The following is a 112,185-nucleotide window of genomic DNA, read 5'->3' on the forward strand; positions in this document are numbered from 1 at the left end:
TCTGCACGATCGTGAAGCGTTTGTTCGAGGCGACCGGCATGAAGCGGACCTTGCGGGCATCGCCGAGGACCGCAGCCGCGAGCGCCCGGCAGTAATCGACGAAGAACCCCTGCCAGCGCCCGCGATTGTCGAGATAGGACATGCCCAGCTGACCCGTATGAATGGCGCAATTGAGCGTTCCGCGCGCGCGGATCCGCGCGAGCGTCGATCCCTTCGCCGCGGCAATCTCGTATCCGCTGGTGTCGGCGGGCTCGCGGTCGCAGCCGCCGAGCAGCAGGGCGCCGGCGGCGAGCAGCGCCGGAAGCCAGCGGCGCGGTGCGTGCGACCTATTCATAAACGAGACTTTCGATGCTAGTGCCATAAGAAATAGCTATAGGGAGCGATGTCCGATGAACCTGCGTCACCTCGAAGCCTTCAGAGCCGTGATGCTCTCGGGATCGGTCACCCAGGCCGCGCAGTCGCTCAACCTGTCGCAACCCGCGGTGAGCAAGATGCTCGCCGAGCTCGAGCATCAGCTCGGCTTTCAGCTCTTCCTGCGTTCGCGCGGCAGCGCGCTCACCGTGACGCCCGAGGCCGACGCTTTTTTCTACGAAGTCGAGCGGAGCTTCTCGGGCATCGCGGCCCTGAAGCGGGTAGCGGAAGACATCCGCAACATGACGACCGGTACGCTGCGGATCGCCGCGCTCCCCGCGCTTGCGGTCAGTTTCCTGCCGCGCGTGATCGCGGCCTTTCGCGAGACACATCCCGGCGTCACCGTCCAGTTGCAGACCCGCAGTTCCTCGACGGTGCGGCAATGGATGGCGAACCAGCAGTTCGACATCGGGCTTGCGACGCCGGCGCGCGAATTGCCCGGCATAAGGATGGAGCGCTTCCTGCGCTGTCCCGGGGCCTGCGTACTCCCTGCCGGTCACCGGCTCGCCGCCAAGGACGTCATCCGGCCGGCCGATCTCGAAGGCGAACCCTTCATCTCGCTCGCGCTCGAGGATAGCGTCCGTCACCGCATCGACCGCGTTTTCGAGGACGCGGGAGTCAATCGGGAGATGGTCATCGAGACACAATATGCGATGACCATTTGCGCGCTGGTCATGCAGGGCGTCGGATGCTCGATCCTCAACCCCGTAACCGCCGCGGATTATGCCGAACGGGGCCTGACGGTCCGAGATTTTAAGCCTGAAGTCCATTTCGAATATATGATCTTCACGCCAAAACTGAGGCCGATGTCCCAAGTGGCTGCCGCTTTCATCGCGATGCTCGAATCTCACCGCGACAAGATGTTCGCCTCGGGCGCCGGTTGATGACGGGGGGTGCCGCACGGCTTTGCGCCCGCCTCGATCAGAAGGAAGCGGTCGCGCGGACGTACCAGAAGCCCCCGTTGAACCCGGTCGGCGCGAAGCGGAGATATTGGATCCCGTTGTTAATCTGGGATTGCCGCGCCTCGACGTCGGGATAATTGTCGAAGATATTCTCGCCGCCGACCGCGAGCTTGAGCATGTCGCTGACCCGGTAGGACAGCTCGAGGTCGACCAGCAGTTCGGCGCCGCCCGTCTGGTCGGCAGCCGGCGCCGCGCCATAGTCGGTCCATTTGCCATAATAGTTCGCGCGCGCGACGAAGCCGAAGCGCTCGCCCGCATAGGTGAAGGACGCATTGCCCTTCCACTTGGGGACGAAGCCTTCGAGTTCGAGCAGCCGTTCACGGTCCGCCGTGATCACCGGCGAGGCCTTGATGACATCGGTCTTGGTATAATTGCCGTTGAGGCCCAGCGTGGCCTTGCCACCGCCAAGGTCGAAGCCGACCGTCAGCACGGCATCGACGCCCTGGGTGCGGCTGTCGAAGGAGTTGGTAAAGAAGCTCACCTGCTGGAAGGAATCTCCGCCGGGAATTCCGAGCGCCGCGAGCTGCGCGCGCTGCGCCGGAGTGAGATTGAAATTGCCCGATACGGCGATCCGGTCTTCAACCTTGATGTTGAAATAATCGAGCGTGAAGGTGACACGATTGGAAGGCTTCACGACGATGCCGCCGGCCAGGTTGAACGAATTCTCGGGCCGAAGCGGCGTCGCACCGAAGAATTGCGCGACCGGATTGTTGGGCGCGATAATGCCCGCCGTCAGCGGCGCGCCGGTCACCGAGTCGATGTTGGTCTGGACCTGCGTTGCGTTCGACTGGCCAGGGGTAGGCGCGCGGAAACCGGTGTTGACCGAGCCGCGAACGGCGAAGACGTCCGAGAAATCATATCGCCCGTTGACCTTCCAGCTGAACTTCGAGCCGAAATCCGAATAATTCTCGTAGCGGCCCGCGAGGCCGAATTGGAGCGCGTCGGTGAGATTGCCCTCGATCGACGTATAGGCAGCCCAGTTGCTGCGCGCGAACTCGCCGGCCTGGATGGGACTGAAACCGGGGAAGCCGTTCGAGCCGACCGGCAGCCCGACCCGGTTCCCGGTATCGGGATCGATGACCGAGGCGAAGGGGCCGACCTGCCAAGATGCGATGTCGCCGGCCGTGATCTCATAGGTCTCGCGCCGATACTCAAGGCCGCCGGCGAGCGTCAGCGGATCGGAGGTGCCGATCGCAATGGGGTAGGTGAGATCGAGATTGAAAGCGAGTTCGCGCTGCTCGAGCTGTCCCGGCTTGAAGGACGTCGGCGACGCAAGGCCAAGCGACGGATTGACCGTATTGTCGATCCGGTAGGACGCATGGTTCTGGCCATAGGAAGCGCTGAGGTCATAGGTCAGGCCCGAGGAGAATTCGCCCTTGAGGCCAGCCGCGAGCGCGGCATCGGTCACCGTTGCCCCGAACTCCGGGGTAAAGCCGCCGGGAAAGAGCTGGCGGAAGCTGAACCGCTGCCCCCCGGGCGTATTGGTGAGCGGAATGGACGTGGAAATGAAGCTGGCATTGGGATGGCGGTAGAAGAAAGCCGTCGTGCCGCGGCTCCAACTGTAGTTGCCGAAGGTGTAGAATTCCATCTCGTCCGACAGGTCGATGCCGGCATTCACAAAAATGCGCGCCGCCTCTGACTCGGGATTGCCCCAGCGCTGAGCGGGCACGGGTACGTCTTGGACGCCCGCATCGATGAGCGCCTGCGCGTCGGGACGCTGGATGCCGCGTGACGTCGTGCTGGCGTTCACATATTCGCCGCTGATGTTGACGAAGCCGGCGTCGGTGAAGGGGAGCCCGACATTACCCTGGACGAGGAAGTCCTCGCCATCCCCCTTGTAGAATTGACCGTAGCGGGCGATCAGCAGGCCGCCCTCGCGGTCGCGGCGCAGACCGAAATTGAGGACGCCCGCGATCGCATCCGATCCGTAGAGCGCGGAGGCGCCGTCGCGAAGGACCTCGAGCTGGCCGATCGCGATCGACGGGATCGCCGAGAGGTCGGGACCCTGCGATCCGCGAATATAGGGAACATTGGTGAACTGGACCGTCGCGCCGCGATGGCGCCGCTTGCCGTTCACGAGGACCAACGTCTGGTCCGGCGGAAGCCCGCGGAGCGAGAAGGGCCGGGTGAAGACGGCGCCGTCATTGCTGACGAGGCGCTGGACGTTGAGCGACGGGACTTCGGTGCGAAGCAGGTCGTTCATGTCGGCCGTGCCTTTTTCGAGCAGTTCGGCGCCGGTAATGATGTCGATCGGCTGGGCGGAATCGGCCGCCTTGAGGTCGTTCCGCCGCGTGCCCGTCACGACGATTTCGCTCTGCGTCGTTCCTGGTCTCGGTGTCTCTTCGGCGTTATCCTGCGCGAAGGCGGCGACGGCCGATGTGGCTGCCAAGACGGCGATAATCGAGCCACTCGTGCGAAGCAATTTCCTCATGGTCCCCTCCCATTTGCGAAAGCTCTCGGCTTCACTACCGAGCTATCTTCGCGACCTTGGCATGACCAGAAATAATCACCACTCATCGCTACAAACGAGATGGTTATTCCATATGGTTATATCTCTCGCTTCATGCGCGCGGCCTCGAGCCGAGCCCGCCGCCTCTACGCCCGATTCCTGTTTCGGGGTGGGCCAGCAACGGAGTGCCATGGTCTTTACGTCGGGCTTCAACACCCTCACGGCGTGCGCACCGCGCTGGAAGGGAAATGCGCGATCCTAGGCGAGACCTCGTCGGATCAATCGAACTTGTCAGTGCGCGGATTCCAGAGAACTCTAACTCTGGCAAGTCCCGCGCTGCCCTTCAACCCAAAGCTGAATCAATTACAGCACCAGCATTATAATGCTCGCCACTCTGCCGCCCCCTTCGACCTAAACTCAGCGAACGCTAGTATTGCCTCCCGCCTGCGGCCAGGGTCGAGCGACCTCTTGCATCCAAAAATCGCTGGCTGTCATCTTATATCATCGGGAATATGCATCCATAAGTCGCGGGTGTAGTCAATCAGGAGATCCCCCGCGATCGCGCCGTAGATTGCGAGGAATAGGACTAACACCAGAAGCTTCGGGATAAAACTTATTGTCGGCTCGTTGATTGACGTGGCTGTTTGGATAATCGAGGTCACGAATCCGATAACGAACATTAGTATGAGCGGAGGTCCTGCGACAATCATGATGACCCAGAGTGCCTGGCCCATCGATAATGAAAACGGACTATTTAACTCCAACGCGTCCGCCCCTTTTGCCAATGGACTATGTCTATATTACGCATCGATTGCACCTCCCCCTCGCTCCCTTGATCTTTTTTTGAGAAAAGCGCCCACTTCCAAGGGCAGGCTAGGTGTGCCGCGTATAATAACGATACAACCGGCGTCAGCGAAGGATGGCCATGTACGACTGCATTATCATCGGCGGCGGACCGGCAGGCCTGACCGCCGCAACCTACCTGGGCAGATTTATGCGTTCTACGCTGCTATTCGACGCTGGAGCAGGCCGAGCAGCTCGGATTCCGACGACACATAATCTCCTCGGATTCCCAGACGGAATATCTGGCGAGGAACTACTTTCGCGTATGCGTGAGCACGCCGCTCGTTACGGCGCCGAACTGGTGAATGGCGCCGTCAGATCCATCGAGCGGGTCCAGACTGGCTTTATCGTCCGCACGGATTCGCAAGCTTTAGAGGCGCGAACCATATTGCTTGCGCAAGGCGTTTCAAACCATCAACCTAGGATTCCACAGGAAACACATGATCGGGGGGTTGCCTACGGGCTTATACGCTATTGTCCAATCTGTGACGCCTACGAAGTCCGCGGCAAGAGAGTTGCTGTACTTGGCTGTTCTGAACATGGCGCGGCCGAGGCGATGTTCGTCCGCCATTATAGCGAAAGTGTGACTTTGCTCACGCAGGAGGTTTCACAGCTTTCAAAAACCGAAAGCACAAACCTCACTCAAAATGGTATCATTATCAAACAGATACCCGTTCGCGACTTTTCGGTCAATGATCAGGATATTGGCGTAACTCTGGCTGATGGTCAGTACCTACAATTCGACACGCTATACGTTGCTCTTGGAACCTCAGCGAACTCGAAATTGGCGCGAATGGTGGGCGCAAAATTGAGCGAGTCAGCTTGTATCGTCGTCGATGAGCACCAGCAAACAACGATCAGCGGTTTATTCGCCGCAGGCGACATTGTTGAAGGGCTAGATCAAATTGCCGTGGCGTCCGGCCAAGCTGCCAAGGCGGCGACGGCAATACACAATCGCTTGTCCAGCTAACCTGGGGAGAGCGAACGCCAACCATGAAAACTTTTTATTGTCCGGCTTTGGAGTCGTCTGAATGCCGAAGACGGTTAGCAAGGTCTTCGTAGATTGAGATTGAAACAAGATGTGGCCTTCAGCGACGGTCATCGTCGTGACGCCCGCCCTTTTGCAAGTCGATCAGGCTCCCGACGATGCGTTGGTGATCGTCACAGCACGGCGACGGGGCTTGATGAGGATTTTCCTGCGGTTTCGAATCATCGCGCCTTGGGGTCTTTCGCTTCACGTAAACGCAAGCGCCCCCCAGGCTACGGCATCACGAGACCGGAATCAGACTGTCACATCTTGTCCATGTCGTGGCCGGCATGCGGGTCGGGTTCGGGATCGACCGGTTTCAGCGCTTCCGGCATGGCCTTTGCCCGAGGCGGAACAGCCACTTTCGGTTCTTGTTTAGGTCGGGATTTCTCGGGAGGCCGGGTCACTTCAGCCGCTTCCGCCGGGTCAGCAGCGGTTGCCGCCGCCTCTGCAGCAGGCATGGTCTCGACCATCGGAGGAGCCTCATCAGCCGGAACCTCGCTCTGTTCCGGTGTCGCGACACTCTCCTGCGCAGGCTCGGCGCCGCATCCTGCCAACGCAAGCATCAGCGCAGCAGCGCCGGATAGGGGAATGAATCTCGTCATATCAGTCTCCACTTGTTGTTCCGGCAGGTCATGCGCGGAATACCGAAACCTTGCCGTCGCTGCCGAACGCCATCACTTCGAACGCGTCCGCATTGCCGTCCGGCATTTCCATCCCCGGAGACCCGCGCGGCATTCCGGGCACGGCTATTCCGCGAATGTCGCGCGGCTTGTCGCGGAGGAGCCTTGCGACATGTCGCATCGGTACATGACCCTCGATCGCATAGCCGCCGATAACGACCGTATGGCAGGAAGCGAGCTCGTCAGGCACGCCATATCGCTTCTTTACGGCTGCCATGTCCGCGCGGTTCTCGACGGTCACCGCATAACCCGCGGTGCGGGCAATATCGGCCCAGGCTTCACAGCAACCGCACTCGGGGTCCCGATAGACGAGCATGGGCATACCCACCTTGCCTTTGACTGGCGAACTGGAGCCGGTTGCCTCGGAGACCCCAACGTCGGCGGCGGGCTTGCGATCGCACCCCGCCAAAGCCGCTCCGCCGACCACCGCAAAAAGTCCGAGAAGCCCGCGCCGGGTATAAACAGACGTCGTGCTCATTTTCGCTCCAGAATTTGCTTCATTTGATCGATCTCCGACCTTTGGCCAGCGATGATGCCGCTGCAAAGCTGCCGGACTTCGGGATCCGAGAGCTTCGCTTGCTCGCACATGAGGATGGCGCCCGAATGATGCGGAATCATCGAGCGGAGAAAAGCCGTGTCGCCGATCGTCGTCTGGGTCCGGATGAGCGCGAAACTTCCAAAAAAGGCCAAAGCCGATCCCAATAGGAGGAGCGTATTCAGCCGCTTCGAGGGGAACATGTCGCGCATCGCAAGGATCATCAGCACGACCATTGGCGACACCATCATGAGCGTCATGTAGACCATGTTGAGATTGTTGTAGAAGCTCGAGAGCCGATCGATCATGACGAACATCACGAGATACATGATGATCCCGCTGACGATCGTCTGCAGAGCGAGGCTGCGATAGGCTGGTTTCATGCCTTTCTCCTAGACTAATGCCGCCCCACAAAACTAGAACCAGAGTCTCACCCCCATGACGAGACTCACGCTGTCTGCATCTTCTCCTGCCGTACGCGCAAATCGCGCCGTGTCGCCGACCTTGCGCGCCCATTCGACGCCGACGTAGGGCGCAAATTCCTTTACGATCTCGTAGCGTAGCCGCAGCCCAAGTTCGAAGTCGGACAAGCCCGAGCCGATGCCGGTCTCGGGCACGTCCTGCAGGGCGAAATTAGCCTCTGCCATCGGCTGGAGGATCAGTTTCTGCGTAATGCGCTGGTCGTAATAGCCTTCGAGCCGAGCGAGCAGATCACCCTTGTTCGAGAGGAAAAGCGCGCCCTCAACTTCGAACCAATAGGGCGCGAGCCCCTCGAAGCCGATCGTCGCATAGGTGCGGTCGGGACCGGGTCCAAGGTCTTGCCTGATACCCGCCTGCGCGTTGAAATAAGGTCCGATGGCCCGGCTGTAGAGCGCCTGCACTTCGGCGCTCTCGATGCCTTCACCTAGGAGGCCCTCGCCTTCGCTCTTGATCGTAAGCCGGTTGATGTCGCCGCCGTACCAGGCCTCGCCATCCCAGCGGAAACCATCGCGGCCCTTGCGTGCCTGATATTCGGCGAGATTAAAGCTGATGAACGCGGTGGTTTGCCCGCCATTCTCCTTCATCATCTCGTGCCGCGACCGGTCCATCTCGGCCGCGGGATAGACGCGATCGGCATACCAATTGCCCGGTGGTGCTGGCGCGGGGGCGTCGCCCGGTGCAAGGTCAGTGCCGGCCGCGCCGGCGGTCGGTTCGTTCGTCGTACCTGCCTTCGGTGTGCAATGCCCCATTTTCGCATGCTCGGGTGGGCAGTCGGGGTCGGCCGGCGCGGCGGCCGGTTCGTCCATTGTCATCGCGGGCTTCGACGGCTCTGGTTCCGCCGCGCAATGGCCCATCGCCGCATGCTCCGGAGCACAGGCGGGCGCGCCCGTGTCTGCCTGATTCATCTCCATGCCGGGCATATTGCCATGATCCATTTCGGGCATGGGCGCGGGTTCGGATTGGGGCTGCGCGACTGGCACCGTCTCGGCGACGGGCTTTTTAGGTTCGACCGGCATCGTCATACCAGGCATCGATGAATGATCCATCGATTGCGCGGCAGCGGGAGACGCGAACGCAAGCGCGGCGGTGCCGGCTAGAAAAAGAGCTGTGCGCGTCATGCCGCTTCTCCCCGCGGACGGACGCTGACGACGCGCATCATCCCGGCGTGCATATGGTAGAGCAGATGGCAATGGAACGCCCAATCGCCGACTGCATCGGCCGTAAAGTCGAAGCTCGCGGTCCCGCCAGGCTGGACGAGCACCGTATGCTTGCGCGGCGATCGGTCGCCCTTGCCAGTAACCAGTTCGAAAAAATGACCGTGCAGGTGAATAGGATGGCTCATCATCGAATCGTTGATGAGATTGATCCGCACCCGCTCGCCTTCGATGAATGGGATCGGCTCATGGTAATCGGACATCTTGACGCCGTCGAACGACCACATGAAGCGTTCCATGTTGCCGGTCAGATGGATGTCGAGCGACCGTTCGGCGGCGCGGACATCGGGATTGCGTTCGAGCGCCACAAGATCGTGATAGGTCAGCACCTTGTGACCCGCGTTTTCAAGCCCCTGCCCTGGCTCGCCCATGCGATCCGATGGCATAGGGGAAATCGTCTGAACCCCAGGATTCTTGTCGACTTGCGGGGCGACCGAGAAGTCCCGCATTTTCATGCTGCCATGGTCCATTCCTGCCATCGCTCCGGCAGCGGGCGCAGCGGCACCGGGCATTTCCATGCCCGGCATCGACTCGCCTGCGGGCATCTCCATTGCTGCCGCCCCGCTTTCGGCTCCCATCGCCATGCCGCTATGATCCATGCCAGCCATCGAACCGCCCGACATGTCCATGTCGCCCATGCCCATGTCCTTCATGGTTGTAAGCGGACGCTCGCGCAGCGGCGGCACCTCGGCGACCATGCCGGCGCGCGGCGCGAGCGTGGCGCGGCCCATACCCGAGCGGTCGTTGGCCTCGGCGACCAGCGTATAAGCGCGATCTTCGATGGGGGTAACGATGACGTCGTAAGTTTCGGCGACCGCGATCTGGAATTCGTCGATCTCGGTCGGTACGACATTGAGCCCGTCGGCCTGCACGACGGTCATTCTGAGGCCCGGGATGCGGACGTTGAAGATCGTCATCGCGGACGCATTGACGATACGCAGCCGCACGCGCTCACCCGGGCTGAAAAGCGCAGTCCAATTGTCGCGCGGGCCGTGGCCGTTGACGAGGAAGGTGTAAGTCGAACCATTGACGTCGGCGACATCTGTCGGATCCATCCGCATCTTGCCCCAGTCGATGCGTTCCTTGAGCGGCTGATCCTTGCCGGCGAGCAGGCCGGACAGCGTCTGACGCTGCATATTGAAATGGCCGGGATTGACCTTGAGCTTTCGGAAGATCGCCTCGGGCGAGATCTGGCTGTGGTCGGACAGCACCACGACATGCTCGCGGTCGTAGCCGATCGGATCGGCGCCCGCCGGATCGATGACGATCGGGCCATAGTGGCCGAGTTGTTCCTGCAGGCCCGAATGACTGTGATACCAGTAGGTTCCCGACTGGACGACCGGGAATTCATAGATAAATTTCGAGCGCGGCTTGATGCCAGGAAAACTGACGCCCGGCACGCCGTCCATCTGGAACGGCAGGATCAAGCCGTGCCAATGGATCGAACTGTCCTCGTCGAGGTCATTTACGACGGTGAGCTTCGCCGTCTGTCCTTCCTTGAGGCGTACCAGCGGCGCCGGCACTGTGCCGTTGATCCCAATCGCACGGCTCAGCTTGCCGTCTATCCGCATTGTCTGGCGTGCGATGCGCAGCGTAATATCGTTGCCCGACACCGTCGGCAGCGGCGCGGTGATGCCGGGCGACACCGGCTGGGCCCAAGCCGGGAACCACGCGGCCATCGCCGCAGCCGCTCCTCCGCCCAAAGCTCCGCTGACAAACCGACGCCTTTCCATCTGCATATTCTTCCCGACCGTTACTGAGTGTTCCTAAAGCTATACGCAGGCGACACGGCTGCCCCTCAATAAATATGCCGGACGATGAGGAGACGCTGCACGAATGGGCATCTGGGACCTCAACCCCCTACCCTCGCCGTGGTTCCCGCAAGCAACTCCCTGAGCTTGGTTCGCGCGCGATAAAGGCGGGTTTCAACCGTCTTCTCGCTGACCCGCAAAATCACCGCGGTTTCGGCTTGGCTGACTTCGTCGACGCCGCGAAGGAGCAATACCTCGCGTAAACTCTGCGGCAATTGGTCGATCGCCCCACGAACCCTGGCGAGTTCTCGCCTATCGGTCGCCACAGAGTCCGGCGCAGGTCCATCGCTCGCTATGTGATGCGCACTCTCAAGCGGGAGCGCACGGGAGAAAAAGGCACGCACCTTTCGTCGGCGCGCCCAGTCGTGACATTTGTTGAGCGCGATATGAGCTATCCAAGTGCGGAAGGGGCGATCCCCATCATAGCGATCGAGCGCCGAGAAGCCGGCGACGAAGGCTTCCTGCGTCAGGTCCATCGCCTCGTCGGCATCGCCGATCTGCCTGACGATGAGCCGATAAACGCCCGCTTTGTAACGGCGCAGAAATTCGCGATACGCATCCTCGCGGTGTGCGCGAGCGAGGATCGCCAGGTCCTGGTCGCTACACTGCGATAGGTCAGCGCTCACCGCGCGTCGGCGGTCAGCGCCTTGACCACGCTTTTGTCGAACATCTCCGCCTGACCGGGATTGAGGACCCCGCGCATTGCGAAAAGATGCTGGAGCGTTTCCTTTTGCAGGCCGCCCATCACCTCGTGGGTCTCGTCGACCGCCTTAGTAACCTGCTGCCCATAGCCATGTTCGGCCTCGATCGCCTGCGCGAGCCTGACATTGGCAGCGCGCATCTCAAGCTCGAGCGCCCGGCGGCGGCCCGAGAAATCGGCCTCGATCCGTTCGAGCTTCGCTTCCTGCTCCGTGGTCAGGTCGAGTTCGCCGTGGAGAAGGGCATGCAGTTCGGTCTCGTTAGCTTTCGGCGCATCCGACACCACGCGACCGACGAAAACACCAGCCATGGCAGCAGCGAAAGCGATGAGCGCGACGAGAAGAAGGCGGCGCGAAGGCATCGTTACCGCACGTCCAGCAAGGTGGAAGGCGCCAGTGTGCTCGGCGGACCGAAGGGTGCAAAGGGACTTGCCGCAACTGCCGACTGGGGGACTGCGCTCCCCGCAACGATGCCGCCGCCGAGCGAAACAAAGGCTGCCAGCGCCATCAGGCGGCGCATCGCAACCGCTTCGCGCCGGCGGATCGCCAATGCGCCCATGATGCGATCATCGAGCGCGTCGAGCGCTGCGGGTAGATCGATCCTGTTCAAAATGCCAAGCTCCTTATCCATCGATCTTCTCTTCAAAACTTTCCATTATTGTACATACGCGCCGAAGCGCTTCATCCCTCAAACCATAATATTATGCCAGAATATTGAGGGCCATGCCGACATCCTGCGTATAGACAAGACGGACAACCATTTGGAGGTTTTTATGTTCAAGTCTTTTCTCCCCTCTGCAGCGGCGGCTTTCGCACTGCTTCTCATGCCGACCGCAGCGAGCGCGCACACCAAGCTCGTCGGCTCGACGCCGGCCGCCAATTCGACCGTTTCTAAGGTCATGTCGGTCAATCTGCAATTCAACGAAAAGGTGATCACCTCGACCCTCAAGACCGAGCTTGTCATGACCGGAATGCCCGGCATGGCCAATCATGCGCCGATGAAGGTGCCTTACTCGTCGATGATGGGCAAAGAAGGCAAGTCGGCAATGCTCATGCTCAAGCGACCGCTGACGGCCGGAACCTACAAGGTCACATGGTCGGCGGCGGGCGCCGACACCCATCGCATGGGTAGCGAATTCAGCTTCACCGTAAAGTAAGGCGTTGGGAGACCCCGTCCTGATCGGCATCAGGTTCGCACTTTATGCGGACCTGATGCTCGTCGCCGGCCTTGCGGCGTTCCCGCTCTATGCGCTGACACGGAGCGAACGCCTTGCGCCGCAGCCGATGATGGCCGCGATCTGGCGCGCAGAACGGTGGCTCTGCACCATTGGGCTGCTCGTCTCCACCCTCGGAATGGGCGTGCTCGCGGCGTCGATGCAGGGCGTGGGCATCCTCTCCCTGGAGCTTCAACCCTTTTGGGATCTGGTTCGCGAAACCGAGGTCGGCATGGCCTGGATTTATCGGAGCGCCGCTCTGCTCCTTGCGTTGGCGGCGGCAGTCTGGATGACACGCCGGCCGACAATCGCAGCCGCCATACTCACCCTTGCCGGCTCGGTCGCCGTCGCGACCTTGGTCTGGGCGGGCCACGCGGGCGCGACCGAGGGCACTGCGGGGACCGTGCACCGGTTCAGTGACATATTGCACCTGATCGCAGCCGCGGTCTGGATCGGCGCGATCGGCGCGTTCCTAATCCTGATCGCGCCACAACGTCTCCGCGAATCGCCGGGCGGACTCCAAATTGCGGCGCGGAGCCTCGATCAATTTTCGCGCGTCGGCACGATCTGCGTCCTCGTCATCGCCGCCACCGGCCTCATCAATAGCCAGATGATCGTCGGCGCCGAGAATCTCGGCCGGTCTCTCAGCTCGCCTTATGGCCAATTGCTCCTTGCCAAGCTCGCGCTGTTCGCATTGATGCTTGCGCTCGCGGCCGCCAATCGCTGGCGACTGACGCCTGCGCTCGCGGCGGCGGCGGGCGACGATGCAGACAGCGTCGATTCCGATCCAGATGCAGCGCTCGCGGCCATGCGCAGGAGCCTGATCATCGAAGCGGCGGCCGCGCTCGCCATTCTCGCGCTGGTTGCCTGGTTCGGGACGCTCGAGCCGTTCATCACCTCCGATCCGGTTTGACCGCCGGCGTCGCCTCCTGGTCGGGTTCGATCATGCTCGGGACCGGCTGGGCATTGATCGATGCGCGCATCGGGACCAGCCGTCCCCATAGCCATGTGGCGCATCAGATCAGCCTCGCCGTCGAACGCGACCTCGAAATTTCCGGCGATGCCGACATGATAGTCCCTGCCGGACATGCGGTAGTCATAGCGTCGCAAGTCCGGCACCGCCTGGGGCCGCCAGGTGCCCTCGTGCGATCATTTTATCTCGACCCGCTTTTTCGTGTCGGCACCCGGCTGTCCATCGGATCGGCGCCTGTCCTGTTGATGCCGGTAGAGGCAGCGGGACTATGCGATATCGCAAGCGGCGCGGACGCGAAGCGCTGGGCGTCCGACTATCTCGACCGGTCGCAGGCGCGTCCGGTGGATGCACGCCTGTCTGAGGCGCTCGCGGCCCCCGATGATTTGTCGACTGCCCGCGCCTTGGCCGACGTTGCCTGCCTCTCATCCTCGCGCCTGCGCGAAATCGTCAGCCGCGACTTCGGTGTGCCTCCGGCCAAATTGCTGCAATGGCTCCAGCTTCAACGCGCAGTGCGGGCGCTGGTCGGCGGCGGAGGTCTCGCGGACGCCGCGGCGGCGGGAGGCTTTGCCGATCAGTCGCACTTCACGCGCCGCTGCGCCCAATGGCTCGGAGTGACGCCTTCGGCCGGCCTCAGCGCCTTCGCTTTCGAAACCGTGCCCTGAGCCGCACGCGCCTAGCTCCGGCGAAACATTCAAGACCGACGCGCCAGCTCGCGCCTAAACGTCTCGTCGAGACTCGCGCGTAACCGCAATCCAGCGGCAAGCAAAAACGTCGAAAGGAGACGGCCATGCCCGACCCGATACCCGTAGCGAGTTCCTACACGCCAGCGGCAGGATATCACTTCCTGACGCCCTTTTATGATTTCGGCGTCGCGGTGACCACGCGCGAGCGCGTGTGGCGCGACCGTCTCGTTCACCATATGGCGCTCGCCGAGGGTGACGTCATTCTCGACATCGGCTCGGGTACGGGAAATCTCGCGCTGGCGATCTCCCGCCATAGCCGGGACGTCCGCTATCTTGGTATCGACCCCGACGAGGCTGCGACGCAAATTGCCCGAAGCAAGACCGCGCAGATTGTTCCACCGCCGGAGTTTCGCGTTGGCTTTTTCGCGGCTTCGGCGATCGATGACTGGCCCTCGCCTGCCAAGATAGCGATCTGCCTCGTCCTTCATCAGGTCGGGCTTGAGGAAAAGGCACGTCTGCTACGCGAGGCCTGGCAGGTGGTCGCGCCCGGCGGCAAACTCTATGTCGCCGACTATGGGGAACAGCGCAGCCGCCTAATGCGGCTACTGTTTCGCCTGACGATCCAGCAACTCGATGGCGTCCAGGACACCCAGCCCAATGCCGATGGATTGCTCCCGGTGCTGATGAGAGAGGCCGGCTTTCGCGATGTTCGCGAACTTGAGACGTTTCGCACGCCAACCGGTGCGATCGTCATCATCGAAGCCGGCAAGCCCCGGACCTAGCCGCACGGGGCAAAGAAATCCAAGGGATAACCCCCGTTCTTGCGTATCGATAGGAGCGGCTCCATTCTGGAACCGCCAGGAAAGACGCCATCGGCGAACTCGACCGGTGGCGCTCGGACGGCCCCGCCATCAGGCGGGCATCAAACATGTACGGGAGCGGCGACGGTGCACGATCATCAGGGCGCGGAAAAAGGCAGCGGGAGCACGACCGATCCAGTCTGCGGCATGACGGTCGACCCGGCCACGACGTCTCACATTGCGACGCACGGCGGCGAACATCATTATTTTTGCAGCGCAGGCTGCCTCGCGAAGTTCGAGGCCGATCCCGATCGCTATGCTGCAAAACGCGAGCCGGCCGCAGCCGATGCGCCCGAGGGCGCCATCTGGACCTGCCCGATGCATCCCGAAATCCAGCAGGCCGGTGCCGGAAGCTGCCCCATCTGCGGCATGGCACTTGAGCCTGTCATGCCGACCGCATCGGACGGCCCCAGCGAAGAATATCGCGATATGCGGCGACGTTTCTGGGTCGGGCTCTTGCTCGCCCTTCCCGTCTTCGCGCTCGAGATGGGCGGCCACATGACGGGTCTCCACCAATATGTCGGTCGTCAGACGAGCAACATGATTCAGATGCTCCTCGCGACGCCCGTTGTGCTGTGGGCGGGCTGGCCCTTTTTCGATCGCGCCTGGCTCTCGATCCGCAACAAGAGCCTCAATATGTTCACCCTCATCGCGATGGGGACGGGCGTCGCCTGGGGCTACAGCATGATCGCGGCGCTCGCGCCCCAGATTTTCCCGGACGCGTTCCGCGCGGCCGACGGATCGGTGGCGGTCTATTTCGAGGCCGCGGCGGTCATCACGGTGCTGGTGCTGCTCGGGCAGGTGCTCGAACTCAGGGCCCGCGAGACGACGAGCGGCGCAATCCGCGCGCTCCTTGACCTGACGCCGAAGCTCGCCCGGCGCGTCCGCGCTGACGGGAGCGACGAAGAGGTCGCGCTCGAGGACGTCGCGGTTGGCGACATGCTGCGTATCCGCCCGGGCGAAAAAGTCCCGGTCGATGGCATCATCCTCGAAGGCGGCGGAACGGTCGACGAGTCGTTGGTCACGGGCGAGTCGATGCCGGTCACCAAGGAAGCCGGCGCGGCGCTCATCGGCGGGACGATCAACCAGACCGGCGGCCTGCTCATGCGCAGCGAGAAGGTCGGGCGCGACACGATGCTCGCCCGGATCGTACAGATGGTCGCCGACGCGCAGCGCAGCCGGGCGCCGATCCAGCGTCTTGCCGATACCGTTTCAGGCTGGTTCGTGCCCGGCGTCATCGTCTTCGCCATTGCCGCTTTCGTCGTCTGGTCGCTTCTCGGCCCTGCGCCCGCCATGGCCTATGGTCTGATCGCGGCCGTCTCGGTGCTGATCATCGCCTGCCCATGCGCGCTCGGCCTCGCAACGCCGATGTCGATCATGGTCGGCGTGGGGCGCGGCGCCGAAGCCGGTGTGCTGATCAAGAATGCCGAGGCGCTTGAACGGATGGAGAAGGTCGACACGCTCGTCGTCGACAAGACCGGGACGCTGACCGAAGGCAAGCCCTCGGTCGTCGCCATTGAAGTCGCGGACGGCTTCGAGGAGCAGGACCTCCTCCGGATTGCCGCGAGCCTCGAGCGCAGCAGCGAACATCCATTGGCGGCCGCGATCGTCAAGGCGGCCGAAGACCGGGGCCTCGCGCTCGTTGAGCCATCGGGAGTCGACCAGCCGGTCGGCAAGGGCATCGTCGGCGCCATCGACGACAAGGCGATCGTCCTCGGCAATGCGAACTTTCTCGAAGAATATGACGTCGATCTGGGCGCGCTCACCGAAGCGGCCGACCGTCTTCGCGGAGACGGTGCGACCGCGATCTACATCGCGGTCAACGGCAAGGCCGCAGGCGTCATCGCCATCGCCGATCCGGTCAAGGAGACGACAGGCGAAGCGCTTGCGGCGCTGCGCGAAGCTGGAATCAAGGTCATCATGCTCACTGGGGACAATCTCGTCACCGCCGAGGCGATCGCGCGGCGCCTCGGCATCGACGACGTCGAAGCCGATGTCCTCCCCGACCAGAAGAGCGCGGTCGTCCAGCGGCTGCGCGAGCAAGGCCGGATCGTCGCCATGGCAGGCGACGGGGTCAACGACGCCCCCGCGCTCGCCGCCGCCGACGTCGGCATCGCGATGGGCTCGGGAACCGATGTCGCCATCGAAAGCGCGGGCATCACGCTACTGCGCGGCGACCTTTTGGGCATCGTGCGGGCGCGGCACCTCAGCCATGCGACGATGGCGAACATCCGCCAGAATCTTTTCTTCGCCTTTGCCTATAATGTCGCGGGCATACCCGTGGCGGCGGGCGTACTTTATCCCATTTTTGGGCTGCTGCTATCGCCGATCATCGCCGCCGCCGCGATGGCGCTCTCGTCCGTCAGCGTCATTGCCAATTCGCTGCGGCTGCGCTTTGCCAAAATCTAATCGAAACCGCCGAAGACACTCGTGAAGTGAAGACGCAACAAGGGGAAATGATATGAGACGACTGACGATTACAGCGATAGCATTGGGTATGCTGGTGGCCGTCCCGGCTCAGGCAATCGAGCCTGCGGATTATCAAAGCGTTGCTGCAGCGCTCGCGCAATATAAATCAGCGATGGAAAAGCGGGACCTGACCGGAGTCGAGGCACTCTTCGCGCCAGACGCCCAGATATTCGAGTCGGGCGGCGTCGAAGGGAATTTCGCCCATTATCGCGACCATCACCTCGGTCCCGAACTCAAGGAGTTCAAATCCTTCACCTTCCGCAACTACAAGATTTCCGTTCGGAGCGAAGGCGATGTAGCAATCGCGACGGAGACCTACAGCTTCTCGATCGTGCTCGGGAGCGGCGAGACAATCGAACGGGATGGCGTCGCTACGAGCGTCCTCAAACGGGAAAACGGAAAGTGGCAGATTTTCAATCTGCACAGCTCCTCACGAAAGCCCAAGGTGCGGCCGGCGGGCGGCGCCTGACCGGGTGAAGAAAGGACTCACCTCGGGGCTCGCAGGCCAAGCACATCCTTCAGGCCTCGCCAAGCCCGCGCCCGAACGAAGCGCATGAGTCCGATCGAGAGTGGGCGCCCGGAAATGCCTCTACGCGGCAAGTGCCGAAACCACCTGCCTCTTTTGCGACAAGGGAAAACGCGTTGCGGTGCGTATCATCTATGAGCAGCGTTTACATCGCGTTCGGCTTCACAGCTCAACGCCTGTTTTTTGAGGGAGATAGATGATGGAGCGTTTTCGAAACTTCGATTTCCGGAAGCATATGCCAAGCTTGGTGTTCACGCTCGTGGCAGTTGCCTTCATAGCTGGCGCTGGAGCAATCACCGTTTATCTCGGCCTGTATAACATTGCGGCCGACGCACCTCATAGCCGGATGACTTACAGCGTCATGGAAACATTCAGGGAGCAATCCATCGCAGCCCGGTCCGGATCGATCGCGGTGCCGACAGATTTGGCGGCTCCGGCGCGAATTGCATCGGGCGCCGGACTGTACACGGAGATGTGCAGCGGCTGCCATCTGGCGCCTGGAATGGAAAAAACCGAGATGAGTCAAGGGCTGTATCCGCAGGCGCCCATCCTGTTCAAAGGTTCGGATCGTTCGGCTTCGGAGCAATTCTGGATTATCAAGCATGGAATCAAGATGACCGCCATGCCGGCTTGGGGGAAAACGCATGATGATCGTCTTATCTGGGATATGGTCGCGTTTGTCCGAAAACTCCCGGGCCTGTCGCCGGCACAGTATCAGGCTATGACGCAGGATGCGCCAATGGACCACGACGCGATGATGAAGGGCATGACCAAGGCTGAAGGCGCGAGTCAGGAACCAAGTGGGGCGGGCGAACACGCTGGGCACTGACGTCATCGACAATCATACAGCACCGGGGTGAATCGACACGTTCCGACCTCCGACATCCCTCTACTTTGCCGGTGGGACGGAAGGTCTCGACTTTCGCTACGGGCCGGAGCCAGCGAATTGTCTTGGCGCGGCTAGTCGCAGGTGGAAAACAGCAATTCGGAATGGATTTAGCGGGGCTATGCACATGGAGCGCGACCTTGTCCGCGAACTGATCGAGCGCTGGCGCGGCGATCCCGGCTCGACCTATCAAAGCTGGTTCCTATGGGAGGAACGACTGAAGAATTTTCGTTCGATCAGAAGAGGAATCTCGCAGGTCGTCGCCGAAATCGAGGCCGGCACCTTCGGAGCGGCATATCGGGGTTCGTCATTGGAGATCATTGTTCATTCGGTCGCCGAACAACGACAGATTTTCAAAGGTGCGGATCATGCCTTCTTGTGGAAGCCCAAACTCAGAATCCCCGACATCTACGAGAACGCCGACAATCAACGAGCCTTTGGCAGACTTCTTCACCATTGCTCCTGCTGCGATACTGCGGAAGAAGTCGTCGCCGGGATCCACGCAATCGATAGACAGAAGATCAAAGGGTTGGGTCCCGCGGTAGCCAATCTTCTCTATTTTCTGCATCCCACTCTTGTGCCTCCCTTCAACACGGCAATCGTCAAGGGCTACAACGCGGTGACGGGTGCCAATGTGAAGCTTGGCAGCTGGGAGCATTTCCTGGCCATGCGCGCTGGCATACTCGATCTCAACGACCGCTACCGTGATCTTCTCTCCAACGACTTGGGGGCCATTGGCGGGCTGCTGTTCGATATCGGATCGGGAAGGTTTCCGGCCCCGCCGCGCAGCGATTCGACCGAAAACGCGCGCGACTGGACTGCCATGCTGGACGAAACGCGCGCGCAGACGCAAAAGCTCGACAAGGCTATTGCAAATCAGAAAGAGAGCGACCGGACGCACGGCGAAATCCAATCCTGGCTTCGAGATCTCGGGCTTGCACTGGGATATGACGTCTGGATAGCGGCAAACGACCGGGGGCGCCTTCATGAGGGCTTGCCGCTCGGTTCTCGATGTCTCGATAGCTTGCCGCATGCCATCGCAACCGCCAAGGGAAGCGATGCAATAAGGCTGATCGACGTTCTTTGGCTCGATCACTCGACCGCTACGGTCGCGGCGGCATTCGAAGTAGAGCATTCGACATCCATCTATTCCGGAATTGTCCGCATGCTCGATCTCGCGCTGAGCAGCGAGAATCTTCATTTATCGACGGCACTTTTCCTTGTTGCACCCGACGCCCGAGAAGCAGATGTCCGCGCCCAGCTCCGACGCCCGGCATTCAGCCGGATCGGAGATCTCGACATCTCCTACCTGCCGTATAGCGAACTCGAGCGGCACCGGACCGCCATCGCCCGCTTCGGATCGGGCCTGAAGGCGATTAAGGCGATTGCCCATCAATTGCCTTGAGGCTCCGAGAACAGGGTTCCGTTCCAAACCAATCGATCATTGCATCGTTGTGACGTTCGCGGCGCTCGCAAAACACGAAAATTTCACGCGTGGCTGGCGTTCAGGATCAGACTGCTCTGATCTGCTCGTGGAAATCGCCCTGACCCGCTCAGCGTCCCATCATCCTTGTTTCCGATGTGGCCATGCGACAGCGCCCCTGGAGTGACGAGCATACGATGACCTGCGTCCAGAAGAGATATTCCTCCCGGGCACGTTAGCGCCCGGGAGGACCGACGGCCGCAGGGGTGCCGCCGGGGACCTCGCAGAACGAGGAGCTCAGAAGAAATAGCGCAGCTGCAGTCCGTACTGACGCGGCTCGCCGTAGATGTAGAGCGGCAGGGTCGGATTCGAAACACCGTTCGCGTCCGTCCCGATCGTGCTGTAGCTCACATATCGCTCGTCGGTCAGGTTTCGGCCATAAAGCGCAATTTCCCAAGCCTCGCTCCCAGGCTGCCATGCAACACGACCGTTGACGAGTGTCGTAGCGTTTCCTGAGAAGAGCGGATTGTTGTTTGGCTTGAAAAAGACGCTGTCGCGCCATGACACATCGGTCCGCAATGTCAGCGTTCCGTCCCCGAGTGGTGCCTTATATTCGCCGCCAAGGGTGATGTTCCACTGCGGCGCATTCGGCAGGCGGTTGCCCCTGAGGCTCCCACCAACATCATCAAAATAGACGTCGTAGCGGGCATCGAGATAAGCGATCGTCGATGTGAGCGTCAGCCGATCAAGCGGACGCGCCATGAACTCGGCCTCGACCCCCTTAATCGTCGCCTTACCGGCATTCGTCGTGCTGGCGACGCCATTGTTATATTCGACCACCTGGAGATTGGTATAATCATAATAGAAGGCCGAGAAGTTCGCGCGAAGCCGCCGGTCAAGGAGGGTCGATTTCAGGCCGACCTCATAGCTCCATACATATTCCGGCAGGAACGGGTTGCCGTCGCCCAGTTGAAATCCGCCCGACTTGAATCCGCGGGTTGCCGACGCATAGGCCATGACATCATCGCTGACATCGTAATCGATCCCGATTTTCGGGGTCCAGGCGGTCCACGATGATTTGGGTTGGCCGGCATCGACCTGGTTCCCGTTCAGGAAGATTTGATAGGCAAAATCCTTCTTTTCATAGGAGTAACGCAGACCACCCGTCAGCCGAAGCCGTTCGAAGAATTCGTAGCTTGCCTGGCCAAAGAGCGCGAAGGCATTTGTCGTGTTATTCTCTGGGATCGCAAGCCGGCGTCCAGGCTCGATGATGCGGATTTCATCATTGCCCTTCTCGTTGAGATAAAAGGCGCCGACGATCCAGCGCAGCTTGTCTGCATCGTTGTTGAGGAGTTGGAACTCCTGCGTAAAGGTGCGCGAGCGCTCGTAGAACTCAATGTCGCGGAGGAAGAGGTCGGTCGAATCGACGTCGAGTGCCTGGACGACCTTGCTTTTGCGGAGCGCGGTGATCGAGCGGATCGTGACCGGTCCACCATCCCAGTTCATCGTCGAGGAGGCGCCCCAGGCATCGACATCGTAGCGCGGCAGGCGGTCGAGCGCAGCCTCCCTGTAATTGGCCGGGATGGTCGCACCCGCATCGATGAAACCCTGCGGATAAAAGGGCCGCACCGACCGCGCTCCGGTTTCGCGATCACGACTCGCATCTGCCCGCAGCACGATCTCAAGACGATCGCTGGCGTCGATAGCCAGGGTCAACCGCCCCGCGAGATTGTCCTCATTCTGATAGCGCCGCCCCGAGACGATGTCGCGGTAGATGCCTTCGCGCTGGTTCGCGAGCAACGTGATGCGGCCCCGGACGCCTTCACCGAGCGGCCCGGAAATCGTCCCGCTGGCGGAGCGCTTCTCATAATTGCCGATGGTGAGTCCAAGCGTGCCGCTCAGTTCCTCGGTCGGCATTTTGGAGATGATATTGAGGGTGCCGCCGGCAGAGTTGCGACCAAAAAGCACGCCTTGCGGGCCGCGCAGCACCTCGATGCGTTCGACGTCGAACAGGTCTTGATAGCTCGTTGTCGGGCGCGAAATATAGACACCGTCGTAATGGACGGTCGTGCTGGGGTCGGTTGCGACGCCGAACGCGGAAGTCCCAATCCCGCGAATATTGATGATCGCCATTGAGTCGTTGGTAATCGAAACACCCGGCACGAAGAATTGCAGGTCCTCGACGTTGGATATGCCCGTCGCGGTGAGCGCCTCGCCGGTCATTGCCGTCACGGAGACCGGAACCGACTGCAAATTTTCCTCACGCTTCTCAGCGGTTACGATGATCTCGGTAAGGCCCTCAGACTGACTTTCCTGAGCGTGCGAGGGCATCGCAAACCCCATTGCGATCGCCGCCAGCGAAGCGCCATGCACCGCACGACTCTTTGACACGCGATAGTATCGAATATTCATTATATTTCCCCTGTTTAGAAAACCACGCGATTGCGCAGCCCAATGAAGTTCGGGGAAGTCGAGGACAAAGCCATACACGCCCGCAAGCCGCTGATTACGACCTCCGGGTTCGAGCACTCAACAACCCCTACTGAGATTGACTACGCACCAGAACTGCTCACCCCTTAAAAATAGTGCGGAGGACTCCAGATTCACAGCCTTGCATCTACCGATTGGTCCGACCCGCCAGAATCGAGTTGACGCGGGAAACGCCAAGGATCATACTTTTAACGTGAAACGTCGGATATCTCTTCTGCTGCTTATCGGAGCCTTGCTGGGTCTTCTTGCCCAGGAAGCGGCGTTCGCCTCCGCGCCGGCAATGCCGATGCAAGATACCGCGATCGCTGCGCCGACGATGAGCGCCGAATGCGCAGAAATGATGGGCATCGACAAGTCGCAAGACAAGGAGCCCTGCCAGGGCCTCACGCTCGACTGCATCGCCAAGATGGGCTGCGCGGTTCCACCCGCGGTGGTATCGTCGGCTGTGCCGCTCGCGATCGCGGCTCACATGCCGGGCTTGCTCGATCCGCTTCCGATCCGGCGGCTCGCTGGCCGGATGATCGGTCCCGAACCGGATCCACCCCTGCTCCTCGGCTGAATTGCACAAGGCGCGTCGGCCATTCCGGCGCGCACTTCCCAGCTTTTCAACCGAGGAATTCGACATGAAGACGATATTTGCCGTTGCCGCGCTCGCCGCCGCAACCCTTGCCGCTCCCGTTCTCGCGCAGGAAGCGCCGGACGGCCATTATGAATGGCAGACCCGCCAAGTGCCGGGACCGAACAAGTCCAACACAACTTCGCGGGTCCGCGTCTGGGTGAAGGACAAATCGGCGCAGATGGCTGAATGCAACTGCGACATGATGAAGTCCAGTCCGGCCGACTGCATGAAGAAGATGTCTGGCGACCACATGGCGCACCCCGGAGCGTAAAGCTCTCCGTCCCCGGCGCCCTTGCGCCGGGGACGGTCCTGCCCGGTCCACAAAGGGGGACATCATGCGCCTATTCTTCGCGGCGGCTTTGCTTGCGCTGCCGGCGGCGAAGAACAAGGCAAAGGGAGGTTGCCGCGCCCAGTACCGTTACCGCGCAACTGACCAGCATGGCTCCCATATGACGGTCAGCCCCAACGTATCGGCGGAGTGTAGAACCCGCTCCGTCGGCACCATCTGTGACCGACGCTGCGTGGGTCGCCGAGAGCTAACGGCAGCGATTGAAGTAGTGCTATGCGACTACCGATCGGCACAGCACTTCGCAAGGAGCAATCTAATCATGAACTCCAGCCTTTATCACGACAGTCCAGATCATGGGCAAGATCGACACCGTTGCCTCAGAGGCGGCCTAGGCGGCACTGCGCTCGCCTTGACGCTCATCTGGACAACCGCGGCATTCGCGCAATCTGCGCCTGGACAGATAGTACCACGGCCTGCGATCGCATTGCCGGCCGCCGAGCCTATACTTACCCTCAACGAGGCCGTTGATGTGTCCTTGGGCGACCAGCCCAGTGCTGCCGCCTTTGAACGCGAAGCGGACGCATCCGAACAGGCTGCGATCGCGGCGCGGACGCTTCCCGATCCACAGCTAACCTTAGGGACGCAGAATCTTCCGGTCACCGGGCGCATGGCCTTCGATCCATCGGCCGACTTTATGACCATGCACACGATCGGTATCATGCGTGAGCAGGTGCGTCGTTCGAAGCGTGAGGCAGAAGCCGCGCGACTGCGCGCGGAAGCGGTCGTCAGCCGCACCGAAGCCACCGTCCAGGAAAGACGGATTGCGCGCGACGTGATGGTCGCTTGGATAAACGCGGTCGAAGCTCAGGCAAAGCAGCGGCTTCTCGATCGGATCATGGAAGACCTCAGTGTCGCTTATCGAGTTATGGTCGCGGGTGTTCCGACCAAAGGGTCGACGCCCGCCGATGCGCTTCAGATGCAGGCGGAAATCTCGCTCGCCCGGGCTCAGTTGGCAGACGCACAGGGACAAGAACAGCGGGCGCGAGCGGAACTCTCGCGCTGGATCGGCAGCGCCGCGCAGCGGCCACTCCCAAACAGCATTCCCGCGGTCGCGCTTCCAGCGAACGCCCAGAAAGCCGTCGATCTGTCAATTCACCCGCAGATACGGCTCGCTGACGCGCAGGAGCAGGCCGCTCTGCGACAAGTCGATGTTGCACGGCGGGAACGCAAGCCTAATCTGACCTGGTCGGCGATGTATGGCTGGCGCCCCGATCTTGGGGATATGGTGACGGTGGGCGTTACCATCCCGCTCCAGATCAACCGATCCCGTCTCCAGGACCGCCGCATCGCCGAGGCATCTGCGCGCGCCGACGCGGCACGGCTACGGGCCGAAGACGCGCGGCGAGATCTCAGCGGCGCCTTGGGCAAGGCGATAGCGGACTATGGGGGGGCTGATGCCCAGCTTTCTATTCTGGTTAATCAGTCCGTACCTTCGCTCGAGGCCTCCTTCGATGCCGCAGAGGCACGTTACAGCGCCGGCGAAGGCACACTTGAGTTGCCCCTGTCGCTCGTGCGGCGATATGTGGAAACGACGATGCAAGCGCTTGAACTGCAGGCACGGCGTGGGCGCGCAGCAGCTGAAATCGTCTATCTGACCCAGGATATCGTGAAATGATCAAGAACAAAAAGATCCTTGCGGCCGGCGTCGCGCTCGTGGTGGCCCTCGCCGCTGCGGGCTACTGGTTCTCGATGGGCGAACAGCCGTCCGCCGGAAGCGCAAAGGGTGACGTCGTGAACGGTGTTGCCCAGGATGGCTCCGGGCGAGTCGTAAAATATTGGTACGACCCGATGGTGCCGATGGAGCGCTATAATGCCCCGGGCAAATCGTCGATGAACATGGACCTTCAGCCCAAATATGCGGATGAAGGGGGCGATAGCGGCGGTATCCGGGTATCCTCGCAAACGCAGCAAAATCTGGGTGTGCGGACTGCGCGTGTCGTGTTCGATCGGCTGGCGCCTGCGGTCACCGCTATCGGCCGAGTCGAAACTGACGAGCGGCGTATTGTCGAGGTGCAGACGCTCACTGCAGGTTTTGTCGAGCAACTCAGTGTACGCGCGGTCGGCGAAGCAGTGACGAGGGGAAGCCGCGTCGCCGCTGTCTACGCGCCCGACCTCCTGGGTGCGCAAAACGAATATGTCGCGCTTCTGAAGATACCCGGATCGGTCATTACGCCCGACCTCAGGCGTGCGACCCGCCAGCGCCTCGTGCTGCTTGGGCTGCCTGAACCCGCAATACGCAACCTGGAGCGCGGCGGGCATCCACAGCGCACCTATGGCGTTTTCGCACCGCGATCAGGCATTGTCACGGCAATCGGCGCACGACCCGGTGCGCGTGTCGAGCCGGGCCAATCCATTCTTACGCTTGCTGATTTGTCACAAGTTTTGGTCGTGGCCGAAGTTCCAGAGATATCACTCGGCCAGATCCGCGTCGGTCAGTCGGTAAAGATCACCTTTCCGGCTTATCCCGGAGAGACCCGCGAGGGCAGGATCGATTATATCTTCCCAACGCTGGATGCCGAGGCCCGCACCGTCCGTGTGCGGATCGCGCTGCCCAATCCGGCCGGACGGCTCAAGATCGGCATGTTCGCCAATCTGGAGATAGCCGGCAGTCCGACAGGCGCGCTCGTCGCGCCAACAGAAGCCGTTATCGTGACAGGCAAGCGCAACGTGGTGATCGTCCAGCGTGGCGGTGTCTTCATTCCCGTCGAGGTCGAACTTGGGCGAACGGTCGGAGACAAGACCGAAATCCGGCGCGGGCTGGCGGCGAACGACGTCGTCGTCGTTTCAGGGCAGTTCCTGATTGATTCCGAAGCCTCGCTGGCGGGTGTGATCGAACGCCTGTCGCAAGGGCAGGCCGCAGCAGCGCCGCAGCAAGCGCAAACGAGCCTAATTGAAGGGCGCGGGGTTATCACTGCGCTCGATCTCGGAGCCGGCCGGGTCACGTTGTCGCACGGGCCGATCCCCGCGATCGAGTGGCCGGCGATGACAATGACCTTCCCGGTCAAGAATGCGGCGCTTCTACGCGGCCGCAAGACCGGCGAGCGCGTGCGGTTCTCGTTTCAGAAGCCCCAACAAGGACAAACCCCTGTCATCGAGCGGATGGCGCTGGAGACGGCGCAATGATCGAGCGCATCATCCGCTGGTCGGCTGCCAATCGAATGATCGTTCTGCTGGCTGCCGCCTTCATCACCGCCGCAGGATTGTTCGCGGTTAGTCGCACGCCACTCGATGCGATTCCGGATCTCTCCGACGTGCAGGTGATCATCCGGACCCCCTATCCTGGGCAGGCGCCCCAGATTGTCGAGAGCCAGGTCACCTATCCGATCGCAACAACCATGCTCTCGGCGCCCGCGGTACGGGCCGTGCGCGCATTTTCCATGTTCGGGGACTCTTTCGTTACCGTCATTTTCGAGGACGGCACCGATCTCTACTGGGCACGGTCGAGGACGCTCGAATATCTCAACCAGGCAACCGGCCGGCTGCCGCCAGGTTTGACGCCTGCGCTCGGTCCCGACGCAACAGGCGTGGGCTGGGCCTATCAATATGCGCTTGTCGACCGCACGGGCGGCAATGACTTGGGACAGCTTCGGGCATTGCAGGACTGGTTTCTCAAGTATCAGCTCAAGGAAGTGCCGGGCGTTGCCGAGGTCGCCAGCGTTGGCGGAATGGTTCGCGCGTTCCAGGTCCAGGTCGATCCCGAGCGGCTGCAGCTTTACCGATTGTCAGTCAATGACGTGATGGAGGCGCTGAAGACCGCCAACAATGAAACCGGCGGATCGGTGATCGAACGCGCGGAAGCCGAATACATGATCCGTGTCGGAGGGTATCTGAATACGCTTGACGATTTCCGCAATATTCCACTCAAGGTCGGCGAAGCTGGCGTTCCCGTGACGATCGGCGACATAGCGCGCGTCCAGATCGTCCCCGATTTCCGACGCGGCATCGCCGAGCTCAACGGGCAGGGTGAAGTTGCAGGGGGGGTCGTGGTCGTGCGCGCCGGCGCCGACACGCGCGCGGTCATCGACGCGGTCAAAGCGAAGCTTGAGGAGCTCAAGCCCTCGCTGCCAAAAGGCGTCGACATCGTACCTGTTTACGACAGGTCCAGCGTGATCGACCGCGCGGTCGAAAACCTGACGCACAAGCTAGCCGAAGAGTTCATCGTCGTCGCGATCGTCTGCGCCATATTCCTGCTGCATTTCCGCTCTTCGCTGGTTGCGATCCTGACATTGCCGCTGGGCGTGCTTGCCGCCTTCATTGTGATGTATTTTCAGGGGGTGAATGCGAACATCCTGTCGTTGGGTGGCATCGCGCTCGCGATCGGCGCCATGGTCGACGCGGCCGTGGTCATGATCGAAAATGCGCATAAGCGGTTGGAACATGTCGAGCATGAGCATGGAGGAATGACCGAGAAGCTCAGGCGGCGCACCATCGTCGACGCCGCTGCAGAGGTCGGTCCCGCGCTCTTCTTCTCGCTGCTCATCATCACGCTGTCCTTCCTGCCGGTGTTCTCGCTCGAGGCACAGGAGGGTAAGCTCTTCAAGCCGCTGGCCCTGACCAAGACCTATTCGATGGCCGCTGCTGCGGGCCTGTCGGTGACGCTTATCCCGGTTCTGATGGTGATGTTCATCAAGGGCAAGATCCGCCCCGAAGACAAGAACCCGATCAACCGGGCGCTGATCGCGGCCTATCGCCCAGGACTTGCCTGGGTGATGCGCTGGCCAAAGCTCGTGCTTGGGCTGGCCCTCGGTGCGCTCCTCATCACCGCCTGGCCGTTGTCGCGCTTGGGCGGAGAGTTCATGCCGGCGATCGCCGAAGGCGATCTCCTCTATATGCCCACAGCCCTTCCCGGGCTTTCGGCCTCCAAGGCTTCCGAACTGCTCCAGATCACCAACCGGATGATCAAGACGGTTCCCGAGGTGAAGACAGTATTCGGCAAGGCTGGCAGAGCCGAGACCGCGACCGACCCGGCGCCCCTTGAGATGTTTGAGACGACGATCCAGCTCAAACCGGAAAGCGAATGGCGACCCGGCATGACGATGGACAAGATCATCGCCGAGCTTGATGCCCGCGTCAAAGTCCCGGGGCTTGCCAATGTCTTCGTCCAGCCGATCCGTAACCGGATCGACATGCTCGCAACAGGCATCAAGAGCCCAGTAGGCGTCAAGGTCACCGGCGCAGACCTGGCGACGCTCGACCGGCTGGGGGCCAACATCGCGCAGGTTGTGAAAACGGTACCCGGCACGACTTCAGCGATCTCGGACCGCATCATGGGCGGTCGTTATATCGACGTCCAGGTCGACCGTCTGGCTGCGGCCCGTTATGGACTCGCGATCAGCGACGTCCAGAACACAGCCGCAGTGGCCGTCGGGGGCATGCCGGTCGGCGAGAAGCTTGAGGGCCTGGCGCGCTTTCCGATCAACGTGCGCTTTCCGCGCGAAACGCGCGACAGCGTGGAGGCGCTACGGAATCTGCCGATCGTCGCACCAACCGGCGGGATCGTGCCTCTGGGCGCGGTCGCCACCATCCAGGTCGTCGATGGCCCAGTCATGATCAAGAGCGAGAACGCGCGGCCCTCAGTCTGGGTCTATGTCGATGTCCGCGACCGCGATATCGTGGGCTTCGTCAACGAGGCCCGCCAAATGGTCGCAAACCAAGTCAAGATGCCGTCGGGCTACTCGCTCTCCTGGTCGGGCCAGTTCGAATATGCCGAACGCGCATCGAAAAGACTGGCCTGGATCGTGCCGCTCACGATCGGGATCATCTTCCTGCTGCTCTATATGGCGTTCCGGCGGATACGCCAGCCGCTCATCGTGCTGCTCGCACTGCCCTTCGCCCTCGTTGGTGGCGTTTGGCTTATCTACCTGCTGGGCCATGCGGTCTCCGTGGCGACCGTAGTCGGCTTCATCGCGCTGGCGGGTCTCGCCGCTGAGTTCGGCGTGATCATGCTTGTCTATCTCGACCGCTCCATCGAGGAGCGGATTGAGCAGGGCAAATTCGCCCGCGAGGAGGATCTGGAAGACGCGCTGATGGAAGGCGCGGTCCTCCGTGTACGCCCAAAGGCGATGACGGCCGCCGTGATCCTGGCGGGTCTCTTCCCGCTTCTTGTGGGCACGGGAACCGGCTCGGAGGTCATGCAACGATTGGCGGCCCCCATGGTCGGCGGGATGATTACGGCGCCGTTGCTTTCGCTCTTCGTGCTGCCCGCGATCTACAAGCTGCTTGGCGTGAGGCACTTTCTGCGCGCGCCTGCGGATGAAGAGGAGGAGCCCGCCGCCAGCCCGCAGACCGCCTAAGGAGCACCCGATCAATCTGACCTAAGACCATGAAAGGAAATGAGGATGATGAACTGCTGTGGACCTGCCGCGATGATTGCCGTCCCGATCGTTCAACACGTCTGACGTGCACTACCAAGCCACCGTTTAACCTTGAAGGAGAAGACCATGAGACCACTGCAGCTAATGACCGTACTCAGCCTCGCGATGTCCCTCGCAGCCTGTGGCGATAAGAAGGAGACCAATGCTCCGGCGGCAAACAACACTTCCGAGATGACCGGCAATATGGGCAACATGGCCATGCCGGCCGACGCCGTTGCAAAGACCGCCAAAGGGACGGGTACGGTTACGGCGATCGACAAGGCGGCCGGCACGATCACGCTCGAACACGGCCCCATTGCCGAGGCCAATTGGCCGGCCATGACGATGGCATTCAAGGCGCCGCCCGAACTTGTGGACAGCGTGAAAGTCGGTGACAAGGTTGGATTTGACCTCGCGCTGAAGAATGGCACCGGCGAAATAACAGCGATTACCAAGCAGTAGAAGCACGTGCTGTGCCGCCGCTGGCGGCACAGCACGTGCTCAAGATAGCGCCACGGTAAGATTTCGTCAGCGCATGGCCGGAGGCACTATCGCTTACATCCCGAGACACTGGGCAGGCAAGAACAGACCGGGGTTTGAGTAGCAACGAACAGAAAACATACATAATGGCCGGTGTTAGGTATCGTCGATGCCGGTAGCGCTGGGATCTCGCATGGCCGCACTCGGCGGGGGGCTTAGAAGTTTCCCCGGACAGCTTCCTGCAGGATCAGCTTGTCCAGCGTCAGGTCCGGGATCGCACGCCAAAGCCGCGCATTCTCCTTCTCCAGATTATTCATCCGACGCGCTTGGTCGGTCTTCCGCCCGCCATATTCCTTGCGCCACCTATAATTAGGTCTGTTCGCTGACCGCATCCGCCGACACGCCTCAGCGGTCATCGCACCCGGCGCCAGCACGACCTCCGCCTCACTCAGCTTGCCAATAATCTCCTTCATGATCCAAAATAACATTGATTTTGGACCACTCAGAAGGGGGCAGATCATGTCGATCCGACCTGACACCATCTCCGGAGCACTTTCAAAATGTCGCCTCAACTCCCGGACCAACCCCATTTTGTCGGACCGCGCCGACCGCTACGGATGCAGGGTCGAGTTCTATGACCGGATACCCCACACGTAAAAAGAACTGATACTGGCTTAGGGATTGACGGGGCTGTCGCATAAGGAGATCGTGCGGTGGAAGCCGCGCGCATTCCGCCGCCGGGCACGCGCGTCATGTGCGGTGGGTCTGTCGGTGATGTGAAGAGGAACGAACAAGGGTAGCAAGTCATGACCGAGGTCAAACACAGTGAAGCCGGCAGCGGCCAAGGTGGCCGCGACGTCGTTCTGATCACGGGCGCGAGCGGCTTCATCGCCGCCGCGCTGATCGCCAAACTTAGCGAGCACTACACGGTCGTCGGCCTCGATCGCGCCGGCCCTCCCGACCCGCCGCCACCCGCTGCGTCCGTTGATTTCGATCTTGGCTCTGACGAGGCGGTGCGCGCCGCGCTGAATGAAGTCCGTGCCCGCTATGGCAACCGTATCGCTTCGGTGATCCACCTCGCCGCCTATTATGACATTACGGGCGAGCCCAACCCTCTCTACGACAAGATCACCGTGCAGGGGACGCAACGGCTGATCGATGGCTTGCAGTCGTTCGAGGTCGAGCAGTTTGTCTTCGCCAGCACGATGCTGGTCCACAAACCGACCCCTACCCCGGATGAGCGTATCAACGAAGAATCGTCGATCGGTGCGTCCTGGGCGTATCCACAGTCCAAGGTTGACACCGAAGCATTGCTGCATGAGCATCACGGGAAGATTCCCGTCGTCTACCTGCGCGCTGCGGGAGTTTACGACGACGATGGACGCTCGGCGTTTCTCGCCCAGCAGATATCTCAGATATACGAGCACCGCCTGATTTCGCATTTCTATCCCGGCATGCTGTGTGCGGCGCAGTCATCAGTGCACCGCGACGATTTAGCCGATGCCGTGTTGCGTCTGGTGGACCGGCGGCACGATCTTCCGACCGAGCTGCCGCTGCTCATCGGCGAGCCCGAAGCGCCCGGCTATGCCGAGATTCAGGACATCGTCGGCGAGGCGCTCCACGGCGAGGGGTGGAAGACGATCCGCATTCCGCAGCCGCTCGCGAAGGCCGGGATCATTCTGCAGAACGAAGCGCTCGGCAGGGAAGACTTCATCCAGCCCTGGATGATCGACAGCAGCAATGACCACTATATTCTCGACATCTCCCGCGCGCGTTCGCTGCTCGGATGGGAGCCGAAACACAGCCTTCGCGACACCCTGCCCGCGATCGTTGCCGCGTTGAAGCGCCATCCAAGGGCCTGGTACCGGAACAACAAGCTCAACGAGAATCTGGTTGCCTGGCACGATAGGCCAGAGGCAGAACCTGTAGGGCTAGGCCACCAGCCCGCAGCGGCAGGCGACGGGATGGCCGGGATGGATCACGGGGCTGTGGACCATAGCAGTATGGACCACGCCGCCATGGGGCACGGACCTGGCGCTGCGGACATGGCAAAACCCGGCCATGGTGCACATGGCGATTACATGGCCATGATGGACCGCGATGAGCGCCGCGCCCGCTGGGCTCTTTACGCCAACATCGGTCTCGGTCTCTGGCTCGCCTCCAGCCCGCTCATTTACGACTCCGTTACCACACAGAGCGTCGGCGAGGCCGCACGCTTTGTTACGGTTGATCGCGGGCTGCCGTCGATAGAGTGGCGCGCGAACGCGCTGAGCATCAGCGATTTCGTCAGCGGTCTAGCGATTGCGCTATTCGGTGCGTTGTCGCTCTCCGCACGCACCAAGACATGGGCGCAATGGGCGGTAGCTTTTGTCGGCATTTGGCTGCTGTTCGCACCCCTGGTCTTCTGGAGCCCGAGCGCTGCGCAGTACAACAACAACTTGCTCATAGGTTCGGCGGTGATCGCCCTGTCGGTGCTAGTACCGATGATGCCAGGCATGAGCATGGCGGGCATGATGGACCCCAAGAACATCCCGCCGGGCTGGACCTATTCGCCATCCACGGACGCGCAGCGGCTGCCGATCGTCGCCATGGGGCTGATCGGCCTGCTCACCTCGCGTATCCTGACCGCCTATCAGTTAGGCCATATCGATACTGCATGGGAGCCATTCTTCGTTGGCTCACTTGCCGATCCGCGTAACGGCACCGAGGAAATTATCACCTCGGCCATGTCGAAAGCCTGGCCAATCCCGGATGGAGGTCTCGGCACAATCAGTTACGTGCTCGAAATCCTGATGGCGGTGATGGGTACCCGCGACCGCTGGCGGACGATGCCGTGGATGGTGACCTTCTTCGGCATTCTCGTCATCCCGCTCGGCATCGTGAGTATCTATTTCATCATCAGCCAGCCTATCGTCATCGGTACGTGGAGCACGCTCGCGCTGATCGCGGCGCTGGCAATGCTGATCATGATTCCTTTCGCTCTCGATGAAGTCATCGCTATGGGCCAGTTCCTGGGCTGGGCGAGGCGCAAGGGCAAGCCACTGATCCGCACCTTCTTCCAGGGCGATGCGATTGAGGCGGGCGAGGTGGACGCGTCCGACGCCATGGCATCACCGGCGGCATTGTGGGCGGACGCGAAGAAGGGTCTGACGCTGCCATGGACGCTCGCGGCGAGCATCTTCATCGGCGTATTGCTGATGTTGACGCGGGTGCTGTTCGGTACGGAAGGCGGCATGGCTAACAGTGACCATATCGTCGGCGCGCTGGTCATTACCGTCACCATCATTGCGACGGCAGAAGTCGCCCGCGCCCTCCGCTTGATCAACGTTACGTTCGGCGCTTGGCTTGTCGCCGCGCCGTTCCTATTGACCGGCGTCGGCCAGCTCGGCGCGATCGTGTCGGTGGTCGCGGGGCTTGCCCTCGTCTGCTTGAGCCTGCCCCGCGGCAAGCGCAGTGCCGAACATTACGCGAGTTGGGACAAATACGTGATTTGAGCATCGCCCGCGCCCGGCGTCGGCGCATCGTTCGAGAAGCTCAGTGAAAGGGGTGCGGTGATCGTGCCGATGGACAGGATCAAGGTCGACAATGCGAGGGCGGGGGCGCACGACCGCGCAATTGGCCGATGGGAGAATGAAGGCGGCGCCTTCACCGGCTTACACCAGCACCGGACGCCCACCGTCGCCGGCGAGATAGGCGATGCAGCGGGCGGCAATCTGCGCGTGCGGCTGATCGCGCTCGAAAACCTCGTCGTGGCGCTGCTGGCCGGGGGACCCGAGAGCCAATCCGAGTTGGTGCGAGAAATGGCCGCCTATATTTCTCCCAGGCCCGGCGCGACGCCCCACCGACTAACTGTCGAGGCGGCGCGCAACATGCTCGCTCTCCTCGAGCGCGCTGCGCACTACAAGTCGCTCGACCGGGACTTCGAGCGATGAGCTTCAACCCCTACTTTATATTCGCGACCGGAATCGAGAACAGCTACCCACGATCAAGAACGGTAGCCATCGCGTCAACGAGATGGCCAGTGCGGCCATTGCGGGCGACGGCGCGACGATTTCGACGGGGTCGAGGAGCCGGACGACCGGCGACCATCGACAAGGTGGGCGCCGTCCAACCCGGCGCTTCAACTTACACTCAAGGCCGCCTAACCGATGCAGCCCGGCCCCACACCCTGCTGATGGACACAACCGATCGCAACTCACCGACTTACCGCTCGCCGCATAATCTGCTCGGCTCGACGTTCCGCTTCTTGAAGCTATAGTAGGTATAGCACTCACATCAGGTCGGTTAGCAGCAATGGCGTTCTGCCCACCCGGCTGCTTTCACAAGAGGAGACAGAGCGCATGACGTTGCAGCTTGGTGATACAGCGCCGGACTTCGAGGCCGAGACGACCGAAGGCCAAATCCGTTTTCATGAGTGGATGGGTGCTGACTGGGCGGTCTTCTTTTCCCACCCCAAGGACTTCACGCCCGTCTGCACGACCGAGCTCGGGGAGGTCGCCCGCCTCAAACCCGAGTTCGACAAGCGCGATACCAAGGTGATTGGGCTGAGCGTTGATCACATCGAGGATCACCACGCCTGGGCCGGCGACATCGCCGAAACGCAAGGCCACGCGCTCAATTTTCCGATGATCGCCGATCCTGACTGCCGGATCGCCGAACTCTACGGGATGATCCACCCAAAAGCCAACGACACACTCACTGTCCGCTCGGTGTTCATCATCGGACCCGACAAGAAGCTCAAGCTCAGCCTCACCTATCCAGCGAGCACGGGCCGCAACTTCGAAGAGATACTCCGCGTCATCGACTCCCTGCAGCTGACCGCCAAATACAGCGTAGCGACGCCGGTGAACTGGCGGCAGGGCGAAGACGTCATTATCGTTCCCTCGCTCAGCGATGACGAGGCCCGCCAGAAATTCCCGAACGGCTGGCGGACCGTGAAGCCCTATTTGCGCATCACCCCACAACCGCAGGATTAAGTGCAGGCGGTCGCCGCGATGCTGAAGCCACTGCCTAATCAAACCCCCGCATCCACGGGCTCGCCTCGAAATGCGTCGAGGATGCGGCATTCGTCGAGGGTGGTGTGCCCGCATTGCTTGAGGAGACGCTCGAGCGTGGCTTCTAGCGCCCTGAGGTCGGCAATCTTGGCTCGGACCTCGCGGAGACGTGTGGCGGCCATCCTGTCCACCTCCGCACAGGGCGCGTCGTCCGCCCGCTCCGAAAGGGCAAGAAGCCCCCGCACGGTCTTGAGCGGAAAGCCGAGCTCGCGCGCCCTCCGGATGAACCTGAGACGCTCAAGATGATGGCGGTCATAGACCCGGTGTCCACCCGCGCTGCGGCCAGGCTCGGGCAGCATCCCGATCTGCTCATAATAGCGGATGGTCACCACCTTGCACCCGGTGAGAGTGGCCAACGCTCCGATCGAGAGGATTTTACCCATGCCCTTGAACCTATAGCAGCTAGAGGTCCTATCATAGTGACGAGCCTGTGTTTGTGAATGCGGAGAGTTGGCTATGGAGGATTGCTGCAGAGATGCTGGCGACCCGAGTCGCGAGAAAAGCGATACTGCGCTGATGATCTCGTCAGAGCCCTCCACGGCACCTCTCGCGCCGACGACGGCACGCGCCGGGCGCCGCGCGATGGCGACGCCTGCTGCTCAGGCAGCTCCTCTGACCCGAGCAACGATGCCGTGTCTCACGAGCCTCACCCTAGCCCTGACGGACGTCCGCAAGTGATGGGTGACGACTGCTGCTCGGCGAAGGAGCAGGAGATCGCCGCCTTGAGCGCTCATTTGGGCGTGAAGCGCGTGCTCCAAATGGTCCTTGCGATCAACCTCATCATGTTTGTTGCTGAGTTCACGGCCGGGATGCTGGCGAACTCCACCGCCCTCATGGCCGACTCGGTCGACATGCTGGGGGATGCGCTGGTCTACATACTAAGCCTCTACGCACTTCAACGCAGTCTGCGCTGGCGTGCCGGCGCCGCAGTCGCGAAGGGCGGAATCATCGCTGCCTTCGGGATCTGGGTCATGATCGAAGCGGCCTTGAAGCTGGTCAACGGCGTGAGCCCCGCCGCCGGGACGATGGTTCTCTTCGGACTGATCGCGCTGGTTGCCAACCTGACTTGCCTCGCGCTGCTCTACCGCTTCCGCCACCGCGACGTGAACCTGTCCAGCACGTTCGAGTGCTCGCGGAACGACGTCATCGCCAACACCGGAGTTCTTCTCGCCGCTGGCGGCGTCTACGCAACCGGCGCGGCCTGGCCTGACATCCTCGTGGGCGCCGTTATCGCGGTGTTGTTCTTCCGCTCCGCGATCCGGGTACTTCGCCAGGCCTGGCAACAATTCAGGTCAGCCAGCCCCGCCGTGGCGGTGGTGTTGGATTGAGACATAGTCTTCAAACAAAGGAGCTTTATCGATGTTGAAGCAACTAACGGCGCTGTTCCTGCTCGGCGCTGCCTTCACCTCCCCGGCGACGGCAGGGGCGGCCAGTCCGGCGAATGCCGTGATGTACAAGAATCCCGGCTGCGAGTGCTGCGACGGCCACGCCGCGGCGCTGCGCAGTGCAGGGCTGAACGTGAAAGTGGTTCCGACCGAGGATCTCTCCGCGTTCAAAGCGCGGGCTGGAGTGCCCGAGGCGCTTCAAGGCTGCCATACCACGATGGTAGGCGGCTATGCCGTGGAGGGGCATGGGCCGATAGCGGTGGTCCAGCGGATGCTGAAGGAGAAACCCGCCATCCGCGGGATCGCTTTGCCGGGCATGCCGTCGGGATCTCCTGGTATGTCTGGGCCGAAGACCGCGCCGTTCAAGGTGCTGAGCTTCGGCGCCGGGGGCACGAAGGTCTATGCTGTCGAGTAGCGGGTGAACCGATCGATCCAGAGGGAGGCCGACATTCCTGACGATGATCTCGCCTATCTTCAGCGCCGCGTCGAGGCGGAGCTCGAGATGGCGCAACGCTCCGAGACGCCCGAGGCCACGGCAGCGCACTACAAGCTCGCGGAAGCCTATCTTGAGCGGATCGAGGTCCTCCGGATATCGGCAGCGGCCGTGCCGGGCGGAAAAACTGCTGCCGATCCGGAAGTTGCCGTTGCTGGGGTACCGAAAAGGCGAAAAGTAGCATCCGGCGAACGAGCAGAACGATGATATTTCGTCAGCTATTCGAGCCGGAATCCTCTACCTACACTTACCTGATCGGCTGCCGCGACACAGGAAAAGCGGTGTTGCTCGACCCGGTTCTGGAGACCGTCGATCGCGATCTCGCCGTCCTGCAGGAGCTGGAGCTGACGCTTGAATATACGCTGGAAACTCACATCCATGCGGACCATGTCACGTCCGCGTGCCGGCTACGCAGCCTGACCGGATCAAAGGTCGCCTATCCGGCGATGGACGGCCTCCCCTGCGCAGACGTTGGTGTCGGTGAGACCGACCCGCTCAGCGTCGGCAGCCTCACCTTCCAGCCCCTCTTCACGCCTGGCCACACCAACGCGCACCACAGCTACCTTATCGATCTGCCCGGCTCGCGCCGCGTGTTCACCGGCGATGCCCTCCTGATCGACGGCTGCGGCCGCACGGACTTCCAGAATGGTGATGCGGGCGCGCTCTACCGGTCGATCCACGAGAAGATATTTTCGCTTCCCTGCGACACGCTCGTCTACCCGGCGCACGACTACCAGCATCGCCATGTCACGACGGTGGCTCAGGAGCGCGAGCGTAACGCGCGGTTGGGTGGCGGCAAGACGCTCGAACAGTTTATCGACATCATGACCGCCCTCGACCTGCCCTACCCCAAGCGGATCGACATCGCGGTACCGGCCAACCGCCTGTGCGGCGACTGTCCCGAGATGGAGAAAACGGAGCCTATGGAGCCCCCCGGACCTTCGGTTCAAGGCTAGCGCGAACCACTCGTCGGATCGAATTTATACCGATCACGGCTTCACTGGGACCAATCGCGCACGCCCCGGTCTGGATCATGCCTTCGCAGCAGTGCGCGGCGGCCACACACTGGTGGTGCCCAAACTCGATAGGCTCGCGCGCTCCGTTCCCGATGCCTGGGCAATCGGAGATACCCTGACGACACGCGGCGTAAAATTGCAGCTTGGCGCCAGCATTCATGATCCCGCCGATCCCATGGGCAAGCTGTTTTTCAAGATCCTGGCCACCTTCGCAGAGTTCGAGGCCGACCTAATCAGGATGCGGACCCGGGAAGGCATGGCTGTTGCTCGCGCCAAGGGGAAGTTACGGGGTAAAAAGCCAAAGCTATCGGATCGGCAGCAGAAGGAATTGCGCGGGATGTACGACACGGGCGATTACTCGATCAGCGACCTCGCCGAGCTGTTCTCGATTTCGCGTCCAACCGTTTATCGCACTCTGGGCCGGCAGGATGCAGGCGCTACCGCCAAGGCAAAGCCAGCTTGACGATGTACATTATATGGTGCATATAATGGCTATGGGATCGGGTACCGCACAACGCATCGAACTGGTGTTTTACCAGACCGATGCAGGCAATGTACCCGTTCGTGACTGGTTGCTTGGTCTTTCAGAAGCCGATCGCCGGGAAATTGGGCAGGACCTACAGCAGTTCCGCTGGCCGGTCGGCATGCCGTTGGTTCGCCCCATGGGTAAAGGGCTGTTCGAAGTGCGGACGTCCTTGCCCGACAGCACGATCGCTCGCGTGTTGTTCTGCTTCCATCAAGGTGAACTTTACTCGCTGCACGGGTTCATCAAAAAGTCGCAGAAGGCGCCCGCGGCTGATTTGAAGTTGGCGCGAAAGCGCCAGAAAGAGGTTGAAAATGGCTGATAGCAAGCATCGTGGTCCGACGCTGGACAGCTTCCTTGAGGAGGAAGGAGTCCTTGCGGAATTCCAGGCCAAGGCCATCAAGGAAGTTATCGCGTGGCAACTCGCCGAGGCGATGCGCGAGCGCAAGCTCAGCAAGAAGCGACTGGCGCTGCTGATGCACACCAGCAGGACACAGGTCGACCGCATACTTGACCCTACCGATGGCAATGTGACGATCGAAACCTTGCAGCGCGCAGCAGCTGTCGTGGGACGCAGGGTTGAACTCGCGCTAATTTGAGGTCGCTAAGGCACCCAACCTTCGGAAGTTCCACACATGTCCGTGAATTCGTTGTCTGGCGCACAAACCTTGAGGTGACGCCTATTTGCTCATGCGGGCGAGACGTCCCGATCCGAATTCAATCAAAGGAGAAGTGCCATGAAGGAGTCCCTTAACGCCGTGCTGGCCTTGACCCTCGCCGCGACAATCGCGGGGTGCGGCAAACAAGAGGATGCCGTTGCAACGAACGGTGCATCGACAAAGGATACGGCCATACCTGCTGCGGAAACACGGCATGGCAAGGCCTAGGGAACAGTGACGGCGATCGATGCGACCGCCGGCAGCGTGACGCTCGATCACGGCCCCATCGCCGCGCTCGAATGGCCGGCGATGACGATGGGCTTCTCCGCGAACCCTAAAATTCTGAAGGATATTGCCGTCGGCGACCGTGTCGCGTTCGAACTCGACTGGGACGGCAAGGCAGGCGTCGTGACGCAGATCGCAAAAACGGGGACGACGAAACCCTGAACCCGGGAAGATCGCGGTGCCGGGCGACAGGCTTCTTACGCCGCCCGGTCTCAACCGGCGGCCTCGCCCCGGCACGATAATCTCCGACGGTCAGAGCGCGGAAGCGCTATGCCAGAGCATGTAAGCTGCGACCGTGAAAATCAGGCACGCGAACACCGTGGTAAGCATGCCCTTGCCCGAGAGGATCCGGGCATAGCGTGTTCCGGCCACCCCGCCGAGCATGCCACCCGCGATGAAGACGCCCGCCAGCGTCCAGTCGACCAGCCCAGACACCGCATAGTTGAGCGCAGTGGTCAGCCCGAAGGCGGTCACTGCGACGAGACTCGTGCCGACCGCATTGAGGATCGGCATATTCGTCGAAGCGATCAGCCCCGGCACGATCAGGAAGCCGCCGCCGATGCCGAAGAAACCGGAAAAGCCACCGGTGCCGAGCCCGAACCCAAGCACCTTGGGAGCATTGTGGCGATTGCAGGCGGCACCTTCGATGCCCGGATTGTTTCGCCCGCGCAGCATAAACCCGCCGACGACAAGCATCAGCAGCGCGAAGAGGAAGAGCAATTTCTGCCCGTCGATCGCCTTTCCAAGCGTCGAGCCTGCCAGCGCACCGACGATGCCGCTTCCCGCATAGAGAAAGCCGCAGCGCCATTTGACGGTCCCGGCGCGTGCATGCTGTGCAAGACCCGAGGCGGCATTGGCGGCGACCGCGAGCGCGCTCGTCCCGATCGCGACATGCGGGCTCCCGACCCCGACGAGATAGACCATCAGCGGCACCGCGAGAATCGACCCGCCGCCGCCGACGAGCCCGAGCGTGAAGCCGACGATCCCGCCCGACAGCGCGCCAAGCAGATATTGGGCAGTGTCGAGGCTCACCCGCCCTCGCCGATCCGCGCGGGCGCAGCGAGCCATTCGCGGCCGCGAAGCATGCCGTGCCAATAGAGTGGCGGCAGGATCTTCGCCTTGAGCAACCACGAAAGACGCGACGGCCGCGTGCCCTCGATCAGCCATTTGGGGAAGGTCGGTAGCAGCTTGCCGCCATAGCCGAATTCGGCGAGGATGACCTTGCCCGCCTCGACCGTAAGCGGGCAGCTGCCATAGCCGTCATAGGCCGCCACCGGCGCTGCACCGTCGAGCGCGGCGAGCACGTTCAGCGCAACGACGGGCGCCTGCTTGCGCGCCGCCGCCGCAGTCTTGGCGTTGGTCGTCGCGGCGACATCGCCGAGCGTGAAGACATTGGCATGGTCGGGGTGGCGCAGCGTCGTCTCGTCGACCGCAACGAAGCCCGAGGGCGCCGCGAGCGGGCTCGCCGCGATAAAATCGGGCGCGACCTGCGGCGGCACCACATGGATCATGTCGAAGCGTTCCTCGACGCGGCGGACCGTATCGCCGCGGCGCTGCTCGAACAGCGCGACCTTGGCCGCGCCATCGATCGACACGAGGCGCGATTCAAGCTGCAGGTCGATGCCGTAGCGCGCGATATAGGCTTCGAGCGCCGGAACATAGGCAGCGACCCCGAACAGCGCAGGCGTGGCATTGTGGAACTGGACGTCGGCTTGGCCGAGCACCCCCGCGCGCTCCCACCGATGGCACGAGAGATACATCGCCTTCTGCGGCGCGCCGGCGCATTTGATCGGCATCGGCGGCTGGGTGAAGAGCGCGCGGCCGCCGCGGAACCGGCGCACGAGCCGGTCGGTATAGGGCGCCAGGTCGTAGCGATAGTTGGAGGTGACGCCGCCGCTGCCGAGCGCCGCTGCCAGGCCGGGGATCGCCTCCCAGTCGAGCTTGAGCCCCGGGCAGACGATGAGCGCGCGGTAGCCGATCACGCGCCCGTCGGCGAGCGTGACCCGGTCGTTCGCGGGATCGAAGGACGCGGCGGCGGCGCGGATCCATTCGGCGCCCGCCGGAATCAGCCCAGCCTCGCCGCGCCGCGTGACCTCGGGGGCGAAAACACCGCCGCCGACCATCGTCCAGCCCGGCTGGTAATAATGATCCTCGCTCGGCTCGACGATCGCGAGCGACACGTCCGGGCGGCGCCGCAGGATGCTCGCGGCGGTAGCTATCCCCGCGCTGCCGCCGCCGATCACGAGAATGTCGTAGCGCGCAATCCCGCCGCCTTCGCCGCGCGCCGCAGTCATCGCCGCGAGCTGCTCCGAGCGCGCGCCCGAGCGGCAATAGGCAAGCACCGGACCCGGCAGTTCGGCGAGCGCGCGTGCCATCGCGGCGGCATCGCTCTCGTCAATCGTGCCCGATACGACCGGGATGTGAAGGAAACGGACGCCCTGCGCCTCGGCCGCCGCCGCGACCGCAGCCGCCGTCGGCTGGCCCGCCTCTTCGCCGTCGGGACGGGTGCAGACGATCGAGCGGAAACCCGAGGCCGCGAGCGCGGCCACGTCCGCCGGGTCGATCTGCGGCGACACGCTGAGCGCCGGGGTCAGGGTCCTGATGGTCATAATCTCTCCGTTCGTGAAAGGGCGCCGGCGCTCAAAGCCGGTCGACCGGTATCTTGAGGTAGGCGACGCCATTGTCCTCGGCGGGCGGCAGGCGGCCCGCGCGCATATTGACCTGCACCGACGGCAGCAGCAGCACCGGCATCGCGAGTTCGGCGTCGCGCGCGCGGCGGCGCTCGACGAACTCATCCTCGGAAATTCCGTCGCGGGCGTGGACGTTGGCGGCGCGCTGCTCGGCGACGCTGGTTTCCCAGCGATGCTCGCGCCGCTCGGCGGTCAGATAGTCGTGGCATAGGAAGAGCGGCGTTGCGCCGGGGAGTTCGAGAATGCGGCGCAGCGATCTGAAAAGGGTCTGCGCATCGCCGCCCGGAAAATCGGCGCGCGCCGATCCGTAGTCGGGCATGAACATCGTGTCGCCCACGAAGACGACATCGCCGATCGCATAGGCGACGCACGCCGGCGTATGGCCAGGGACGTGGAGCACGGTGATCGGCAGTTCGCCGATCGCGAAGCGGTCGCCGTCCGACCAGAGGCGGTCGAAATCGGATCCGTCGCGCCGGAAATCGGGTCCGGCGTTGAAGATGTTGCCGAACACTGCCTGCACGTCGCGGATATGCTCGCCGATCGCGATCGCACCGCCAAGCCGGTTCTTGAGCCAAGGCGCCGCCGAAAGATGATCGGCATGCGCGTGCGTCTCGAGCAGCCAGTCGACCGTAATGCCCGCGGCGCGCGCATGCTCGGCGATCGCTTCGGCCGACGCGGTCGAGGTCCGCCCCGCAGCCGCCTCATAATCGAGCACACTGTCGATCACCGCGCCGCGCATCGTGGCGGGATCGTGGACGACATAGCTGATCGTCGAGGTTGCAGGGTCGAAGAAGGCGCGTACCGATGCCGCGCCTTTTGGCACCGCCCCGAGCTGTGCGGTGGCCGCGGCCAGCGCGGGGTCGTCGCCTAGGACATCCGCCGCGCTCATGACGGCAGCGGCCAGAGATGCGGTCGCGCCGCGTCGCGGCGCCGGAAATGAGCGGCGAAGTCTGCAATCGCGCCGATACTCCATTCGGAGAAGCGCGCGTCGGCATCGGCCGAAGCGAGCGCGGGATCGCCCTGCCCGACCCCGTTCGAGGCGACTTCGGTGACGTCGAGCGGCAATGCCACCTCGAACTCGCCGAACATCGCGCCCGAGATCTGGCTCGTCCGCGGAAGACCGAAGGCGCTCGACCGTGCCGCGGGCCGCGCGGCGTCCATTCGCATCAGCTCGGGCGTGAGGTGCGGCCCGACCGAAGTGACGGGGTAGGCGCCATGGCCGCGCTTGCTGCGGATCGCCTGTGCGACCTGCGCCATCAGCGGCGCGTTAGTCGAATGTCCATTGCAGACAATGATTTGGCTGAGGCCATAATCGAGGAAGGCGGTGATCATATCCTCGAGCAGCATGCTGAAGGGAGCTTGACCCCGCCCGCCGCGCCGCGGAAGAAATTGGCGTGGCCGAAGATCAGCACCGGCGCGTAGATCGCCGCGAGCGCGAGCCGCGAGCGGAATTCGGGCCAGCTTAGGTCCGGCGGCGCAGGCGGACGCTTGCCCGGCCGAGGTTCCGACTCTGTACGCGGACCCGCATCAGCGCTGGCGGCGGCGTCAGCGCCTCCCGAGACCCGCGCCCAGATCGATGGCGTTGAACAGCAGTTTGATGACGACGTGCGTCTGCACGGCGCCGACGGCAGAGATGCCAAGACGAGCCGCTGCCGTCTTAGTCCCGAAACAAATCCTCGCAAGGGACGGTTGGAAGCACAGTTTCGCGTCATGGCAAGCAGCGGCTCCTCAGCTGGGGACGGGCGCTAGATTCGGCCTGGAAGGCATCCCTCGTAGGTAGAGACGCAGCGCAGCCGGCCAACCCCACCACGTATTTTCAGGACAGAGGTGCGTGCATGGGCGACGATATCGCGGAAGGTTGCGAATCAAGCGCCGCGCGTCGCAGCATGGCGCAGCAACTGGCCGAGAATCGAAAGCCGCGAGCGCGTCGCAATGATGTGCGGCTGAGCGTCTAGCCGGAACAGCCCGCCGGCATCGCAGGCGGCGTCGAGATCGCGCGGCGCAGACGCCTTGTCGAGCAATTGCTCAAAACGCTCTGGAGGAAAGCGCCCGCACCGGCGTTGCGGCGCACCGCGATGCTGGTGCGGAGTTCACCGCGGCCTCCGTTCGGAAACGTAGGTCCGGTGCGGGGGAGAGAGTTTCGAAAAAGAGGCGAAAGAGGCGTCAGTAGAAGCGGAGATTGTCGATTTCGCCCCAGGCGCTCGCTCCGCCCTCGCGCTCGACGACGACGCCGACCTGCACCAGATCGTCGCCGCGCCAAGACGGCACATCGCCGCGACCGGGCCGCGTCGGAACGAGCGCGGTGAACGGCACGCGCAATTCGGACCAGCCCTCCTTCGCCTCGACCACCGCGGTCCACTCGCCCGCTAGGGTGTTGACGACGATCAGGTAGCGGCCCGCCCCGCGCATATCGAGACGGACGCCGGCGAACTTGCGCGCATCGACTGGCCGCACCGAACCGCGACTGAGCGGAACGATAACCCCGCCCTCGGGCTTGTCCTTGAGCGACATCTGCACCGCGAAGGCGAACGCCGATCCGCCGCCGGTGTGCGTCACGCGGTTCGTGACCACCGACGAGCGCTCGACGCCGCCGTCCATATCGGCGAGGCGGAGCGTGTCGAGCGCGCTACGGCCATCGGTCCGCTCGAAATCGTCGATCAGCTCGGCAGCAGGCGTAGCGGGCAGCGCGGTCGCGAGATTGCCCGCGGGCGGCTTGGTGCCGCCGCCATGGACGAGCTTGCCGTCGACGAACACGCGGTCGATCTTGTGAACGTCGCCGATCGTCTCCCAGGGCTTGCCGTCGATGAGGACGAGATCGGCGCGCTTGCCTTTCTCGATCGTGCCGCGGTCGCCCGAAAGCCCGAGCGCGAGCGCGCTGTTCGACGTGCTGGCGAGCAGCGCCGCCTTCGGCGTCAATCCAGCCGCGACGAGCAATTCCATTTCCTGCAGCGTCGAAAAACCATGTTTCGCACCGCCGATACCGGCGTCGGTGCCGACCGCGATCGGAACGCCCGCGGCGAACAAGTTGCGGACATTTTCTTCGGCGAAGCCATATTTGCGGATGCGCTGGCGCGTCGCGGCGTCGTCCTTGCGCCCCGGTCCGATCTCGTCGGGCTTGAGCTGATAGATGGCGAGCGTCGGGGCGTAAAATGTCCCCGCCTTCTTGATCCGGGCGATCGCGTCGGCGTCGAGCACCGCGTCCTGGATGCTGTGCGCGATCACATCGACCCCGGCTTGCGCCGCGAGCTTGCCGCGCTCGACTGTCACCGTGTGGGTGAGGACGCGTTGGCCATGCTTGTGCGCCTCGTCGGCAATTGCAGCGAGCGTCTCGACGTTCATCGAGGTTTCCTCGGGCAGCTGGCCATAGCGCCAGCCGTCGGCGAACGCCTTGATATGGTCGGGCCGATAAGCCTGAAGCGCCTGCACTTCGCGCCGCGCGCTCTCGGCGGTCGCCACCCATTTGGTGGTGTTGGTGTCGGCCCAATCGGCGCCGTGGCCCCCCGGCGTGCTCATGCGTGCGACGAAATTGACGTGCGGCGCGTAAATATCCGCGAGCCAGGCACGGCGCGGCGCGAAGGCCTCGGGCTGCTGGTGAAAATCGTTCACCGTCGTCACGCCGCTCGCAAGATAGGCGTTCGCGATCTGTGGCAAAGTGCCAGGCGACCCCGCAGGACCCCAATGGGTGTGGACGTCGATGAAGCCCGGGAGGAGCGCCTTGCCGTCGGCGCGAACGATTTTCGCGCCCGACGGGACTTTCACGTCGGCGCCGACCGCCTCGATCCGCCCGCCGCGCACAATGGCGGTGCCGCGAAAGGGTTCTTTGCCCGTCGCGTCGAAGATCGTCGCGCCGGTGATCGCGACGATCTGGTCACCCGGTTCGGCGAGCACTGACTGGTTCGCCCAGCCAAGCCCGGCGGCGATCGCCGTTCCCGCCACGAGCATCTTCCGAAAACTGGCCACGCGCGCCTCCTTCATTGTTTGAATGTCATCCTGCCTTGCTTTGACGCAGCCGCGGCGGGTTTCCCCACCGCCTCGTGCAGGCCGCGCCTGCCTTGTCGCAACAAAATGGGCTTGTCGACCGCATTGCTGCTGCGGAAGCTCGCCCCGCCTGCGTCTCTGCATCCTGTACGCCCCGACCGGGGCGAAGCGGAAACGGGACAGACATGAACAGAGCCTTCGCCTTCATTCTCATCTTCGCCATGGTCGCCGGCATCGCGGCGGGCTGGTTCGTCAATTCCCAATTCCCCGCCGCCAAGGCCGCCGAAATCGCCGACAATCTCTCGATCCTTACCGACCTTTTCCTGCGGCTCATCAAGATGATCATTGCACCGCTGGTCTTCGCGACGCTCGTCGCGGGGATCGCGCATATGGAGGATGCCGCCGCGATCGGCCGGGTCGGCGCCAAGACGATGGGCTGGTTCATCGGCGCCTCGATCATTTCGCTGTCGATCGGGCTTGCCATGGTCCACCTGCTCCAGCCCGGCGCTGGTCTCGCGCTCGACCTGCCGACCGGCGACGCTGCCGGCGTCGTTGCGGCGGGCGACTTCTCGCTCAAGCAGTTCGTCACCCACCTCATCCCGCAGTCGATCGTCGAGGCGATGGCGCAGAACGAGATCCTCCAGATCGTCGTCTTCTCGGTCCTCGTCGGCTCGGCGGTCGCGGCAATCGACGACAAGGCGCCCGCCGTGCTCGCGCTCGTCGAACAGGTCGCCGCGATCATGCTCAAGGTCACGGGGTTTGTGATGAAGACCGCGCCGGTCGCAATCTTCGCCGCCCTCGCCTCGACCGTGGCTACCCAGGGTCCCGGGGTTCTCGTCACCTATGCCGGTTTCGTCAGCGGCTTCTATCTCTCGCTCGGCGTCCTCTGGCTCGTCCTCTTCCTTGCCGCGCTCGCGATCATCGGCGCCCGCGCCTTCGGCCTCTTCCGGGGGATCCGCACCCCCGTTCTCCTCGCCTTTTCGACTGCGAGCTCGGAAGCCGCTTATCCCAAGACGATGGAAGTGCTCGAGAAGCTGGGCGTCAATCGGCGCATCGTCTCCTTCGTGCTGCCGCTTGGCTACAGCTTCAACCTCGACGGCTCGATGATGTACTGCACCTTCGCGGTGCTCTTCATCGCGCAAGCCTATGGCATCGACCTCAGCATCGGCCAGCAGATCACGATGCTGCTTCTGCTTATGGTGACCTCGAAGGGGATGGCGGGCGTCCCGCGCGCCTCGCTCGTCGTGATCTCGGCGACCCTCGCCTATTTCAAGCTGCCCGAAGCCGGGCTGCTGCTGATCCTCGCGGTCGACCATCTGCTCGACATGGGCCGCTCGGCGACCAACGTCGTCGGCAATTCGGTCGCTGCCGCCGTCATCGACCGCTGGGAAGGCCGCCGTATGGCGCGCGAAGCCGCCGCCGGCGAACCCGCCCCCGCCGAACAACTACCCTCTCTCGCAACCAAGGAGTGAATATGTCTCGTATCGAAAGCCGTCTCGCCAGCCTCGGGATCGAACTGCCTGAGGTCTGTCCGCCGGTCGCCAACTATGTGTCGTCGACGCGCTCGGGCAACATCGTGCAGATCTCGGGCCAACTCTCGACCCATGCCAGCGGCGGGATCAAGGGCACCATCGGCGCCGACTGCAGCCTCGCCGACGGCATCATCGCCGCGCGGCTCTGCGCGATCAATCTCATCGCGCAATTCAAGGCGGCCACCGACGGCGATCTCGACCGCGTTGCCCGCGTTCTCCGGCTCGGCGGTTACGTCCAGGCAGGTCCCGAATTCTACGAGATCCCGGCCGTAATGAATGGCTGCTCGGACCTCATCGTCGACGTGTTCGGCGAAGCCGGAAAACATGCCCGCTCGGCGATCGGCGTCTACCGCCTGCCGTTCAACTTCGCGGTAGAAGTTGATGCGGTGATCGAACTGGCCTGAACGGCGACAGGAGGCGGAAACTGGAAAATTTCGCTGTAGTGCAAAAGGTTGTAATTTTCTGCGCCAATGTTGATGGGGATACGTCGATGACTTGCGTCATAGCGAGACGAGATGGGGAGAAATCCATCCGCCGCACGGAGGACGACGCGCCGATCGGGTCGAAACAAGGGGACATGGCATGACGAACCGCACATATTCGAACTACCGCAAGCATATTCTCGCCGCAGCATCGCTGATCGGAATGATCGCCGCACAAAACGCGGCCGCCCAGGAACAGGCGGCGGAGACCCAGGCCGCGACCGAGCCGCAATCGGCTCCCCGCGGCGAAGAAATCGTCGTGACCGGCAGTCGCATCGCTGGCACCAAGATCACCGAAGCCTTGCCCGTGACCGTGGTCGGCGAGGACGAGATTGCGGCGACCGCTGCGGTGTCGGGCGACGAACTGTTGCGGTCGATCCCGCAAATGAGCGACCAGTCGTTCAACAGCAGCAATGGTCAGACGAGCAGCAATTTCGCGCGCGGCGACGTCGGGTCCATCGATCTGCGCGGACTGGGAGTCGGCAACACGCTGGTCCTGCTCAACGGGCGCCGGCTTGTGCAGCACCCAAGCAGCCAGGCGAGCACGTCGCTGGCGCCGGTCATCACCTATAATAGCAACTCAATCCCGGTCTTCGGTATCCAGCGCGTCGAAGTGCTCCGCGACGGCGCGGCAGCCCTCTATGGCACCGACGCCGTGGCGGGCGTGGTCAACACCATCCTTCGCGACAATGTGAACGGCGGCGGTTTGTCGGTCCAATATGGCGGAGCAGAGGGAACGGGGCTGCGCGAGTTCAACGGCTCGGGCTATCTCGGCACCGACTTCGCCGAGAATCGCGGCAATATTTCGCTGCTGTTCAACTACACCAACCGCACGGCGCTGTCCTCACAGGACCAGGATTATACCGCGACGTCCGATCACCGCCTTTTCGACGATTTCGCAGGGACTGTGTTCGCAGGCTCGAACAGCCTCGACGATACCAGCACTTTGTCCCAGTGGGGCAATTTCACCACCGGTGTGCGCGTGCGCCGCGGAACGACCAACATCACCACCACGGGCGGGGTGTTTTCGATCCAGCCGACAGCCAATGGTGGCTGCTCGGCCGATCTGGGGGGCGGAATCTGTATCGACGATGCGACGCGTGCCACGACCGGCGCGGATCGCAACACAAGGTGGAACGCCCAGGCCAATTATCCGCTTTCGATCATCCCCAGACTGGATCGTATCAACGTGTTCGCGAACGGCCATTATGACCTCAGCGACAATCTGACCGTCTTCGGCGAAGCCGGCTATTATTATGCCAAGACGCGGAGCATCCAGGACAGCGTCTTCTCGATCGGTTCGATCCAGATGACGGTGCCGGCGTCCAACTACTGGAACCCCTTTGGCCCCGTAACCTTCGCCAATGGCACGTTAAACCCGAACCGCCTCGCGGGGATCGACGCGCCCGCCGCCGGCCTGCCGGTGACGATCACAAGCTATCGTTTTGTGGACATGGGACCAACCGTCGTCGATGTCACCAACCGCCAGTTCCGGGCATTGCTGGGGCTTCGCGGCGAGGCGCTCGGTTTCAACTGGGAGACGGCGGCGCTCTATTCGCAAGCAACGGTCCGCGATGTTCAGGATGGGATCAGCGCCACGCTTCTCCAGCAAAGCCTCGCGCTCTCGACGCCCGATGCCTATAATCCGTTCAATGGCGGCAGCGCGACCAATCCGACCGGTCCCGACACGACACCTAGCAATCAGGCCGCTCTCGACGCTATCGCGATCAAGACTGTTCGCGCGGGCAAATCTACGCTGGCGCAGTGGGATTTTCGGGCATCGAAGGCCGATCTTCTGACGTTGCCCGCCGGCAACGTCGGCATGGCGCTTGGCTTTGAGCTGCGTCGCGATTCCTATCTCGACGACCGCGACGAGCGCGTCGACGGAACAATCACCTGGACAGACACGGTCACCGGTATTGTCCAGCCATCCGACTTGTTCGGCGTCAGCCCGACCCCCGACACCAAGGGCTCGCGCACGGTTTTCGCTGCCTACTCCGAACTGGCCGTGCCACTGATCGCGCCCGAAATGAATGTTCCGCTCATTCGCAGCCTCGAGCTACAGCTGGCGGGCCGCTACGAGCATTATTCGGATTTCGGCAGCATCGCGAAACCCAAGGTGGCCGCCGCTTGGGACCTCTTCGATGGCTGGCGAATCCGCGGCTCGTGGGCGCAAGGCTTCCGCGCGCCGAACCTCGAGCAGACCAAGGCAACGATCATCACACGCGGCAATACGCGGACCGATTATATCCGCTGCGAGGCCGATTTGCGCGCGGGCCGCATCACCAGCTTCGACGCTTGCGCCCAAGGTTTTGTTACCACCGGACGGCGCGCGGGCAACCCCGACCTGAAGCCGGAAACCTCGACCACCTGGACGATCGGTACTGTGCTCCAGCCGCCGGCCTTCAATACCGGCCGACTCCGCACCACCTTCACGGTGGACTATTGGCAGGTCAAGCAGAAGGGCATCGTCGGCGTATTCGGCGAAGGCAACGCGCTCATCAGCGATTATCTCCTCCGCCTTCAGGGGTCGAGCGATCCCACCGTGGTCCGCCTGGCGCCGACTGCCGACGATATCGCATTGTTCGCCGGGACTGGCATCGCACCGGTCGGTCGGGTGCAATATGTCGACGACCAGTATCGCAACCTGGAACCACAGACGGTGCGCGGGATCGATTTCGGGCTCAACGTCGGGCTTCGCGACACGGGAATCGGCGATTTCACCATGTCCGCCAACGCGGCCTATCTGCTCAAATATTTCCGCGACGTGTCCCCTGACATCCGGGTCCTGCTCGATGCGCGCGCGGCGGGCGACATCAACATCGACACGGTCATTCCGGAAGGCGGTAATCAGGTTCGCCGCGACGCTTTCCCAAAATGGCGCGGCTCGGCCTCGCTTACTTGGAAGCTTGGGCAATTCACGGCTGGCGGCTTTGTAAGCTATACCGGCAGCGTCATCGACAACGACATTTCGATCGGCGGAGAAAACCTGATCGTAAAGGCGTACACCACCGCGAGCCTGTATGTGCAGTATGACCTTAAAGGCGGGTTCACCGATGGAACCCAACTGCGTGTCGGAGTTCGCAACATTACCAATGCGCAACCGCCGATTGATTCGAGCGGCTTCGGCTACATGGGTTCGCTTCATTCGCCGATCCCGCGCTACTGGTACGTCAACGTCCGCAAGACTTTCTGACGCACCTCCCGTCCGGCCGTCGCGCACCCCCGGCGCGGCGGCCGGATTGCTGCCCATTCCATCCCTTCGCACAAGGTGATCCCGGCGTGACACGACATTTCTCCGACACCATCTCCCCGGCCCGCACCCCCCGCGCGGTGCGCGCCGCGCTTCTCGGCACCACGCTCGCGCTCCTCGCGGGCTGCGCCGCCGATGCCTCCTCGGCGCGCCCCGCCAACACGCCACCGCCGCCCGCGGAACCGGCGGCAGCGCCGGCGCCCGCACCGTTCGCGAGCACCTACCAACCGCGTCCCGCCGCCGACACGGCGATCGTCGGCGCCTCGATCCTGACCGGCACCGGCACCCGGATCGACAATGGCACGGTGCTGATGGCCGCAGGCAAGATCATCGCGGTCGGCGCCGATGTCGCTGTTCCCTTAGGCGCGCGCGTCATCGACGGGCGCGGCAAGTGGGTCACCCCCGGCATCATCGACGCCCATTCGCACCTCGGGGTCTTTCCGGCGCCCGGCGTCCAGGGCCATGCCGACGGCAACGAGAATATCGACCCCTATACCGCGCATGTCTGGGCCGAGCATTCGATCTGGCCGCAGGATCCCGTATTTACCAAGGCCCGCGCCGGCGGGGTCACCAGCCTGCTCATCCTGCCGGGTTCGGCCAACCTCTTCGGCGGCCGCGGCGTGAGCGTGAAGAATGTACCCGCGGTGACCGTCCAGCAGATGAAATTCCCGGGCGCGCCCTACACGCTGAAAATGGCTTGCGGCGAGAATCCGAAAGGTCGCTACGGCAGCCGCGGCCGCGCCCCCGCCACGCGCATGGGCGAAGTCGCGGGCTTCCGCCGCGCCTGGATCGACGCCGCCGAATATGGCCGCAAGGTCGATGCCTATGAAAAGAAGCGCGCGCGCGGCGAAGGCGGCGAGGCGCCCAAGCGCGACCTCGGGCTCGAAACGCTTGCGGGCGTGCTGAAGGGCGACATCCTCGTTCAGAACCATTGCTACCGCGCCGACGAAATGGCGGTGATGCTCGATGTTGGCCACGAGTTCGGCTACAAGACGCGCGCCTTTCACCATGCGGTCGAGGCTTACAAGATCGCCGACCTGCTCGTCGCCGACGATGTCTGCGTCGCGACCTGGGCGACGCGCTGGGGCTTCAAGATGGAAGCCTATGACGCGATCGAGGAAAATGCCGCGATCCTGAGCAAGGCGGGCGTCTGCGTTGCGATCCATTCGGACGAGCAGCGACTGATCCAGCGCCTCAACGTCGAAAGTGCGGTCGCGATCGCCGCCGGGCGCCGCGCGGGGATCGACATTCCGCAGGAGGAGGCGATCAAGTGGATCACCCTCAACCCCGCGAAGATCATGGGCATTGCCGACAAGACCGGCTCGCTCGAGCCGGGCAAGATGGCCGACGTCGTGCTGTGGAGCAAGAATCCGTTCAGCGTCTACGCCATCGCCGAGAAGGTCTTCATCGACGGCGCGCTCGTCCTCGACACGAGCGATCCCGCCACGCGCTACCGAAGCGATTTTGAAATCGGCCAACCGGTCGGGGAGGAATGAGATGCAACGACGGCTCCCAGTTTTCACAGGCATCGCCCTGGCCCTCGCTGCGACCGCCTCACCGGTCGCAGCGCAGACCTTCGCGATCACCAACGCGCATCTTCTGACGCCCGGCCCCGTCGGCGAGGTCCAGAATGGCACGATCCTCGTGCGCGATGGGCGCATCGCTGCCGCCGGCGCAAATGTCGCCGTCCCGTCAGGCGTGCGCACGATCGACGCCAAGGGCGCGACGGTCACTCCGGGGCTCATCGCGGTGAACACCGCGCTCGGCCTCCTCGAGGTCAGCTCGGTCGACGGTTCGGTCGACAACAAGACGCATAATTCGGGGATCAGCGCCTCGTTCGACGTCCAGTACGGGCTTAACCCGGCGTCGACGCTCATACCTATCGCGCGGCTCGGCGGCGTCACCCATGCGGTCGTGATGCCCGACTATGACGACAGCGACAAGGAACGCGAACTGCCCTTCGCGGGCAAGGCCGCGCTGATCTCGCTCGGCGAGGGCGCGGCTATCCTCCATCGACCCGGGGTCGGCATGATGCTCGAGCTTGGCGAGGATGGCGCCGCGCGCATCGGCGGCTCGCGCGCTGCCGAATTCGTGCAGCTTCGCCAGATTTTCGATCTCGCGCGTCAGGCGCCGCGCGACGAATATCCGTTCGAGCTCTCGCAGGCCGATGTCGCGGCGCTGAAGCCCGTGCTCGCTGGCACGATGCCGCTGATCGTCGTCGTCCACCGCGCCGCCGACATCCAGCAGGTGCTGAAGCTGGCGCGCGACTACAAGCTCAAGATCATCCTGTCCGGCGCCGAGGAAGCCTGGCGCGTCGCCGACGAAATCGCGGCGGCGAAGGTCCCCGTGCTCATCAATCCGACCTCGAACATCCCCGCGAACTTCGACATGCTCGGTGCCTCGCTCCAGAACGCGTCGATCCTGAAGGCAGCGGGGGTCGAGATTGCGATCGGCGGCAACGACGCCGGCCACCGCGTCCGCGAGATGCGCTATAATGCCGGCCTCGCCGTATCGCGCGGGCTGCACTATGCCGCAGGCATCGAGGCGCTCACGCTCGCACCCGCCCGCATCTTCGGCGTCGCCGACCAGATGGGTTCGATCGCACCCGGCAAGGCAGCCGACATCGTGATCTGGGACGGCGATCCGCTCGAGCCGCTCACCCAGCCGACCGCGATCTTCATCGCGGGCAAGGAACAGCCGCTGACGTCGCGCGCGACCGAACTCGGCAAGCGCTACGCGCGCTAACGCGCCGCGCCCGTACTGAAGGTCAGGACGGGCGCGCCGTGAGCGGCAGCGCGGTGGTGAACTTGATTTCTTCCATCGAGAAGGCCGAGCTTACATCGGTGAGCCGGATCGAACGGATGATGCGCCGATAGACCGCGTCATAGGCGGCCATGTTCTCGACCCTGAGCTTGAGCAGATAGTCGACGTCGCCGGTCATGCGGTAGAATTCGACGACCTCCGGAATATCGCGGATTGCCGAATTGAGCATCTCGAGCCAGGCTTCGCTATGCTCGGAAGCGCGCAGGCTCACGAAGACCGTAAGGTCGAGACCGAGCGCACTGGCGTCGAGGATCGTGACGCGCCGCGAGATCACCCCGCTTTCCTCGAGCCGCTTGATCCGCCGCCAGCAAGCATTCTGCGACATATTGGCCTTGGCGGCGACGGCCGCGACCGAGAGCGTCGCATCCTCCTGAAGAAATCCCAGAATCCGGACGTCGGCATCGTCGAGTGAAACGCGGGTCATGGTTTTCCTCCTTCAAACGTCTTGCGCGCTAACGAAAGAAGGCGCGGGTCGCGGCGAGGCGTCATCCTCGCCGCCTCCATATCCATCGGCGCCATCACTGACGGCATCCGACGCCGGCCCCATCCGTGCGATCGCCGTCGTCGCAGCGACATCCATGGTCACATTGCCAACCGTCCGCACGAGATCGGGGATCATCTCGACCGCGATCAGCAGGGCGAGCGGCTCGATCGGAATACCCATCGCGACGCAGATTGGCGCGATCGAGGTCAGAAAGCTCACTTGTCCAGGCAGACTCACCGACCCGATCGTCGTGATCGCTGCCACCGCGGCGCCCGCCGCGATCGTGGACGGCGCGAGCGATATGCCAAGCCAGTGCGCGACATAGATGGCGACTGCGAGGTTCATCGCCGGGCTCGTAACGCGGAAGATCGCGACCGCGACCGGCAGCGATACGCGCGACACCGAGCGGTCGATCCCGAGATCGGTCGATGCCTTCAGCATCGGCGGCAAGGAGGCGAGCGACGACTGGGTGCTGAGCGCGACCGCCTGCGCGGGTGCGACCGCCTTCGCGAAGGCGAGAAGACGCACGCGGCCACCGAATACCGCGACCGGATAGGCGAGCGCCCAGGCGGCAAGCCCGGCGCTCGACACGATCACGACATAATGGGCGAGCGCGCCGATCGCCGAGGTGCCGGCGCGCGCGCCAACCCCGAAGGCCAGCGCGAGCACGCCGATCGGCGCGAGCGCGAGCACCCAGCCGACGATGAGCAGCACCGCGCTCGCGATCGTGTCGAAGAAGGCGGTCACCGGCTCGCGCTGCACCGCGGGCAGCCGCGCCAGCGCGACCGCAAAGACCGCGGTGAAGAGGATGAGCGGAAGAAGCGCGTCGTTCGCGGCCGCGGCAAACGGATTGGTCGGTACGATCGAGCGGAGGAAGGCGGCAATCCCGACCGTTGGCGCCTCGACATGGGCCGATGTCGTAAGGCTCCCCGTGAGCGAGCGCGCGGCGTCGGCCGGCATCGGGAAGATACCGAGCAGCGCGGGAATGAGGAGCGCCGCCATCGCGGTCGAAATCCATAGCAGCGCAATGAACGTGACGACCGAGCGCATCGCGACGCGATCGCCGCGCGCGCTATCGACCGTCTTTGCGATCCCGGTGATCAGGAGCGAGACGACGAGCGGGATGATCGTCATTCTGAGTCCGTCGAGCCAGATACCGCCGATGCTGTCCGCAATCGTTACCGCATCGATGAGACCAGCGAGCCCGAGCCGCGTCCATCCCACGCCCAGCGCCAGTCCAGCGACCAGCGCCGACAAAATAAGCCAGGTTCTCGCCATGCGATCACTCCTCCTACCTCCGATGCGGGAGGCCCCTTTGCTTTGACGCGCTACGAACCGAACACCCCATCGCCCAAAGCGCGATTCCGCGAGGAAGTTTTGCGGTCCCTCGCCAAATGTTGCAGTTCCGAGGCGACTCCGGGGCAGATGATTCGACCGGACCGACGTTGTTCATGTAGGATTTCGATCATTTGATCGACCGAATACCGAACTATCAGTTCAAACATCCCAACATTCGCCAAATTCCTGCCAAAGTCGGTGATGAATTCACCCTAGCACTCATGTCATAAAATGTCGCCACAAGGGGACGCACGATGACATTCAGTGCCTATGGGGCCGAGTATGAGACTGAAAACGTCACGGCCGGCGATGGCTGGCAGACGTTCGAACTTATCGCTCCACCTCCGGAAAAGCCGCCGGCCACTCCCGCTTTGCCGTCCGACAACGCCGCGCCCGATCTTGTCGAAGCTTTCTGGCCGCACCTCCCGCTACTCAGGAAATATCTCCGCCGCCGCGTCCCGGTCGCCGACCTCGACGACATTCTCCAGGACGTTCTCCTCAGCATCATTCGCCGCGCCGACGCCGCCGCGGTCGCCCATCCCAAATGTTATCTCTTCCAGGCCGCGCAGGCCGCGCTCATCGATCGCCATCGCCGCCAGACGACGCGCCGCAGCGACTGCCATTGCCAGCTCGACGAACCTGACCATCCGGTCGACGAGATGTCGCCGCTGCGCATCCTGCTTGCCAAGGATGAGGTCCGCGCTGTCGAGACCATGCTCAGCCAGCTTCCCGAGCGGACGCAGGAAATCCTCGTCGCGATCCGTGTCGAAGGGTCGAGCCTGAAGAGCCTCGCGAACCGCTACAACATCTCGACGAGCGCCATCGAAAAACATGTGACCAAGGCCGCCAAGGCGCTCTCGGTCGTCCGCCGCAGCGATCTCGTCGCGGCACATCGCAACGGCGTGTCGCCGCAGCGGCAGAAACTCCTCTCCAATTCCATCTGAGAAAGAAAATATAGATGACGCTTTGCAGTATGGTTCACGAGCAGACGCGGCTCATCCACGGCGATACCCCGTGCGACGCGCTCCAGCGGACCCCCGGTCCGCCGATCCAGCGCGGCTCGACCGTTCTCCTGCCCAGCTGTGAGGCGCTCTACGACGGCGGCAAGGTCACCTACGGCCGCGTCGGCCTCTCGACCCAGCGCACGCTGCGCGATGCCCTGCGCGATCTCGAGAATGCCGATGAAGCCTTCATCTATCCCTCGGGCCTCACCGCGATCACCGGCACGCTGCTCGCGCTGCTCTCCGCCGGCGACGAAGTTCTCGCCTGCGACACCGTCTATAATCCGACCCGGCGTTTCCTTGCCGGCACGCTCGCGCGCTACGGCGTCACCGCGCGCTACTTCGATCCCGCCGACGATGCCGAAGCCATCCGCGCGATGATAACGCCGAAGACCCGTGTGATCTTTCTCGAATCCCCCGGTTCGCTGAGCTTCGAAATGCAGGACATCCCGGCGATCGCCGCAATGGCGAAGGAAGCCGGGATCATGACCGTGATCGACAATACCTGGTCGGCCGGCGTCCTCTTCAAGCCGCTCGATCACGGCGTCGACGTGAGCATCCAGTCGCTCACCAAATATGTCTGCGGCCATTCGGACGTGTTCATGGGGCTCGCCGCGGCGAAGGGCCATGCCGCCGAACTGCTCGCGGCGTCGAGCTATGAGACCGGCTGGGCGGTATCGCCCGACGACGCCTATATGGCGATCCGCGGTCTGCGGACACTCCATACCCGTCTCGCACAACATGGCGCCGCCGCGCTTCAGGTCGCCAAATGGCTCGAGGCGCAGCCCGAAGTCCATTCGGTGATGTGCCCCGCGCTGCCGAGCGATCCGGGTCATGCGATCTGGAAGCGCGATTTCACGGGCATCTGCGGCCTGATCGGCGCGGTACTCCAGCCCGCGCCCGAAACGGCTGTCGCCGCGATGGTCGAGCAGCTCAAGCTTTTCGGTCTCGGTTTCAGCTGGGGCGGCTATGAGAGCCTCGCCATTCCCGTCGACCCGCAGCTCAAGGCCCGGACCCACAAGCTCAGCTATCCCGGCCCCTTGCTAAGATTGCACATCGGGCTCGAAAGGGTGGATGACCTCATCGCGGATTTGCGGCAAGGGCTCGACACCCTTTCGCAGGACACCGCAGCGCCACCGCGCAAGTTGAGGGCCGCAGGATAAGCGCCGAAACAAGCGGAAAACAAAAAATCGCAGGTTCACCGGGGGAACGATTTTCCGTATTCAGGAGCAAGACCATGCAAAAATATACGAGACTTCTGGCGGGGGCGTCCTGCGTCGCCGCCGCCATCTCCATGCCTGCTTTCGCGCAGGATGCCCCGGTCGACGACGCCGGTGAAACGGCCTCCCAGTCCGAAATCATCGTCACCGGCACCCGCGGCCAGGCTCGCACCGTCATTTCGAGCCCGACCCCGATCGACGTGATCGGCGGCGAAGAGCTTGAAAAGCTCGGCGGCGGCATGCAGCTGCGCGACGCGCTGACGCAGCTCGTGCCGTCCTTCCAGTCGACGACCGTGGGCAGCTCGTCGTTCAACAGCCTGACGCGCCCCGCGGGCCTTCGCGGCCTTTCGGGCGTCCATGTCCTCGTGCTGGTCAACGGCAAGCGCCGTCACAACAGCTCGATCATCGACTTCAACTCGGGCGCGACGTCGCAGGGCGGCAACCCGGTCGATCTCGACCTCATTCCGTCGAGCGCAATCGAGCGTATCGAAGTGCTGCGCGACGGTGCCTCGGCACAATATGGCTCGGATGCGATCGCGGGTGTGATCAACGTCATCCTGAAGACCAATGACTCGGGCGGCAAGGCGACCCTCGAAGCCGGCCAGCGCTATGGTCGCGACGGCAGCGGCAGCGATGGCGAAACCATCTCAGGCAGCGTCTCGCACGGCTTCGCGCTCGGCGACGGCGGTTCGTTCACACTGTCGGTCGAAGGCAAGAAGGCCAATGCCGCCGTGCGCAACACCGACGTAACCGGGGCGCTTTATTTCCCGCTCGCCGGCGGTGTACCCGATCCGCGCGAACTCACCGCCAATCGCCGCACCTATCAAGGCGGCCTCCCCGACGTGAAGGACGTCAAGGTCGCGCAAACGCTCATCCTGCCGCTCGGCAACGTCACCTTCTATTCGGATGGCACCTTCGGCTATCGCGACGCGCGCGTCGGCCAGGCCGGCCGCCGCCCGAACAGCAACCAGAACATCATCCAGATCTATCCCGACGGCTTCACGCCTTACTACACGCTGCAGGAAACCGACTTCCAGTTCACCGGCGGCCTTCGCGGCGAGACTGCGGACTGGAACATCGATCTCAGCAGCACCTATGGCCGCAACTATGCCAAGAATGGCGCCGAAAATACGCTCAACGCGTCGCTCGGTCCGTCGAGCCCGACCGAGTTCAAGACCTTCAGCTCGGCGTTCGACCAGTGGACGAACAATCTCGACCTGACGCGTCGTATCGAGTTCGGCGGCGAGACGGCACTCCAGGTCTCGCTCGGCGCTGAATATCGTTACGAGAATTACGTCACCAAGCCGCTCGACGTCGACAGCTACCGGGCCGGGGGCTATTTCTATCCGACCGGCCCACTCGCCGGGCGCCCGGCACAGGTCGGCGCGCAGGGCGCGATCGTCGTCACCCCCGAGGATGCCGCGAACATCAATCGCAACATCTGGGCGGGTTATGTCGATCTCGCGCTCGACGTCAGCCCGCGTTTTCTGGTCACAGCGGCGGGCCGCTTCGAGCATTTCGACGACAGCTCGGGCAGCGTCTTCAGCGGCAAGGTGAGCGCACGCTATGAGCTGACCGACTGGCTCGCACTGCGAGGTGCGTTCAGCAACGGCTTCCGCGCCCCCTCGCTGGCGCAGCAGGACTTCGCGCAGACCTCGACGTCGATCAATCTTGTCGGCGGCGTCTATATCCCGGTGCTCACCAAGATCGTGAAGACCAACTCGGCGGTCGCGCAGGCGCTCGGCGCGCAGCCACTCAAGCCGGAGAAGTCGAAGAACTACAGCCTCGGCTTCACGCTGACGCCGGCGTCGGGTCTCTCGCTCTCGGTCGATGCCTATCAGATCGATCTTGATGACCGCATCACCCTCACCGGCCTGTTGTCGGGCACGGGGATCCGGAACATCCTGATCGCGAACGGCTTCTCGGGTGACCAGTCGGTGCGCTTCTTCACCAACGCCGTCGACACGCGCACGCGCGGCGTCGATGTCGTGGGCACCTATGCGTTCGACGTCGGCAGTGCCGGACGCCTGCGCACGAGCGTCGGCTTCAACTATAATGACACCGACATCAGGAAGATCGCAGCCAACCCGAGCGAACTCGCGGGCCTCGGCCTGACCCTGTTCGACCGGCGCACGCAGGGATGGTTCACCTCGACTCCCAAGACCAAGCTGATCCTCGGCGCCAACTTCGAATCCGGTCCCTTCACGATTAACGTCAAGGAAACGCGCTACGACAAATTCAAGTCGCTCGATAATCTCGTCGGGGGCCTTCCCGTCAACGACCAGAGCTTCGGCGCCAAGTGGATCACCGATCTCGAGGTCTCCTATGGCGTGACCGAGAAGTTACGGGTCGCAGCGGGTGCCTATAATATTTTCGACGTCTATCCCGACCGCACGACCGTCGCCAACACCATCGGGCTCGCGCCTTATGGCGCCGGGCCGTTCGGCCAATATGGCGGTTACTATTATGGCCGGATCGCACTCGATTTCTGATCCCCACCATCCTCAGGAGTCCGCATCATGCGCGATGAACTGATGCGGAACCTGTCCTGGGCCGTCCTGTCGATCGGCATTGCCGGCGGCGGGACGGCCGGGACGGCCGGCCCCGCTTTCGCTCCCGTCCAGACCGCCGATTTCGCCATTCCCGGCTCGCTCTCCAACAGCTGGGCAGATTTCGACCGTGATGGCGATCTTGACCTCGCCGTGTCGATCAAGACCGGCGAAATTCGCCTCTACCGCAATGATCGCGGAACTTTCACCAGCATCGGTGCCGCGATGGGCCTGCCCGTCTCCGGCGCCGAGATGCGCGGGCTGTCATGGGGCGACTATGACGGCGATGGTTGGTTCGATCTCTATGCCGGCGCCACCAAGGCGACCGAAGCCAACCTTCTGTTCCGCAATGAGAGCGGCCGCCGTTTCATCCGCCAGGACCTCACACCCGTCGTTCCCGGACGCTCGGCGCGGCAATCGAGCTGGGTCGATTACGACAATGACGGCGACCTGGACCTTTTCACTGCCGACCGCGCTGGCCCCAATGCGCTGTTTCGCCAGGATGCGGGCCGTTTCGTGCGCGTCGACGCCGAACAGGCAGGCGACGACGCGCGGCCGACCGTAGGTGCCTGCTGGTTCGATTACGACCGCGATGGCGATCTCGATCTCTTCCTCGCCAACCAGTCGGGCGCAACCGACGCACTGTGGCGCAACGACGGCGGTCGCTTCGTCGACGTAGCTCCCGCGCTCGGCATAGACCGCCCCGGCCGTCCGGCCGAAGATGGCAGCGTCGGTTGCGCGATCGGCGACTATGACAATGACGGCGAACTCGACCTGTTCGTCGCGAGCTACGGCGTCAACATCCTCTACCGCAACAAGGGCGGAGGCCGCTTCGAGAATGTCGCGCCGCAGCTCGGTCTCGCCGAGGATAATCATGCCGTCGGCGCCGCTTGGGGTGATTTCGACAACGATGGCTGGCTCGACCTCTTCGTTGCCGCCTACACCGGCAAATCGGGCGCGCAGCAGCCAGCGAACCGCCTCTACCGCAACCTCGGTGGCAAGGGCTTCGAGAACGTCCTACCGGCCGGCTCCGAGCTCGACGTCGCCGATCATGGCGTCCAGTGGATCGACTATGACCGCGACGGCGCGCTCGATCTTTCGGTGACGCGCGGATATACCGCGACCGGCGGCCATTTCCTCTTCCATAACGATCTGGGCAAGCAAACCGCCCGCCGCAGCCTTTCCGTGCGCGTACTCGACAAGACTGGGCGCTTCACCCGCATGGGCGCCGAGGTGCGGCTCTACGACGCCGAGGGCAAGATCGTCGCGACGCGTCTGGTCTCGACCGGCGAAGGCTATAATTCGCAAGGCACCCAGCCGGTCCACTTCGGCCTCGCCTCCATGACGCCGGTGACCGTCGAAGTCACCTTCATGAACAGGGCGAGCCGCCGGACGCAGCGGATCGAGCATGTTCGCCCGGAGCGCTATGCCGGGACCGAACTCGTGATCCGTGAGCGGTAGCCCCGGCGGGCGATGCGGCTCCAATCCGGTTACCCGAATGATATCCATGAAACTGTGACCGCGTATGAACGGCCCTGCGCTGGCAAACGGCTCGAAGGTCAGCACGGCCTGCTTGTTGGCGCAGCCTTACGCCGGCCTTTGAAGCGGCTCTGCTATCGTCGCCGACGATGCCCTCCCTGGCTTTGCGCACCAAGGCAAGGTTGTTGTCGATCAGAGAGGTCGCTCTACCTGACGCGGAGACGGCATTCGCCGCGCCTAGCCTCGCCAGTGACGGCCCCGGTGATGATGATGCTGTCGCCTCTTCTGGTAGCGCCGTTCGTATTGATCGCGCCGCTCGAACCGATGAGCGTTGCCGCGATAATAGGGATCGTAGGAACGATAGCCCCGGTCGTGGCCATAAGTGGGGGCGCTGTGCCGAATGGGCCGGTAATCGCGGTCATGTCCGCGCGGAGCATCATGGCTGCCACTCCAGCCGCCACGATCACCATGATGTTGAGCCATTGCGGTGCCCGGGATCGCAAATGCGAGCAGCGCCGCCGCGAACTGCACAAATTTTCGCATGTCTGTCTCTCCTTTTACGAACCTGCAAACTCCCCCTTCGTCATTGAACGCACTGTGAATATCGCACCCGAACACGAGCCGGTGGATCACTCGGGCCAGTGCTGCGGCAGGACGAGATGCTGGAGCGGCTCGCTACCCCGTCAAGGGACACCCCGCTCCGGCTCATTGCCCCATCGCCGCGACCGCGGCCTGAACCTTGGCCTCGACCTGTTCGGGGCTCGGCTGGACGAGCATCTCGCCATTGACGAAGAAGGTCGGGGTGCCCTTGACGCCGACCGCACGCGCGTCGGCAATGTCCTGCTCCATCCAGGCCATTGCATCGGTGGTCGGCATCGCGCGCGCCTTCGCGACATTGAGGCCGGCCTTCTCGGCCGCGGCCCAGGCACCGTCCATCTTGCCGTCGTGCCAGTCGGGCTGCGCCTCGAGCAGCGCCGCCGTTACGGGCTGGAGCTTGCCCTGCACGCGCGCGGCTTCGAGGATCACGATCGCCTCGGCCGAGCCGGGATGGAGCGGCAGGTAGCGCATCACGAGACGCACATCCTTGGGATATTTGGCGACGATGCCCTTCACCGTCGGATAGAAGGCGCGGCAGGCCTCGCACGAGGGGTCGAAGAATTCGACGATGGTCACCGGCGCATTCTTTGGACCGATGATTGGAGAGTGCGGACGAATGAGGCTGTCGACCGGCCCCGCCACGACCTTCTTCGTGGGTTCGCCCTCGGCGGTTCCGCTGTAGAGCATCGCGCCGCCGGTGAAGGCGAGTGCCGAGAGGACAAGCGTGGCAACGACACCGATACGTCTGTTCATGATTTCAGTCTCCTTTGGAAGTTGAGCAAGAGGATAAGGATGAGCGCAAACGCGGCCAGCGACAGGAGGGGCAGCGGCACGCCTCCGATTGCCATGCTCTCTCCCGAGCATGACGGGCCGCCGGTACAGGGGACGATCTGGGCCGGAATGACGCCGACGTAGAGCAGGCTGTGATAGAAAGCGACGAGACCGCCGCCGAAAGCCAGCGCCAGCCCATAAGGAACGACGGCGCGGTCCGACATGAACGCCGCGATGCCGAGAATGATCGCGAGCGGAAACATGAAAGCGCGCTGGAACCAGCAGAGATCGCACGGCGCCTGGCCCATGACCTCACCGACGAAGAGGACAGCTAGGCTCGACAGGAGGGCAATTGCCCAGGCCGCGCCGAGCGGACGCCATTTGTGCGGCGCGAGCATCGGAAAGCTCGTCATCGCCGACCACCTTTGAACTTCGACTTGGGCCGCCGCGGCGGCGATTGCGGCTTGCTGTACTTGGACTTGAGGTAGCTGAGCAGGATGCCGTCGATCGATGCGAGCATCCTTTGAAAGCTCGTCTGGATGCCGGGAAGCCGGAGCCAGGCAAAAGGTCCGCGGCAGCGATAGCGATGGAGGAATTTGGTCCCTTCCGGCGTCCGGGTCAGGATATAGCTCTCCTCGAACTGGAGGATGAAGCTCGGCTTTACGTCGAGAATCAGTTCCTCGCCGGAGCGCGCGGAAAGGACCGTCGCGGAGACTTCGAGAAACTTGGGCTTGTTGGGATCCATTCGCATCGAATAGCGGATCGCGATCGGGTCCTCGGCAAGCCGCTCGATCCGGACATAGGGATTCCAGATCCGGTGGTTCTCGAAATCGCCGAGGACCGCCCATATCTGTTCCGGACTATAGGGGAGGTCATGCTCCCGCTCGAACTCCATCAACTTCACTCCTCTATCGATCGGCCGCCGGGCTTTGCCCCGCGCCGATGTCGGTGACGCCCGCAGGCGATGGGTCGGCGTGCGCGCCGCCGGTCGTGAACCAGCGGCGCAGGCGCGGGGCCATCCGGCGCTCGAAGCCCGCCGCAAGGCTGAAGGACGCCGGTACGATCAGCAGCGTCAGCATCGTCGAAAGGATGAGACCGCCGATCACCGTGACCGCCATCGGCGCGCGCCATGCACCGTCGCCGGTGAGCGACAGCGCGGTCGGGATCATGCCCGCGACCATCGCGACCGTGGTCATCAGGATCGGCTGCGCGCGCTTGTGCCCCGCGTCGACGATCGCCTCGTCGCGCGGCACGCCGGACGCCATTTCCTCGATCGCAAAATCGACGAGCAGAATGCTGTTCTTGCCGACGATACCGAGCAGCATCAGCACCCCGATGAAGACGGGGAGCGACAGCGGATAGCCGGTCAAGAGCAACGCGATCGCACCGCCGAGCGGGGCGAGCAGCAGCGAACCCATGTTGACGAAGGGCGGGATGATCTTGCGATAGAGCAGGATCAGAACGGCGAGCACGAGGAAGATGCCCGACACCACCGCGATTGCGAAGTTACGCAGCATCTCGGCCTGCCATTTGGCGCTGCCGAGCACGAGCCGCGTGACGCCGGCGGGAAGCTGCTTGAGCGCGGGCAGCGCCTCGACTTTTTCCATCGCCTGACCCGTCACCAGACCCGGGGCGAGGTCGGCCCCGATGGTGAGCTGGCGCACCTGATTGGTGCGATTGATCTGGGTCGGGCCGGCGCCAAAGCCGATCTCAGCGACGACCGAGAGCGGCACCGTTCCGCCGTTGCGGGTCGGGACCGGCATATTGCGGAGCGTATCGAGCCGCTCGCGCGCGGTTTCCGCGAGCGCGACGCGAACCGGGATTTGCCGATCGGATAGCGAGAATTTCGCGCTGTTCTGGTCAATCTCACCAAGCGTCGCGACGCGGATCGACTGGCTGAGGGCCTGTGTCGTCACCCCGAGCTGCGCGGCGAGCGCAAAGCGCGGGCGAATGACGATCTCGGGGCGCTGAAGATTGCCCTCGACGCGCGGCGAGCGGATTTCCTTCACCTTGGCCATTTCGGCAAGCAGCCGGTTGCCGACATCTTCAAGCTTCTTCGGGTCGTCGCTGCCGAGTGTGATCGAGATGTCGCGGCTGCTGCCGCCACCGCCGCCATGCTGCGACTGGAAGTTGATGCGCGCATCGGGAACCGCAGCCAGCCGCGGCGCGCGGTCCTTTTCGAACTCGGTCGAGGTGAGTTCGCGGTCCTTGCGCAATTTCAGATAGACCGTCGCCGTGCCGACATCGATCCGCGACAAGGCGGATTCGACGAGCGGGTCGCGCTTCATGAGATCGGTCACCTCGTCGGCCACTGCCTCGGTTTGTTCGAGCGTTGCACCCGGAGCGAGCTGGATTGCGACGCGGCTCGTGTCGGAATCGATCGACGGCTGGAAGGTCATCGGGAGCAGCGAGAAGCTGAAGATGGTCGCGAAGAGCGCGAGTACCCCGATACCGACGACCCAGAGCCGGTGATCCTTGATGTAGGCGAGCCATTTCCAGCGATCGCCTCGGGCGCGGGCCGCATCGGCGGCCCTGGCATCGAGGCTCCAGCGCAGCACGCGCATATAGGTGTCGATCAGCGGGCCTTCGCCATGCTTCTGCGGACCCTGCGCGGAGAGAAAATAAGCGGCGAGCATCGGCGTGATCATGCGCGCGACCGCGAGGCTCATCAGCACCGCCGCGACGACGGTCAGCCCGAAATTCTTGAAATATTGTCCGGCGACCCCCGGCATCAGCCCGACGGGCAGGAAGACCGCGACGATCGTCATGGTGGTCGCGAGCACGGCCAGGCCAATCTCGTCGGCGGCGTCGATCGAGGCCTGGTAAGCGGATTTGCCCATCCGCATGTGGCGGACGATATTCTCGATCTCGACGATCGCGTCGTCGACGAGGACGCCGGCGACAAGGCTGAGCGCGAGCAGGGTCATCATGTTGAGCGAGAAGCCCATCAGGTCCATGAAGAGGAAGGTCGGGACCGCCGAGAGCGGGATTGCGAGCGCCGAGATAAGGGTCGCGCGCCAGTCGCGCAGGAACAGGAAGACGACGATGACCGCGAGGATCGCGCCCTCGACCATCGCGTTGATCGCCGAATGATATTGGCCCTTGGTATATTCGATATCGCTGAACAGCTCGGTGAACTTGATCTTGGGGTTTTCCTTCTCGAGCTTGCGCAACTCCTCGACCGCCGCGTCATAGACGGTGACGTCGGAGGCGCCCTTCGCGCGCTCGAACCCGAAGGTCAGCACCTGCCGTCCGTCCTGCTTCGAGACCGAGCGCTGCTCGGCGTAGAGGTCCTTGACCTCGGCGATGTCCGCGAGGCGCACGGTGCGGTTGGTGCCGACCGAGATCAGGGTTTCGCCGAGCGCGTTCGCGCTACTGGCATTGCCGAGGATGCGCACCGCCTGTTCCGATCCAGCGACCTCCATCCGGCCGCCCGCGGCGTTGACGTTGAGCTGGACGAGCTGGGTGTTCACCGCGGCGGCAGTCAGGCCGTAAGCGCGCATGCGTTCGGGGTTGAGGATGACGCGGATTTCGCGGCTGACGCCGCCCCGTCGATAGGCGTCGCCCATGCCGGGGACGGCAATCAGCCGCTTGGCGACGACATTATCGACATACCAGCTCAATTCCTCGAGCGTCATGTCGGTGGCCGAAGCCGACCAATAAGCCAGCGTATTGCCCGAGGTCGACAGGCGGATGACCTGCGGTTCGAGGATGCCGTTCGGCAGGTTGCTCCTTATCTGGGTGATCTTGTCGCGGATATCGGTGACCGCCCGGTCGATCGGCGTCCCGATCGCGAACTGGACGAAGGTCTGCGACTGGCCCTCGGTGACGGTCGAGTTGAGCTCGTCGATCCCCTCGATCGTGCGCACCGCCGCTTCGACGCGCTGGGTGACCTGCGTTTCGAGTTCGGTGGGTGCGGCGCCCGGCTGCGCGATGATGACGATCGCGCCCGGAAAATCGATGTCGGGATCGCTTTGGACCCCCATCATGAGGAAGGAGACGATCCCCGCGACCGTCAGGCCGAAGAACATGACGAGCGGCGGGATCGGGTTCCGGATGGACCAGGCCGAGATATTCTTGAAGTTCATCCGCTCTCCCCTTTCCGGTCTCGCCTCGCCGCCGCGTTGGCCTCTCAGGCCGCGCTGCGGTCGCGATAGGCGAGGAGCCGTAGCGCGTTGGCGACCACGACCAGTGTCGAGCCCTCATGCGCGGCCACCGCGGGGCCGATGCCCAGCCCGAGGATGGTTGCCGGCACGAGCACGACCACGACGCCGAGGCTCACTACGAGATTCTGGCGGATGATCCGCCGCGTCTGCCGGCTGAGCCCGATGGCGAAGGGCAGATGGGCAAGATCGTCGGCCATGAGCGCGACATCGGCGGTTTCGAGGGCGACGTCCGACCCAGCGGCGCCCATGGCGATGCCGACGGTTGCGCTCGCCATCGCGGGCGCGTCATTGACCCCGTCGCCCACCATGGCCACCGGCTGCTCGGCCTTGAGATCGCGAATGGCGTCGACCTTCTGATCGGGCATCAGGTCGCCCCAGGCCTCGTCGATCCCGACTTCGGCGGCGATCGACTCGGCGACCTTCTGGTGATCGCCCGAGATCATGATCATACGTCTGATCCCGAGCTCGCGGAGCCTAGCGATCGCCGTGCGCGCCGCTTCGCGCGGCGTGTCCATCAGACCGATCGCGCCCAGATCGCGGTCGCCCATACGGACCACCATCGTCGTGCGGCCCTGTTCGCGAAGGCCGGCAATCGCCGTCGCCACTTCGTCGCCGATCGGCGCGATGCCGTCGGCGCCGAACATCTCGGCTTTGCCGATCAGGACGGTTTCGCCCTCGACCTTGGCGGTGACGCCGCGCCCCGTGAGGCTGTTGAGATCGTCCGCAACCGGCACGCGCGCCGAGGTCAGCATGGCCTCGCCATCGCGCACGATCGCGGCGGCAAGCGGATGGTCGCTGAGCCGCTCGACCGCGACCGCGATGCGGAGCAACTCTTCCTTGGGCACAGCAGTGGAGGGCACGACATCGGTGATGCGCGGCTTGCCCTCGGTGAGCGTGCCCGTCTTGTCGAAGGCGAGCGCGGTCAGCGAGCCGAGATTCTCGAGCGGACCGCCCCCCTTGACGAGCACGCCACCCCGCGCGGCGCGCGCGACGCCCGACAGGACGGCGCTCGGCGTCGCAATCGCGAGCGCGCAGGGGCTTGCCGCGACGAGGACCGCCATGGCGCGGTAGAAGCTGTCGCGGAAAGACTCGTCGACGACGACCCAGGCGAAGAGCAGGACGAACACGAGCGCGAGCACGCTCGGCACGAAGATGCGCTCGAACTTGTCGGTGAAGCGCTGGGTCGGCGATTTCTGCGTCTCCGCCTCGCTCACCATTTTTACAACTTTCGCGAGCGTGGTATCGGCGGCGAGGCGCGTGACCGCGATCTCGATCGCGCCATGACCATTGATCGTGCCTGCAAACACGCGGTATTTTGCATCCAAGCCATCGGGTTTGGCCGCCGCCAAGGCCCGGTCCGCGACCGGCTCCTTGTCGACCGGCACGCTTTCGCCTGTGACGGGAGCCTGATTGACCGCGGTGCGGCCAACGGTCACGAAGCCGTCGGCCGGGAGCCGCTCGTTGGGCTTGACCACGACCGTATCGCCGATCTGCAGGAGTTCGACCGACACTTCGCGGGTGCTACCATCGGCGCTCTTCAAGATCGCGGTCTGCGGCGCGAGCTCCGCCAGCGCCTCGATCGCACGTTTTGCCCGGCCCATGGCATAATGCTCGAGTGCATGGCCAAGACTGAAGAGGAAGAGCAGCAACGCGCCTTCCGCCCAAGCACCCAGGGCCGCCGCGCCCGCCGCGGCAACGAGCATCAGCGTGTCGATCTCGAAGCGCTTGAGCTTCAGATTCTCGATCGCTTCGCGGACGGTGAACCAACCGCCGAAGCCATAAGCGGCAAGATAGAAGCTGAAACTTACCCATTCGCGAGCGACGTCGAACTTCTCGATGGTGAAACCGATGCCAAGAACGAGACCGCAGAGCAGAGCGAAAATCAACTCGGTGCGCTCGCCAAATATGCCCCCATGATCGTGACCATGATCATGGTCGTCGGAGCCTTTGTGGCCATGCTTGTGGTCGGACCCGTGGGCATGATCAGGGCCATGATCATGGCCATCATCACCATGCTCGTGGCCGGCTTGTGCCGGGACAGCCGCGGCGACGGCAGCCGATTTCCGGGTAACGCCCATATCCGAAAGCACCATTCTAATCGTTTCGATGGAGGTCTCCGAGCGCTGGAACTCGGCGCGCAGCGTCCCCGCCGCGCCGACTTCGGCCTCGATGACGCCCGGAATTTCGCGAAGCCGAAGCCCGACCGTCCGCGCGCGCCGCGTGTGGCCGACGCCTTCGAGATCGTCCCAGAAGAGATGCTGATATTGGCCGGTGAGCTCGGCGCCGGCGCTACGCGCCAGCTGCCGCACCCGTTCGAGCGGAAGGATATCCGGCCGATAATGAATGCAGAGCTGCGGTGGCGAGCCGTCGCTGGTGCGGATCACATGGACCTTGTCGACCCCCTCGCGTCCTTCGAGCTCACTCGTAAGGCGCGCGACGCAGCGGTCGGCAGTATCGGCGACCTCGGGGAGAAGAAGCGGAATATCGAGCCGCAGCTGATCACTCATGATGCAATCCTTTTTTCCATCTGATCCGGGAGGGTCAGGCAATGTCCGGCCCTCCCGGAAGGATGAGGTGCGGGAGTCTTGGTGGGACGCGACCCACTCCCGCACCTCCTTGACCGCCAGTGACCCTCGACCGGGTGGCGGGGGCAAGGAGCCAAGGGCTCCCGGCGGCCAAGATCTCATTGTCCCTCAAGCGCGCCGCCCGCGAGGCCGGGCGTATCGGGACTGAACCGTCGTGCGACGGAGTTGCTGTTCAAGCGCCGTGTTAGAGCGCTTGAGAAAAACGCTGCAAACCCGTCGAAGAACGGGGTATCCGAGCCACGAAAAGAGACCCGCGCATTCGATACGATGCGTAACCTCCACCCCCTGCCCAAGCTTTTCGAGCCGGTAGCTTTCCTCAATGACGAGCAGCCCGCGCGTACCTGTCCGCCACGAGAAACCGGTCAGCCAGTCGAGAGCGGTGATGCGCCCCTCGGAGGCAAATTCCGGACCCCGCTTGCCGCGCGGTGAATAGACATAGCCCAGTCGCTCGTCGTCGCCCGAGCGGTCGGTGAACCGCAGCGTCGGGTGCCAGTCGCCATATCGGTCGATATCGACGAGAAGACGCCAGACGCGACCGATCGGAACTGGCAAGCGGAGCGAGGTGCCTACCGAGAACATCGGAGACCTCCTCGCTCGCGCAAGCTGGTCCGCGACGCAGGCCGGGGGCCTGCGCCGCGGTGGAAACCGGCAAGTTGCCGGTCAGCTCTGAACATCGGGAGGCTCCGCAGCGGATTTGCCGCCGAGGATATCTACCGCTTCGAGGGTGATGAGCCCGATATCGGGTATCTCCCCCAGTTGCGCCGCGAAATCGCGGAGCCGCTGCTCTTCGTCGATGATCTCGATCACGACCGCCCGGTCATTCTCCAGCGCGTGGCGGCGATGGAGATGCGCCGAGCGACCGAAGCCGAGCACCGCCTCAAGGACAGTTACGCCCGCGAGCTTCTGCTGCCGCGCAAGTTCCGCGATGAATTCGAAGGCTCGCCGGTCGCCGAAGAATGCGGATTCGTCAGTGTAGATGCGCAAGAGCTTGGATGCTTTTGTCATGACATTATCTCCCTATTCCGTAGCCGGCTGGGTGGCCGGCTCCGCTTTCCGCTTGAGGAACTTCGGCTGCCAGTCGGCTCCGAGTACGACCTTGGCGATCGCGGGCAGGACGAGAAGCGTCAGAATGGTCGCCGCGATGAGGCCGCCGATGACGGTAGTCGCGAGCGGCTTCTGCACTTCGGCGCCGGTTCCGGTCGCGATCGCCATCGGCACGAAGCCGATCGCGGGCACGAAACCGGTCATGATCACCGCACGCATCTTCTCGGTCATACCCTCGCGGATTGCCTCCGTGAGCGGGACATCATTCTCGAGCCGCTCGCGGATCGCCGTCATGACGACGAGACCGTTGAGCACCGCGACGCCGGCAAGGCAGATGAAGCCCACCGCCGCAGACACCGAAAAGTTGATCCCGGTAAGCGCGAGGGTGAACACCCCGCCCGCGAGGCCCAGCGGCACCGCGAGGAACACGGCGGTCGCGCGTCCGAAGGTGCCGAGCGCCATGTAGAGCAGGATGAAAATGCCCGCGAAGCAGAGCGGAACCACGATGGAAAGCCGCTTCGATGCAGCCTGCAGGCTTTCGAACTGCCCGCCCCATTCGAGATAATAGCCCGCCGGGAGCTTCACATTGGCAATCTTCGCCTGCGCTTCCGTCACGAAGGACCCCGCATCGCGGCCTTCGAGGTTCACCTGCACGACGACGCGCCGCTTGCCATTCTCGCGGCTGATCTGGTTGAGTCCTTCGGTCAGCCGGATCTGCGCCACTTGCGCGAGCGGTATCTGCCCGCGATTGCCGCCTTCCGAAGGAAGGAGGACAGGAAGCGCGCGAATATCGTCGAGATTCACGCGCGTTGCGTCTGGAACGCGCACGGTGATGTCGAAGCGCCGGTCGCCCTCATAGAGCAGGCCCGATTCGCGCCCGCCGAGCGCTGCCGACACGGTGTCGGCGACTTCCTGGACCGACAGGCCGTACCTCGCAATCGCGTTGCGATCGAGCGTTACGTCGAGCATCGGAGCCCCGCCGACCTGGTCGGCCTTGACGCTGCCCGCTCCCGGAATGCCCTGGAGCACCTTCACCATCTCGTTCGCGGCGAGCGACATCTTGTCGAGGTCGTCGCCATAGAGCTTGATCGCGACGTCGCCGCGGACACCCGCAATCAGTTCGTTGAAGCGAAGCTCGATCGGCTGACTGACCTCGTAGAGCTGACCGAGCTGGCCGCCAGCGGCCTTCTCGATGCGCTCGACGACGTCGGCCTTGGAATCGACCCCGACGGGCCATTGGTCTTGCGGTTTCAGAATGATGAAACCGTCCGAGATGTTCGGCGGCATCGGATCAGTCGCGACCTCGGCTGTACCGGTCTTCGAGAACATCAGCTCGACCTCGGGCAATTTAGAGATGGCTGTCTCGACGTTGCGCTGCATCGCAAGCGACTGTTCGAGGCTGACCGACGGCACGCGCGTCGAGGCGAGCGCCATATTCTTCTCATCGAGCTGCGGAATGAATTCCGAGCCAAGCAGGCCGAACGCCGGGATGGCGAGGAGGAAGAAAGCAAAGCCGCCGGCGATGAAAGGCCAGGGCTTGGCAATCGCCTTGTCGAGCAGCGGCAGATAGCGCTCCTTCAAGTTGCGGATTGCCCAGACTTCCTTCTCGGCAACCTTGCCGCGGATCATCAGCGCGACAAGCGCCGGAACCAGCGTGATAGCGAGAATGAAGGCGGCAACGAGCGCGAGCATGATGGTGATGGCCATCGGCGAGAAGGTCTTGCCCTCGACGCCCGTGAACATCAGCAGCGGCGCGAAGGCGAGCAGGATTATCGCCTGCCCAAAGACGGTCGGTTTGATCATCTCCTGGCTGGCGCGCATCGTCTCCTCGAGACGTTCGCGAAGATTGAGCAAACGCCCTTCATGCTCTTGCCGGTGCGCCAATCTGGCGAGGCAGTTTTCGATGATGATAACCGCGCCGTCGACGATCAGACCGAAGTCGAGCGCGCCGAGACTCATCAGGTTACCGGGCACGCGGAACGCGTTCATGCCCATCGCCATCATCAGGAAGGAGAAGGGAATGACCAGCACCGCGATGATCGCCGCGCGCCAGTTGCCGAGCAGGAAGAAGAGCGCGGCCGCCACGAGCACCGCGCCTTCGGTGAGGTTCTTTTCGACCGTGCCGACCGTTGCATTGACCAGCTTAGCGCGGTCGAGCACCACCTTCACTTCGACGCCGGGCGGCAGGGTTTTAGACACCTGCGCAATCTTAGCCGAGACGTCTTCGGCGACAGTCCGGCTGTTCTGGCCGATCAGCATCAGCACGGTGCCGATCACCGCCTCTTTGCCGTTCATGCTGCCCGCACCGGTTCTGAGGTCGCCGCCGATTTTCACATTGGCGAGCTGTCCGACCGTGACGGGCACGCCGCCGCGCGTCGCGACGACGGCGTTGCGGATTTCATCGACCGAACGGACGCGCGCATCGACGCGCACGAGATAGGCCTCGCCCGCCCGGTTATAATAGTTGGCCCCGACCGCGAGATTGGCGCGTTCGAGTGCTTCGCCGAGCTCGCTGTAGGAAATGCCGTAGCTGGTGAGCCGCGTCGGATCGGGCTCGACCACGAAGGTCTTGGCATAGCCGCCGATCGAATCGACGCCGGCGACGCCGCCGACCGACTTGAGCTGCGGGCTCACGATCCAGTCCTGAACCGTGCGAAGATAGCCCGATTTGGCAATCTCGTCGGTGAGGATATCGCCCTCGGGGGTCAGATAGCTGCCGTCGGGTTGCCAGCCGGGTTGGCCGGCGACTTTCTTGGCGCCCTTCCCGTCAGGATATTTGTAGCCGACGGTATACATGACGACCTCGCCCAGCCCCGTTGTCACGGGGCCAATCTGCGGCTGAGCCCCGTCGGGAAGGTTCTCGCCCGCCTGGAGAAGCCGTTCGCCCACCTGCTGGCGCGCGAAATAGAGGTCGGTTTCATCGGTAAAGATCGCCGTCACCTGGCTGAATCCGTTGCGCGAGATCGAACGCGTCGTCTCGAGCCCCGGAATGCCGGCGAGTGAGATTTCGATCGGGTAGGTTACGAGCTTCTCGATTTCGACCGGCGAAAGACGCGGATCGATCGTATTGATCTGCACCTGCTTGTTGGTGATGTCGGGAACCGCGTCGATCGGCAGCTTGGTGAGCTGCCATACGCCGAGTCCCGCGATCACGAGGAAGAGAAAGAGTACCGCCCAGCGCGCGCGGACGGATAGCGCCATCAGTTTCGCGATCATGGTCTATTCCTCCTCGCCCGCGCCCTTGCCGAGTTCGGCCTTGAGCAGGAAGGCGTTCTCGGTCGCGACCATCTGTCCGGGCTTCAGCCCGGAGAGGATTTCGACGCGGCCCGCGCTGCGCTGGCCGACGGTGACCTGCTGCGCACGGAAGCCTTCTTTCGTGCGAATGAACACCACGTCGCGGCCTTCGAGCGTCTGGAGGGCTTCGTCAGTGATCACGATTCGGGCGGGGCCACCGGTTTCGGCGCCGCGGCTCGGAAGCAGACGTACCCGGACCGCAAGGCCCGGCTGCAAGGCGCCGGGCACGTCGAGCACGGCGGTTGCCGAGCGCGTGTCGCCGGACAGGCCAGGAGTCACAGCCCGCACGCGGGCATCGATCGTCCGGCCGTCGGGAAGTTCGATGATCGCACGATCTCCGGGCGAGAGCCGCTGTGCATCGGCCGGACCAACCGCGGCCTCGATCTGCACCTTGCTGGGATCGGCAACGCGGAACAGTTCGGTTTCAGGCTGGACAAAGGCGCCAAGGCTGGCGTTCTCGGCCGTAATCCGCCCCGAGATCGGACTTGCCACTATGACACTGCTGCCATCGCGCGTGACCTGCGCCGCGCTCGCAGCGGCGCGGGCGCGCTGCGCTTCCGCCGCGGCAGCCGCCGCCTCGGCCTGCGCTCGCTCATAATCGACGCGAGCGGACACTTTCTGATCGAGCAGCGTCTTCTCGCGGTGGAGGTTCTTCTGCGCCAGCGTCGAGCGCGCATCGGCTGCGACCCGCTCGGCCGCTATCTGTGCAGCGTCACGGCTCTGGACGATGGCGATCGTCTCTCCGGCGCGGACCGGATCACCGAGCCGCTTGAAAAGCCGGGTGACGGCACCGCCGGCCCGCGCGGTCACGATAGCCTCGCCGCTCGGTGCCGCAGTGACGGTCGCCTGCGAGATGATTTCGGAGCCGAGGCCGCCCGATGCGATCGTTTCGACGCCGATGTCGGCAGACTTGATCGCTTCGGGGCTGATGACGAGGTTGTTGGGAAGAGCTTCGCTCGCCGCTTCCGCACCGCCTTCAGCCGCCGGAGCCGGCGCCGGATCGGCGGTGCAACGTGCGACACCGAAACCGGTGACGGCCGCGAGAGCCATTGCGCCCGCGACGGTGCCGAGGAGGCGCTTGTCCTTGGTGATCATATTCTGTCTCCGCTGTTGATGCGGTTCGCGCGCCGACCGGCGGCGCACCCCTGTTGATTGAGAAGGATGGCGGGGCGGACGGCCCCGCTGATTGCTGGGACCGGCACGCTCATGGCTGGTGATCCGCGTCGCCCTCGGCCGCGGCCTGACGCGAGAGGATCGCACGCGCTTCGGCGCGGGCCTGCCGGGCCGCAATCAGCTCCGCCTGCGTCGCGGCATAGGCTTGCTGCGCGTCGATCAGTTCGACCAGCGTCGATTTGCCGGCGCGGTAGCTGAGCTCGGCGAGCCGGACGCCTTCGCGCGCCTGCTCGATCCCGCTGCCCTCGAGCGCCGCGAGGCGGGCCTCGGCGGCTTCGAGTTCGGCCTGCGCATTGGCAATCTCTGCCTCGGCGTTGACGACCGCATTTTCCCGCCGCGCGATGGCGGCAGCGACGTCGGACTTGGCCGCCGAGATGTTGCCGCGATTGCGATCGAAGATCGGCAGCGGCACCGAGACATTCGCAATGAGGGCACGATCGCCCGTGTCGCGAAGTTGCCGCACTCCGAAGCCAACAGACGGGTCGAGGCGACCGTCGGCGCGCTGCCCTCGGAGGCGAGCTTCGGCGATGAGGCGGTCGGTTTCGGCAAGCCGCACGTCGAGCGTGGCCAGCGAGTCCACCGATGCGGGCATCACCCACAGGTCGCCTTCGACCAGTTCGGCCGGCGCAACCGAGCTGCCGAGGAGCGCTGCCAGCGAACGGCGCGCTGTCCGTTCCTCGGCCTCGGCGGTGCGCAGTTCGGCGGTGGCCTGGACCAGCGCCGCATTGGCACGGAAGGCACGCAGCGGCGGCTCGTTACCCGTATCGACCATCGCCTGTGCGACGCGGACGAGTTCGCGGGCGCGCGCTTCATTCTCGCGCGCGAGCGCCAGACTGTCGCGGGCTGCGAGTGCCGTCGCGAACTGGTTGCGAACCTCGAGCGCGAGATCGGCTCGGACAATCTCGAGCCTATATTGCGCGGCGAGGAACTCGGCATCTGCTAGCGTCATGCGCGCACGGCGCCGGCCGCCGATGTCAAGACGCTGATTGACCGACACCGTCGATTCGAGGCCGTTTAGTCCCGAATAGGGGCCGGTGCCCGCGAAATTCTCGACGTCGACGTTAAGGATGGGGTTGAAGCGATAGCCCGCCTGACGCTGGCGACCGCGAGCAGCCTCCACTTCGGCTTCGGCGGCAACCACGCGCGGCGAGCGCGCGTCGGCCTCCTCCATCGCCTGCGCGAGGGACAATCGAGCGGGAAGCGGGCCGGCACGCACGGCCTGGCCTGCCGAAGAAGGCGGTCCCACCTGCTCCGTCGCTGCCGACTGGGCAGCGGCGGGCGCGGAATTTGCGCCTGCAACGAGCGCCACGAGACTCGCGGCGACAACTATGGATTTCATGAAAAAGAGACTCCTGACGTTTCCAGGGAGAAGCGCACGCGAAGGGCACGCGCAGACCTAGAGCGTCAGGCGATTGGAGGGCGAAAGGTCCCGATATAGGCGACGGGCGGCAAGGCGGCCGTCAGAATGCGCGCATGCGCTTCAGCGGCAGGGGTTTCGGTCGCTGCCGAAAGCGTTTCCGCCGGGACGCCCGAATGGTGGCCATGGCAACCATGAGCGGCGGCAGGCACCTGCTGCTTTTCGCCGGACGAGGAATTTTTCTTGTCGGACTCGGCGCTTTCGGTAGCCGGCGCACTCACGCAGCCGGCTTCGATCGCCGCGACAAAAAGGCTCGCCTCGGCCCGATCCTCGGTCGCATGCGCGAGCGATCCCGCAACCGTTCCGGATGCAAGGAGAAAGGTCAGCAAGAGGAGGATTATCCGTCGCATTGGAACCGGCCCCTAGCATCGAAATAGCGCGGTGAAAAGTAGAAGATTTTCAATCAACTTCGGCGGCACTCTTCTAACCCCCGAACGAGTGCTGTAATGTTATCTCATGATGGCAATCGAGCCATTTATCCGTCCTAGAAATACTTATTAGGACCTCTATAAGAACAGGATATCCGTCGAACAATCGGGCGTTAAGCACAATAGTTCTACGATTGTCTTGCAATCTTATTTCCGGACTTACGCTATTGCTTCTGTCCTCCTTTGTACCGGGCTGTGCCGGGGCGGAGGGATTCGTCTTGGACAGGGCGGTAAATCGGAAATCGCGCATCGAGGCGCCGAGCGGCAACATGAGAGCTTGACCCTGTATCTACTACAGGGTGCAAAAGCCTGCCCTGGACAAAAAGGGGGACCCAGCATGATCACGTCGACTGCCAAGCCGCTGACCCGGACCATCGTCGCGCCGCTCCTGCGCGACCAATATCGCCTTTTCCGCGAATCAAGCCGAACCGGCGATGAAGCCGCCGCGTGGCGGGCGCTGGAATGGGAACATATATTGAGCCAGCCCTATATGGGCGCGCATCTGGCCTCGCACTGGCACATGTTCCGCTATGCGATCGAACTCGGCGATAGCCGCGAAGCCGCCGGTCAGGTAGTGCGGTTCCTGCTCGTGCCGCTAGGCTCGCTGACCGGCCGGCTCCCGGCCGGTAACAACGGCCGCGCGCGAGTGAGCGCCTTCGATCCGATGCCGATGCCGGAGGGCCTGGCGGTACTGATCGAGGCGGCCCGGTCGGCGGCCGAACGCGACGCCTGAAAGGGCTGATCCGGTTTTGGACTTCCGGAACAAGCCATTCGCTGTTAGGGGCGCGACCATGGCCGCCGCTCCCCTTCGCCTGTTGCTTGTGTTCATCCTGCTGCTCAGCGGGCTTCACAATGCTGCGCCGGCGATGGCGGGCATGACGCACCATGCGACGGATTCGCATCTTTCGCACCATGTCGAGCCGGGCCATGCGTCGGACAAGGACACGCAAAAAGGTCAGCAGGACGCCGACCTCCACGGCAGTCACCATAATTGCCCGGTCGCATCCGATCAGGCCCTTTCGGGTCATGACGATCTGCCCTTTTTTTCCGGCGGCCTGCACTTCGCGCTGCCCGCGATGCGCCTCGCTTCGCGCGCCCTCGCGCCTCCCCTGAACCCTCCCCTCGCCTGAACGACGCCTGCCGCGCGGCCCTTCCCGGCCTGCGCTCAGTCGAACCGTTCAGGAGTGATCATTTATGCATATCCATATGCGCGCCGCCCTGTTGGCCGGGGCTGCGCTGCTGGCGGGGTCCGTGTGGGCCCAGCCGCTAACGCTCGACCAGGCGGTCGAGCGGGCCATCGCTGCATCGCCAGAGCTTAGAGCCGGCGAAGCGGGGGTCGACGCCGCGCGCGCCGGCCAACTGCAAGCTCGCGTCCGACCCAATCCGACCGTGTCGGTCGACATGGAAAATGGAGTCGGGACGGGCGGCTACGGCCTGTTCCGGCAATCGGAACTCACCGTCACCTATTCGCAGCCGCTCGAACGCGGCGGAAAGCGGGAGGCGCGGATGGCGCTTGCCGAACGCGGGGTCGTTCTCGCCGAGGCGCAGTGGCGGCTCGTCCGGCTCGATATCGCCCAGGAAGTGCAGCGCGCCTATATCGACGTCCAGATCGCCGAGCAGATGGTCTGGATCGCAGAGGATCGCGTCAAACTCGAAAAGGAGATGCGCACCGAAGCGATCCGGCGCATGCGCGGCTACAAGGATCCGCTCTTCGTCGAGACCCGCGCCGATGCCCGCATTCTCGAAGCCGAGCTGGCACTGAAGGAAGCCCAAGCCAAACGGCAGTCCGCAAGAGCATTGCTCGTATCCTTCTGGGGCGGCGCTCCCGACAGCCTCGTTATCGCCGAGGGTATCGAGAAGCCCGATCCGCGCGATCCGCCGCTGGCCGAAGCCGATGCCGCGGTGTTCGACGCCGCCGTCAATCGCGCCCGGGCACAGGTTGTCGTCGAGCAAAGCCGCGCGCACCAGGACTATACGGTGTCGGGCGGCACTCGCTTCCTTCGCGAGACCAATGATGTCGCCGTTCTCGGCGGAATCTCGATCCCGCTCGGACGCTTCGACCGCAACCAGGGCAATATCGCCCGGGCGCAGGCCGAACGGCGGCAGCTCGAATTCCAGTCCGAGGCGAGCCGCCTCGAACGACTGCGGCGCCTCGCGTCGCTGCGCGCCGATGCCGACGCCGCACGGGTGCGGGCCGAGGGCATCATGAACGACGTCTATCCCAAGGCGGTGAAGACGCTCGGTCAGGTGCGCGAAGGCTATGCCCGCGGCGGCTTCCTGTTCGCCGATGTGCAGGATGCCGCCGACGTCATCATCCAGATCCAGGGTCAGTGGGCCGAGGCCATGACGCGCTACCGCGATTTGCTCGCGGAAATCGATCGCCTGACCGGCCGCTTCGATGCGGCTCCCCTTGCGGAGAATATTCCATGAAGAAGTTTCCATTTCCCGCCGCTGCAGCGGCGCTGTTCCTTGCCGTCCCGCTCGCTGCCTGCGGCGGCGGAGCCGAAGGCGAAGACAAACATGCAGAAGGTGAGAGCCACGCCGAGGGCGAAGGCGAAGAAGACGCCGAGGGCCCGAATGGCGGCAAATTGCTCAAAAATGGCGATTTCGCTGTCGAAATCACGATTTTCGAGAATGGCACCGAGCCGCAGTTCCGAGTTTTTGCGACCCGGGACGGGAAGCCGGTCGATCCCAAGGAAGTCCAGCTCGCGATCACGCTCACGCGGCTTGGCGGCGACGTCGATCGCTTCACCTTCCGCCCGCAGGGCAAGTTCCTGGCAGGGCAAGGCGTCGTTACCGAACCGCACAGCTTCGATGTCGAAGTCGTCGCGGTGACTGGCGGCAAACGCCACGTCTGGAAATATGCCAACCCTGAGGGCCGCACGCGGATCGCGGCCGACGCCGCCAAGGCCGGCGGCATCGAGACCGCCGTCGTCGGACCGGCGACGGTCGGCGAGAGGCGCGAACTCTATGGCACTGTCCAATTGTCGCCAACGGCCCGTTCCGAAATTCGCGGTCAATTCCCCGGCCGCGTCGTCTCGGTCACAAAGGCGGTGGGCGACACGGTTCGCCGCGGCGAACTTCTCGCACGCATTGAATCGAGCGAAAGCCTCCAGGTCTATCCGGTGCATGCGACGGTCGGCGGGGTCGTTGCCGAGCGCAACGCCAACCCCGGCGATGTCACCGACGGGCGGGCGCTCTACGTCATCACCGATCCCGCGCAGACGACGGTCGTCTTCAACATCTTCCCCCGTGACCTCGCGATTATCCGTCCGGGCATGCGGGTGACGGTCGAGACGCAGGACGGCGCCGAGATCGCGACCGCGCCACTCGAGCAGTTCCTGCCCGACGGCAATGTCGAGGCGGGCACTGCGCTCATCCGCGCGACCATCCCCAACCGCTCGGGAACGCTGCGCCCCGGCATGGCCTTGCGCGGCCGCGTGATGGTCAACCCCGTCACCGTGCCGCTGGCCGTGCGTACCGAGGCGATCCAGCCCTTCCGCGACTTCAAGGTGGTCTATGCCAATTTCGGGCAGGACTATGAGGTCCGCATGCTGAAACTCGGCCGTTCGTCGCCCGAATGGACCGAGGTCCTGTCGGGCATCAAGCCCGGCACCGCCTATGTCACCAAGGGCAGTTTCCTCGTTCGCGCCGACATCGAAAAGTCCGGCGCGGGCCACGACCATTGATCGGGGAGCAGGATAATATGCTAGCCAGAACCATAGGCTTTTCGATCCGGCAACGATGGCTCGTCCTCGCGGTCGTCGCGCTCCTGTGCGCGATCGGCGCGTGGAGCGCGACCAAATTGCCCATCGACGCCGTTCCCGACATCACCAACGTCCAGGTCCAGATCAATACCAAGGCTGAAGGCTATTCGCCGCTCGAAGCCGAGCAGCGGATCACCTACCCGATTGAGACCGCGATCGCGGGCATCCCCAACCTCAACTATACCAGGTCGATCTCGCGCTACGGCCTGAGTCAGGTCACGGTCGTTTTCGAGGACGGGACCGACATCTATTTCGCGCGCCAGCAGGTCAACGAGCGGCTCCAGGCCGCAAAGGGGCAGCTGCCGCCCGGTATGGCGCCCGAAATGGGGCCGATTTCCACCGGCCTCGGCGAGATCTTCATGTTCTCGATCGAAGCCGAACCGGGCGCACGAAAGCCGGATGGCACGCCCTACACGGCGGAAGACCTCCGAACGATGTCCGACTGGGTCATCCGGCCGCAGATGCGCACGATCCCGGGGGTCGCCGAGATCAACACGATCGGCGGCTATGCCCGCCAATATCATGTGACCCCCTATCCGGCCTCGCTCGCTTCGCTCAATCTCTCGCTCAACGATGTCGTCACCGCGCTGGAGGCCAATAATGCAAATCGCGGCGCCGGCTATGTCGAGCGCAGCGGCGAACAGATATTGATCCGGGTGCCGGGGCAGGCGAACAATGAGCGCGACCTGTCGCAGATCATCGTCGCCACCCGCGGCGGCGTTCCGATCCGGATCGCCGACGTCGCCGATGTCGCGATCGGTTCGGGCCTTCGCACGGGCGCGGCGACTGAGAATGGCAAGGAGGTCGTCCTCGCAACGGTCTCGATGCTGATCGGACAAAATCCGCGCGTGGTGGCGCAGGCCTCGGCCGAACGCCTCGTCGAAGCGTCGCGTGCTTTGCCGAAGGGTGTTGTCGCGAAGCCGCTCTATGATCGCACCGCGCTCGTCGAACGGACGATTTCGACGGTGCAGAAGAATCTCGCCGAGGGCGCGCTGCTCGTCATCGTGATCCTCTTCCTGCTGCTCGGCAATTTCCGGGCGGCGCTGATCACGGCGGCGGTTATTCCCGTTGCCATGCTGATGACGCTGACGGGCATGCTCCAGACGCGGACATCGGCGAACCTCATGAGCCTCGGCGCGCTCGACTTCGGCCTCATCGTCGACGGGGCCGTCATCATCGTCGAAAATTGTCTTCGCAGGCTTGGCGAGGCACAGCACAGGCTCGGACGGCTGCTCGATCGCGACGAACGCTTCGGCCTCGTTGCCTCGGCGAGCGCCGAAGTGATCAAGCCGAGCATCTTCGGCATCATCATCATCACCGCGGTCTATCTGCCGATCTTCGCGCTCGAAGGCGTCGAAGGAAAGACCTTCCACCCGATGGCGATCACGGTCGTCCTCGCGCTGACCGCTGCTCTTCTCCTGTCGCTCACCCTGGTTCCGGCCGCGGTGGCGCTCTTCGTTACCGGCAAGGTCGAGGAGAAGGAGAATTGGCTGATGCGCGGTCTCGGCAAGGGCTATCGTCCGATGCTCGACCGCGTCCTGAATTGGCCGAAGGCGGCGCTTTCGGGTGCGCTGCTGCTCGTCGCGCTCAGCGGCGTGGCGGCGACGAGTCTCGGGTCCGAGTTCATCCCGGACCTCGACGAAGGCGATATCGCGATGCACGCGATGCGCATTCCGGGAACGAGCCTGACCCAGTCGATCGCGATGCAGGAGGCGCTGGAGAAGAGGATCAGGCAGTTCCCCGAAGTCGAGCGGGTGTTCGCGAAGATCGGCACGCCCGAGGTCGCGACCGATCCGATGCCACCGTCGGTCGCCGACAATTTCATCATGCTCAAGGATCGGAAGGAGTGGCCCGAGCCCAGAAAGCCGCGCGACCAGCTCGTCGCCGAGCTCAACAAGGCGGTAAACGAAGTGCCGGGGAACAATTACGAGTTCACCCAGCCGGTGAAGATGCGGATGAATGAACTGATCGCCGGCGTTCGCGCCGACGTCGCGATCAAGCTGTTCGGCGACGATCTCGATCAACTGCTCGAATCGGGGCGGGCGATCGAGGAGGTGGCCGGCGGGATCGCGGGCGCGCAGGACGTGAAGCTCGAACAGGTCACCGGCCTGCCGATGCTTTCGGTCACGCCCGATCGCGACAAGCTTGCGCGCTATGGCGTGAGCATGGAGACGGTCCAGGATGCGGTTTCGACCGCGACTGGCGGGCGGCAGGCGGGCGAGCTCTTCGAGGGCGACCGGCGTTTCGACGTCGTCGTCCGGCTTCCCGAGGCCATTCGCACCGACCTCGCGTCGCTCGGCAATCTCCCCGTTGCGCTTCCGGCCGGCGGCTTCGTGCCGCTTTCGGAGCTTGCGGAGATATCGCTCGCGGCGGGGCCGAACCAGATCAGCCGCGAGAATGGCAAACGCCGCGCGGTGATCACGGCGAATGTCCGTGGTCGCGATCTCGGCTCGTTCATCGACGAACTGACCCAGAAGGTCGAAGCCGATGTCGTGCTGCCCGACGGTTATTATATAGAATATGGCGGGACGTTCGAGCAGCTCCAGTCGGCGACCGAGCGCCTCCAGATCGTGGTGCCGCTCGTTCTGCTGCTGATCTTCGGCCTCTTGTTCATGCTGTTCGGGTCGGTTCGCGATGCGGCCATCGTCTTCTCGGGCGTGCCGCTGGCGCTGACGGGAGGGGTCGCGGCGCTGGCGCTTCGCGACATTCCGCTCTCCATCTCGGCGGGCGTCGGGTTCATCGCACTCTCCGGGGTCGCGGTGCTCAACGGCGTGGTGATGCTATCCTTCATCAAGGATCTTCGCGAACGCGGAAAGGCGCTCGTCGATGCAATCCGCGAGGGCGCGCTGACCCGCCTCAGGCCGGTGATGATGACCGCGCTGGTTGCGTCGCTCGGCTTCGTACCGATGGCGCTCAATGTCGGGGCAGGATCCGAGGTGCAACGGCCGCTGGCGACCGTGGTCATCGGCGGGATCATCTCATCGACGATCCTGACGCTGCTCGTCCTGCCCGCGCTGTACCTCATGGTCCACAGTCGCAGCGCGAAGATCGAAGAAGAGGAAGTCGCCGGGCCGCGGCGTGAGCCCGGCCTTGCGACCTGAAGCCAGGCCCTCACGGTTTGCTGCAGCGCTTGGGCGCAAGCGGCCGGCCGCGAACAGGGGCGGAACCCTGAGGGGTTCCGCCTCCTTTTAGGGATGCTTGGTATGAGGAGCGTGAAATGATAGACAAGACAGGCAGCACCGACCGCGAAAAGCAGACCCTCCAGATCGTTCTTTTCCTGAACGCGGCGATCGCCATCGCCTTTCTCATAACCGGCGCGCTGGGAGATTCGAGCGCCCTCATCGCGAATGGCCTCGACAATTTATCGGACGCGGCGGTCTATGCCCTGAGCCTTGTCGCACTAAGCCATGGCATCAAATGGAAGACCCGCGCGGCTACAGCGTCGGGCGTTATGCTATTGATCTTCGCGGCCGGCGTCCTGTTCGATGTCGGGCGGCGCTACTTTCAGGGTAGCGAACCGATCGGCGCTACGATGATGATCATGTCGGCGGTCGCGGCGGTGGTGAACTATGCCTGCCTGAAGCTGCTTCAGCGCATTCAGAATCCCGACGTCAACCTTCGTGCGGCAACGACCTTCAGCTTCAACGACTTCGTTTCGAACGGCGGCATCCTGATCGCCGGCGTCCTCGTCTGGTGGCTCGGCACGAACTGGCCCGACTTGCTCGTCGGGTTCGCCACTGCGCTGATTGCCATCAAGGGCGGCATCGAAATTCTGCGCGATGCCCGAAAGGAGACTCGCGGCGCCGCAAGCGACGACCCCTGAATTTGAGAAATAACAAGGTGAAGACCGAATGATGAGTGCGAGGAAACCACCGCTAGACCGCGGACGGCAGCGTCGCCTCGATCGCCTCAATCACCCGGCAATCGGCTATGCGGCCGCCCTCACAGAGCTGGACGATCCGGGCGAGTTCTGCGCGAAGGCGCACCATGCGTTCCAGACGCTCGTCGACGTCGAGCAAATGTCGCGCCGCCAGAGCGCGAACCTCGGCGCAGTCCTGCTCGGGTCCTGCCGCGAGGGCTTTCAGTGAACGAATTTCGTCGATCGAAAATCCCAGCCCCCTCGCACTCCGGATAAACGCCAGGCGCCTGACATCCTCGGGACCATAGCTGCGACGTCCGGAGGCGGTGCGCGCCGCCGGTGGTAGAAGCCCGATGTCCTCGTAGAAGCGGATTGTATTGACCTTCGTACCCGTCCGGCTCGCCAGCGCTCCGATGGGAAGTCCTACCTCACGGCCCATATGCACCTCAGAAATGCCTTGCTTCTACAGCTACTGGAGAATGTAGGACAATGCGATGAGCGAAAGCAACGACAGTAACTGTGGCTGTACGGGCGATACCGTGCGTGCCGAGCGTGATCCCGCCTATCGACGGGCGCTCTGGATCGTGGTGATACTCAACCTCGGTTTCGGTGTGTGCGAAATCATCGGCGGCTTCATCGCCAACAGTCAGGCCCTCAAAGCGGATTCGCTCGACTTCATCGGCGACGGTTCGATCACTTTGGTGGGATTACTGGCGCTGGGATGGTCTGCTGCAAGCCGTGCACGGATCGCGCTAACCCAGGGACTGTTCCTCGGTGCGCTCGGGCTGGGAGTGATTGCCTTTGCCGTGGCGCGGGCCTTAAATGCCGAGCCACCCGAAGCCGAACTCATGGGCGTCATCGGCATAGTCGCCTTGGCCGTGAACGTGACCGCGGCGCTGGTTCTCTCGCGATTTCGGGACGGCGATGCCAATGTGCGGGCCATCTGGCTGTTCAGCCGAAACGATGCGATCGCGAATATCGCCGTCATCGTCGCGGCCATATTGGTCGGCTGGACGGGCAGCGCCTGGCCCGATCTTCTGGTGGCGGGCGTCATCGCCCTTCTCTTCCTGCATTCGGCCACGGAGATCGTGCGCAATGCACGCGCCGAGCTGCGCCCTTCGCAGGCATAGCAAAATGAGGGCATATTCCACGCTTCGGCGCGCTGCGGCAATCTTGCTTGCCATGCTGGTGCTGCTTCCGGCCGTGGCACGCGCCGACACGACGTCGGTGCAGACTACCTGGCGCCTGCTCGATTATGTCGCGGTGGACTATGGCGGTGCGGTACATGACGGCCGGGTCATCAGCCAGGCAGAATATGCCGAAATGCTCGAGTTCACCGATTCGGCCGCCGCGAATATTGCAGCGCTGCCACCCAAAGGCGCACGTGCGCAATTGGTGGCTGACGCGAAGCGGCTGAAGGCAGCCGTTGTCGCCAAGGAAAGCCCACGAGAAGTCGCACGGCAGGCCCGTTCGGTCGCAGCGGCGTTGCTCAACGCCTATCCGGTGCCACTTGCGCCGGCGCGCAGCCCAGATCTTGCGAGGGGCGCTACTCTCTATGGGCAGAATTGCGCATCGTGCCACGGCATGTCGGGCGATGGCCGCGGCCCCGATGCAGCCAGGCTCGATCCACCGCCGATCGCCTTTTCCGATGCTGCGCGCGCTCGCGAACGCAGCGTCTTCGGGCTTTACCAAGTGATCGAGCAAGGCCTCGACGGCACGGCAATGCAAAGTTTCGCCGACCTTCCTGCCGCCGATCGCTGGGCCCTCGCCTTCTACAGCGGCCGCTTCGCTTTCCGTGATACGACGCAGGGCGAGCGGATCTGGCAATCCGACGCTGGTGTGCGCCGCCTGGTGCCTGACATGCCTACGCTGACGGCAATGACGCCGGCGGCGCTCGGTGCGAAGATCGGACAACCGGAGGCCGACGCCGTGATGGCCTATCTCAGGGCTAATCCGCAGGCCGTCACGGGGTCGGGGGCTGGGTCGCTGGCGCTGGCGCGGGAACGGCTCGAGCAGAGCTTCGCTGCATATGCTGCGGGGAAGAGGCAGCAAGCCGGAGAACTTGCGTTGTCCGCTTATCTCGACGGGTTCGAACCCCTGGAACCGCTCCTCGCGTCGCGTGATGGCGCCCTGATGGCGCGGATCGAGACGGCGATGGGGGCAGTGCGCGCGGCCATCCAGAAGGGCGCGCCCGTCGCCGAGGTACGCCACGAGATTTCGGCGCTCGACACGCTCTTCACCGATGCCGAGCAGGTGCTCGCCCCCGAACAGGCGAGCAGCACGTCGGCCTTTGTCGGCGCCCTGACGATCTTGCTGCGTGAGGGCCTGGAGGCACTCCTCGTCGTCATCGCGATCGTCGCCTTCCTGCGAAAGGCCGAGCGCCCGGAGGCGCTGCGTTATGTGCATGCCGGCTGGGTTGCGGCCCTTGCCGCAGGGGGCCTGACTTGGGCGCTCGCGACCTATGCCATCGGAGTCAGCGGGGCGAGCCGCGAATTGACCGAGGGCTTCGGATCCTTGCTCGCGGCTGTCATTCTCCTGTCGGTCGGCATCTGGATGCACGGAAAGTCTCAGGCCGACCAATGGCAGCGCTATATTCACGCAAAGCTGAGCGCGGCGCTCTCGAAACGCTCGTCCTGGTTCCTGTTCGGGCTCGCCTTCCTGGCCGTCTATCGCGAGGTGTTCGAGACCATCCTGTTTTATGCGGCGCTGGCATCGCAGGGCAGTGGCGGGGCTGTCTTCGGCGGCTTCGTGACCGGCCTTGTCCTGCTGGCCGTCATCGCCTGGGCGATGCTCCGCTACAGTCAGCGGCTGCCAATCGGCAAATTCTTTTCGTATAGCTCTGCCCTCATGGCGGTGCTCGCCGCCGTACTGGCGGGCAAGGGAACGGCGGCGCTGCAGGAGGCAGGCATGCTCTCGGTAACGCCCGTGAGCGGCTGGCCTCGAGTAACGCTCCTGGGTATCTATCCGACGCTGCAGGTCATCCTCATGCAAGCCGCCGCGCTGGTCATCATAATCCTTGGCTTCTGGTATAATCGCCGGGCCATCGAAGCCGGGCGGCCTGCCAAAGCCGGCAATCAGTCTGCGTAGAATTGCGACACCCGACCGGTTGCCAACCCGCCCACATCCGCGTCATAGGCCGATTGTGGGCCTCGCCGAACCGACCCATCGCATATTCCCGATACAAATTGACAGACATGAACATATCGGATAATCCCGATGCATGCAAATTGATGCCGCCTTGTCCGCCCTCGCCGCTCTGGCGCATCCCACCCGCCTCGATGCCTTTCGCTTGATCGTCCAGAATGAGCCCGAAGGGCTATCGACGGGACAGCTCGTCGAAGCGTCGGGGCTCAATCAGAGTAGTTTTTCGACGCACCTCGCGGTTCTGGTGAAGGCGGGCTTGGTGATACCGGAAAAGCGCGGCCGGCAGATCATCCAACGAGCGGATATCGACGCACTTCGCGGCCTGATGCTCTTCCTCGCAAAAGACTGCTGCCAAGGACGCGCTGAACTGTGTGAGCCGCTGCTCGCCGAACTTGCCTGCTGCTGATCGGCCCATTCAGCGCTTGAGGGAGAAGTCGATGACCGACAAGATTTATAATGTGCTGTTCCTTTGTACCGGCAACAGCGCCCGCTCGATTCTAGCCGAAGCTCTGCTGAACCGCATGGGCCAGGGGCGGTTCCGTGCCTATAGCGCCGGGAGCTTTCCCAAAGGCAAGGTCCATGCACAGGCGCTCGCGCTTCTCGATGAGCTCGGGTTCGAGACCGAGGGTCTGCGCTCGAAAAGCTGGGACGAATTCTCGGGCCCGGACGCGCCCAAACTCGATTTCATCTTCACCGTCTGCGACAATGCCGCCGGCGAGACCTGTCCGGTCTGGCCCGGCAAGCCGATGACCGCGCACTGGGGGATCGAAGATCCCGCCGCGGTCGAAGGCCCGGGCCAGCGCGAAGCTTTCGAACGTGCGCTGCACTATCTCTCGAACCGGATTTCGCTCTTCCTCGCGCTCCCGCACGAAAGCATCGACGAGATGGCAATGGCGCGCAGGTTGAAGGAAATCGGCGGCATCGAGGGCGCGACTGGCGAGCGGGAGACAGGCGCATGACCGCCGACATCATTATCTATCACAATCCCGAGTGCGGGACGTCGCGCAACACGCTCGCGCTCATTCGCAACGCCGGCATCGAACCGCATGTCGTCGAATATCTGAAGACACCGCCGTCGCGAGCCCTGCTCGAGCGGCTGATCGAGCGCGCCGGTATCACGCCGCGCGAGCTCCTCCGCGAAAAAGGCACGCCCTATGCGGAACTCGGCCTAGGCAACCCCGATCTCACCGATGGCGCACTCATTGATGCAATGATGGCGCATCCGGTCCTCATCAATCGCCCGCTCGTCGTCACATCGCTCGGGGTGAAGCTCTGCCGCCCGTCCGAAGCGGTGCTCGACATCATCCCTGCCCGCCAGCTTGGCGCCTTCGCCAAGGAAGACGGTGAACAGGTGGTCGATGCCGGCGGCAACCGCGTCCATGCCTGAGGGGATCATCATGATTGCCGCAAAGCGTGAACGCCTGTCCTTCCTCGATCGCTATCTGACACTCTGGATCTTCCTTGCAATGGCGCTCGGCGTCCTCTTGGGATCGCTTTTCAAGGACCTCCCCGCTGCGATCGACGCGATGTCGATCGGAACGACGAATATCCCGATCGCCATCGGGCTCATTTTGATGATGTATCCGCCGCTTGCACGCGTGCGCTATGACGAGCTGCCGCGCGTGTTCGAAGACAAGCGCGTCCTAGCCATCTCGCTGAACCAGAACTGGATCATCGGGCCGGTGCTGATGTTCGCGCTCGCGGTCGTCTTCCTCGCGGACAAGCCTGAATATATGACTGGCCTGATCCTGATCGGTCTCGCGCGCTGCATCGCAATGGTGATCGTGTGGAACCAGCTCGCAAAGGGCGACAATCAATATGTCGCTGCGCTCGTCGCGTTCAATTCGATCTTTCAGATCCTCTTCTTCAGCGTCTATGCCTGGTTTTTCCTCACGGTCCTGCCGCCGCTCTTCGGCCTCGAAGGCAGCGTCATCGACGTCAGCTTCTGGACGATCGCCGAGGCGGTGCTCATCTATCTCGGCATCCCGTTTATGGCAGGATATCTCACCCGCAAATGGCTCGCCAGCGCCAAGGGCAACGACTGGTACGAGACGCACTTCCTGCCGAGGATCGCGCCGATCACCCTCGTCGCACTGCTCTTCACCATCGTCGCGATGTTCAGCCTCAAGGGCGGCGAGATCGTCACCATCCCCGGCGACGTCATCCGGATCGCGATCCCGCTGACCATCTATTTCGTCGTGCAGTTCCTCATCAGCTTCTGGATGGGCAAGCTGATCGAGGCTGATTATCCACGCACGACCGCGGTCGCCTTCACCGCCGCGGGCAATAATTTCGAGCTCGCGATCGCGGTCGCGATCGCCGCCTTCGGCCTCGCCTCGCCGGTCGCCTTCGCGGCGGTCATCGGCCCGCTTGTCGAAGTGCCGGTCCTCATCCTCCTCGTCAGCGTCGCATTCCGCCTCGGACGTCGCTGGTTCCCGGCGAGCGTTCCTTCACAAGTCTGAGTATCATGACAGAACAGACCCACAGCCGCCTGCGCGCGCTCTCCGACGCAGACCATTTTCCCGCATTGAGCCCCGAATATCTCCACGCACAGCCGGCGTTTGGTCTGGGGCCGCTCGATCCCGCGCCGCGCATCCTTCTTCTGTACGGATCGCTGCGCGAGCGCTCCTACTCGCGCCTCGTTGTCGAGGAAACGGCGCGTCTGCTCCAGCTTTTCGGCTGCGAGACCCGCATCTTCGATCCTTCCGACCTGCCACTGCCCGACCTCATCGCCGATGACGATCATCCCGCGGTCGAGGAACTACGCCAGCATTCGCTCTGGTCAGATGGCCAGGTCTGGTGCAGCCCCGAGCGCCACGGCCAGATCACCGGCATAATGAAAGCGCAGATCGATCACCTGCCGCTCGCCTATAGAGGTCTGCGTCCCACGCAGGGCCGCACTCTCGCCGTGATGCAGGTCTCGGCGGGATCGCAGTCGTTCAACAGCGTCAACACGCTGCGCATCCTCGGCCGCTGGATGCGGATGATCACCATCCCCAACCAGTCGAGCGTTGCCAAAGCTTATGCGGAGTTCGACGAGGCAGGCCGCATGCTGGCGTCGAGCTATTATGACCGGATTGTCGATGTTGCCGAGGAGCTGGTGCGGTTCACCGTGCTGACGCGCGGCCACGCCGACCAGCTTGTCGATCGCTATTCGGAGCGCAGGGATCGCAACGCCCCTATCCTGACACCCGCACAGCTGGCCAAATTGCCGGGGGCGTGATGTCTTGTGGCCGCGAACTGGTGCCGATCAGGATCGACGCCGCAGCTTGCCGAATTCGCGGTCACCGCTCATGAAGCGCTCGATCATCGGGGCAATCAGCCGCTCCGCCGGCAAAGGCTCGGGGAGCCCATTGGCCCTGGCATGGATGCGGGCATAGTCTGCAAGATCGCGCATAATGCCTCCCGACAGTTCAACCGTGACCTTGACCGGCCGATCCTCGGCGATGGGTCCGAGCCGCAGCTTGCTCATCGGGATTCGCCGCTGAAAAGCGGCTCCAGCACCAGGTCACGGGTTACGATGACCCGAAACGCGAAACCGGGACTGATGGTGATAGTGGGCGGTATGGCGAGTTGCCGGTCGACGATCTGCCGGCCGGTCTGACCGATCGAATCCTGCGATCCCGACCGGATCGCACGAACGAGCCGATCGTCGTCGTCCGCTCCGAGCTCGGCGCCGACACCGAGCAGCGTCGATATGAGCGCGGCCTTGAACATATGGCCCCAATGATAGTCGGTGCGATCCGCCAGCCCCGCCATTCCGCCGGCATCCGCTCCGGGGAGCCGGCCAAGTGCGATCGAGCGACCGCCGGGAAAGGTCAACCGATCCCAAGTCAGTAACACGCGATTCTGTCCCGCCACGATCTCGCTGTCATACTCCCCGATCAGGCGCGAGCCTTGGGGGATCAGGAGAATGCGTCCCGTCGGACTGTCATAAATATTCTGCGTCACCTGCGCTGTGATCTGGCCCGGAAGATCGGAACGGATGCCGGTGATCAGCGCCGCCGGAATGATATTCCCGGCCTGCACGACATAGGGCGAAGCGAGCGGGACGATGCGTTCGCCGCTGTCTGTCCGGCGCGGACCATCTCCCCTCAGAAAGGGACGAGCCGGGGCTTCTGCGCCCGATGGATTGATCGCCTGCGCCGCGGGCGGCGCAGGTTGTTCCGCGGTACTGGCCGAGGCGCTGCCTCCCCCGCTTGCCAGGAAAAGATTGCTGGAACGCGCCGCGTCGCTTTCCTGGATCCGGCGCTCACGCGCCTGATCCACCGCCCGCTGTCGTTGATCGGCCGGCGGTGGAACAGCCACCATGGGCGGCGGCGTTATCATCCCGCCCTCCTTCTGCGCTGAGACGATCGGTCGCCCGAGGTCACCGGGAAGCGGCGGCCCGAGTTTCGGAACCGCGCCATAATCCGCGGGCGCGCCCGTAATGACCTCCGAGCGGTTGGGGCGATCGGTCTCATAGAGATTCTTGTCGGCTTGGGGAGCAGGCGACCGCAGCGCCCAGAGCAGAGCACCGGCGATAGCAAAGCCTGCCGCGCCGCCGATAATCGCGAGCGTCCGGCGCGAGAGGCGCATGACAGGCGGCATCTCGCCCTCAAGCCGGAACCCGTCGGGGCTGGACGGCGCGACGGGGCGTTCCGCCGCCAGGGCTTCAGGAGGCGGTTCTGCCTTCCCTTCCCGTTCCGGCCCGCTCATGACCGCCCCCGACGGCGCTTGTCGTCGCGCTCGATTCGCACCTTCTTCGCGCCGCGCCCGTTGCCAAGCCGCAGTTCGGCGCGTTCGAACAGGCGGTCGACGATGAGGAACCGGCCTTGCACGCGGTAATTGACGAGCTCCGCACCCTCCTTGTCACCGAGCACGAAGAGCGGGGGCATATCGCCCTCGGCAATGCCGTCGCCAAACTCGACGAACAATTGGCGACCGTCGTCGAAGATGCGCAGCGGGCGCCAGGGCACCTTGTCGCCGCTGATCCGATAACCAAAATTGAGCGCCGCAAAGTCGATGCCGCCCGCAACGGGAGCAGCGCGCTCCCGCTCGGTTTCGGCCGCTCGCAATGCGATCAGCTCATCGGCCGGGTAGGACCAGCTGACCGCCGCCATATATGTCGCAGGCGTTGCACGCAGTTCGAGATGATAGGTGCGGCGGTTGGTGTTGATGACGAGGTTCGTCATGATGTCGGGGCGGGTCGGCTTGACGAGAATATGAACGCGCCGCGACACACCGGCGCCGCTCAGCGTGTCGCCGATGACCCAGCGCACCGTATCGCCGGCAGCGACCGGCCCGGGCCCGACGAGCTCTTCGCCTTCCTGGAGCGCGATATCGGTGACCTGCCCCGGCGCCGTATAAATCTGGAACAGCGCGCCATCGGCCCAGGCATATTTCTGGATCGCGTTGAGGAATGTGGCACGGTCCGGCTGGACGCGCGCCGCGTCATTGGCCCGGCCGACCTGCATCTTGACGTCGGAGGGCGCGGCAACCGCGGGAAATGCGAGCGCGGCTGCGGTCACGAGAAAGATAAAACGCGTCACTGGCTGAGCTCCTTCGACCAATTTACGGCGGTGACAAAAATTCCGAGCGGGTTGCGCCGCAAAGCATCGGGTGTGCGGGGCGGCTGAACCGTCACGGTGACGATCGCCGACCAGCGCGACGTCTCGAGAAGGCTGCCGTCCTGATAGCGGCGCTCGGTCCAGGCGATACGAAAGCTATCCTTGGAGGCGCGGATCACGCTCGACACATCGACCGCGACCTGTCGCTTGCCGATCTCCGCGAAGGGATCGTTCAGCCGGGCATATTCATTGAGCGCCTGCGCACCGCTAGCCGTGGTGAAATCATAGGCGCTGAGCCAGTCCTTGCGCAGCACCACCGGGTCGGCCGGGATCGACCGGACATGCTCGATGAAGCGCGCGAGATGGAAGGCAATTTGCGGATCGGTCGGCGACCAGTCGGCGTCTGCGGGCGCGACGGCCCTTGCCTCGCCGAGCTTGTCGACCTCGACCACCCAGGGCGTGATCGTGCCGCGCAGCGACTGCCAGACCAGCGCCGAGGCGAGACCGCCTGACAGAAGCAGGGTGCCGAAAAAGGCGAGCCGCCAATTCTTCGCCTGGACGCGCGCCGAGCCGATGCGATCGTCCCAGACCTGCCCCGCGCGCTGATGCGGCGTGACCGGGACGGGCGAGATCCCATAATGATTGGAGGGCCTGCGGAAAATCATATCAATCCCTTTCGCTGATGTCGGGTGCGGAGCCGCCGCCGTGGCTATCGCCGCCCTTCAGGGTCTGCGCGCCGACCATCGCGCCCTGCGCGACCGACTGCCGATGCCGCATCGCGGTCGCCCAAGCCGGCGGCGTACCGGCAGCAGGTGCCGGTCCCGCCTTCGCCGCCTGACCCGCGCGGCCGGCCGCAAACTGCTCGCGGGTCCGCTCGGCGGCACGCCGAAGCGGGGACGCCGCAGCGCTCGCCGCCGAGCGCGCGACATTGGCGAGACCCGCACCGACCGCTTGCGCCCCGCTCTTCCCGGCCGCGCCTGCGGCGTAGGAGGCCGATGCGCTGCCCGCAGTGCGGGTAGCGCCAGCCGCAGCGCCGCGCGCAAAGCTGGCGGCGGCACCGGTAGCCAGCGTCGCACCCGCCGCGCCCGCGGCGAGCGTGGCGCCGGCGGCGACGGCCGTGCCGGCCGCAGCGCCTGCGCCGAGCTGGGGGCCGCCCGCGACGATGCCATTGGCGATCGAAGGACCGAAGATACCGAGACCCAGCAATGTGAGCGCGCCAAGCGCGATCGCCATAACCTGCTCGATGTCCGGCTCGGCGCCAATCTGGGCACCCATGAAGCGGTCGAAGAGGGTCGTGCCGATCCCGGTGATGACGGCGAGCACCAGCACCTTGATGCCGGAGGAGACGATATGGCCAAGGACGCGCTCCGCCATGAACGCGGTGCGGCCGAAAAAGGCGAAGGGGATCAGAACGAAGCCCGCGAGCGTGACAAGCTTGAACTCGAGGATCGTCACGAAGACCTGCACCGCGAGGATGAAGAAGGCGAGGACGACGATCACCCAGGCGATCAGCAGGATCAAGATCTGTACGAAGTTGGTGAAGAGCCCGATAGGCCCCAGGAGGTCCTTGCTCGCATCGAGAAGCGGCTCCGCGGCATCGAGGCCCGTCGCCGCGACGACGCCCGGGCGCATGAAGTCGCCGATCGCCATGGCGCCGCCGCTTGCCTTCAGCCCGAGACCGGCAAAGCTTTCGAGCATGATTGTCGCCAGGCTCTGGAAATTACCGATGATGAACGCGAAGACGCCAATATAAAGCGTCTTCTTGACGAGGCGCTGAAGGACATCCTCGTCGGCTCCCCACGCCCAGAACAGCGCGGCGATCGTCACGTCGATGACGATGAGCGTAGTCGACAGAAAACCGACTTCGCCGCCGAGCAGCCCGAAGCCGCTGTCGATATAGGTCGAAAAGACCGACAGAAATTGGTCGATCACGCCCGTGTCGTTCATCGCTCGTTCCTCCGCTCACCGAAAAACCGGCGACGCTTCGCTTCCCATGCCGCTTCGCAATCTGGGTCGACCGTCGTGACGGTCCGGCAGCGGCGAAGCCTATCGTCCGGCGCCGGGTGTGCGTCCGCCCCGGAGACCTGGGGGACGGACGCACGGGGCGCGGGCGGCCAGGTCGCGGCGACGAGCGCGAGCGTCATGGCGATTCCGCCCAGCACTGCCGCGCCTGCGATCCTGGCCGCCCAACCCATCTCAATTGCCTTTGAGGAAGCGGCGGAAGCGCTCGCGTCCTTCGGCTTCGGCAGCAGCCGCGCGGGCGGCATCGAGCATCTGTGCCCGCCCCTGCGCGGCGATCGCAGCGGCAAGATCACCAAGTTGCTGCGACTGGAGCGCAAGCAGCTGGTTGCCCGCCTGTGCCGCCTGAAGGGCGCCGGCCGCCGACTGGCTCGCGGTCACCAGCGTCGTGATCGAGCGGCGCGCATCGCCCATATTGCCGACGACGCCCGCCTGGACCTTCATCGCATCCTGGAAGGCGCCGACGCTGTCGGTCCAGCGCGCCTCGGCATTGGCGACCATTTCCGCCTGCGTGCCCGTCAGTGCGCCGCCCTTGTAGCGCGCGTCGAACGCCTTCTGGATGTCTCCGACATCAAAAGCGACCCGCTGCGCTTCGCCGAGCAGGGTGCGGGTCCGGTCGACCTGCCCTTGCAGCTCCTCGAGCGTGGAGACCGGCAGGCTCGACAGGTTGCGTGCCTCGTTCGCGAGCGACGTCGCCTGATTCTGTAGCTGCTTGATCTGATTGTTGATCTGCTCGAGCGTGCGTGCGGCGGTCAGGATGTTCTGGGCGTAATTGCGGGGATCATGGACGATCCCGCCCACCTGGGCCGCGGCCGGGGCGGACACGGCCGCAGCCGCGATGCCGCACCCGGTGACGAGCAGCGCGGCGGCGCAATGGAAAATCGGGGTCTTCATGGTCATTCACTCCTTCAGGGTGGAAAATTCGAGATTGGCGAGAAGATCGGCCGCCCAGTCGAGGCGGCGCTCACGCAGCCAGGCGGCGGCAAAGCCGTCGCTCCCATGTTCGGCGACGAGTTCGCCGATGCGGATCTGATCGGTCTTGGAAGACGCGGCGGTGAAGGCGAGCGCGATCTCGCCGAGGCCCAGCTCGAACAGCCGGTTCCCGCGGCGCGACTGGCAATAATAATCGCGCTTCGGGGTCGACCGGCTCAATATCTCGATCTGCCGGTCGTTGAGGCCGAAGCGCTCATAGACCCGCGCGATCTGCGGCTCGGCGGCGCGCTCATTGGGAAGGAAGATGCGCGTCGGGCAGCTTTCGATGATCGCGGGCGCAATGCTCGAACTCTCGATGTCGGCGAGGCTCTGCGTCGCGAAGATGACGCTCGCATTCTTCTTGCGTAGCGTTTTCAGCCATTCGCGCAGCTGCGCGGCGAAGGCCGGACTGTCGAGGATAAGCCAGCCCTCGTCGATGATGATCAGGGTCGGCGAGCCATCTAGGCGCTGCCCGATGCGGTGAAAGAGATAGGCGAGCACGGCGGGGGCCGAGGCGGCGCCAACGAGGCCCTCGGTCTCGAGCGCCTGCACCCGTGCGCTGCCGAGGCGTTCGACCTCGGCGTCGAGGAGGCGTCCCCAGGGTCCGCCGACCAGATAGGGCGCCAGCGCCTGCTTCAATTCCTGCGATTGCAGCAGGACCGCGAGCCCGGTCAGCGTCCGCTCCGCGACCGGCGCGGTGGCCAGCGACGTCAGCGCCGACCAGAGATGTTCCTTCGCGGCCGGATCGACCGCGACGCCTTCGCCCGCGAGGAGCGCGGCCAGCCATTCGGCCGCCCATGCCCGTTCGCCCGCCTCGTCGATGCGCGCGAGCGGCTGCAGCGCGACGCCGCCGCCGTCATCCTGCAAGGCGCGGCCCAGATCCTGCCAGTCGCCCCCCATGGCGAGCGTCGCGGCGCGGATCGAGCCGCCGAAATCGAAGGCGAAAATCTGGCTGCCCTCATAGCGCCGGAACTGCAGCGCCATCAGTGCGAGGAGCACCGACTTGCCGGCGCCCGTCGGGCCGACGACGAGGCTGTGGCCGACGTCGCCGACATGAAGAGTGAGGCGGAACGGGGTCGAGCCTTCGGTCTTGCCATAGAGCAAGGGGGCATCACCGAAATGCTCGTCCCGTTCCGCCCCCGCCCACACCGCTGATAAGGGTATGAGGTGGGCGAGATTGAGCGTCGAAATGGGGGGTTGGCGGACATTGGCATAGACATGACCGGGGAGACTCCCCAGCCAGGCGTCGACCCCGTTCATGCCCTCGACCGTGCAGGTGAAATCGCGGCCCTGGATGGCCTTCTCGGCGAGCCGCAGCTTTTCGGCCGCGATGGCGGGATCCAGATCCCACACGGTCAGCGTCGCGGTCACATAGGCGATGCCCGCATGGTCGGCGCCGAGTTCCTGCAATGCCATGTCCGCGTCGGCAGCCTTGTTCGAGGCGTCCGAGTCCATGAGCACCGACGTCTCGTTGGTCATCACTTCCTTGAGGATCGCGGCGACCGATTTGCGCTTGGCGAACCATTGCCGCCGGATTTTGGTCAGCAGCTTCGTCGCGTCGGTCTTGTCGAGCATGATCGCGCGCGTCGACCAGCGATAGGCGAAAGCAAGCCGGTTGAGTTCGTCGAGCAAGCCCGGCCAGGTCGCCGTCGGAAAGCCGGTGATCGTCAGCGTGCGGATATGATGCTCGCCGAGCCGCGGCGCGAGACCGCCGACGAGCGGCTGATCGGTCAGCAGCGCGTCGAGATAGACGGGTGTTTCGGGGACGCGGACGCGCTGCCGATTGGTCGAGACGCAGCTGTGGAGATAGGTGAGTGTCTCGCCGTCGCCCAGCCATTCGGCCTCGGGAACGAAGCCTTCAATCAGATGGAGCAGCCGCCCGCTACGATCGACGAAGCCTTTCAGCAGTTCTTTCGGATCGACACCCGCCTCCGAGCGCCCCTCATAAAGCCAGGCCTCGGCGCGCGCAGCCTCTTCGGCGGGCGGCATCCAGAGCAGGGTCAGATAATAGAAGCTTTCGAAATGCGCGCCTTCCTCGCGGAACTGCTCGCGGCGCTCGACATCGACCAGCGCCGAGACGGCGTCGGGAAAATCCGAGACCGGATAGGATATCGCGGGAACACGCTGCGCCTCGACGAAGACCGCCCAGCCCGAGCCGAGCCGCCGCAGCGCATTGTTCAGCCGCGCGGTCACCGAGACGAGTTCGGCCGGGGTCGCGCTGTCGAGGTCGGGACCGCGAAAGCGCGCAGTGCGCTGGAAGGAGCCGTCCTTGTTGAGGACCACGCCCTCGGCGACAAGCGCCACCCAGGGAAGATAGTCGGCGAGGGAAGCGGATTTGGTGCGATATTCGGCGAGGTTCATCATGGGCGCATCCAGACAGGAAATTTGAGGTGACGGCGGGCGACGTCGACGAACTGCGGGTCGTGCCGCGCCGCCCAGACCGAAAGGGCATGGCCGATCGCCCAGAGGGCAAGGCCGGCGATCCAGAGCCGAAGGCCAAGCCCGATCGCGCCGGCGAGGGTTCCGTTGACGATCGCCAAGCTGCGCGGCGCGCCGCCGAGCAGGATCGGCTCGGCAAGCGCGCGGTGGACCGGCGCGAAGAAACCCGGAATGTCGGCCTCCTGTGCCATCAGACGAGCGCCCCGCCGCCGAAGGAGAAGAAGGAGAGGAAGAAGCTCGATGCCGCGAAGGCGATCGACAGGCCGAAGACGATCTGGACCAGCCGGCGGAAACCGCCCGAGGTATCGCCGAAGGCAAGGCTCAGGCCGGTGACGATGATGATGATTACCGCGACGATCTTGGCGACCGGACCCTCGATGCTCTCGAGGATCGACTGGAGCGGGGCTTCCCAGGGCATCGACGAGCCGCCGGCATGGGCCGGGACGGCGACGATCATCGCGACGACGATCGCGGTCGAGGTGAGCATGGCGCGGCGGGCGCCATGCCGGGCGGCACGGATCATGAGCTTTCTCCTTCTTGTGTGTGCGGGACCAGGCGATATTCGCCGGTGGCGGGATCGAGTCCTTCGACCCGCGCAAGTTCGGACAGGCGCCGGCCGGTCCCATCGCGGACGAGGACGGCAACAAGGTCGATCGTTTCGGCAAGCAGCGCGCGCGGCACGGTTACGACCGCCTCCTGGATGAGCTGCTCCATGCGGCGGAGCGCCCCGAGCGCGCTTCCGGCGTGGATCGTACCGATCCCGCCCGGATGCCCTGTTCCCCAAGCCTTCAGCAGATCGAGCGCTTCGGGGCCGCGCACCTCGCCGATCGGAATGCGATCGGGCCGGAGGCGGAGCGACGAGCGCACGAGGTCGGTGAGCGATGCGACTCCGTCCTTGGTGCGCATGGCGACGACATTGCGAGCGGCGCACTGCAACTCGCGTATATCCTCGATGAGGATGATCCGGTCATCGGTGCCGGCGATCTCTGCGAGCAGCGCGTTGGCGAGCGTCGTCTTGCCGGTTCCGGTGCCGCCGGCGACGAGAATGTTCATCCGCCCGGCGACCGCATGCCGCAGCGAGGCGGCGGCAGCCGGCGCCATGATGCGCGCCCCCACATAATCGTCGAGTGTGAAAACGGCTGCCGCAGGCTTGCGGATCGCGAAGGCCGGAGCGATCACCACGGGCGGCAGCAATCCCTCGAACCGCTCGCCGCCGCCAGGCAGTTCAGCCGATACGCGCGGACTCCCGCCATGAACTTCGGCGCCGACATGATGCGCGACGAGGCGGATGATGCGTTCGCCATCGGCCGCGCTCAGCCATGTACCGCTGTCCGCGATGCCCTCGCCGAGCCGGTCGACCCAGAGGCGGCCGTCCGGATTGAGCATGATCTCGACGACTTGCGGGTCGGCAAGCCAGCCGGCGATCGCCGCCCCGAATGCGGTCTGCAACATGCGCGCGCTGCGATTTCGCGCTTCGAGCCGGATCGGTTCTGCTGCCATGAGAGGACCCCGTTTCGCGGCGCCGGACCGGATGTCCGTGCGACGGGGCCGAGTAAGAGACGCAGGGATTGCTCCAATTCAACAAGCTTTTGAGCGCGTCGCACCGTGGCGTCGAAAGACAGGCTATGGCGTAGGCGCCGTCATCGCGGGAAGCGGCCGCGCTTCCGCGAATCACCCCCGGGGCTTGTGCCGGAGGCGATTTTGACAAGAGTGTGAACATGAGTGATTCGAGGTCGCACACATATGAGGACGCCGAACGCTGGGCGCGCCTCACCGACAAGCAGCGGGCCTGCCTCGATCTCCTGATCGAGCGACAGACCTCGAAGCAGATCGCGCGGCAGCTCGGAATCGCCAAGCCCACCGTCGATCTCCGGCTGACCAAGGCGCGCGATATATTGGGGACGGCGAACCGGGACGAGACCGCGATCGTCTATGCCCGTCTCAAACAGACCTATGACCGGATCACATGCGATCCGATCGACCTTCCGCGGCCGCCTAAGCTCGTGCCATCCCACTTCCCGGACGGAGGCCCGGCCGACGCGATGGCGCTGAATGACAGTGCCCTGGCGGCGGGCGGGCCGATGGAGACCAGCCCGCCGTCCAGGGATTTCTGGAGGCATGACCATGCCCGGACGAGGCGAGCGCTGATCATGGCGGCCATGCTGGTCGCACTGGTCCTGCTCATCCTCTCGGGGCTCGCCATCGCCCAGGCGCTGACGACGCTGATCTCCGGCTGATCCCTTTCCCTTGTGCCCAAACAATTGCCGGATCGCCCCCGCGTTCCGGAAAAGGAGAAGTCATGTCCAAAGAAATCAACTTCGCAGCGGCTCGTCTCGAGCGCGACGTCCCGGCTGCGGAAGGCAGAGTCGATGATGCCCTCATCGCGGTGTCCTCGCTGATGACAAGTGTCGTTACCGCGCGACGCGATACCATCGGCGTGCCGGCCACCAGCGGCCATGCGACGATCCGGCGGCTCGCGAAGGCGCAGATGGCGCTGGTCGATGTGAGCGGCGACATTCTTCGCGTCCATGGCGATCTCGTGCAAATCGGTCGCGAGACGGCGGGCTATGACCTCCATGAATGCCCGGCGATCGCCGGCGCGGTTTCCGAGCCTCTTCCAGCGGCCGCCTGACCCCGATTGACCGGGAGCAGCCAGCATGAAAGGTTCGGGCGATGCGCATGGCATTTTTCCTCGCTTTCTTGCTGGTTGCTCTTGGCTATGCGGCCTGGCGCGGGGGCGGACCCGAACGCGCGATGGCGGCGATCGCGCTGACCATGGTGGGAGCGGACAAGATGCTCCACGCTTTCGTACCGGTCGAATTCGCATCGCTGGACACGGGCCATCTCGCGATCGACCTGTTCGGCGCGAGCGCGACCACCCTGCTCGCGCTTTTTGCGCATCGCTTCTGGCCCATGTGCGTCGCGGTGCTCCATATTCTGCCGCTCCTCGCGCACACGAGCCGGTTCCTCGATGTGGAGATTCATCCCGCAGCCTATCTGACGATGCAGGTTGCGACCTCGTGGCTGATTCCGCCGATCCTCATCCTCGCAACCTGGCGGCACCAGCGACGCCTGGCGCGCGGCGACAGCGAGCCGTCCTGGTACATCTCGTCGCGTCGATCGATCCCGAGAACAGCCAATCGATAGCCGAAACGCTACTTGCCGAGTTCCATAGTCTCGATCGCATCTGGTCGCGGTCACCCGAGGCGCTCGCGCGGGTCCTCGGGGAAAAGAGTCCGGTCATAGGCCTTCTGCTTGCCGCGCGCGAGGCCGGCCTCGAAGCCATGCGCGCCGAATTGCTCGGTCGCGTGATCGAACCCTCCAGCCCGAAATTGATCGAATATCTCAAGGCCTCGATGGGGGCGCTGCCCGAGGAAATTCTTCGCGTGCTGTTTCTGGACGCGTCGCGCCGACTCATCGCCGACGAGCAAATGCAGCATGGCTCGGTTCGGCAGCTGACACTTTATCCCCGCACGATTTTCCGGCGCGCGCTCGAACTGGACGCGGCGGCTATCCTGCTGGTCCATAATCATCCAAGCGGTGACCCGGCCCCGAGCGACAGCGATATTCGCGTCACCGACCTCCTGCGGGGCATCGGCCGGGCGCTCGACGTCGAACTCATCGACCATATTATCGTCACCCAGCGCGAGCACCATAGGCTGGCCGCCGGCAAAGCTCCGCCGAGGGGAAGACCGGGACCGCCGTTGACCCTCGGGGACGGGCATCGCGACGAGACGCAGAAAGAGATTGCCGACCTCGCACTCGCCAATGCGCGGCGGACCTTGCGGCGGCGGTTGCTGCGCAAACAGCTTCTGGGCAACGATGAATTATTCGGCGAGCCGGCGTGGGACATGCTCATCGACCTCTTCATTCATGAAGGCGAGGCGAAGCCGGTGTCGACGAGCAGCCTCGGCATCGCCTCGGGGCTGGGGATGAGCAGCGCGCTGAGGCTGGTCCAGCGGCTCTGCGACGCCGAGCTCCTGGTCCGCACGTCGGATCCCGCCGACGGACGGCGAAACTTCATCCAGCTGGCGCCCGAAGTCGCCCACCGGCTTACCGCCTATTTCGCGGCCGGCGAGGAATGAGTGCCGGGCTGTGTGCCCAGCGATACTTCCTCCTGGAACTTCGGCCCAAGTTCCATTCGGCGCGCGAGCGTATCGACGAACGCCTCCCACCGTTTCTTGCCGGTGGCCTGCGCCGCCTGCAGCGCCGCATCGGGGAGCGGCGGATTGTTCGTCAGCCAGGATCGGATGAACAGCGCGGCGGTCTCGTTCGACAGCTCGATATGCCATTCGAGCCGATCGATCTGCCGCGACAGGCGGTCGAGGCGCCGGGCGAGCACCGCCTCGAGCCGCTCCTCCTGATCGGGTGTGAGCAAGGATGCAAGGGCGGCTTCGACAATATCGGTTCGCGTCATGCGCCGGCTGCGCGCCCGTTCGTCGAGCTCGCGGCAAAGCGCGGCATCGAGGCGGAAGGTCCGTTTGACCGCGGGCTTTTTCACAGGTCGATTCCATCGCCCGGATCGAGCGATGCGTTGCGCGCATTGCGCCGCATCGCCCGGTCCATGGCGCGCCGGTCGCGCGCCGCGTTACCTCCCTCGCCGCCGCGGTCGAAATCGAACTCGTTGACCTCGGGCACAGGTTCGGGTGCCACATTCTCATGATCGGCGAGGCCCGGCTCCCGCCGGATCCCCGAATTGGCCCCCTCCTCCGCCGCAGCGCCCCTGGCCGGCGCCGCCGCCTTCGGGTCGCCGTCCTCCGCTGGCGATGCCCGGCGTCCGGCAGGCCCGGGTCCGGGAAGCAGAAGGACGGGCGCCGGCGCCTGCGGCCGCGGCGTCCAGTCGTCGTCCGCCCGTTTCGACGTCCGGGCAGGTGTCGGCGGTGCGAGAATGCGGCTCGTGAACCGGGGGTCGACATAATAGCGTGCCTTCGCAGCCCGGATCGGCGGCACCCCGGCGGCCATCACGATCTGCTCGCCTGGCGGCAGTTGCATCACCTCGCCCGGCGTGAGCAAGGCGCGGGCGGTTTCGGTGCGCGAGACCATGAGATGACCGAGCCAGGGCGAGAGGCGGTGGCCGGCATAATTTTTCATTGCACGCATTTCGGTCGCAGTCCCGAGCGCATCCGAAATACGCTTGGCGGTCCGCTCGTCGTTGGTCGCGAAACTCACCCGGACATGGCAATTGTCGAGGATCGCATTATTCTGCCCATAGGCCTTTTCGATCTGGTTGAGCGACTGGGCGATCAGGAAGGCCTTGATCCCGTATCCCGCCATGAAGGCGAGCGCGCTTTCGAAGAAATCGAGGCGGCCCAGCGCCGGAAACTCGTCGAGCATCAGGAGCAGGCGCCGCGGCCGCGCGCCGGGATTGAGATCCTCGGTGAGCCGCCGTCCGATCTGGTTGAGGATCAGGCGAATGAGCGGCTTCGTCCGGCTGATGTCGCCGGGCGGCACGACGAGATAGAGCGAGGTCGGACGGTCCCCCGCCATCAGATCGGCAATCCGCCATTCGGAGCGGCCCGTCACCGCCGCGATGACGGGGTCGCGATAGAGGCCGAGGAAGGACATGGCGGTCGAGAGCACCCCCGAGCGTTCATTGTCCGACTTGTTCAGCAATTCCTGCGCGGCCGCGGCGACGACGGGATGCACGCCCTTGTCCCCCAGATGCCGGGTCGTCTGCATGCGGCGCAGCGTCGAGACGATCGGTCGCCGCGGATTGGAGAGAAAGGCGGCGACACCGGCGAGCGACTTGTCTTCCTCGGCGTATAGCACGTGCAGGATCGCGCCGACGAGCAGCGCATGGCTCGTCTTCTCCCAATGGTTGCGCTTCTCGAGACTGCCTTCGGGGTCGACGAGCACGTCGGCGACATTCTGGACATCGCGCACCTCCCATTCACCGCGGCGCACTTCGAGCAGGGGATTATAGGCTGAGGATTTGGCATTGGTCGGATCGAAGAGCAGCACGCGGCCGTGCAGCGCGCGAAAGCCCGCGGTCAGCTGCCAATTCTCGCCCTTGATGTCATGGACGATGCAGCTTCCCGGCCAGGTGAGCAAAGTGGGCACGACGAGCCCCACGCCCTTGCCCGACCGTGTCGGCGCGAAGCAGAGAATATGCTCGGCGCCGTCATGCCTAAGATAGTCGCTACCGAACCGGCCGAGCACGACCCCTTCGCCCCCGAGCATCCCGGCAGCGCGTATCTCGCGCCGGCCCGCCCATCGCGCCGAACCATAGGTCTCGGCCTTCCGCCGTTCGCGGGCGCGCCATACCGACATGGCGATCGCCACGATGATGGCAGCGAACCCGCCCGACGCGGCGATCAGCGCGCCCTTATAGAAGATCGGCGGCGCATAGGCGTCGAAGGCGAACCACCACCAGAAGAAGGCCGGCGGCGGATAGACGGGATAATCGCCAAGGCGGAACCAGGGCTCGCCGAGCTCGGGCTGGAAGGCGAGCGCCGCCGCCGTCCATTGCGTCGCGCCCCAGACCGCAAGGAGGACGATCAGAAACACGGCCGTTATCTGGCCCCAGAGAATCCTGTCGTTCACGCTCGCCTCCCATGATGGATGCCCGGCCTCACAGCCCGATGCCCCTGCCGCGCCCGAGCGCCCAGTCGACGGTGCCGCCGGGCGTCATCGTCCCGGTGACATGCTGGCCAAGATGCTTGTCGAGCGCCGGGCGCCAGGGAACGAGCTGGAAACCGAGCCCGTCGTCGATCATCGCGAAACGGCCCGAAGACAAAGTGACGCGTTCGCGGTAGATGCCGCTTACATGGTCATCGGCTCCCGAGGGCCTGTGCGCGAGGCCGGTGCGCTCGGCGATCGAGCGGAACGCCGCGTCGAGGTCGCGCGCGTTCAAGGTCTCGATGAGACCCTGCGCGAGAATGACGCGCTGACCCTGGCGGCTCGCCAGTCCCTGCTCGGCGAGGTGGCGCGACCGCGCATCCATCGCATCGCGAATTTCGCGTCCGAAGCCTTGATGGCTCGCCGCCGGCTCGCGGGCGACGAGTTGACGGTCGAGCCAGGTCGCACCGGGCGCGGTCACTTGCGCACCCAGCGGCAGGTCCGATCGCGTCACGAGCGACTGCCGCATCTGCCCCTTCGCGTCGGCCCAGGATCGAAGCTCGACAATGGCGCCGGGCCGCGCGTCGCCGGTCATCTCCATGTCACCGAACCGCAGATGGTGCGTGCGCCCGTCGGCGCCGTCGATAATCGCATAGGCGCTGCCGGCGAGTTCGTCGTGAAGCCCGCGATCGACGAGGCGGCCGATGACCGGATCGGTCGGCACATCGCAGTGGAGAGCAAGCACCGACGGGTCGAAGCGGCCGCCATCGCGGGTCAAGGCGCGGTGCATGGTCTTGATGATGTCGCCGCGAACCGAGAGGTCACGCAGCACGGCTTCGGCATCGCCGCGCATGACCCAGATGCCGGACTCGATCTGCTCGGCAAGACCGAGCGCCTCGAGCTTCGCCGCCCGGCCAAGCAGCTGCCGATGAAGATGCCCATCGGCCTGACCGTCCGGCCGGAGATCGATCTCGCCTGCCCCCTCGGCGGCTATCCGCTCGAGCGTCCGGTCGAGGCCCGTCCAGCGCTCGGCGTCGACCTCGCGCGCAAGCGCATCGGCGATGTCGCGCGCGCTGCGCGGCCCGAGCTCGAGCGTGGCGATGTCCTCGGCGCGCCAGCGCAGCCCTTCGCTCATATAGCCGCGGTCGACGACGAGATCTTTGCCGTCGTCCGCGACGCCGCGGACGAGGATATGGATGTGCGGATTGTCGGTGTTCCAATGATCGACCGCGATCCAGTCGAGCCGCGTCTCGAGATCCTTTGCCATGTCGGCCATGAGGTCGCGGGTGAAGCGCCTGAGGTCGTCGATCTCCCCGGCATCTTCCGGACTGACGATGAAACGGAAATGATGACGATCGTCCTCGCAGCGCGATGCGAAGCCGGCGCGGTCGGCTGCGTCCCCCTCCGCGTCGAACATCGATGCGTCGCGGCCGTCGCGGGTGACGCCGTCGCGTTCGAGATATTGGATATGACGCGCGAGCGGCGCCGAGCGGAAGCGCTGGCCCTTGTGGCGCACGATCCGCGCCTTGATGACGACGCGGCGGCCGTCGGCACGAAAGCGTGCCCGCGCGAGCGCGCGGCGGCCGCGGCCATGATGCCCGGTGCCGCCGCCGGACCCCGGCGGACGGCGCGCGAAACCCTTGCGCGCCATGGAGCGGCGCACCTGCCCGGCAAGGCTCCGCCCCCGGCGCGACACCCCGGCCCCGCGGTCCCGCCCCCTTCCCGGCCGGATCTTAAACTCACCGTCGTCACCGCTCACGACGGGCCTGCCATATCATAAGGCACTGAATTTTCTTCGGAATGTCCGACATCATATGGCCAGGCAATTGCGAGCCATATGAATTTTCCGCTGATTTGCGCCCCTCATCGACCAAGTGGCTGGCAGCCCTTTTATCTCGCCATACTTCCCTTCCATCCCGGCCAATCCCGCCCTTCCTTGCCGGCTTTACCCGACAAGGCGCGGACGAACGCGGCGGAGCGAGGAAGGTCTTCATCGACGGTCCTGACCGGAAAGCGGGACGAAGAGCTGGTGCCGCCCGGCACCGGTGGCTGGCGCAGCGGCCGTCGGACTCTCCGGCAGACTGCTCGAGTCCGGGACGGCCCGCGCGCGATCTTCGACGATGGAGGCGTTGTCGCCCCGCGCGGCAAAGAGTGTCGATCGCTGCCAGCCCGGCGCGACCGAAGGCGGCGCGGCGGCGCGCGAAGCAATGCCGGAAGCGCCAAGCTCGGGCGCGATCCGCGCGACATAGGCGCGCGTTTCGGCAGGCAGTCCGCGCCGTCCGGACGCGAAGGCGTCGGCGCGGCCCGGTCCCGCATTATAGGCGGCGAGCATCAGCGACACATCGCGGTAGCGATCCCACATGGCGCGCAAATAGGCGGCACCTGCAAGGATGTTCGAGCGCACATCGAACGGGTCGGCGCCAAGTCCGTGGCGCGCTGACAACATCGCCCAGGTCGCGGGCATGATCTGCATGAGCCCCATCGCGCCAGCGTGCGAGACGGCGCGCGCGTTGCCCCGGCTTTCGGCATGCATGACGCGCCAGATCCAGCGTTCGGGGATACCGAAACGCTGCGACGCCTCGGCGACCGATGCCGCATAGGGATGGACATCGGCATGCACCGCCGGCGCGGCGACGGCAGCGGATGCGCCGCCGAACGACGCGCCGAGTGCGCAGCCGATTGCCGCGCAGCGCAGCGCGAGCGCAATGGCGGTGCAGGACGATCGCGGCCCGTATGCCATGGTCTAGCTCCGCTCGCGCGCCGACTGGCGCGACCAGAGCAGATGATGTTCGCCATCCTTCTGCGACGCGCGGAGCAGGTTCGCGCGGAGCGGAACCGCGAAGGCGGGGTCGTCGATCTGTACCGCGATGAACGCACCGGCGCGCTCGCCGGTGCGGTTCCAACCGGCGCCGATTTCGATTCCACTTGCAGCGTCGCCGAGGAGCAGCCGCCATTCGGGGGCATTTTCAGCCGCCGACGGCTGCGCCCGAACGATGGTGATCGCGGCATCGCAGGTGAGGGTGCGCAGACGGCCAGCATAGCCGTCGCCGCACTTTTCGAAAGTTCCGATGAGCATCGATATCACTCCTTTTCGCTGCGGGGAAAAACAGGATCGCGTCCCGACGGGCGCCAGCGCAGCGGCGCGCACGGGGCGTCGCGGGTCAGGATCGGGTGCGCCGTTCCGAGCAGGCCGATGGTCGGAAGCGGCCCGAAGTACCGCCCGTCGAGGCTGTCCGGCGCCGCATTGATCAGGAAGATTTCGCGGGGCCGGACGATGCGGCAGCCGAGCCAGACCGGCAGCGGCCGGCCGGCCCGGTCGCGCGCCCGCGCGCGGGCAAAAGCCTGGCCGTCGACGGTCACGAAGACGCCCGAGCGACAGACGCGCGCGCCGGGGAGTGCGGCAACGCGCTTGAGAAGCGGCACGCCGCGAGGCAGGTAATTGCGCCGCGCCATGTAGGCGGCGAGATCAGCCGGCGGCGAGATCGCGACCCAATCGCCGACCACGGGCGCGGCGCCGGGATCGATGCGATACAGACCGACCGGCGCGCTTTGGCTCGCATTCCATAGCAGGCGCGGCGTTGGCGCGAACGAGGCCGAAAGACCGAGCAATGTCACGGCGGCAGCGGCAATATGGAGGTAGCGGCGGTTCATGATTCGATCGCCCGGCGGCGTAGCCATGCCGCATGGCGCGCGGCGCTATAGGGACGAAAGGGCATCCCGGCGGCGAGACGGTCGGCGACATGACGCCAGTGATCGGGCGATGCGTCGCACGGATCGACCCCGGCGGCCTCGACCGCATCGACCGCTTCGAGCACCCGCGACACCTTCGGCCAGCTCTCGATGTGGAGCAGAATTTCGCCGCCCGGCCGGACGAACGGCAGCGCCGTATGAGGCTCGCCGACAGCGACCGCGGTGACGATCTGGATGCTCGAGTGGATGGTGCCGAAGTCGTTCGAGGACCAGCGCATACAGGCGAAGGTCGCTCCCGGACGAAACATGACGACGCGCTTGCGGCGGCTGACGATCCGCTCGGCGGCGACGCGGCCAAAGCGGATCCATTGCTCGGTGCGGCCTTCGATCCAGGTCAGTTCGACCTCGGTCAGCGGCGGCTGCGCCGCTGCCGTGCTCGCCGCCGCGATGCGATCGGGCGGCATCATCGGCGCACCGGCCGCGCGGGATGGACGGTTCCCTTGCCCGGATCGGAGGTCGAAGAGCGCCGGCCGATCTCGGCCCAGGCGTCGAGATCCTCGATCCCATAGACGACGCGTCCGCCAAGCTTGCGATAGGCGGGCCCGGTCCCGTAGCAGCGATGCTTCTCGAGGGTGCGGGCCGAAAGTCCGAGATGCAGGGCGGCATCGGGCGTTCTGAGATAGCGCGGGCCAAGGGCGGGCAAGGGGGGATTCATTCGCGTGCTCCTTCCAGCCGCCGGGCCGAAAAAAGCCGGTGCGGCGGGTCGTGGAGCGTGGTGGCGCGAAGAGGAGCGAGAGCCGGAGCGGCTAAAATTCAGGGCAATTTTTGTCGCCCCGCAGGGCCGGCGAGCAGCGCCCGATACCCGCCCTGCATCAGACCGCGTGCTTCCTCGATCAACCGCTGCGTTCGCCTTCGTTCGGACGAGGACTTCCATTCGGCGCCGCGGCCGACCGACAGGCGGGGGTAGATGATGAGGCGCGCAACATCGTGAGAGGTGACGCCGGCGCCGCCCGGTCCGTGCAGGAGATCGAGAATGGCGAGCATCGTGCCGAGGCGGCGCGCCTGATAGGCGGTCGGCAAGAAGCCGGCAGACGGCGGGCCGGGCGCATCGCCGAGCCATCGATCGAACCGCGCAGCCGCCTCACGGCGCAGGCCGACCAGCGAATCGCGCAGGATCAGGTTCGCAAGCGGGACGCCGGGACCGTCGCTGCGAAGCCACAGGCGGTGCCATGCCCGGTCGTCGGCGAAGACGAAGTGCCGTCCATCTTCAAGGCGGCGATCGGCGGCGACAAGATGGGGCGGCGGAACCGAAAAGGCGTCAGCCGCCGGGCATCCCGGCGGCGCCACGTCGAGGATGTTCGTGTAACCGCAGATCGCCGCCGACCAGAACGCAGGACTTTCACGCGCCGAGCGGGTCGGCGGGCATGGGAAAGCAAAGACCCCAGCGCCGGGCCATCGCCTCCCCCGCGGCGACATCGCCGCGGCGCCCGCCGGTCATAACGCAGTCATAGTCGCGGACATAAACAGGGTTGCGGCGCAGAAACTCCTGCGCGAAACCCGGAAAATCGAGCGGCGCCCGCTGCGTCACCTTCAATCCGGCCGTGTCTGCCACCGTCACCTCCATTGGGATGACGGCAGCATCGCGATCGGATGGGATGGGCCTATTCCCACATCGCGGAAGGCCGATCCCCAGATATGGGTATCCCGCCCGGCTGCTGCCGGGCGGGATAAGGGAGCTCAATCGCCGCCGCGGCGGGCCTGGCGGCTCCAGACCAGATCATGTTCCTCGCCTTCGCCGGCGAAAAGCTGGGCGAAGATGGGGGCGGCAAACGTCGGATCGTCGAGCTTGACCGACAGATAGGGGCGCTTGTCCTGCGTCTTCTTTTCCCAGGCGGCGCCGACTTCGGCCTCGCCGATGAAGACGCGGTGGCTGGGGGCGTTGCCGCTCGGATTGTCTTCCGGAACGATGCGAACCGATTTCGCCTGCACCGAGAGAGTGACGATCTGTCCCCGATATTCGCCGGAAACCTT

The 112,185-nt window shown here is 64.1% G+C and carries 109 protein-coding genes and 1 pseudogene (2 of these 110 cut by a window edge); 54 read left to right on the forward strand and 56 right to left on the reverse strand.

The window, feature by feature from the left end:
* A protein-coding gene (locus AC3WS4_RS20780) for an amino acid ABC transporter substrate-binding protein (protein WP_492737966.1) crosses the window boundary here: on the reverse strand, nt 1–334 show its 5' portion. The gene continues 737 nt to the left of window position 1, outside the view; only the first 334 of its 1,071 coding nucleotides appear in the window; it begins with the start codon at nt 332–334; its stop codon lies beyond the left edge, outside the window.
* A gap of 55 nt (nt 335–389) precedes the next feature.
* On the opposite strand from AC3WS4_RS20780, the gene AC3WS4_RS20785 reads away from it, so the two are divergent.
* Entirely contained in the window at nt 390–1,295 is a 906-nt protein-coding gene (locus tag AC3WS4_RS20785; RefSeq protein WP_439512624.1) for a LysR family transcriptional regulator, read from the forward strand.
* Between the two features lie 37 nt (nt 1,296–1,332).
* Here the strand turns inward: AC3WS4_RS20785 and AC3WS4_RS20790 are convergent, their stop codons facing one another.
* Nucleotides 1,333–3,762 (reverse strand): TonB-dependent receptor plug domain-containing protein, encoded by a 2,430-nt coding sequence (locus AC3WS4_RS20790; RefSeq protein WP_444856062.1) that lies wholly within the window; start codon nt 3,760–3,762, stop codon nt 1,333–1,335.
* A gap of 551 nt (nt 3,763–4,313) precedes the next feature.
* The gene (locus tag AC3WS4_RS20795) at nt 4,314–4,556 is read right to left on the reverse strand and encodes a flagellar biosynthetic protein FliQ (protein ID WP_439512776.1); all 243 of its coding nucleotides are present in this window, start codon (nt 4,554–4,556) and stop codon (nt 4,314–4,316) included.
* 191 nt (nt 4,557–4,747) lie between these two features.
* On the opposite strand from AC3WS4_RS20795, the gene AC3WS4_RS20800 reads away from it, so the two are divergent.
* Nucleotides 4,748–5,635, forward strand: a complete 888-nt coding sequence (locus tag AC3WS4_RS20800; protein WP_439512626.1) for an NAD(P)/FAD-dependent oxidoreductase — start codon at nt 4,748–4,750, stop codon at nt 5,633–5,635.
* A gap of 320 nt (nt 5,636–5,955) precedes the next feature.
* Here AC3WS4_RS20800 and AC3WS4_RS20805 read toward each other — a convergent pair whose 3' ends face one another.
* The 7 genes from AC3WS4_RS20805 to AC3WS4_RS20835 form a co-directional block, all read right to left on the reverse strand.
* On the reverse strand, nt 5,956–6,297 hold the full coding sequence (locus tag AC3WS4_RS20805; RefSeq protein WP_439512627.1) for a hypothetical protein: 342 nt from the start codon (nt 6,295–6,297) through the stop codon (nt 5,956–5,958).
* A gap of 28 nt (nt 6,298–6,325) precedes the next feature.
* On the reverse strand, nt 6,326–6,853 hold the full coding sequence (locus AC3WS4_RS20810) for a DUF411 domain-containing protein (RefSeq protein WP_439512628.1): 528 nt from the start codon (nt 6,851–6,853) through the stop codon (nt 6,326–6,328).
* A complete protein-coding gene (locus AC3WS4_RS20815) occupies nt 6,850–7,293 on the reverse strand; it encodes a DUF305 domain-containing protein (protein WP_492737970.1) in 444 nt (147 codons plus the stop codon). Before AC3WS4_RS20815 ends, AC3WS4_RS20810 begins: the two co-directional genes overlap by 4 nt.
* A 33-nt stretch (nt 7,294–7,326) precedes the next feature.
* Entirely contained in the window at nt 7,327–8,508 is a 1,182-nt protein-coding gene (locus AC3WS4_RS20820) for a copper resistance protein B (protein WP_439512630.1), read from the reverse strand.
* Complete coding sequence (locus tag AC3WS4_RS20825) at nt 8,505–10,337, reverse strand: copper resistance system multicopper oxidase (protein ID WP_439512631.1); 1,833 nt, start codon at nt 10,335–10,337, stop codon at nt 8,505–8,507. The genes AC3WS4_RS20820 and AC3WS4_RS20825 overlap by 4 nt, the downstream gene beginning before the upstream one ends.
* 119 nt (nt 10,338–10,456) lie before the next feature.
* Nucleotides 10,457–11,041 carry an RNA polymerase sigma factor gene (locus AC3WS4_RS20830; RefSeq protein ID WP_439512632.1) on the reverse strand — a complete coding sequence of 195 codons (585 nt, stop codon included), beginning with the start codon at nt 11,039–11,041 and terminating at the stop codon, nt 10,457–10,459.
* Nucleotides 11,038–11,475: a periplasmic heavy metal sensor gene (locus AC3WS4_RS20835; RefSeq protein ID WP_439512633.1), complete on the reverse strand. Its 438-nt coding sequence runs from the start codon at nt 11,473–11,475 to the stop codon at nt 11,038–11,040. The genes AC3WS4_RS20830 and AC3WS4_RS20835 overlap by 4 nt, the downstream gene beginning before the upstream one ends.
* Between AC3WS4_RS20835 and AC3WS4_RS20840 the strand changes: the two genes are divergently transcribed.
* The 8 genes from AC3WS4_RS20840 (at nt 11,359) to AC3WS4_RS20875 (ending at nt 20,129) form a co-directional block, all read left to right on the forward strand.
* Complete coding sequence (locus tag AC3WS4_RS20840) at nt 11,359–12,270, forward strand: copper resistance CopC family protein (protein WP_439512634.1); 912 nt, start codon at nt 11,359–11,361, stop codon at nt 12,268–12,270. The two genes, AC3WS4_RS20835 and AC3WS4_RS20840, sit on opposite strands and share 117 nt — an antisense overlap.
* Before the next feature lie 4 nt (nt 12,271–12,274).
* On the forward strand, nt 12,275–13,240 hold the full coding sequence (copD, locus tag AC3WS4_RS20845; RefSeq protein ID WP_439512635.1) for a copper homeostasis membrane protein CopD: 966 nt from the start codon (nt 12,275–12,277) through the stop codon (nt 13,238–13,240).
* A 32-nt stretch (nt 13,241–13,272) separates the two neighbouring features.
* Nucleotides 13,273–13,962, forward strand: coding sequence for a helix-turn-helix domain-containing protein (locus AC3WS4_RS20850; RefSeq protein WP_444575890.1), 690 nt, complete (start codon nt 13,273–13,275; stop codon nt 13,960–13,962).
* 125 nt (nt 13,963–14,087) lie between these two features.
* On the forward strand, nt 14,088–14,765 hold the full coding sequence (locus AC3WS4_RS20855; RefSeq protein ID WP_492737976.1) for a class I SAM-dependent methyltransferase: 678 nt from the start codon (nt 14,088–14,090) through the stop codon (nt 14,763–14,765).
* A gap of 165 nt (nt 14,766–14,930) precedes the next feature.
* Complete coding sequence (locus AC3WS4_RS20860; protein ID WP_492737978.1) at nt 14,931–17,252, forward strand: heavy metal translocating P-type ATPase; 2,322 nt, start codon at nt 14,931–14,933, stop codon at nt 17,250–17,252.
* Between the two features lie 52 nt (nt 17,253–17,304).
* A complete protein-coding gene (locus AC3WS4_RS20865) occupies nt 17,305–17,781 on the forward strand; it encodes a YybH family protein (protein ID WP_492737980.1) in 477 nt (158 codons plus the stop codon).
* A 256-nt stretch (nt 17,782–18,037) separates the two neighbouring features.
* Nucleotides 18,038–18,667, forward strand: coding sequence for a c-type cytochrome (locus tag AC3WS4_RS20870; RefSeq protein ID WP_444575889.1), 630 nt, complete (start codon nt 18,038–18,040; stop codon nt 18,665–18,667).
* A gap of 184 nt (nt 18,668–18,851) precedes the next feature.
* Nucleotides 18,852–20,129: a type II restriction enzyme NmeDI-related protein gene (locus AC3WS4_RS20875; RefSeq protein WP_137890117.1), complete on the forward strand. Its 1,278-nt coding sequence runs from the start codon at nt 18,852–18,854 to the stop codon at nt 20,127–20,129.
* Nucleotides 20,130–20,444: 315 nt separating this feature from the next.
* Here AC3WS4_RS20875 and AC3WS4_RS20880 read toward each other — a convergent pair whose 3' ends face one another.
* Nucleotides 20,445–22,676: a TonB-dependent receptor domain-containing protein gene (locus AC3WS4_RS20880; protein ID WP_444804309.1), complete on the reverse strand. Its 2,232-nt coding sequence runs from the start codon at nt 22,674–22,676 to the stop codon at nt 20,445–20,447.
* A gap of 241 nt (nt 22,677–22,917) precedes the next feature.
* Between AC3WS4_RS20880 and AC3WS4_RS20885 the strand changes: the two genes are divergently transcribed.
* The 6 genes from AC3WS4_RS20885 (at nt 22,918) to AC3WS4_RS20910 (ending at nt 30,420) form a co-directional block, all read left to right on the forward strand.
* The gene (locus AC3WS4_RS20885; RefSeq protein ID WP_492742958.1) at nt 22,918–23,196 is read left to right on the forward strand and encodes a hypothetical protein; all 279 of its coding nucleotides are present in this window, start codon (nt 22,918–22,920) and stop codon (nt 23,194–23,196) included.
* A gap of 64 nt (nt 23,197–23,260) precedes the next feature.
* Entirely contained in the window at nt 23,261–23,527 is a 267-nt protein-coding gene (locus tag AC3WS4_RS20890; RefSeq protein ID WP_137890115.1) for a hypothetical protein, read from the forward strand.
* A gap of 427 nt (nt 23,528–23,954) precedes the next feature.
* On the forward strand, nt 23,955–25,220 hold the full coding sequence (locus AC3WS4_RS20895; RefSeq protein WP_492742960.1) for a TolC family protein: 1,266 nt from the start codon (nt 23,955–23,957) through the stop codon (nt 25,218–25,220).
* On the forward strand, nt 25,217–26,728 hold the full coding sequence (locus AC3WS4_RS20900; protein WP_137890113.1) for an efflux RND transporter periplasmic adaptor subunit: 1,512 nt from the start codon (nt 25,217–25,219) through the stop codon (nt 26,726–26,728). The genes AC3WS4_RS20895 and AC3WS4_RS20900 overlap by 4 nt, the downstream gene beginning before the upstream one ends.
* Entirely contained in the window at nt 26,725–29,898 is a 3,174-nt protein-coding gene (locus AC3WS4_RS20905; protein ID WP_137890112.1) for an efflux RND transporter permease subunit, read from the forward strand. The genes AC3WS4_RS20900 and AC3WS4_RS20905 overlap by 4 nt, the downstream gene beginning before the upstream one ends.
* Nucleotides 29,899–30,045: 147 nt before the next feature.
* On the forward strand, nt 30,046–30,420 hold the full coding sequence (locus AC3WS4_RS20910) for a copper-binding protein (protein ID WP_171013497.1): 375 nt from the start codon (nt 30,046–30,048) through the stop codon (nt 30,418–30,420).
* A gap of 242 nt (nt 30,421–30,662) precedes the next feature.
* Here AC3WS4_RS20910 and AC3WS4_RS20915 read toward each other — a convergent pair.
* A pseudogene (locus AC3WS4_RS20915) lies at nt 30,663–30,926 on the reverse strand (transposase); the annotation flags it as partial.
* Nucleotides 30,927–31,244: 318 nt separating this feature from the next.
* Here AC3WS4_RS20915 and AC3WS4_RS20920 point away from each other — a divergent pair.
* The 3 genes from AC3WS4_RS20920 (at nt 31,245) to AC3WS4_RS20930 (ending at nt 35,414) form a co-directional block, all read left to right on the forward strand.
* The gene (locus AC3WS4_RS20920) at nt 31,245–33,932 is read left to right on the forward strand and encodes a vitamin K epoxide reductase family protein (protein WP_137890110.1); all 2,688 of its coding nucleotides are present in this window, start codon (nt 31,245–31,247) and stop codon (nt 33,930–33,932) included.
* Between the two features lie 69 nt (nt 33,933–34,001).
* Nucleotides 34,002–34,370: a hypothetical protein gene (locus tag AC3WS4_RS20925; RefSeq protein WP_492742962.1), complete on the forward strand. Its 369-nt coding sequence runs from the start codon at nt 34,002–34,004 to the stop codon at nt 34,368–34,370.
* Nucleotides 34,371–34,778: 408 nt separating this feature from the next.
* Nucleotides 34,779–35,414 (forward strand): peroxiredoxin, encoded by a 636-nt coding sequence (locus tag AC3WS4_RS20930; protein ID WP_137890108.1) that lies wholly within the window; start codon nt 34,779–34,781, stop codon nt 35,412–35,414.
* Nucleotides 35,415–35,452: 38 nt separating this feature from the next.
* Here AC3WS4_RS20930 and AC3WS4_RS20935 read toward each other — a convergent pair whose 3' ends face one another.
* The gene (locus tag AC3WS4_RS20935; protein ID WP_171013495.1) at nt 35,453–35,875 is read right to left on the reverse strand and encodes a MerR family transcriptional regulator; all 423 of its coding nucleotides are present in this window, start codon (nt 35,873–35,875) and stop codon (nt 35,453–35,455) included.
* 294 nt (nt 35,876–36,169) lie between these two features.
* On the opposite strand from AC3WS4_RS20935, the gene AC3WS4_RS20940 reads away from it, so the two are divergent.
* The 9 genes from AC3WS4_RS20940 to AC3WS4_RS20980 all read left to right on the forward strand — a co-directional run bounded on the left by AC3WS4_RS20940 (nt 36,170) and on the right by AC3WS4_RS20980 (nt 40,015).
* Nucleotides 36,170–36,820 (forward strand): cation diffusion facilitator family transporter, encoded by a 651-nt coding sequence (locus AC3WS4_RS20940; RefSeq protein WP_137890203.1) that lies wholly within the window; start codon nt 36,170–36,172, stop codon nt 36,818–36,820.
* A gap of 31 nt (nt 36,821–36,851) precedes the next feature.
* Nucleotides 36,852–37,292 (forward strand): DUF411 domain-containing protein, encoded by a 441-nt coding sequence (locus AC3WS4_RS20945; RefSeq protein ID WP_137890107.1) that lies wholly within the window; start codon nt 36,852–36,854, stop codon nt 37,290–37,292.
* 3 nt (nt 37,293–37,295) lie between these two features.
* A complete protein-coding gene (locus AC3WS4_RS20950; RefSeq protein ID WP_439512643.1) occupies nt 37,296–37,577 on the forward strand; it encodes a hypothetical protein in 282 nt (93 codons plus the stop codon).
* The gene (locus AC3WS4_RS20955; protein ID WP_137890105.1) at nt 37,574–38,326 is read left to right on the forward strand and encodes an MBL fold metallo-hydrolase; all 753 of its coding nucleotides are present in this window, start codon (nt 37,574–37,576) and stop codon (nt 38,324–38,326) included. Before AC3WS4_RS20950 ends, AC3WS4_RS20955 begins: the two co-directional genes overlap by 4 nt.
* A 22-nt stretch (nt 38,327–38,348) precedes the next feature.
* Nucleotides 38,349–38,849 carry a recombinase family protein gene (locus tag AC3WS4_RS20960; protein ID WP_137890104.1) on the forward strand — a complete coding sequence of 167 codons (501 nt, stop codon included), beginning with the start codon at nt 38,349–38,351 and terminating at the stop codon, nt 38,847–38,849.
* A gap of 31 nt (nt 38,850–38,880) precedes the next feature.
* Nucleotides 38,881–39,231, forward strand: coding sequence for a type II toxin-antitoxin system RelE/ParE family toxin (locus tag AC3WS4_RS20965; RefSeq protein ID WP_492742964.1), 351 nt, complete (start codon nt 38,881–38,883; stop codon nt 39,229–39,231).
* Nucleotides 39,224–39,508 (forward strand): XRE family transcriptional regulator, encoded by a 285-nt coding sequence (locus tag AC3WS4_RS20970; RefSeq protein WP_058818298.1) that lies wholly within the window; start codon nt 39,224–39,226, stop codon nt 39,506–39,508. Before AC3WS4_RS20965 ends, AC3WS4_RS20970 begins: the two co-directional genes overlap by 8 nt.
* Nucleotides 39,509–39,646: 138 nt before the next feature.
* Nucleotides 39,647–39,796 carry a hypothetical protein gene (locus tag AC3WS4_RS20975; protein WP_231728254.1) on the forward strand — a complete coding sequence of 50 codons (150 nt, stop codon included), beginning with the start codon at nt 39,647–39,649 and terminating at the stop codon, nt 39,794–39,796.
* 6 nt (nt 39,797–39,802) lie between these two features.
* A complete protein-coding gene (locus tag AC3WS4_RS20980; protein ID WP_231728255.1) occupies nt 39,803–40,015 on the forward strand; it encodes a copper-binding protein in 213 nt (70 codons plus the stop codon).
* Nucleotides 40,016–40,105: 90 nt separating this feature from the next.
* On the opposite strand, the gene AC3WS4_RS20985 is transcribed toward AC3WS4_RS20980, so the two are convergent.
* The 6 genes from AC3WS4_RS20985 to AC3WS4_RS21010 all read right to left on the reverse strand — a co-directional run bounded on the left by AC3WS4_RS20985 (nt 40,106) and on the right by AC3WS4_RS21010 (nt 46,503).
* A complete protein-coding gene (locus AC3WS4_RS20985) occupies nt 40,106–40,885 on the reverse strand; it encodes a sulfite exporter TauE/SafE family protein (protein ID WP_231728256.1) in 780 nt (259 codons plus the stop codon).
* Nucleotides 40,882–42,462, reverse strand: coding sequence for a bifunctional protein tyrosine phosphatase family protein/NAD(P)/FAD-dependent oxidoreductase (locus AC3WS4_RS20990; RefSeq protein WP_058818300.1), 1,581 nt, complete (start codon nt 42,460–42,462; stop codon nt 40,882–40,884). The genes AC3WS4_RS20985 and AC3WS4_RS20990 overlap by 4 nt, the downstream gene beginning before the upstream one ends.
* 31 nt (nt 42,463–42,493) lie before the next feature.
* Nucleotides 42,494–43,432, reverse strand: a complete 939-nt coding sequence (locus tag AC3WS4_RS20995; RefSeq protein ID WP_058818301.1) for an MBL fold metallo-hydrolase — start codon at nt 43,430–43,432, stop codon at nt 42,494–42,496.
* The gene (locus AC3WS4_RS21000; protein ID WP_058818302.1) at nt 43,429–43,890 is read right to left on the reverse strand and encodes a creatininase family protein; all 462 of its coding nucleotides are present in this window, start codon (nt 43,888–43,890) and stop codon (nt 43,429–43,431) included. Before AC3WS4_RS21000 ends, AC3WS4_RS20995 begins: the two co-directional genes overlap by 4 nt.
* Nucleotides 43,891–44,408: 518 nt before the next feature.
* Nucleotides 44,409–44,564 carry a hypothetical protein gene (locus AC3WS4_RS21005; protein ID WP_156417122.1) on the reverse strand — a complete coding sequence of 52 codons (156 nt, stop codon included), beginning with the start codon at nt 44,562–44,564 and terminating at the stop codon, nt 44,409–44,411.
* 142 nt (nt 44,565–44,706) lie between these two features.
* Nucleotides 44,707–46,503 (reverse strand): amidohydrolase family protein, encoded by a 1,797-nt coding sequence (locus tag AC3WS4_RS21010; protein ID WP_492737993.1) that lies wholly within the window; start codon nt 46,501–46,503, stop codon nt 44,707–44,709.
* A 203-nt stretch (nt 46,504–46,706) separates the two neighbouring features.
* Between AC3WS4_RS21010 and AC3WS4_RS21015 the strand changes: the two genes are divergently transcribed.
* From AC3WS4_RS21015 to AC3WS4_RS21035, 5 genes are all read left to right on the forward strand, one after another.
* Nucleotides 46,707–47,993, forward strand: coding sequence for a dicarboxylate/amino acid:cation symporter (locus AC3WS4_RS21015; protein ID WP_492737994.1), 1,287 nt, complete (start codon nt 46,707–46,709; stop codon nt 47,991–47,993).
* Nucleotides 47,994–47,995: 2 nt separating this feature from the next.
* The gene (locus AC3WS4_RS21020) at nt 47,996–48,457 is read left to right on the forward strand and encodes a RidA family protein (RefSeq protein WP_350031719.1); all 462 of its coding nucleotides are present in this window, start codon (nt 47,996–47,998) and stop codon (nt 48,455–48,457) included.
* Between the two features lie 178 nt (nt 48,458–48,635).
* Nucleotides 48,636–51,731 carry a TonB-dependent receptor plug domain-containing protein gene (locus AC3WS4_RS21025; protein ID WP_492737997.1) on the forward strand — a complete coding sequence of 1,032 codons (3,096 nt, stop codon included), beginning with the start codon at nt 48,636–48,638 and terminating at the stop codon, nt 51,729–51,731.
* Between the two features lie 137 nt (nt 51,732–51,868).
* Nucleotides 51,869–53,284 (forward strand): amidohydrolase, encoded by a 1,416-nt coding sequence (locus tag AC3WS4_RS21030; protein WP_053555669.1) that lies wholly within the window; start codon nt 51,869–51,871, stop codon nt 53,282–53,284.
* 1 nt (nt 53,285) lies between these two features.
* Nucleotides 53,286–54,533: an amidohydrolase family protein gene (locus tag AC3WS4_RS21035; protein ID WP_082660529.1), complete on the forward strand. Its 1,248-nt coding sequence runs from the start codon at nt 53,286–53,288 to the stop codon at nt 54,531–54,533.
* A 22-nt stretch (nt 54,534–54,555) separates the two neighbouring features.
* Here AC3WS4_RS21035 and AC3WS4_RS21040 read toward each other — a convergent pair whose 3' ends face one another.
* Both AC3WS4_RS21040 and AC3WS4_RS21045 read right to left on the reverse strand, forming a co-directional pair.
* Nucleotides 54,556–55,035, reverse strand: a complete 480-nt coding sequence (locus AC3WS4_RS21040; RefSeq protein ID WP_037512420.1) for an Lrp/AsnC family transcriptional regulator — start codon at nt 55,033–55,035, stop codon at nt 54,556–54,558.
* Nucleotides 55,036–55,047: 12 nt separating this feature from the next.
* A complete protein-coding gene (locus AC3WS4_RS21045) occupies nt 55,048–56,373 on the reverse strand; it encodes a dicarboxylate/amino acid:cation symporter (protein WP_492738000.1) in 1,326 nt (441 codons plus the stop codon).
* A gap of 314 nt (nt 56,374–56,687) precedes the next feature.
* Between AC3WS4_RS21045 and AC3WS4_RS21050 the strand changes: the two genes are divergently transcribed.
* The 4 genes from AC3WS4_RS21050 to AC3WS4_RS21065 all read left to right on the forward strand — a co-directional run bounded on the left by AC3WS4_RS21050 (nt 56,688) and on the right by AC3WS4_RS21065 (nt 62,664).
* On the forward strand, nt 56,688–57,377 hold the full coding sequence (locus AC3WS4_RS21050; RefSeq protein ID WP_053555670.1) for an RNA polymerase sigma factor: 690 nt from the start codon (nt 56,688–56,690) through the stop codon (nt 57,375–57,377).
* A 14-nt stretch (nt 57,378–57,391) separates the two neighbouring features.
* Complete coding sequence (metC, locus tag AC3WS4_RS21055) at nt 57,392–58,597, forward strand: cystathionine beta-lyase (RefSeq protein WP_082737026.1); 1,206 nt, start codon at nt 57,392–57,394, stop codon at nt 58,595–58,597.
* A 74-nt stretch (nt 58,598–58,671) separates the two neighbouring features.
* Nucleotides 58,672–61,146 carry a TonB-dependent receptor plug domain-containing protein gene (locus tag AC3WS4_RS21060; RefSeq protein ID WP_294048577.1) on the forward strand — a complete coding sequence of 825 codons (2,475 nt, stop codon included), beginning with the start codon at nt 58,672–58,674 and terminating at the stop codon, nt 61,144–61,146.
* A gap of 27 nt (nt 61,147–61,173) precedes the next feature.
* Nucleotides 61,174–62,664, forward strand: a complete 1,491-nt coding sequence (locus tag AC3WS4_RS21065) for an FG-GAP repeat domain-containing protein (RefSeq protein WP_492738003.1) — start codon at nt 61,174–61,176, stop codon at nt 62,662–62,664.
* Nucleotides 62,665–62,919: 255 nt separating this feature from the next.
* On the opposite strand, the gene AC3WS4_RS21070 is transcribed toward AC3WS4_RS21065, so the two are convergent.
* The 12 genes from AC3WS4_RS21070 to AC3WS4_RS21125 form a co-directional block, all read right to left on the reverse strand.
* Nucleotides 62,920–63,225 carry a hypothetical protein gene (locus AC3WS4_RS21070; RefSeq protein WP_137890099.1) on the reverse strand — a complete coding sequence of 102 codons (306 nt, stop codon included), beginning with the start codon at nt 63,223–63,225 and terminating at the stop codon, nt 62,920–62,922.
* Between the two features lie 162 nt (nt 63,226–63,387).
* Nucleotides 63,388–64,032, reverse strand: a complete 645-nt coding sequence (locus tag AC3WS4_RS21075) for a DsbA family protein (RefSeq protein ID WP_053555674.1) — start codon at nt 64,030–64,032, stop codon at nt 63,388–63,390.
* Nucleotides 64,029–64,448, reverse strand: a complete 420-nt coding sequence (locus tag AC3WS4_RS21080; RefSeq protein WP_137890200.1) for a disulfide bond formation protein B — start codon at nt 64,446–64,448, stop codon at nt 64,029–64,031. Before AC3WS4_RS21080 ends, AC3WS4_RS21075 begins: the two co-directional genes overlap by 4 nt.
* A gap of 11 nt (nt 64,449–64,459) precedes the next feature.
* The gene (locus AC3WS4_RS21085) at nt 64,460–64,945 is read right to left on the reverse strand and encodes an SRPBCC family protein (protein ID WP_053555675.1); all 486 of its coding nucleotides are present in this window, start codon (nt 64,943–64,945) and stop codon (nt 64,460–64,462) included.
* A 13-nt stretch (nt 64,946–64,958) separates the two neighbouring features.
* Nucleotides 64,959–68,138: an efflux RND transporter permease subunit gene (locus tag AC3WS4_RS21090; RefSeq protein ID WP_053555676.1), complete on the reverse strand. Its 3,180-nt coding sequence runs from the start codon at nt 68,136–68,138 to the stop codon at nt 64,959–64,961.
* Nucleotides 68,139–68,182: 44 nt separating this feature from the next.
* Complete coding sequence (locus tag AC3WS4_RS21095; protein WP_492738007.1) at nt 68,183–70,723, reverse strand: heavy metal translocating P-type ATPase; 2,541 nt, start codon at nt 70,721–70,723, stop codon at nt 68,183–68,185.
* 186 nt (nt 70,724–70,909) lie between these two features.
* Complete coding sequence (locus AC3WS4_RS21100; protein WP_067179755.1) at nt 70,910–71,380, reverse strand: SRPBCC family protein; 471 nt, start codon at nt 71,378–71,380, stop codon at nt 70,910–70,912.
* Between the two features lie 81 nt (nt 71,381–71,461).
* Nucleotides 71,462–71,806, reverse strand: coding sequence for a DUF190 domain-containing protein (locus tag AC3WS4_RS21105; protein WP_067179753.1), 345 nt, complete (start codon nt 71,804–71,806; stop codon nt 71,462–71,464).
* Nucleotides 71,807–71,818: 12 nt separating this feature from the next.
* Entirely contained in the window at nt 71,819–75,061 is a 3,243-nt protein-coding gene (locus tag AC3WS4_RS21110) for an efflux RND transporter permease subunit (RefSeq protein WP_148650765.1), read from the reverse strand.
* 3 nt (nt 75,062–75,064) lie between these two features.
* Complete coding sequence (locus tag AC3WS4_RS21115) at nt 75,065–76,234, reverse strand: efflux RND transporter periplasmic adaptor subunit (RefSeq protein ID WP_067179751.1); 1,170 nt, start codon at nt 76,232–76,234, stop codon at nt 75,065–75,067.
* A gap of 109 nt (nt 76,235–76,343) precedes the next feature.
* Nucleotides 76,344–77,501 carry a TolC family protein gene (locus tag AC3WS4_RS21120; protein WP_232314624.1) on the reverse strand — a complete coding sequence of 386 codons (1,158 nt, stop codon included), beginning with the start codon at nt 77,499–77,501 and terminating at the stop codon, nt 76,344–76,346.
* A 215-nt stretch (nt 77,502–77,716) separates the two neighbouring features.
* Entirely contained in the window at nt 77,717–78,079 is a 363-nt protein-coding gene (locus tag AC3WS4_RS21125) for a hypothetical protein (RefSeq protein ID WP_077031264.1), read from the reverse strand.
* 415 nt (nt 78,080–78,494) lie between these two features.
* Between AC3WS4_RS21125 and AC3WS4_RS21130 the strand changes: the two genes are divergently transcribed.
* The 6 genes from AC3WS4_RS21130 (at nt 78,495) to AC3WS4_RS21155 (ending at nt 85,747) form a co-directional block, all read left to right on the forward strand.
* Nucleotides 78,495–78,890 carry a DUF3703 domain-containing protein gene (locus AC3WS4_RS21130; protein ID WP_067179743.1) on the forward strand — a complete coding sequence of 132 codons (396 nt, stop codon included), beginning with the start codon at nt 78,495–78,497 and terminating at the stop codon, nt 78,888–78,890.
* A 58-nt stretch (nt 78,891–78,948) separates the two neighbouring features.
* On the forward strand, nt 78,949–79,287 hold the full coding sequence (locus AC3WS4_RS21135; protein WP_067179740.1) for a hypothetical protein: 339 nt from the start codon (nt 78,949–78,951) through the stop codon (nt 79,285–79,287).
* 64 nt (nt 79,288–79,351) lie between these two features.
* Nucleotides 79,352–80,587, forward strand: a complete 1,236-nt coding sequence (locus AC3WS4_RS21140) for a TolC family protein (protein ID WP_067179737.1) — start codon at nt 79,352–79,354, stop codon at nt 80,585–80,587.
* Nucleotides 80,584–81,846: an efflux RND transporter periplasmic adaptor subunit gene (locus AC3WS4_RS21145; protein ID WP_067179735.1), complete on the forward strand. Its 1,263-nt coding sequence runs from the start codon at nt 80,584–80,586 to the stop codon at nt 81,844–81,846. Before AC3WS4_RS21140 ends, AC3WS4_RS21145 begins: the two co-directional genes overlap by 4 nt.
* A gap of 17 nt (nt 81,847–81,863) precedes the next feature.
* Nucleotides 81,864–85,025 carry an efflux RND transporter permease subunit gene (locus tag AC3WS4_RS21150; protein ID WP_089217534.1) on the forward strand — a complete coding sequence of 1,054 codons (3,162 nt, stop codon included), beginning with the start codon at nt 81,864–81,866 and terminating at the stop codon, nt 85,023–85,025.
* Nucleotides 85,026–85,141: 116 nt separating this feature from the next.
* The gene (locus AC3WS4_RS21155; protein ID WP_058818126.1) at nt 85,142–85,747 is read left to right on the forward strand and encodes a cation efflux transmembrane domain-containing protein; all 606 of its coding nucleotides are present in this window, start codon (nt 85,142–85,144) and stop codon (nt 85,745–85,747) included.
* Nucleotides 85,748–85,799: 52 nt separating this feature from the next.
* Here the strand turns inward: AC3WS4_RS21155 and AC3WS4_RS21160 are convergent, their stop codons facing one another.
* Nucleotides 85,800–86,222, reverse strand: coding sequence for a MerR family transcriptional regulator (locus tag AC3WS4_RS21160; RefSeq protein ID WP_058818127.1), 423 nt, complete (start codon nt 86,220–86,222; stop codon nt 85,800–85,802).
* 55 nt (nt 86,223–86,277) lie between these two features.
* On the opposite strand from AC3WS4_RS21160, the gene AC3WS4_RS21165 reads away from it, so the two are divergent.
* The 7 genes from AC3WS4_RS21165 to arsH all read left to right on the forward strand — a co-directional run bounded on the left by AC3WS4_RS21165 (nt 86,278) and on the right by arsH (nt 92,150).
* On the forward strand, nt 86,278–86,913 hold the full coding sequence (locus tag AC3WS4_RS21165) for a cation diffusion facilitator family transporter (protein ID WP_058818128.1): 636 nt from the start codon (nt 86,278–86,280) through the stop codon (nt 86,911–86,913).
* 4 nt (nt 86,914–86,917) lie between these two features.
* Nucleotides 86,918–88,870, forward strand: coding sequence for a cytochrome c/FTR1 family iron permease (locus tag AC3WS4_RS21170; protein ID WP_058818129.1), 1,953 nt, complete (start codon nt 86,918–86,920; stop codon nt 88,868–88,870).
* A gap of 133 nt (nt 88,871–89,003) precedes the next feature.
* Entirely contained in the window at nt 89,004–89,333 is a 330-nt protein-coding gene (locus AC3WS4_RS21175; protein ID WP_058818130.1) for an ArsR/SmtB family transcription factor, read from the forward strand.
* A gap of 31 nt (nt 89,334–89,364) precedes the next feature.
* A complete protein-coding gene (locus AC3WS4_RS21180; RefSeq protein WP_058818131.1) occupies nt 89,365–89,886 on the forward strand; it encodes an arsenate reductase ArsC in 522 nt (173 codons plus the stop codon).
* Complete coding sequence (arsC, locus tag AC3WS4_RS21185; protein WP_058818132.1) at nt 89,883–90,314, forward strand: arsenate reductase (glutaredoxin); 432 nt, start codon at nt 89,883–89,885, stop codon at nt 90,312–90,314. Before AC3WS4_RS21180 ends, arsC begins: the two co-directional genes overlap by 4 nt.
* A gap of 10 nt (nt 90,315–90,324) precedes the next feature.
* On the forward strand, nt 90,325–91,389 hold the full coding sequence (gene arsB / locus AC3WS4_RS21190; RefSeq protein ID WP_492738015.1) for an ACR3 family arsenite efflux transporter: 1,065 nt from the start codon (nt 90,325–90,327) through the stop codon (nt 91,387–91,389).
* Nucleotides 91,390–91,394: 5 nt separating this feature from the next.
* Nucleotides 91,395–92,150 carry an arsenical resistance protein ArsH gene (arsH, locus tag AC3WS4_RS21195; RefSeq protein ID WP_058818133.1) on the forward strand — a complete coding sequence of 252 codons (756 nt, stop codon included), beginning with the start codon at nt 91,395–91,397 and terminating at the stop codon, nt 92,148–92,150.
* A 27-nt stretch (nt 92,151–92,177) separates the two neighbouring features.
* Here the strand turns inward: arsH and AC3WS4_RS21200 are convergent, their stop codons facing one another.
* Genes AC3WS4_RS21200 through trbB form a run of 11 tightly spaced genes read right to left on the reverse strand, consistent with a single transcriptional unit; the run spans nt 92,178 to nt 101,406 of the window.
* Nucleotides 92,178–92,399, reverse strand: a complete 222-nt coding sequence (locus AC3WS4_RS21200; protein WP_058818134.1) for a DUF2274 domain-containing protein — start codon at nt 92,397–92,399, stop codon at nt 92,178–92,180.
* A complete protein-coding gene (locus AC3WS4_RS21205) occupies nt 92,396–93,625 on the reverse strand; it encodes a TraB/TrbI/VirB10 family type IV secretion system protein (protein ID WP_137890095.1) in 1,230 nt (409 codons plus the stop codon). Before AC3WS4_RS21205 ends, AC3WS4_RS21200 begins: the two co-directional genes overlap by 4 nt.
* Nucleotides 93,622–94,458 (reverse strand): P-type conjugative transfer protein TrbG, encoded by an 837-nt coding sequence (gene trbG, locus AC3WS4_RS21210; protein WP_492738018.1) that lies wholly within the window; start codon nt 94,456–94,458, stop codon nt 93,622–93,624. The genes AC3WS4_RS21205 and trbG overlap by 4 nt, the downstream gene beginning before the upstream one ends.
* The gene (gene trbF / locus AC3WS4_RS21215; RefSeq protein ID WP_077032451.1) at nt 94,455–95,138 is read right to left on the reverse strand and encodes a conjugal transfer protein TrbF; all 684 of its coding nucleotides are present in this window, start codon (nt 95,136–95,138) and stop codon (nt 94,455–94,457) included. Before trbF ends, trbG begins: the two co-directional genes overlap by 4 nt.
* 4 nt (nt 95,139–95,142) lie before the next feature.
* Nucleotides 95,143–96,423 carry a P-type conjugative transfer protein TrbL gene (trbL, locus tag AC3WS4_RS21220; protein WP_439512654.1) on the reverse strand — a complete coding sequence of 427 codons (1,281 nt, stop codon included), beginning with the start codon at nt 96,421–96,423 and terminating at the stop codon, nt 95,143–95,145.
* Nucleotides 96,420–96,743, reverse strand: coding sequence for a putative entry exclusion protein TrbK-alt (trbK-alt, locus tag AC3WS4_RS21225; RefSeq protein WP_492738020.1), 324 nt, complete (start codon nt 96,741–96,743; stop codon nt 96,420–96,422). Before trbK-alt ends, trbL begins: the two co-directional genes overlap by 4 nt.
* Nucleotides 96,673–97,389: a P-type conjugative transfer protein TrbJ gene (gene trbJ, locus AC3WS4_RS21230; protein ID WP_492738087.1), complete on the reverse strand. Its 717-nt coding sequence runs from the start codon at nt 97,387–97,389 to the stop codon at nt 96,673–96,675. Before trbJ ends, trbK-alt begins: the two co-directional genes overlap by 71 nt.
* A 6-nt stretch (nt 97,390–97,395) precedes the next feature.
* Nucleotides 97,396–99,831 (reverse strand): conjugal transfer protein TrbE, encoded by a 2,436-nt coding sequence (gene trbE, locus AC3WS4_RS21235; RefSeq protein WP_286748850.1) that lies wholly within the window; start codon nt 99,829–99,831, stop codon nt 97,396–97,398.
* Nucleotides 99,828–100,097, reverse strand: a complete 270-nt coding sequence (locus AC3WS4_RS21240; protein ID WP_053555699.1) for a VirB3 family type IV secretion system protein — start codon at nt 100,095–100,097, stop codon at nt 99,828–99,830. The genes trbE and AC3WS4_RS21240 overlap by 4 nt, the downstream gene beginning before the upstream one ends.
* Nucleotides 100,097–100,429, reverse strand: coding sequence for a TrbC/VirB2 family type IV secretion system protein (locus AC3WS4_RS21245; protein WP_137890089.1), 333 nt, complete (start codon nt 100,427–100,429; stop codon nt 100,097–100,099). Before AC3WS4_RS21245 ends, AC3WS4_RS21240 begins: the two co-directional genes overlap by 1 nt.
* Entirely contained in the window at nt 100,426–101,406 is a 981-nt protein-coding gene (trbB, locus tag AC3WS4_RS21250) for a P-type conjugative transfer ATPase TrbB (protein WP_439512656.1), read from the reverse strand. The genes AC3WS4_RS21245 and trbB overlap by 4 nt, the downstream gene beginning before the upstream one ends.
* A 218-nt stretch (nt 101,407–101,624) precedes the next feature.
* Between trbB and AC3WS4_RS21255 the strand changes: the two genes are divergently transcribed.
* The 4 genes from AC3WS4_RS21255 to AC3WS4_RS21270 all read left to right on the forward strand — a co-directional run bounded on the left by AC3WS4_RS21255 (nt 101,625) and on the right by AC3WS4_RS21270 (nt 103,991).
* Complete coding sequence (locus AC3WS4_RS21255; RefSeq protein ID WP_286748852.1) at nt 101,625–102,143, forward strand: LuxR C-terminal-related transcriptional regulator; 519 nt, start codon at nt 101,625–101,627, stop codon at nt 102,141–102,143.
* 62 nt (nt 102,144–102,205) lie between these two features.
* Nucleotides 102,206–102,538, forward strand: coding sequence for a hypothetical protein (locus AC3WS4_RS21260; protein ID WP_077031274.1), 333 nt, complete (start codon nt 102,206–102,208; stop codon nt 102,536–102,538).
* Nucleotides 102,539–102,579: 41 nt separating this feature from the next.
* Nucleotides 102,580–103,053 carry a hypothetical protein gene (locus tag AC3WS4_RS21265; protein WP_444805319.1) on the forward strand — a complete coding sequence of 158 codons (474 nt, stop codon included), beginning with the start codon at nt 102,580–102,582 and terminating at the stop codon, nt 103,051–103,053.
* A gap of 137 nt (nt 103,054–103,190) precedes the next feature.
* The gene (locus tag AC3WS4_RS21270) at nt 103,191–103,991 is read left to right on the forward strand and encodes a JAB domain-containing protein (protein ID WP_310256110.1); all 801 of its coding nucleotides are present in this window, start codon (nt 103,191–103,193) and stop codon (nt 103,989–103,991) included.
* Here AC3WS4_RS21270 and AC3WS4_RS21275 read toward each other — a convergent pair.
* The 11 genes from AC3WS4_RS21275 to AC3WS4_RS21325 all read right to left on the reverse strand — a co-directional run.
* The gene (locus AC3WS4_RS21275) at nt 103,967–104,407 is read right to left on the reverse strand and encodes a ribbon-helix-helix protein, CopG family (protein ID WP_137890084.1); all 441 of its coding nucleotides are present in this window, start codon (nt 104,405–104,407) and stop codon (nt 103,967–103,969) included. The genes AC3WS4_RS21270 and AC3WS4_RS21275 overlap by 25 nt on opposite strands.
* Nucleotides 104,404–106,449: a conjugal transfer protein TraG gene (locus AC3WS4_RS21280; RefSeq protein ID WP_137890083.1), complete on the reverse strand. Its 2,046-nt coding sequence runs from the start codon at nt 106,447–106,449 to the stop codon at nt 104,404–104,406. Before AC3WS4_RS21280 ends, AC3WS4_RS21275 begins: the two co-directional genes overlap by 4 nt.
* Before the next feature lie 28 nt (nt 106,450–106,477).
* Nucleotides 106,478–108,223 (reverse strand): relaxase/mobilization nuclease domain-containing protein, encoded by a 1,746-nt coding sequence (locus AC3WS4_RS21285; protein ID WP_444805320.1) that lies wholly within the window; start codon nt 108,221–108,223, stop codon nt 106,478–106,480.
* A 231-nt stretch (nt 108,224–108,454) separates the two neighbouring features.
* The gene (locus tag AC3WS4_RS21290; protein ID WP_286748857.1) at nt 108,455–109,204 is read right to left on the reverse strand and encodes a lytic transglycosylase domain-containing protein; all 750 of its coding nucleotides are present in this window, start codon (nt 109,202–109,204) and stop codon (nt 108,455–108,457) included.
* A gap of 3 nt (nt 109,205–109,207) precedes the next feature.
* On the reverse strand, nt 109,208–109,540 hold the full coding sequence (locus AC3WS4_RS21295) for a DUF736 domain-containing protein (RefSeq protein ID WP_286748858.1): 333 nt from the start codon (nt 109,538–109,540) through the stop codon (nt 109,208–109,210).
* Between the two features lie 5 nt (nt 109,541–109,545).
* Nucleotides 109,546–110,115 carry a S26 family signal peptidase gene (locus AC3WS4_RS21300; RefSeq protein WP_286748859.1) on the reverse strand — a complete coding sequence of 190 codons (570 nt, stop codon included), beginning with the start codon at nt 110,113–110,115 and terminating at the stop codon, nt 109,546–109,548.
* Nucleotides 110,112–110,621, reverse strand: coding sequence for a DUF2840 domain-containing protein (locus tag AC3WS4_RS21305; RefSeq protein WP_286748860.1), 510 nt, complete (start codon nt 110,619–110,621; stop codon nt 110,112–110,114). The genes AC3WS4_RS21300 and AC3WS4_RS21305 overlap by 4 nt, the downstream gene beginning before the upstream one ends.
* Nucleotides 110,618–110,869: a helix-turn-helix transcriptional regulator gene (locus tag AC3WS4_RS21310; RefSeq protein ID WP_053555711.1), complete on the reverse strand. Its 252-nt coding sequence runs from the start codon at nt 110,867–110,869 to the stop codon at nt 110,618–110,620. The genes AC3WS4_RS21305 and AC3WS4_RS21310 overlap by 4 nt, the downstream gene beginning before the upstream one ends.
* 98 nt (nt 110,870–110,967) lie before the next feature.
* Nucleotides 110,968–111,630, reverse strand: a complete 663-nt coding sequence (locus tag AC3WS4_RS21315) for a DUF2285 domain-containing protein (RefSeq protein ID WP_444805321.1) — start codon at nt 111,628–111,630, stop codon at nt 110,968–110,970.
* Nucleotides 111,554–111,766, reverse strand: coding sequence for a transcriptional regulator domain-containing protein (locus AC3WS4_RS21320; RefSeq protein WP_286748862.1), 213 nt, complete (start codon nt 111,764–111,766; stop codon nt 111,554–111,556). Before AC3WS4_RS21320 ends, AC3WS4_RS21315 begins: the two co-directional genes overlap by 77 nt.
* 125 nt (nt 111,767–111,891) lie before the next feature.
* Nucleotides 111,892–112,185: the 3' portion of a DUF736 domain-containing protein gene (locus AC3WS4_RS21325; RefSeq protein WP_286748863.1), read on the reverse strand. It continues 24 nt past the right edge of the window; only the last 294 of its 318 coding nucleotides appear in the window; its start codon lies beyond the right edge, outside the window; its stop codon occupies nt 111,892–111,894.

This window comes from Sphingopyxis sp. EU05-FHT14B03 (assembly GCF_058790875.1).

What these genes read in the sequence shown, in the direction of transcription:
- AC3WS4_RS21110 (WP_148650765.1), bottom strand. Translation starts at nt 75,061, where the DNA reads ATGATCGCGAAACTGATGGCGCTATCCGTCCGCGCGCGCTGGGCGGTA.
- arsC (WP_058818132.1), top strand. Translation starts at nt 89,883, where the DNA reads ATGACCGCCGACATCATTATCTATCACAATCCCGAGTGCGGGACGTCG.
- AC3WS4_RS21180 (WP_058818131.1), top strand. Translation starts at nt 89,365, where the DNA reads ATGACCGACAAGATTTATAATGTGCTGTTCCTTTGTACCGGCAACAGC.
- AC3WS4_RS21245 (WP_137890089.1), bottom strand. Translation starts at nt 100,429, where the DNA reads ATGATCCGTGCCGCCCGGCATGGCGCCCGCCGCGCCATGCTCACCTCG.
- AC3WS4_RS20930 (WP_137890108.1), top strand. Translation starts at nt 34,779, where the DNA reads ATGACGTTGCAGCTTGGTGATACAGCGCCGGACTTCGAGGCCGAGACG.
- AC3WS4_RS20810 (WP_439512628.1), bottom strand. Translation starts at nt 6,853, where the DNA reads ATGAGCACGACGTCTGTTTATACCCGGCGCGGGCTTCTCGGACTTTTT.
- AC3WS4_RS21155 (WP_058818126.1), top strand. Translation starts at nt 85,142, where the DNA reads ATGATAGACAAGACAGGCAGCACCGACCGCGAAAAGCAGACCCTCCAG.
- AC3WS4_RS20800 (WP_439512626.1), top strand. Translation starts at nt 4,748, where the DNA reads ATGTACGACTGCATTATCATCGGCGGCGGACCGGCAGGCCTGACCGCC.
- AC3WS4_RS20885 (WP_492742958.1), top strand. Translation starts at nt 22,918, where the DNA reads ATGCCGATGCAAGATACCGCGATCGCTGCGCCGACGATGAGCGCCGAA.
- metC (WP_082737026.1), top strand. Translation starts at nt 57,392, where the DNA reads ATGACGCTTTGCAGTATGGTTCACGAGCAGACGCGGCTCATCCACGGC.
- AC3WS4_RS20905 (WP_137890112.1), top strand. Translation starts at nt 26,725, where the DNA reads ATGATCGAGCGCATCATCCGCTGGTCGGCTGCCAATCGAATGATCGTT.
- AC3WS4_RS20955 (WP_137890105.1), top strand. Translation starts at nt 37,574, where the DNA reads ATGATATTTCGTCAGCTATTCGAGCCGGAATCCTCTACCTACACTTAC.
- AC3WS4_RS21020 (WP_350031719.1), top strand. Translation starts at nt 47,996, where the DNA reads ATGTCTCGTATCGAAAGCCGTCTCGCCAGCCTCGGGATCGAACTGCCT.
- AC3WS4_RS21035 (WP_082660529.1), top strand. Translation starts at nt 53,286, where the DNA reads ATGCAACGACGGCTCCCAGTTTTCACAGGCATCGCCCTGGCCCTCGCT.
- AC3WS4_RS21300 (WP_286748859.1), bottom strand. Translation starts at nt 110,115, where the DNA reads ATGAACCGCCGCTACCTCCATATTGCCGCTGCCGCCGTGACATTGCTC.
- AC3WS4_RS21060 (WP_294048577.1), top strand. Translation starts at nt 58,672, where the DNA reads ATGCAAAAATATACGAGACTTCTGGCGGGGGCGTCCTGCGTCGCCGCC.
- AC3WS4_RS21260 (WP_077031274.1), top strand. Translation starts at nt 102,206, where the DNA reads ATGTCCAAAGAAATCAACTTCGCAGCGGCTCGTCTCGAGCGCGACGTC.
- AC3WS4_RS21025 (WP_492737997.1), top strand. Translation starts at nt 48,636, where the DNA reads ATGACGAACCGCACATATTCGAACTACCGCAAGCATATTCTCGCCGCA.
- AC3WS4_RS21145 (WP_067179735.1), top strand. Translation starts at nt 80,584, where the DNA reads ATGAAGAAGTTTCCATTTCCCGCCGCTGCAGCGGCGCTGTTCCTTGCC.
- AC3WS4_RS21095 (WP_492738007.1), bottom strand. Translation starts at nt 70,723, where the DNA reads ATGAGTGATCAGCTGCGGCTCGATATTCCGCTTCTTCTCCCCGAGGTC.
- AC3WS4_RS21290 (WP_286748857.1), bottom strand. Translation starts at nt 109,204, where the DNA reads ATGGCATACGGGCCGCGATCGTCCTGCACCGCCATTGCGCTCGCGCTG.
- AC3WS4_RS21305 (WP_286748860.1), bottom strand. Translation starts at nt 110,621, where the DNA reads ATGATGCCGCCCGATCGCATCGCGGCGGCGAGCACGGCAGCGGCGCAG.
- trbB (WP_439512656.1), bottom strand. Translation starts at nt 101,406, where the DNA reads ATGGCAGCAGAACCGATCCGGCTCGAAGCGCGAAATCGCAGCGCGCGC.
- AC3WS4_RS20855 (WP_492737976.1), top strand. Translation starts at nt 14,088, where the DNA reads ATGCCCGACCCGATACCCGTAGCGAGTTCCTACACGCCAGCGGCAGGA.
- AC3WS4_RS20995 (WP_058818301.1), bottom strand. Translation starts at nt 43,432, where the DNA reads ATGAGCGCGGCGGATGTCCTAGGCGACGACCCCGCGCTGGCCGCGGCC.
- AC3WS4_RS21270 (WP_310256110.1), top strand. Translation starts at nt 103,191, where the DNA reads ATGCGCGCCGAATTGCTCGGTCGCGTGATCGAACCCTCCAGCCCGAAA.
- AC3WS4_RS21160 (WP_058818127.1), bottom strand. Translation starts at nt 86,222, where the DNA reads ATGGGCCGTGAGGTAGGACTTCCCATCGGAGCGCTGGCGAGCCGGACG.
- AC3WS4_RS20945 (WP_137890107.1), top strand. Translation starts at nt 36,852, where the DNA reads ATGTTGAAGCAACTAACGGCGCTGTTCCTGCTCGGCGCTGCCTTCACC.
- AC3WS4_RS21115 (WP_067179751.1), bottom strand. Translation starts at nt 76,234, where the DNA reads ATGATCACCAAGGACAAGCGCCTCCTCGGCACCGTCGCGGGCGCAATG.
- AC3WS4_RS21080 (WP_137890200.1), bottom strand. Translation starts at nt 64,448, where the DNA reads ATGCTCGCGCCGCACAAATGGCGTCCGCTCGGCGCGGCCTGGGCAATT.
- trbL (WP_439512654.1), bottom strand. Translation starts at nt 96,423, where the DNA reads ATGAACGACACGGGCGTGATCGACCAATTTCTGTCGGTCTTTTCGACC.
- AC3WS4_RS20940 (WP_137890203.1), top strand. Translation starts at nt 36,170, where the DNA reads ATGGGTGACGACTGCTGCTCGGCGAAGGAGCAGGAGATCGCCGCCTTG.
- AC3WS4_RS20870 (WP_444575889.1), top strand. Translation starts at nt 18,038, where the DNA reads ATGGAGCGTTTTCGAAACTTCGATTTCCGGAAGCATATGCCAAGCTTG.
- trbK-alt (WP_492738020.1), bottom strand. Translation starts at nt 96,743, where the DNA reads ATGCCGCCCGCGCGGCTGCTGCCGAAGCCGAAGGACGCGAGCGCTTCC.
- AC3WS4_RS21170 (WP_058818129.1), top strand. Translation starts at nt 86,918, where the DNA reads ATGAGGGCATATTCCACGCTTCGGCGCGCTGCGGCAATCTTGCTTGCC.
- AC3WS4_RS21000 (WP_058818302.1), bottom strand. Translation starts at nt 43,890, where the DNA reads ATGCTGCTCGAGGATATGATCACCGCCTTCCTCGATTATGGCCTCAGC.
- AC3WS4_RS21065 (WP_492738003.1), top strand. Translation starts at nt 61,174, where the DNA reads ATGCGCGATGAACTGATGCGGAACCTGTCCTGGGCCGTCCTGTCGATC.
- AC3WS4_RS21310 (WP_053555711.1), bottom strand. Translation starts at nt 110,869, where the DNA reads ATGAATCCCCCCTTGCCCGCCCTTGGCCCGCGCTATCTCAGAACGCCC.
- AC3WS4_RS21085 (WP_053555675.1), bottom strand. Translation starts at nt 64,945, where the DNA reads ATGGAGTTCGAGCGGGAGCATGACCTCCCCTATAGTCCGGAACAGATA.
- AC3WS4_RS20825 (WP_439512631.1), bottom strand. Translation starts at nt 10,337, where the DNA reads ATGGAAAGGCGTCGGTTTGTCAGCGGAGCTTTGGGCGGAGGAGCGGCT.
- AC3WS4_RS21140 (WP_067179737.1), top strand. Translation starts at nt 79,352, where the DNA reads ATGCATATCCATATGCGCGCCGCCCTGTTGGCCGGGGCTGCGCTGCTG.
- AC3WS4_RS20925 (WP_492742962.1), top strand. Translation starts at nt 34,002, where the DNA reads ATGGACAGGATCAAGGTCGACAATGCGAGGGCGGGGGCGCACGACCGC.
- AC3WS4_RS21075 (WP_053555674.1), bottom strand. Translation starts at nt 64,032, where the DNA reads ATGAACAGACGTATCGGTGTCGTTGCCACGCTTGTCCTCTCGGCACTC.
- AC3WS4_RS21205 (WP_137890095.1), bottom strand. Translation starts at nt 93,625, where the DNA reads ATGAGCGGGCCGGAACGGGAAGGGAAGGCAGAACCGCCTCCTGAAGCC.
- AC3WS4_RS21295 (WP_286748858.1), bottom strand. Translation starts at nt 109,540, where the DNA reads ATGCTCATCGGAACTTTCGAAAAGTGCGGCGACGGCTATGCTGGCCGT.
- AC3WS4_RS21175 (WP_058818130.1), top strand. Translation starts at nt 89,004, where the DNA reads ATGCAAATTGATGCCGCCTTGTCCGCCCTCGCCGCTCTGGCGCATCCC.
- AC3WS4_RS21240 (WP_053555699.1), bottom strand. Translation starts at nt 100,097, where the DNA reads ATGGCACAGGAGGCCGACATTCCGGGTTTCTTCGCGCCGGTCCACCGC.
- AC3WS4_RS21130 (WP_067179743.1), top strand. Translation starts at nt 78,495, where the DNA reads ATGATCACGTCGACTGCCAAGCCGCTGACCCGGACCATCGTCGCGCCG.
- AC3WS4_RS20785 (WP_439512624.1), top strand. Translation starts at nt 390, where the DNA reads ATGAACCTGCGTCACCTCGAAGCCTTCAGAGCCGTGATGCTCTCGGGA.
- AC3WS4_RS20835 (WP_439512633.1), bottom strand. Translation starts at nt 11,475, where the DNA reads ATGCCTTCGCGCCGCCTTCTTCTCGTCGCGCTCATCGCTTTCGCTGCT.
- AC3WS4_RS20920 (WP_137890110.1), top strand. Translation starts at nt 31,245, where the DNA reads ATGACCGAGGTCAAACACAGTGAAGCCGGCAGCGGCCAAGGTGGCCGC.
- AC3WS4_RS21265 (WP_444805319.1), top strand. Translation starts at nt 102,580, where the DNA reads ATGCGCATGGCATTTTTCCTCGCTTTCTTGCTGGTTGCTCTTGGCTAT.
- AC3WS4_RS20990 (WP_058818300.1), bottom strand. Translation starts at nt 42,462, where the DNA reads ATGACCATCAGGACCCTGACCCCGGCGCTCAGCGTGTCGCCGCAGATC.
- AC3WS4_RS21015 (WP_492737994.1), top strand. Translation starts at nt 46,707, where the DNA reads ATGAACAGAGCCTTCGCCTTCATTCTCATCTTCGCCATGGTCGCCGGC.
- AC3WS4_RS20965 (WP_492742964.1), top strand. Translation starts at nt 38,881, where the DNA reads ATGGGATCGGGTACCGCACAACGCATCGAACTGGTGTTTTACCAGACC.
- AC3WS4_RS21165 (WP_058818128.1), top strand. Translation starts at nt 86,278, where the DNA reads ATGAGCGAAAGCAACGACAGTAACTGTGGCTGTACGGGCGATACCGTG.
- AC3WS4_RS21100 (WP_067179755.1), bottom strand. Translation starts at nt 71,380, where the DNA reads ATGTTCTCGGTAGGCACCTCGCTCCGCTTGCCAGTTCCGATCGGTCGC.
- AC3WS4_RS20795 (WP_439512776.1), bottom strand. Translation starts at nt 4,556, where the DNA reads ATGGGCCAGGCACTCTGGGTCATCATGATTGTCGCAGGACCTCCGCTC.
- AC3WS4_RS21200 (WP_058818134.1), bottom strand. Translation starts at nt 92,399, where the DNA reads ATGAGCAAGCTGCGGCTCGGACCCATCGCCGAGGATCGGCCGGTCAAG.
- AC3WS4_RS20910 (WP_171013497.1), top strand. Translation starts at nt 30,046, where the DNA reads ATGAGACCACTGCAGCTAATGACCGTACTCAGCCTCGCGATGTCCCTC.
- AC3WS4_RS20875 (WP_137890117.1), top strand. Translation starts at nt 18,852, where the DNA reads ATGGAGCGCGACCTTGTCCGCGAACTGATCGAGCGCTGGCGCGGCGAT.
- AC3WS4_RS20935 (WP_171013495.1), bottom strand. Translation starts at nt 35,875, where the DNA reads ATGGGTAAAATCCTCTCGATCGGAGCGTTGGCCACTCTCACCGGGTGC.
- AC3WS4_RS20865 (WP_492737980.1), top strand. Translation starts at nt 17,305, where the DNA reads ATGAGACGACTGACGATTACAGCGATAGCATTGGGTATGCTGGTGGCC.
- AC3WS4_RS21070 (WP_137890099.1), bottom strand. Translation starts at nt 63,225, where the DNA reads ATGCGAAAATTTGTGCAGTTCGCGGCGGCGCTGCTCGCATTTGCGATC.
- AC3WS4_RS21050 (WP_053555670.1), top strand. Translation starts at nt 56,688, where the DNA reads ATGACATTCAGTGCCTATGGGGCCGAGTATGAGACTGAAAACGTCACG.
- AC3WS4_RS20805 (WP_439512627.1), bottom strand. Translation starts at nt 6,297, where the DNA reads ATGACGAGATTCATTCCCCTATCCGGCGCTGCTGCGCTGATGCTTGCG.
- AC3WS4_RS21105 (WP_067179753.1), bottom strand. Translation starts at nt 71,806, where the DNA reads ATGACAAAAGCATCCAAGCTCTTGCGCATCTACACTGACGAATCCGCA.
- arsB (WP_492738015.1), top strand. Translation starts at nt 90,325, where the DNA reads ATGATTGCCGCAAAGCGTGAACGCCTGTCCTTCCTCGATCGCTATCTG.
- trbE (WP_286748850.1), bottom strand. Translation starts at nt 99,831, where the DNA reads ATGATGAACCTCGCCGAATATCGCACCAAATCCGCTTCCCTCGCCGAC.
- AC3WS4_RS21090 (WP_053555676.1), bottom strand. Translation starts at nt 68,138, where the DNA reads ATGAACTTCAAGAATATCTCGGCCTGGTCCATCCGGAACCCGATCCCG.
- AC3WS4_RS21125 (WP_077031264.1), bottom strand. Translation starts at nt 78,079, where the DNA reads ATGCGACGGATAATCCTCCTCTTGCTGACCTTTCTCCTTGCATCCGGA.
- AC3WS4_RS20890 (WP_137890115.1), top strand. Translation starts at nt 23,261, where the DNA reads ATGAAGACGATATTTGCCGTTGCCGCGCTCGCCGCCGCAACCCTTGCC.
- AC3WS4_RS20850 (WP_444575890.1), top strand. Translation starts at nt 13,273, where the DNA reads ATGCTCGGGACCGGCTGGGCATTGATCGATGCGCGCATCGGGACCAGC.
- AC3WS4_RS21255 (WP_286748852.1), top strand. Translation starts at nt 101,625, where the DNA reads ATGAGTGATTCGAGGTCGCACACATATGAGGACGCCGAACGCTGGGCG.
- AC3WS4_RS21135 (WP_067179740.1), top strand. Translation starts at nt 78,949, where the DNA reads ATGGCCGCCGCTCCCCTTCGCCTGTTGCTTGTGTTCATCCTGCTGCTC.
- AC3WS4_RS21150 (WP_089217534.1), top strand. Translation starts at nt 81,864, where the DNA reads ATGCTAGCCAGAACCATAGGCTTTTCGATCCGGCAACGATGGCTCGTC.
- arsH (WP_058818133.1), top strand. Translation starts at nt 91,395, where the DNA reads ATGACAGAACAGACCCACAGCCGCCTGCGCGCGCTCTCCGACGCAGAC.
- AC3WS4_RS21040 (WP_037512420.1), bottom strand. Translation starts at nt 55,035, where the DNA reads ATGACCCGCGTTTCACTCGACGATGCCGACGTCCGGATTCTGGGATTT.
- AC3WS4_RS20815 (WP_492737970.1), bottom strand. Translation starts at nt 7,293, where the DNA reads ATGAAACCAGCCTATCGCAGCCTCGCTCTGCAGACGATCGTCAGCGGG.
- AC3WS4_RS21045 (WP_492738000.1), bottom strand. Translation starts at nt 56,373, where the DNA reads ATGGCGAGAACCTGGCTTATTTTGTCGGCGCTGGTCGCTGGACTGGCG.
- trbJ (WP_492738087.1), bottom strand. Translation starts at nt 97,389, where the DNA reads ATGAAGACCCCGATTTTCCATTGCGCCGCCGCGCTGCTCGTCACCGGG.
- AC3WS4_RS20970 (WP_058818298.1), top strand. Translation starts at nt 39,224, where the DNA reads ATGGCTGATAGCAAGCATCGTGGTCCGACGCTGGACAGCTTCCTTGAG.
- AC3WS4_RS20820 (WP_439512630.1), bottom strand. Translation starts at nt 8,508, where the DNA reads ATGACGCGCACAGCTCTTTTTCTAGCCGGCACCGCCGCGCTTGCGTTC.
- AC3WS4_RS20900 (WP_137890113.1), top strand. Translation starts at nt 25,217, where the DNA reads ATGATCAAGAACAAAAAGATCCTTGCGGCCGGCGTCGCGCTCGTGGTG.
- AC3WS4_RS20840 (WP_439512634.1), top strand. Translation starts at nt 11,359, where the DNA reads ATGCAGTTCGGTCTCGTTAGCTTTCGGCGCATCCGACACCACGCGACC.
- AC3WS4_RS20975 (WP_231728254.1), top strand. Translation starts at nt 39,647, where the DNA reads ATGAAGGAGTCCCTTAACGCCGTGCTGGCCTTGACCCTCGCCGCGACA.
- AC3WS4_RS21315 (WP_444805321.1), bottom strand. Translation starts at nt 111,630, where the DNA reads ATGTCGCCGCGGGGGAGGCGATGGCCCGGCGCTGGGGTCTTTGCTTTC.